The sequence below is a fragment of the Actinomycetospora sp. CA-101289 genome (genome assembly GCF_050955895.1).
Taxonomy (GTDB): Bacteria; Actinomycetota; Actinomycetes; order Mycobacteriales; family Pseudonocardiaceae; genus Actinomycetospora.
Genome location: NZ_CP192093.1, coordinates 4,772,870 through 4,883,936 on the forward strand (window position 1 = coordinate 4,772,870; position 111,067 = coordinate 4,883,936).

The following is a 111,067-nucleotide window of genomic DNA, read 5'->3' on the forward strand; positions in this document are numbered from 1 at the left end:
GAGACGCGCGGGGACACGTGTCACCTCGACGTCGTCGACCGCGCGGGCAACATCGTCTCGGCGACCCCGTCGGGCGGGTGGCTGCAGTCGTCGCCGACGATCCCGGAGCTGGGCTTCGCGCTCGGGACGCGCCTGCAGATGACGTGGCTGCAGGAGGGCCTGCCCGCGACACTGACCCCGGGCCGGCGGCCCCGCACCACGCTGACCCCGACGCTGGTGCTCGACGACGGCGGCCCGGTCACCGCCGTCGGCTCGCCCGGCGGCGACCAGCAGGACCAGTGGCAGCTGCTGTACCTGCTGCGCACCCTCGTCGGCGGCTACGACCCGCAGCAGGCCATCGACGCGCCGGCGCTGCACTCGACGTCGGCGCCCAGCTCGTTCTGGCCGCGCCAGCGGGAGCCCGGGGGCGCGGTGGTCGAGGACCGCCTCGGCGCCGCGGTGATCGCGGGCCTCGAGCGCCGCGGGCACCGCGTCACCCGCAGCGGGCCGTGGACGCTGGGCCGGCTCTCGGCGGTCGGCATCGACCGCGCCCGCGGCGTGCTGTGGGGCGCGGCGAACCCGCGCGGGATGCAGGGCTACGCGGTCGGCCGCTGACGCGCGCGTCTGCCAGGGTGCTGCGCATGATCCGCCGCGCGCGCCGCCCGTCCTCCCCGCCGCCCACCGTGATGGGCGGGACGCTGATGACGATGGGCGTGCTGCACGGCGTCGTCCCGCAGCCGTTCGACACGATCGTCCCGCCGTGGCTGCCGGGGTCGGCCCGATTCTGGACCTACGCCAGCGGGGTCGCCGAGCTCGCGGTCGGCGCCGCCGTCGCCGCACCGCGCACCCGGCGGCTCGGCGCGCTGGCCGCCGCGGCGCTCTTCGTCGCCGTGTTCCCGGCCAACGTGCAGATGGCGTGGGACTGGCGCCGCCGCCCGTGGCCGTACCGGGCGGTGGCGTACGCGCGGCTGCCGCTGCAGGTGCCGATGGTCGCCCACGCGCTGCGGGTGCACCGCGAGGCCGCTTAGCCCTAGGCGAGGCCCATCCGCGCCGCGCCGAGCACGCCCGCGGGGTCGACGCGGCGGCGCACGGCGTCGATGCGCTCGATCTCCCGCGGCCCCCAGGCCAGCGCGGGGCGCTCGGCGGCGCGGTACGGGTTGACCCAGTTCAGGCCCGTGCGCGACGCCGCCCAGGGCGCCAGCGCGTCGAGCGTGCCGCGCCCGACGGCCGGCACCACGTCGCGCAGCTCGGGCACGAGCGGCCCGACGACACCGACCATGAAGCGGGCGTCGCGCGGCGCGAGGCCCTGCGTGCCGTGCTCGGCGGCGCCCGCGAGGTGGCGCAGCTCGACGAGCAGGAGCGGGAGCTCGCGCTCCGGGCCGGCCACGCCGAGCACGGTGTCGATCGTGGCGTCGTCGACGTCGGCGAGGAAGCACCCGTCGGCCCAGAACGGCATGGGGTCGGTCGGGTCCAGGTGGACGGTGTCGATCGCGGCGTAGGACATCGCGTCGATCATGTCGATCATCGGCGGCGCGACCGCGCGCATCGGGGCGAGCAGCGCGCGGCCCTCGTCCGCCCCGCCGAGGAACGCGACGCGCAGGTGCGCGAGCGTGCGCCCGCGCAGGGGCGGCGGGACGGCCTCGATGTCGGGCGCGCGCAGGATCGCCACCGACGTCGTCATCTCCTCGGGCAGGGTCGGTGCCCACGCCCGCCACGCGCGCAGCACGGCGGGGATGTCGTCGGCGACCCAGAACGCGCTGCCGCCGTAGATCTCCGGCGCCTCGATCAGCTCGAACTCGAGCTCCGTGACCAGCGCGACCGCGTCCTTGCTGCCGAGGACGACGTCGAAGAGCTCCGGGTCGGAGTCGGCGGTGACGTCCCGGATCTCCCCGTCGCCGGTGACGACCTGCAGGCGCCGGACCCGGTCGCTCGCGAAGCCGTACTTCCGCACGAACGGGCCGACGCCGCCGCCGGTGGTGTAGCCGGCGATCCCGACGTCCGACGACGAGCCGTTGAGCCCGGCGAGGCCGTGGGGCGCGGCCGCCTCGACCAGGCGCGCCCACTTCACGCCGGCGCCGACGACGGCGCGGCGGGTCACGGGGTCGACGTCGACGCGGTCCATGCGCCGCGTGGTGATCGCGAGCGTGCCCCGCTGCTCGAGGTCGCCGTGGCCGGTGGCCAGCACCCCGACCGCGATCCCCCGCGCCGCGGCCCACCGCACGGCCGCGGCCACGTCCTGCGCGCTGGTGGCGCCGACGACCGCGAGCGGCGCGTGCTCCGGCGCGAGGTTGAAGCCGGCCAGCTCGGTGACCGCCTCGACGTCCCCGGGCGCGAGCACGGGGCCGGCCACGGCGGAGCGGAGCTCCGCGAGGTCCAGGGCCTCCGAGCGCGACGGGGCCGTCGTCGCCGTGGTCTCACCCAGCTCGGTCATGACACGCTCCGTGATCGTCCTTGCCGTCTGTCTCGGTGAACGGCGGTGGCGACCCAGGGTAGGGAGTCACCCTGCGTGCAACAAGACTGACTTCGGTAGGCCGATCGACACGCTGCGCGACATCGCGGTGCGTCGAACGATCACCGACGGTTGCCGCGCGGGCGGATCGTCGCGTGGGGCAGGACGGGCGCGGGCAGGCGCGCGGCCGCGCCCCGGCGCCCGTCACGACCGACGTAGCCCTCGACCTCGCCGAAGCGCTCGCTCCCGGCCTCCCACGCCGCGCGGAACTCGACGATCTCGTCGTGGCTGCGGCCGACGAAGTTCCACCACATGACGATCTCCTCGCCGAAGGGCGGGCCGCCGAGCAGGACGAGGCGGGCGGGCTCGTCGCCGGTGTCGGTGATCTCCAGCGTGCGTGGCCCGGGGTCGACGACCCCGAGCTCGGCCGGCGCGAGGGGCCGACCCTGCAGCGCGACGCGACCCCGGTCGACGAGCAGGGCGTGCTCGAAGGTGGGGTCGACCGGGAGCGCGAGGCGGGCGCCGCGCTCGAGGAGTAGCTCGGCGCCGAGCAGCGGGGTCGCGGTGGGGACCGGCGACGCGGTGCCGCCGAGCTCGCCGAGGAACACCCGGGCAGTGGCGCCGCCGAGATCCGCCGGCGTGGGCACGTGGTGGGCGAAGGCGCGCGGGGCGTCGCGGGCGTCGTCGGGCAGCGCGACCCAGAGCTGCACGCCGTGCAGCACGGTGGTGTCCGGCGTGCTGACCTCGGAGTGGGCGACGCCGTGCCCGCCGGTCATGAGGTTCAGCTCGCCGGGCCGCACGACCGCGTGGGTGCCGAGGCTGTCGCGGTGCGCGACCTCGCCGGTGAACAGCCAGCTCACGGTCGCGAGCCCCGTGTGCGGGTGCGGCGGGACGTCCATGCCGCCCGTGCCCGCGGTGTCGTCGGGGCCGTAGTGGTCGACGAAGCACCACGCGCCCACCAGCGAGCGCTGCCGCTGGGGCAGGGTGCGGCGCACCGTCATCGCCCGCGGCCCGCCGAGCGGCACCGCCCGCGGCGTCAGGACCTCGACCTCCGGCGCGGCGCCGCCCGGGGCGCTGTGGACCTCGGCGGGCGCGATCTCGGTGTTGCTCACCCCTCGATGATGCGCCAGTCCGTCCGGCGTCAGCGGGGATCGGGGTCGACGTCCTCGTCCGGGCCGTCGTCGGCGTCCGGGTCGCGCTCCGGGCCCGCGGCCGGCGGGGCCTCCGGGTCGCCCTCGGGCACCCGCAGCTCCTCGGGCACCGCGGCCACGAGCGCGCGCAGGCCGGCGGCGTCGAGGAGGTCGGCGGGGGCGACGGTGCGGTCGTGGCGCACGTAGTGCAGCGCCGCCCGCACGCGCTCCACCGGCAGGCCCGAGAGCGACGCCCACGCCAGCCGATACGCCGCGAGCTGCACGGCGAGGGCCGGGAGGGCGTCGTCGCGCGGGAGCCCGCCGGTCTTCCAGTCGACGACGGTCGCGCCGCCGTCGGGGTCGGCGAACACCGCGTCGATCCGCCCGCGCACCAGCGTGCCCGCGACCTCGGTCTCGAACGGCACCTCCACCGCCACCGGCGTGCGCGTGGCCCAGCGGCTGGCGGTGAAGCGGTCGCGCAGCGCGGTGGCGTCGGCGGCGCCCGCCGGGTCGGCGGCGTCCGCGGCCTCCTCGTCGGCGGCACCGGGCAGCTCGTCGAACTCGAGCAGCTCGGTGGCCGAGAACCAGCGCTCGAGCCACGCGTGGAACTCGGTGCCGCGCCGCGCCCGCGGGTCGGGCGCCCGGGGCACGGGGCGTCGAAGGCGCCGGGCCAGCGCGTCGGGGTCGGCAGCGAGGTCGACGAGCTGGCTGACCGAGAGCTGCGGCGGCAGCAGCACCCGCGCGTGCCGGTCGCGCGCCGCCGCCCGCTCGGCCAGCAGCACCTCGATGTCGGCGGCCCAGCCGTCGGGGTCGGGGGCCTGTTCCGGCGCCGTCGTCTCCTCGGCGTGCTCCGGCGGGTCCGGCTGCTCTGGCTGTTCCGCCCGGCGCCGGCGGGCGGCCCGGACGAGGGCCGCGCCCTCGTCCACGGCCGCGCGGCGGGAGCCGAGCGGGTCGAGCGGCCACGGCGCCTCGTGCACCGCAGCGGCGAGGGGGTTGGCGTCGTCCTCGGCCGGGGGCTCCGCCCAGGTGTCGACGACCCCGCACCGCCCGTCGCCCCGGGCCGCGAGCTCCCCGACCTCGGCGAGCAGGTCCGACGGCCCACGTGCGGAGTCACCGGTCTCGCCCCACCAGTGCCCGGAGACGAGCAGCGCGTGCTCGGCGCGGGTGAGCGCGACGTAGAACAGGCGCCGCTCCTCGACGAGGCGACGCTCGTCGAACGCCCGCTCGTGGGCGTCGAGCCGCTCCGCGACCTCCTTGCGGTCGGCGGCGCCGTCGAGCTCGAGCTCGGGCAGGTCGGGGCGGTCTCCCCGCAGGTGCACCGGCAGCGACGCGATCGACGTGAGCCAGGACCCGGAGCGCTTGGTGCCCGGGAAGATCTTGTCGCAGACGTGGGGCAGGGCGACGAGCTCCCACTCGAGACCCTTGGCGGCGTGGACCGTGAGCACCTGGACCCGCGTGCCGCCCGTCGCGGGGTCGGCCACGTCGACCTCGCCGGGCGTCAGGCCGTCCTCGGCCTCCTCGGCGGCGTCGAGGTAGGCGAGCAGCGCGCTGACCGTCGCCGTGCCGCCCGAGGACGCGGCGCCGGCGGAGAAGTCGGCGACGACCTCGGCGAACGCGTCGAGGTGCGCGCGCCCGACGGGTCCGGGGCGCGCCGCGGTCTCGACGTCGAGCAGCAGCACCCGCTCGACGTCGGCGACGAGGTCGACCAGCGGCGCGGTGACGCGACGGCGCAGCATCGCCAGCTCGTGGGCGAGGTGGCGCAGGCGTTCGAAGCCCGCCGCCGAGTAGCGCGCCGCCGGCCCCGGGTCGTCGAGGGCGTCGACCAGCCCGGCGCGCTCGGCGTGCTCGCCGGGCAGCGCCGCGGCGACCGGGTCGGGGACGGCGTCGCTCACGGTGTGGTGGCCGGCGCCCGTGGCGGGCGCCGCCAGCTCGCGGGCGCGGCGCCACAGGGCGGCGAGGTCGGCGCCGCCGATGCGCCAGCGGGCCCCGGTGAGCAGGCGGATCGCGGCCCCGCCGGCCAGCGGGTCGACCACCAGGCGCAGCGCGGAGACGACGTCGCGCACCTCGGGCTCGTCGAGCAGCCCGCCGAGGCCGACGACCTCGACGGGCAGGTCGCGGGCGCGCAGGGCGGCGGCGAGCGCGCTCATGTCGGCGCGGCGGCGCACGAGCACCGCGGTGGTCGGCGGCTCGCGCCCCGCGTCGGCGGCGGCCCGCCAGCGGTCGGCGATGGCGTCGGCGGCCCAGGCCCGCTCGGCCTCGACGTCGCCGTGCAGCGCGACCCGCACGTCGCCGGCCGGCGCGCCGGGCCGCGGGCGCAGCTCGTCGACCAGGACACCGCTGGCCCGCAGGGGCTCGGCGATGCCGTTGGCCAGGGCGAGCACCTCGGGCGGGTTGCGGAAGCTCGTGAGCAGGCCGTGCCGGGCGGCGGCCACGAACTCGCCCTCGGCGTCGAGGCGCGGGAAGTCGGTGACGAAGCGGGGCAGGTTGGCCGCGCTCGCCCCGCGCCACCCGTAGATCGACTGGAAGGGGTCGCCGACGGCGGTGACCGACGTGCCCTCGTCGGCCGCGAACAGCGAGCGCAGCATGATCCGCTGCGCATGCCCGGTGTCCTGGTACTCGTCGAGCAGCACCGCGCGGAACGTGTCGCGCTCGGCCGCCCCGACCTCCTCGTGCTGCTCGGCGAGGCGGGCGGCGGCGGCCATCTGGTCCGCGAAGTCGAGGCAGCGCTCGGAGCGCTTGCGCTCGGCCAGCTCGTCCACCAGCGGCAGCAGCGCCGCCCGGAAACGCTGGGCGGCGACCTGGTTGGCCAGCGCCTGCGGCAGCGCCGCGCGCTGACCCTTGGCGCGCGGCGCGTCCTCGACGGCGCGGGCGAAGCGCTCGGCGTGGGTGCGCAGCGCCCTGGCGTCGGCGAGGTGCTCGCCCAGCTCGCCGGCCAGCGCCTGCACGAGCGCGGTGACGGTGGCGGGCACGCGGTCGGTGTCGAGGTCGGCGGCCCAGGTGGACACGATGCGGTGCGCGAGCTGCCACGACGCGGTGGGCGAGAGCAGCCGGGCGCCCGGGTCGACGGGCAGGCGCAGGCCGTGCTCGGCGAGCAGGCGGCCCGCGTAGGCGTGGTAGGTCGAGATGGTCGGCTCGCCGGCGCGGGCGGCGACGCGGCGGTCGCCGGTGGGGTCGAGCTCGTCGAGCAGCGGGGACGCCGCGAGCACCCGCAGCCGGCGGCGCACGCGGTCGGCGAGCTGGCCGGCGGCCTTGCGCGTGAACGTCAGGCCGAGTACCTGCTCGGGGCGCACGAGGCCGTTGGCGACGAGCCACACCACGCGCGCGGCCATCGTCTCGGTCTTGCCCGACCCCGCGCCAGCGGTGACCAGCGCGGGCTCCTGGGGTGCGCCGATCACCGCGGCCTGCTCGTCGGTGGGGCGCCGCAGCCCGAGGCGCTCGGCGAGCTCGACGGGGTCGACCAGCTCGACGCCGGTGCGGGCGATCGTGGTCACGGGACCTGCCTCCCCGACACGTGGACGGGGCAGGCGGTGCGCACCGGGCACCGCAGGCACGAGTCGTTCTCGCGCCCGACGAACCCGGGCCCCTCGGTGGCGCGGGCGGCCGAGGCGACGGCGTCGCGCCACTGCGCCAGCCCCTCGTCGTCGAGCGGGGCCTGCGCGCGCTCCTTGGCCACCCCGCCCGCCCGCGAGAGGTAGACCAGCCGCGCGCCGCCGGGCGTGCTGCGGGCGGCCGTGGCGTCGGGGCCGGCGAGGGTCTCGGCGAACGCGCCGAGCGCGGTGGCGAGCTGGTAGACCGCGAGCTGCGGGTGCTCCTGGGCGTCGGCCTTCGAGATCGGCGTCTTGCCCGTCTTCACGTCGATGATCACCGGCCGTCCGTGCGGGTCGATCTCGAGGCGGTCGACCCGCCCGCGCACCCGCACGCCCTCCGTGACCGCCACCTCCAGCTCGCGCTCGACCGCGGCCTCGGTGAGGTGCGCGCGGGTCTGCTCGCGCCAGCCGAGGAACGACCCCAGCATCCGCCGGGTGTTGGCCAGCTCGCGGCGCGAGAACCATGGCGCGCCCGCGTCCACCGAGGCCCAGGCGACGTCGAGGGCGTCGGTGAGCTCACGCTCGTCGGCGCCCTCCGCGGCGCGCTGCACCAGGGCGTGCACGAGCGAGCCGGTGACCGAGGCCAGCGAGTCGCCGTCGTCGCCGCCGTGGGTCTGCAGCGCCCAGCGCAGCGGGCAGGTCAGGATCGTCTCGACCGCGCTGGGGCTGACCGAGACCGGCGTGCCGGGCGGGCGCAGCGGCACCGTGGTGGACGGCGCGAGCAGGCCGTACCAGGCGTCGGGGTCGGCGCCGGGCACGCCGGCGTCGGCGAGCCGGGCCAGGCCGTCGGCGGCCCGCTCGCGGCGTTCCGGGCCGGCGTCGGGGTCGGTGACGACGCGGCGCAGCTCGCCGACGAGCTCGGCCATGACCAGTGCGCGGCCGGGGCGGCTGCGGGGGCGCTGGGCGTCGGCGGGGTCGCCCGCACCCAGGTAGGCGCCGCCGTCGACGTCGTCGAGGAAGCGCGAGGGCGTGACGTCCTCGGCCTCGACGGCGCTGACGTGCACCGCGCGCCGCGCCCGCGAGAGCGCGACCGCGAACAGGCGCCGCTCCTCGGCGAGCAGGGGCGCCTGGCCCGCGACCGCGGGGTCGTCGGGGAGGCCGGCGAGGACGTCGACGAGGCGCTCGACGCCGAGCAGGGTGCCGCGGCGACGCAGGTCGGGCCAGACGCCCTCCTGCACGTCGGGGACCACGACGACGTCCCACTCGCGGCCGCGGGAGGCGTGCGCGGTGAGCACGGCGACGGCCTCGCCGTCGGGGGCGCGCGGGGCGAGGGTGTCGGCGCGGATGCGCTGGTCGTCGGCCTGGGCGACGAAGCCCGCGACGGTGCCGCCGGGCAGGTCCTCGACGTAGCGGGCGGCGCGCTCGACCAGCGCGACGACGGCGTCGAGGTCGCGGTCGGCCTGCGCGCCGGTGACCCCGCCGCGCTCGCTGGCCGCGACCCAGCGCCGCTGCAGCCCGCTGCGCTCCCACACCGCCCACAGGACGTCGGGCACCGACGATCCAGCGCGGATCGCGTGCGCGGCCGCGGCGAGGAGCTCGCCGACCCGGCCCAGCGGCGCGCCCTCCGACGGCGTGAGGTGGGCCAGGGGGTTCGGCTCCTCGCGGACGTGGTCGAGCAGCGCGTCGACGATGAGCGCGTCGCTGGGCGTCTCCGCCGCGCCGCCCCCGAGCTCGTGGCGGCGGAGCAGCCCGCGGCGCAGCCGGCGCACGGCCAGCGGGTCGGCCCCGCCGAGCGGCGAGGCGAGCAGGCCGAGCGCGGTGTCGGCGTCGAGGCGCGTCGTGTCCGCGGCGCACCGCAGCACGGTGAGCAGCGGGGCGACGGCGGGCAGCGCGGCCAGCGGGGTGTCGTCGGCCGGGACCGCGAGCGGCACCCCGGCGGCGAGCAGGGCCCGGCGCAGCGGCGGCAGCGAGCCCGACACCGACCGCACGAGCACCGCCATCCGCGACCACGGCACCCCGTCCTGCAGGTGCGCGCGGCGCAGCCGGTCGGCGACGGCGGCGGCCTGGCGGCCCGCGGTGGCGAAGACGTCGACGGTGGCGGCGCCGTCGGGACCGTCGTCGCCGGCTGGTGCCGAGCGCGTGCGCCCGGGGCCGGCGCCGGGCAGGGCGGCGACCACGCGGGCGACGGCGTCGCGCACGGCCGGGCGGCTGCGGTGGTCGGCGCGCAGCACGACCGTGGCGAGGCCACCGGGGTCGGCGTCGCGCAGCAGGGCCGGGTCGGCGCCGCGGAAGCCGAGCACCGAGGAGTCCGGGTCGCCGGCGAGCACCCAGTCGTCGGCGGCGGCGCCCAGCGCGCGGGCGAGCTCGACCTGCTGGGGGTCCATGTCGTGGGCGTCGTCGACGACGAGGTGGCGCACGGCGGCGCGCTCGGCCTCGAGCAGCTCGGGGTCGGTGACGAAGGCGTCGAGGACGGCGGCGACCAGCTCGGCCGCGTCGAGCGGTGGGGCCGACGCCAGCGGGTTGGCCGAGCCGGCCGCGGCGCGCAGGAGCGTGACCTCCTCGTACGTGCGGTAGAACCGGCCCGCCGCGAGCCACGCGGGGACGCCGTGGCGCTTGCCGAGGTCGGTGAGCTCGCGCGGCCCGAGACCGCGCTCGGCGGCGCGGAGCAGGAGATCGCGCACCTCGCCGGCGAAGGCGGGCGCCTCGAGCGCCGGACGCATGCGCAGCGGCCAGCCCGACGGCGCGCCGACGCCCGCGACCTCGCCGGCGAGCAGCTCGCGCACCATGGCGTCCTGCTGGGCGCCGGGCAGCAGGCGCGGCGGGGCCTCGCCCCGGCGGTCGGCGTGGCGGCGCAGGACGGCGAAGGCGTAGGAGTGCACGCTGCGCACGAAGGGCTCGCCGACCGCGCTGGCGCCCGGGTCCTGGCCCGCGAGCGCCCGGCGGCGCGCGGCGATGCGCTCGCGCAGGGCGGCGGCGGCGCGGCGGTCGCCGACGAGGACCAGGGGGCGGGCGCCCGGCTGCTCGTGGAGCAGGCGCGCCACCCGCTCGGCGAGCAGCGTCGTCTTGCCCGTGCCCGGCCCGCCGAGCACGCGCAGGAACCCGGCGTCGTGCTCGACGACCCGGCGCGCGGCGTCGTCGAGCACCAGCGCGCCCGGCACCCACGCGGCGGCACGGCGCAGCTCGGGAGCGCGGTCGGCGCTCGGCGGGTGGCTCACGGGCACCACTCCACCACGACCCCCCGACAACCCCTCGCCCGGTGGCGGGCGTGTCGGAACGGCACACGGGGTGTGCCAGCCTGGCGGCCACGCTGGCGTTCAACGTCAGGAAATCCACCACGATCACCGAGGCCGTCGCCGCCCGATCCAGGCCACCGTGCTGGACTGGGCGCCGTGGACGAGGCACGTCACGACCGCATCCGCACCGCGGTGGCGGCGATCCCCGAGGGCCGGGTGGCGACGTACGGCGACGTCGCCGCGGCCGCCGGTGAGCGCTCGGCGCGCGTCGTGGGCTGGGTGATGCGCGACGACGGCGCCGACCTGCCCTGGCACCGCGTCCTGCGCGCCGACGGGTCGAGCGCGCCGCACATCCTCGACGAGCAGCACGCGCGCCTGCGGGCCGAGGGCGTCGAGATCCGCGACGGACGCGTGGTGCTCGCGAACCACCGCGTGGCGAGCGGGTGGATTTCCTGACGTTGAACGCCAGCGTGGCCCCCACGCTGGCACGAGCCGTGCCAGGACCGCGCCAGCCACGAGGGCCTCAGTCGCTGCCCGTGAACCCGCGGCGGTAGAGGGCCAGGTGGGCCGCGGCCGCGGCGTCCCAGGTGTGCGCGGCGGCCAGGGCCCGGCCGACCGTGGCGTGGGCCGGGTCGAGCTCGGGGTCCGAGCCGTCCAGCACGCCCCGGATCTCGCGCGCGAACCCCTCCGGCCCGTCGGCGAAGCGGGCCGCGCCCGCGAACACCTCGCGCAGCACCGGCAGGTCCCGGGCCACGAGCGGCACGCCCGCGGCGAGCGCCTCCATCGCCGCGAGCCCGAAGCCCTCCTTCGTCGACGGGAACGCGAACACCGCCGCGCCCGCCACGAGTCCGGGCAGCCCGGCGTCGTCGACCGACCCGAGCACCACCGGCTCGACGCCCAGCGCCGCCGCGCGCGCGAACACCTCGTCGCGGTAGCCCCGGTAGTCGAACAGGGTGTCCCCGCCCGCGATCAGCAAGGGCGCATCCACGGAAGCCATCGCCTCCACCAGCTCGAGCGTCCCTTTGCGCGGCTCGATCCCGCCGACCGCCAGCACGTAGCGCCCGTACCGCGCCCGCCACGGCTCCCCCGCGCCCGCCTCCGCCGCCGCCGCGAACCGCGCCGCGTCCACCCCATTGCCGATCACCGCCGGCGCCCGGCCCCAGCCGGCCCGGACCTCGCCCGCCACCGCCTCGGACACGCACACCAGCCCCGCCGGCTCCACCAGCGCCCGCTCGTGGCACGCCGCGAGCTCGGGCGTCGTGAAGACGTCGAGGTGGTGCACGGTCCGCCACAGCGCGCCGTACCCGCGGACCCGGCCGACCGCGTTCGCCGTCAGGCAGTCCTGCGCGTGCACGACATCGAAGGACCCGGAGAAACCGCGGGCCAGGAGAGCGATCGACCGCAGGATCCGCTCCCCCACGCCCTCGCCCTCGACGTCGGGCACCGGCACCAGCCGCACGTCCACATCGGCGGACACGGCGCGGAAGAACCCCGTGTCCCCGCCGCGCGCCAGCGCCCACACCGTGACGTCGTGACCGGCCCGCGCGAGCGCCTCGCCCAGCGCCAGGGTGTGCACGACCCCACCCCGCGGCTTGGTGGAGTAGGTCAGCAGGGCGATGCGCATCAGGAGCCGTACGCCTCGGGCCGGCGCTCGGCCAGGTGGTGCAGCACGGCCCGGGCCGCGCCGAGCATGCCGGGCAGGTCGACCTCCGCGACGGCCAGCCCGCCCTTCGACCACGTCCGCGCGAGGATCTCCCCGCCCGGCCCGACCACCTTCGCCCGCCCCAGGAAGTGCAGCGCCCCGTACCGCCCGCTCTGGTTCGCCGAGAGCCAGACGACCTGGTTCTCCGCGGCGCGCGCCTGGTCGTAGAGGTCGAACAGCCGCGCCTGGCGGTCCTGCGCCATCCGCGGCGCGCGGTGGGTCAGCGACGCCGGCCACGCCGACAGGCAGCCGATCACCGACGCCCCGTCCATCGCGAGCGCGCGGGCCGCCTCCGGGAACGTCTTGTCGTGGTCGATGAGCAGGCCCATCCGCCCCACCGGCGTGTCGAACGCGCGGAACCCCTCGCCGGCCTCGAACAGCGGCGCGATCCCCGCGGGCAGGTGGACCTTGCGGTGCCGGCCGAGGATCCCGTCGCCCGACAGGCACACCGCCGCGTCGTAGCGCACCGGCCCGCTCCCCCGGTCCGGCCCGCGCTCGCTGTACCCGAGGCACACCACCATGTCCCCGGCGATGTCGATCACCGAGCGGACCTCGTCGCCGTTGGGCTCGAGCAGCGGCGGCAGGCACGTCTCGTCGGGGTGGCGCAGGTCGGTGAGGTAGCCCCCGAGCGCTCCGTCGGGCAGCGCGAGCAGCGAGACCCCGGCCTCCCGCGCGTGCGAGACGATCATCTTGATGCGGTCGAGGTCGAACCCGACGTCACGGGTGAAGTGGGCCGCGGCGGCGGCGAGACGGACCACCCGCCGGTCCTACCCGGCCCGCGCCGGCAGCGGCGGCCCGGCGTACGACGCGGGTCGCCGGTCGCGCAGGTGCCCCATGAAGCGCCGCGCGGCGTCCACCGCGTCGTCGACGTCGACGGTCGCGACCGCGACCCCCGCGTCGGTCCCCGTCGTGGCGAGCACCTCCCCGCCCGGGTCGACGACCTTCGCGCTGGCCACGAGCCGCATGTCCCCGAACGTCCCGGCCTGGTTGGCCGACACCCAGACGATCTGGTTCTCCAGCGCGCGGGCACGGTCGAACAGGTCGAAGCGGCGGGTCCACCGGTCGTCGGCGAGCACCGGCGCCGGGTCGGTGCGCGCCGCGGGCCACGCCGACATGCACACCACGACGCGCGCCCCGTCCACCGCCAGCGCGCGGGCGGCCTCGGGGAACGCCTTGTCGTAACAGATCATCATCCCCAGCCGCCCGACCGGCGTGTCGAACGCGGCGAACCGGTCGCCCGCCGCGTACGACGTGTGCTCGTTCAGCGGCTGGTGGACCTTGCGGTGGTGCCCGAGGACGCCGTCGCCCGTCACGGCGACGGCGCTGTTGTAGGGCCGGTACCCCGACGCCGCGTCGCCGCGCTCGCAGAAGCCCGCGGTGACGACGGTGTCGCCGGCCAGGGCGACGAGGCGCGCGATCTCCGGCCCGTCGACGTCGAGCTGCGGGGGCTCGTCCACCGGCTCCCCCGACCCGCCCGAGTCGTGCAGCGACGACAGGTAGCCCCCGAGCGCGGCCTCGGGCAACGCCAGCAGGTCCGCGCCCGCGCCCCGCGCGCGCTCGAGCAGGGTCGCGATCGTCGCGAAGTCCTCGTCGAGATCGCGGCCGAAGCCGGCCGCCGCGGCGGCGAACGTCCTGCGGGTCATCGGTTCCTCTCCAGGGGGTGCGCGGCGCCCAGCCCGGTGACGCCCCCGCCGACGGCCTCGGTCACCTCGCCGTCGGGCCAGCGCAGGGCGACGCCGGTCGCGTCGGTCAGCTCCCCGCACACCGCGCTCGTCGCCGGGCCGGCCGACGGCGCGGGCGCTCCCGGCTCGTCGGCGGTGAGCAGAGCGAAGCCGGGGAAGCAGGTCAACCAGTCGGCCACGCCCGCGCCGGCCGGGCGGGGCACGGCGGCGACGTCGAGCACCGCGCCGGTGCCCGAGGCCTCGGCGAGCATGCCCAGCGTCCCGACGACGCCGGCCATCGACACGTCCTTGGCGGCCGCGGGCCGGTGGGCGGCGTGCGGCCCGATCGCCGCGACCATCGCGCGCAGGTCGGCGGGGCTGCGCCTCGAGGTGGAGTCCCACTGGCGACCGGTGTAGCCGGGACGCCAGGTGCCGCCGAGGTCGGCGGTGAGCCGGACCGACATGCCGGGCCGGCCACCCGCGGCGGGGACGGGCGTCGTGGTGCGGCCCAGCGCGGTGACCGCGAGCGAGGCGGGGACCTCGAGCTGGGTGTGCCCGCCGATCACCGGCACCCCGTAGGCGTCGGCGGCGGCGCGCAGGCCGGTGAGCACGCGGTGGGCGAACGACGCGTCGCGCGCCCCGACGGCGTCGAGCAGCGCGGTGGGCGCGGCGCCCATGGCGGCGAGGTCGTTGACGTTGACCAGCACCCCGCACCAGCCGGCCCACTCCGGGTCGCGCTCGACCATCGCGGGCAGGATCGCGTCGCACGCGGCCACGATGTCGCTGCCCGGGACCGGGGCGCCGTCGTCGCCGACGTGGATCCCGGACCCGGCCAGGCCGGCGACGAGCTCGCCGAGCGGGGCCTTGGTGGCGGCGACGAGGTCGGCGAAGCGTCCGATCGGCCGGCGCATGCGCACGTGGGGGCGGCCGGCGACGGCGGTGTCGCGCACCCGCTGCCAGCCCAGGCGCCGGAAGAGCGTCTCGTTCGCGGCCTGGACGTCGGCCTCGAAGCGCAGGACGCCGGCGGCCTCGGCGCGGGCGCACGCGGCACGGACGAGGGCGGCGCCGACGCGCACGCCCGCTCGTCGGCGGGCCGTGGGCGACACGACAAGGCGGCTGCCGGTCCACCAGCCCTGGTCGGGACGCGCGGCGTCGGGGTCGATGGGCGCCAGGCGGACGCCGCCGAGCACCTCGCCGGCCCCGTCGCGGGCGACGAGCACGAGCGCGCGCGGGTCGTGGTCGTGGCCGTCGAGGTCACCGGCGGCGTCGTCGGCGAACAGGCCCTGCTCGTCGACGAACACCGCGCGCCGCAGCGCCCGGTGCGCGACGACGTCGGGGTGGCGGGCGTCGACGGCGGGCGCCTCGGAGATCGTGACGTCGCGGGCGGGCCGGCGGGTGCGGCCACCGAGGATCTCGTCGGCGGTGTGCAGGTCGTCGAGGATCGACACGGTCCTCAGCCCCCCGCCGCGTACAGCGCCGAGCACGCGCCGCACGCCGCGCAGCCGGCGGCCTGGTCGGCGCCGCGCATGCCGGCGGCCTGCAGGACCTTGGCGACGCGCGCGGTGACCTCGGCGAGCAGCTCGGGGTCGGGCGCGGGGTCGCCGTCGGCGAACGCGAGCGTGCCCGGGATCGGGCGGTAGGGGACGACGAAGGGGTAGACGCCGCGGTCGACGAGCTCGGCGGCGCCGGCGACCAGCTCGTCGGGGTCCTCCCCGAGGCCGACGATGAGGTAGGTCGACACGGCGTTGGCCCCGAACAGGCGCACGGCCTCGTCCCAGGCCGTCCAGTACTGCTCGAGGGGCACGCTCGCCTTGCCCGGCATCCATGCCGCGCGCACGGCGTCGTCGAGCGACTCGACGTGGATGCCGATCGCGTCGGCGCCTGCGTCGTGGAGGTCGGCGAGCGCGGCGAGGTCCGAGGGGGCGGGCGGCTCGCACTGCACCTGGACCGGCAGGCCGGGGACGCGGACCTTGATGGCGCGCACGCAGCGGGCGAGGTGGCGGGCCCCGCGGTCGCGGCCGTTGGACGTGCCCGTGGTGAGCACCATCTGCTTGACGCCGTCGAGGCGGACCGCGGCCTCGGCGACCTCGGCGAGCTGCTCGGGCGTCTTCACCGCGGTGGTCGCGCCGGTCTGCAGGGGCTGCTCGATGGCGCAGAAGCGGCAGCGGTCCTGCTCGCCGTAGCGCACACAGGTCTGCACGACGGTCGTCGCGAGGACGTCGTCGCCGTGCAGGCGGGCGATCTGCTCGTAGGGCACGCCGTCGACGGTGGTGAGGTCGTAGAACGCGGGGCGGGCGACGGTGGTGACCTCGACGCCGAGGTCGGTGACCCCGCCGTCGGGGCCGGTGCGCACGAGGCGCCCGGCGCGCAGTCGGTAGGGGCTCGCCGGGTCGATCGGGATCGTCGTCTTCAGCCCGTCGACCAGCACGTGGCCGTCGGCAGACGGGCCGGCGCCACCGGGGCGGCGCAGGGGGATGGTGGACCCGAGGCTCACCGTCGTGGGCGGGTCGATCGCGACGCCGCGGACGGCCACCTCGGTGCGGGCGGACAGTCCGAGATCGGTCGGGTGCTCGGTGCGGGACATCGACGGACCTCCTGGCTCGCGACGGCGTGTGACCGGCGCGGTGCGGGGACGCGGACGTCCCCGCACCGGCCGCGCGGCTCAGAGCTGGTAGGTCGAGTTGATGATCGCGCCCTTGCGGGCGTAGTGGATGAGCGCGTCCTGCACGTCGAGCGGGTGCGTCGGGATGACGCCCTCGATGAGGTCCTCCTCGCGGGCACCGTGCAGCGAGAGCCCGAAGCGGCAGCAGTAGGCCTTGCCGCCCTCGGCCATGAACGTCTTGAGCTGGTCGTTGATGTTGTGCTCGCCGGGGAACGCGGAGGTGCCCGTGGTGGGGAACCCGCGCGTGGCCAGGCAGTTCAGCGAGCCGGGGCCGTAGAAGTAGATCGCGGTCTCGAAGCCCTTGCGCAGGGCGCGGGTGGCCTGGAGGACGGCGACGAAGCTGACCGACGACTCGTGGGCGATGCCGTGCACGAGGGTGAAGTAGGTCTCGCCGTTCTCGGCCTGGAGGTCGGGGAAGACCTTGGTGCCGCCGTAGATGCTCGACCCCTCGGGCAGCGAGGGGTGCGGGATCTCCTCGAGGCTCTTCTGCTCGACGTCGGTGAGCTCGGTGCTGGTCATGCTGGTGTTCTCCCTCGGGGGCCGCTGGGTGGTGCGCCCTCGGTGCCCGGACGTGGTCCGGGGACGAGGTGGATCTCGGGATGGCGGGGTGTTCGCCGGCCGGACCGGCCTGCTCCCTCGCTGTGATCAGCACACCAACCGGCGATTTCCGAAGTGTTTCCTCGTGACTACGAGAGCGGGTCGGGCTCCGCCGGGTGTTTCGCGGCGGTGACCCGGGGCTGGGGCCGGCGTGGTTCGTGCCAGCGTGGGGGCACGCCGGCAATCCAATACAGCACGCCGATAGGGTCAGGAAAGCCCCCCGCTCACCACGGCCACGGGTTGTCCCCATCCGCCGAATGCGTCCACAGGCGTACGGCCACCGCTCACGCTCGGCGCCCCGCGTCGGCGACCGTCGCGGCATGCGCAGGGGTGACTGGGCGACCGCGCCCGAGATGTTGATGGCGGCGAGCAACGACGGCGTGATCGCCGTCCGCGAACTGGAGCGCCTCGGGGTGCCCGAGTCCACGGCCTACCGCCGGTGCCGCGACGGCGAGCCCTGGCAGCGGCTCGGGCCCGGCATCGCGGCCCTGCACAACGGCACCCCGACCTGGCACCAAAAGATGATCGCCGCGCTGCTCCACGGCGGCGACGACGCGCTGATCACCGGAGGGGCCGCGCTGCGCCTGCACGGCATGCGCGCCGGACCCGCGCCGACGCGGGTGCACCTGTTGATCCCGCACAGCACCCAGGTGCGGAGCTGGGGCATCTTCCACGTCGAGCGCACCTCGCGGATGCCGCGGGGCGTCGAGCGCGAGGGACTCGCCGTCGCCCCGCTCGGCCGCGCGGTTCTCGACGAGGTCCGCCTGATGACGGACCCGAGGGCGATCGCCACCGTGCTCGCCGAACCGATCCGGCGCCGGCTGCTCGTCCCGGCGCAGCTGCTCGAGGAGCTCGACGCCGGGTGCCGCAAGGGCAGCGCGGCTCCCCGGGCCGTCCTGCACGCCATCGGGGCCGACGTCTGGTCCGCGGCGGAGTTCGACGCCAAGGCGTGGTGGCTCGCTCAGCCGGACCTGCCGCCGGCGCGGTTCAACGTGTCGGTGCGCGACCTCGACGGCCGGCAGGTCGGGATCGTCGACGTGCTCGTCGAGGAGGTCGGCTTCGTCTGGGAGGTCGACTCGGTGGAGCACCACTTCTCGACGCCCGACCAGGTGGACCACACCCTGCGGCGACAGCGGGCGTTGCGGGGCGTCGGGCTGCACGTGGTGAGCACGCGGCCGTCCCAGCGCGACGACCCGGACGGCACCCGGCGCGACGTGCTCGACGGTCTCGCCGTGGCGGCTGCGCTCCCGCCGCCGCGGGCGACCTACGTCGACGCGATCCCGCGCCGGCGCTGACGACAGCAGCGCGAGCTGGGGGCTTTCCTGGCCCTATCGGCGTGCTGTATTGAATCGCCCAGCGTGGCCCCCACGCTGGCACACACCGTGCGCCAGAAGAGAACGGGTCAGGGAGCGGTCGGGGTGGAGCCGTCGCCCGTCTCCACGCCTCCGTCGGGGTAGACCGGGTCCCCGATGCCCGTGCTCGAGCGCGCCCCGGTCGCCCCGGCGACGTCGCTGACGATGCTCGAGAAGAACACCGTGATCGAGGTGCCCGCGTCGGCGGCGGTCGACGCCCCGTCCTGCACGGAGCTCGCCGCCTCCTGGGGCGCGGTGACGATCGCGTAGAGCACGAGGATCACCACCAGGGTGCCGATGACCCGCCCGAGGCTCATGGGTCAAGCATCACCCGATCGTGACCACCGGTAAACACCGGGGTGGCTCTCAGTCGCCGGAGAGTCGCCCGGCGTCGATGTCCACGTAGCCGATCGGGGGAGGCAGGGCGAGCGCACGGTCGACGTCGGGTGGTCCGACCGGACGCTGCGGCTCGGGGACGCGCCGCGGGACCGGGCGGGGCCGGCGCGCGGTCCGGGCGAGGAGCCGGTCGCCGACGACCGTGCCGAGGTAGGCGTCGTGCGGGTCGAGGACGTCGCCACGCTCCACGGAGTCCGCCGCGTCGGCCCACGGGAACCACCCGATCCACCGCCCGCCGGTGTCCCACACGTACGGCAGCCCCGGCTGGTACCACGCGATCCAGCGCCCGTCGGAGGCGTAGAGGTGCACCGCGAGCCCCACCGCCGGGGTGCCCGCCCGGCTCACGACGCCACCTCCGCGGGCCTCGGTCGGATGGCCGCCCGGTAGCGCTCGACGGCCACCCCGACGACGTCCGGGTGGTCGCCCAGCGGCTCGGCGACCACGGCCGCCCCGGCGTCGGCGAGCCAGCGGTGGAACGCCCCGGGCGCGAGCAGCCACGTCGCCAGCACGACCCGCCCACCCCGCGCCGCCGCCGACGCCACCACCGACGCCACGCGGGGCTCGCCGCCCGCGATGTAGGCCACCGGCACATCGCGCCCCACCCGCGCGGTGAGCAGCGCGCCGGCGGTGCGCAGGTCGTCCTGGGCGCCCGGGTCCCGCGAGCCCGCGGCCGCGAGCACCACGGTGTCGTCCGGCTGGGCCCCGGCCTCCTCGAGGCGGTCGAGCAGCACCCCGACCAGCGCCGGGTCGGGCCCGAACGGCGCGGCCACGACGACGTCGTCGCGCCCCGTCGCCGCGAGCTGCTCGGGCACGTCGACGCGCACGTGGTAGCCGGACGCCAGGAACGCCGGCACCACCACGACCGGGCCCGGGAGCTCCGCGAGCGCCTCGGCCGTCGTCGGGCTCACCACGTCGGCGTACGCCAGCCGCACGGCGACCGCCGGCAGCGCCCACGCCACGGCGTCGCGCAGGCGGTCCCAGGTCGCCCGCCCGGCGGCGTCCTCGGTGCCGTGGGCGAGCAGGAGCAGCGCGGGCGGCGTCACGGCATGATCGGTGTCGAGAGGGCGTGCTCCTCGAGCCGCTTCACCATCGCCCCGAGCCGGAAGCGCTCCGGCGCGATGCCCTCCACGCCCAGGCGCGCGAGCGGCGCCGCGGTCACCGGCCCGACGCAGCACGCCAGCACCTCGCGCGACCGCAGCGCCTCGATCACGGCGTCGCGCTGACCCCGCGCCGTCGCCTGGTGCACCAGCCCCTCGACCGCCGGCGCGCTGGTGAACGTCACCGTGTCGACCTCGCGCGCGACGATCGCGTCGAGCAGCGCGTCGACCGCGGGCAGGTCCGGCGGCGGCTCCCACCGGTACACGCCGACGGTGACCACGTCGGCGCCGGCCGAGCGCAGCGCGGCGAGGAAGTCGGTCATCGGGTCGCCGTGGAGCTGCACCGCGATGCGCACCCCGTCGACCCCGTCCTCCAGGAGGTGCGACAGGACCTCCGGCGACGACTCCGTCGCGTCCGCCGACCAGGCCTCGCGCAGCCCCGCCCCGCGGATCGCGCCGCGCGCCTTCGGCCCGCGCGCGAGCACGGTCGCCGCCCCCAGCACCTCGTGCAGAGCCTCGCCCAACCCCCACTCCCGGGCGACCGACAGCCACCCCCGGAACCCCTGCCCGGTGGTGGCGACGACCACGGCCGGCGGGTCCGCGAGCAGCGCGCGCGTGGTCTCGGCGAGCTGCGCGTCGTCCTCGAGCGGGACGATGCGCATCGTCGGCCCGTGCACGACCTCGGCGCCCTTGCGGCGCAGCAGGTCGAGCTGGTCGTCGGCGCGGCGATCGGCCGTCACGCCGACCCGCCAGCCCGCCAGCGGGCGCTCACCCACGTCGACCCACCACCCGATCAGGATAGAGCCCCGTCGCCCCCGCGGCGCGGCTCAGACCTGCGCGTAGGACAGGCGGGTGCCCGTCTTCGGGTCGGTCGCGGCCGTGCCGGAGCGCAGGTAGACCGCGTACGTGACGACGAAGCACACCGCGTAGAAGGCGACGAACGACCAGAACGCCGGGGTGCCGCTGCCCGTGGCCTGGAACGAGGAGCGGAACGCGAGGTTGAGCAGCAGGCCGCCGAACGCCCCGATCGCCCCCGCGATCCCGATCACCGCCCCGGAGATGCGGCGGGCCCACAGCAGCGCCTCCTCCTGGTCCCAGCCGCGCTCCTCGGTGGCGGCGAGGGCCTTGGTGCGGAACACCGCCGGGATCATCTTGTAGACCGAGCCGTTGCCGATGCCCGAGGTGACGAACAGCAGCACGAAGCCGATCGTGAAGATCGTGAGCGATTCGATCGCCGACGCCCCGATGCAGATCAGCGACGCGACGGCCATGGCGACGAAGTTCCAGAACGTGACCTTCGTGCCGCCGATGCGGTCGGAGAGCCAGCCGCCGACGGGACGGATCAGGGAGCCGAGCAGCGGCCCGATGAACGTGACCGCCGCGGCCTGCAGCGGGGTGCGGCCGAACTGGTTCTGCAGCACGAGACCGAACGCGAAGCTGTAGCCGATGAACGACCCGAACGTCCCGATGTAGAGGAACGAGATGATCCAGGTCTGGGCGTCGCGCGTGGCCTCCTTCAGCGCGCCCGTGTCGTTGCGCACCGAGGACAGGTTGTCCATGAACAGCGCCGCGCAGACCGTCGCGACGACGATCAGCGGGATGTAGATGCCGAGGATGATCCGCGGCGCGCCCGTCCCCGCCGTCGCGATGATGAGCAGGCCGATCAGCTGGACCACCGCGACGCCCAGGTTGCCGCCGCCGGCGTTGATGCCCAGCGCGGCGCCCTTCTGCTTCTCCGGGAAGAAGGCGTTGATGTTGGTCATCGACGAGGCGAAGTTGCCGCCGCCGACGCCGGCGAACACCGCCACGACGATGAACGTCGTGTACGAGGTGCCCGGGTGCATGACGAACGCCGCCAGCACCGTCGGGATCAGCAGCAGCCCGGCGCTGATGATCGTCCAGTTCCGCCCACCGAAGACGGCGACCGCCATCGTGTAGGGCAGGCGCAGGACCGCGCCGACCAGCGTGGGCACCGAGACGAGGAAGAACTTCCCGGCGGTGTCGATGTGGTAGGTCGCCTCGGGCATGAACAGCACGAGGACCGACCACATCGACCAGATCGAGAACCCGATGTGCTCGGAGAGCACCGAGAACCAGAGGTTCCGCTTCGCGACCCTCCTGCCCGTCGACCGCCAGAACGACTCGTCCTCAGGACGCCAGTCGTCGATCCAGCGTCCTCGCAGCAGGCTGCTCCCGGTCATGCGGCGTGACGCTAGGAAGCGCGTGTTGCGCGCACGTGTCCTCGTGTTGCGACGGGACGAAGCGCGGGTGCGTCGCCCGTCACGCCGGGCGATCTCCAGCGGCAGGCCTACAGCGGCAGCAGGCTGCTGACGAGGCGCGCGGCGTGCTCGAGGCCGTGCAGCGACTCGCGGGTGCACGAGGGGTGCTGGGCGTGCACGGCGAGGCGGAAGAGCAGGGCGTGCAGCAGCACCTGCGGCCACTCCACGAGGTGCGACCAGCGCGTGGTGATGCCGGGGTCGGCCCCGCCCCAGGCCAGCGCGTCGACGACCACCACCGCGGCCGCCCACTCGACGGGCCGCCAGAACGGCACGAGGTCGAGCACCGCGGGCGGGGCGCCGGGGTCGGACGGGTCGAACAGCACGGTGCCGAACAGGTCGCCGTGCACGAGCTGTGACGGCCGGCCCAGCGGACGGCGGCGGCGCGCGAGCTCGGCGAACAGCGTCCCGCCGGTCTCGGGGTCGAGCGCGACCTCCTTCTCGCCGAACGCGGCGCGGTCCGCGCGAGCGAGCAGGTCGTCGCGGTCGTCGACCAGGCGCGGGCGCTCCAGGCGCGCGGTCGCCCGGTGCAGGCGCAGGGACGCGGCGACGACGTCGTCGTGGCGCGGCTCGACCCGGCCGGCGACGTCGTGGCTGGCGGCCCAGCCGGCCACGACGCGGCGCCCGTCGGTGGCGCGCACCGGCTTGGCCAGGCGCAGCCCGTCGACGCCGTGGGCGGCGAGCTCCTCGATCGCGCCCGCGGACCACGCCGCGAGCACGGTGTCGGCCACCGGGCGCAGCACCAGCCCGTCGCAGCGCCACGCGGGGCCGGGCAGGTCGGGACGCGGCTGCGGCACGGCCTCCCGCACGCCGAACGCGGTGCGGACGTGCTCGGGCGGCCCGTGCTCGAGACGCGGGTCGGACGCGGCCGACGCGCTCGCCACCGCCGTGGCGTCCCCGGCCGACGTGTCGGGCGGGGTCGCCGTGTTCTGCGGGGGCGCGGCGGTCACGCTCCGCACGCTACTCGCGCGCGGGGAGCGACCACCTCACCCCGACCCGGCGTGTCGCTACCACACCTTGTAGGGCAGGAACTTGCCGTTGAGCGTCAGCTTCACCCGGTCGCCCTTCGGGTCCTCGACGCGCTCGAAGTCGAGGGTGAAGTCGATGGCGCTCATGATGCCGTCGCCGAACTCCTCGCGGATGAGCTCGTGGATGCTCGATCCGTAGACCTGCAGCGCCTCCTGCAGGCGGTAGGTCACCGGCTCGGTGGGGTCGAGGGCGAGGTCGCCGCGCACCGGCGGCAGGGTCAGCGCGTCGACGACGTCGTCGTCGAGGTCGAGCGCGTCGCCGACCTTCTTCGCCTGCTCGGCGTCCAGCGGCTGCTGGCCGAGCAGCGCCGACGTGGTCCAGACCAGCGACCGGTCGAGCGTCGCGGCCAGGTCCGCCCAGGTCAGGCCCTTGTCCTGCTTGGCGCGCACGATCTCGCGGCCGGCCTCGAGACGCTCGTCCTTGTCGCTCATGCGAGCCCCTGTACCCGGCGCAGGCGGTCGGTCCACCGGTCGCGGGTCGCCGGGTCGGCGGCGTACGTCACCAGGAGGTCGGGGTCGGGCGCCGGCGGCCGGCGCGGAACGGCCAGGACGCCGGCGACGGGGTGCAGCGAGGCCGTGACGACGTCGGCGGCCAGCAGGTCCGCGGTGCCCAGCCCGCACGCGAACGGCAGCTCGGGCAGCGCGCCGGCGAGCGCCAGCCCCGCGGCCAGGCCCACCGAGCTCTCGACCGCCGACGAGACCACGCACGGCAGCCCGATCCGCTCGGCCACCCGCAGCGCCGCGCGTACCCCGCCCAGGGGGGCGACCTTGAGCACCGCGACGTCCGCCGCCTCCGCCCGGGCCACGCGCAGCGGGTCCTCGGCGCGGCGGATCGACTCGTCCGCGGCCACCGGGACGTCGACCCGCCGGCGCACCGCGGCCAGCTCCTCGACCGACGCGCACGGCTGCTCGACGTACTCCAGACCGCCTGCGGCGCGCGCCAGCGCCCAGATCGCGGCGACCGCCCCGTCGACGTCCCACCCGCCGTTGGCGTCGACCCGCACCCGGCCGTCGGGGCCCAGGGCGTCCCGGACGGCCTCGACCCGGGCGAGGTCCTCGCCCGCGTCCTGGCCCTTCTCGGCCACCTTCACCTTCGCGGTGCGGGCGCCCGACGCCGTGACGATCCGGTGCGCGTGCTCCGGGCCGACCGCGGGCACCGTGGCGTTGACCTCGACACGCTCGCGCACCGGCGCCGGCCAGCCGTCCTCGGCGGCCTCGCGGGCGCACCGCCACCAGGAGAGCGCCTCCGCGTCGTCGTACTCGACGAACGGGCAGAACTCGCCCCAGCCCGCCGGGCCCTCCACCAGCGCGAGCTCGCGGGTGGTGATCCCGCGGAAGCGCGTGCGCAGGGGCAGCGCGACGACCGACGGTGCACCGACCACGCCCCTACCCTAGGTCGGTGCGCGCGGTGGAGATCGTCCCGACCGACGGGAGCCCCGACGCCGCCGCGCGCCTCGGCGCGCTGGCCCACGCCGCGCTCGCGGGCGACGGCCCCGCCGTGCTGCCGACCGGCCCCGGCGACCCCGCGCCGCCCGCGGAGCTGACCGCGCCCGTAAACGACACGGTCGCCGCCGTCGTCACCACCACCGGCTCCACCGGCGCGCCCAAGGCGGTGCTGCTGCCCGCGGCGTCGCTGCGCGCGTCGGCCGACGCGACGTCCGCCCGTCTCGGCCCGCCCGGGCGGTGGCTGCTCGCGCTGCCCGCCCACCACGTCGCCGGGCTGCAGGTGCTGCTGCGCTCGGCGCGCGCCGGCGCGCCCGCCGCGGCGATGGACCTGCGCGACGGGTTCCGCCCCGAGGCCTTCGCGGCGGCCGTCGCGGGCGCCGGCGCCGCCTACACCTCGCTCGTCCCCACCCAGCTCGTGCGCCTGCTCGACGCGGGCGGGGCCCCGCTGGAGGCGCTGCGCTCGTTCACCGCGGTCCTGCTCGGCGGCGCGGCGGCCGACCCGGTGCTGCTCGTGCGGGCGCGCACCGCGGGCGTCCCGGTCGTCACCACGTACGGCATGAGCGAGACGTGCGGCGGCTGCGTCTACGAGGGGCGCCCGCTCGACGGCGTCACCGTGACCCTCGAGGACGACGGGCGCATCCGCCTCGGCGGCGCGACGCTCGCGGCGGGCTACCGGGGCGCGGTGTCCGACGCCGACCGCGCCGCGTTCACCCCCGACGGCTTCCGCACCAACGACCTCGGCGCCTGGCGTCCCGACGGGCGGCTCGAGGTGCTCGGGCGCGCGGACGACGTCATCGTCACCGGCGGGGAGAAGGTGGCGCCGGCGACGGTCGAGCGCGCGCTGCTCGTCCAGGACGGGGTGCGCGAGGCGTGCGCGGTCGGGCTCCCGGACGCCGAGTGGGGCGCGCGGGTGGTCGCAGCGGTCGTCGGCGACGGGCTCGACGCGGAGACCCTGCGCGCGGCGGTGGCCCCGGGGCTCGGGCGGGCGGCGCCGCGGGCGGTGGCGGTGCTCGACGCGCTACCGCTGCGCGGCATCGGCAAGCCCGACCGGGCGGCCGTGCGCGCTCACTTCGGGGGCAGCGACCGCGCGTAGGACACGCCCTCGTCGACCCAGCCCTGCAGGGCGGCGTCGTCGAGCTCGCCCGTGACGTCCAGCCAGCCGCGCATCGGCCGCCCGCGCATGATCGTCGGTGCCGCGCCCGGGCGCTCCAGCAGCGTCTCGGTGCGCGCCGGGTCGATGCGCACCATGAGGTCGCCCGCGTTGCCCGCGACGACCGCCATGTGCCCGTCCAGCAGGAATGCGCACCCGCCGAACATGCGCTTCTCGGTGAGCCCCCGCTCGCCGTCCAGCAGGGCACGGAGCCGCTCCGCGAGCTCGGGATCGTGGGCCACGGGCGGGATTATGGCGCGGGCTCGCCCGTGAGGCGGTGGGCGATCTGGAAGACGTTGCCGAACGGGTCGCGCACCATCGCGCGCCGGTCGCCGTAGAACGTGTCCGTCGGGGCCTCGACGGTGGTGGCGCCGGCCGCGACCGCGCGGGTGAACGCGGCGTCGGCGTCGGGGACGTAGACGTACAGGAAGGCGGGGAAGACGTCCCGCTCGCCCGCGCCACTCACCATGATCGTCGAGTCGCCGAGCCCGACCTCGGTGGGCCGCCCGGCCTCCACCTCGCCCACGGCGTCGAACACGTCGCGCAGGAACGCCACCGCGCCCTCGGGGTCCTGCACGACCATGCGCGGGGTCACCGACCGGAGGCTCTGGGGCATGGCGGAGTCTCCGGTCGCGCGCGGACGGGGGTCAAGCCCGGAGCTGTCCTAGGCTCGCCGACCATGGTCGACGCCGACGCCCCGCTCTTCGATCCCTCCGCCTGGCGCGAGGTGGCCGGCTACACCGACATCACCTACCACCGCCACGTCGAGCTGGGCGCCGTGCGCATCGCGTTCGACCGCCCCGAGGTCCGCAACGCGTTCCGCCCGCACACCGTCGACGAGCTGGCCACGGCGCTGGAGCACGCGCGCACGAGCGCGGACGTGGGCGTCGTCCTGCTCACCGGGAACGGCCCCTCGAGCAAGGACGGCGGGCACGCGTTCTGCTCGGGCGGCGACCAGCGCATCCGCGGGCGCACGGGCTATCAGTACGCCGAGTCCGAGACCGAGGTGTCGGCCGACGAGAAGGGTCGGGCCGGGCGGCTGCACATCCTCGAGTGCCAGCGCCTGATCCGCTTCATGCCCAAGGTCGTCATCGCCGTCGTCAACGGCTGGGCCGCGGGCGGCGGGCACTCGCTGCACGCGGTCTGCGACCTCACCCTCGCGTCGCGGGAGCACGCGCGGTTCAAGCAGACCGACGCCGACGTCGGCAGCTTCGACGCCGCCTTCGGCTCGGCGTACCTGGCGCGGGCGGTCGGCCAGAAGTTCGCCCGGGAGATCTTCTTCCTCGGCCGTACCTACACCGCCGAGCAGATGCAGGCGATGGGCGCGGTCAACGAGGCCGTCCGGCACGCCGAGCTCGAGACGACGGCGATCCAGTGGGCGCGCGAGATCCTCGGCAAGTCGCCGCAGGCCCAGCGGATGCTGAAGTACGCGTTCAACCTCCCGGACGACGGCCTCGTCGGCCAGCAGCTCTTCGCCGGCGAGACCACGCGCCTGGCGTACATGACCGACGAGGCCACCGAGGGCAAGGACGCGTTCCTGGGCAAGCGGCCGCCCGACTGGAGCCCGTTCCCCTGGTACTACTGACGATCACCGTCGCGTCGGGCGACGACCACGACGAGCGGACCGAGCTGACCCTCGGGAGCCAGCCGCAGCTCGGCGACCGGGTCCAGGCCCGCCTGCTCGACCATCGCGACCAGCTGCTCCGGCCGCCACCGGTACGTCGTCCACCGGACCGCGACCCCGCCGTAGGCCTGCGTCCGCGCGAGGTCGTCGTCGCCGACGTGCATCCCGACGATCAGCTGACCGCCGGGCACCAGGGCGCGGGCGAAGGACGCCAGGACCTGCGGCAGCACGTCGCGCGGCAGGTTGAACAGCGACCACCACCCGAGGACGCCGCCGAGCGACGCGTCCGCCAGCTCCAGCTCGGTCGCCGAGGCGACGGCGAAGTCGCACCCGGGGTGCAGGCGGCGCGCGTGCTCGACCATGCGCGGCGACAGGTCCACGCCGGAGACGTCCACCCCGCGCTCGGCGAGGTACGCCGTCACCGTGCCCGGTCCGCAGCCGACGTCGAGCACGGGCCCCAGGTCGGTGACGGCGTCCGCGAAGACGTCCATCGCCGCCCGCAGCCAGGGCTGCACCCGGATGTCGCCAAGGGCGCTGGCGGCCACCATCTCCACGTAGTTGTCCGCGACGCGGTCGTAGGAGTCGCGCACGACGTCCAGATCGTCCGGGCGCCGGACGGGGTGGAGGCTCACCGGGCGGACCCTAGGGCTCAGGCCGTCTCGTGCATGCGCCGGAGCTGCTCGCGCAGGGTCGTCATCGCGCCGGCGGTGCGCGACTTCACCGTGCCCAGCGGGATGCCGAGGATCGCGGCCACCTCGGACTGGGTGTAGCCGCCGTAGTAGGCCAGCGCGACGGTCTGCCGCACGGGCAGCGGGAGCCGGGCGAGCGCCCCGCGCAGGTCCGCGGCGACCACCGAGGCGATGGCGGCGTGGTCGGCGCCGGGCCCGGACGGCACGTCGCGGTCGTCGTCGACGGGCCGGGTGTGCCGGCGGAGCGCGACGTCGCGGCGGACCGCGTCCACCGCCTTGTGGTGGGTCAGCGTCAGCACCCACGTCGCCACCGAGCCGCGCGCGGGGTCGAACCGCTCGGCCCGGCGCCAGACCTCGAGGAACACCTCCTGGACGACGTCCTCGGCGGCGGTGTCGTGCCCGCAGATGCGCCGGGACAGCGAGTACACGCGGCGGACGAAGCGGTCGTAGAGCGCGCCGAGAGCGTCCTGCTCGCCGTCGGTGACACGGGCCATCAGGGCCCGGTCCCGGGTCGCGTCATCCTCGGCGCCCGTGGGGGCGGTCGGGGTCGGGCTGCGGGCAGCCCGGCGGCCGGGGACCGCCACGCCCTCACCCCCTCGCGCGCATCCGTGACCGAGATGCGGCGCCGGGGGCTGGGGACACCGGGCACGACGAGGTCCGCGGGGCGGCGCCGGCGTGCTCGTCGCAGGGTATGGCCTCGGGTGCGCGACGGCGAGCGCGGCGCGGGGATGTCGCCGCTTCGGGCGGTGCCCGCTCAGCCCGACCAGTGGTGGCGCCCGGTGCGCCGGGGGGCGTCGTCGGACCCCCGGGGCCGGGGCGTGGGCGCCTCGCTGAACGACAGCAGCGGCTCGGCGGGCGCGCGCTCGGGCGGGCGCGGCGCCGGGCGCCCCCCACCCCGCGGCGGGGTCCGGGGCGGCGCCGGCGGCACCGGCCGCGGCGGCGTCGGCACCGGCGAGGGCAGCGGGGGCGGCGGGGCGGGCACCGGAGCCGCACCGGTGGGCGCCGCGGTGTAGCGCCCGCCCGCGGCGCGTGCCCCCACGGGCACCGCCACCCCGGTCGGCGGCGAGACCGGCGGCGGCAGCGGCACGGGCGTGTCCCGCCCGCGGCGCGCGCCGACCGGTATCGGGGCCGGCGCCGGTCCGCGACGGCGGGTGGGCACGACCGCCGCGACGCGGTCGACCGACGGCGACGGCGCCTCGGGCGGCGGGGTGGCGCCGACGACGCGGCCGAGGCGGCTGCGCAGCCCCTGGGTCAGCAGCGAGCCCTGCGAGAGCGCCGAGGTGACGCCGTTCTCCACGTCGTTGGGGATCACCGGCGGGCGCGGGCCGGCGGGCGCCGCGCGGGCGGGGCGCTTCGCGCCGCGGCCGTCGGGCAGCAGCGAGAGCTTGCGGCCCGCGGCGAGGTCCTCGACCCAGCCGAACGCGAGCACGGCGGCGACCACCAGCCAGATCGCGATGAGGAAGTGCTGGCCCTCGGACTCCCACCCGAAGCGGTCGCCGATCGGCGCCGAGAAGGCGATGGCCACGTTGTGCCAGAGGTAGATCGTGATGGCGCGGGCGTTGACCACCGTGACGAAGCGCCCGAGCAGCGGCACCCGCTCCAACCACGCCACCGCCGGGCTCACGCGCAGCACGACCAGCACCGCGCCGAACGACACGAGCGCCTGGGCGAACGGGATGTCGTTGAGGTCGATGCCGTCGTCGCCCGCGGGGTGCGTGAACGCCCAGTACAGGCCACCGGCGACGAGCACGACCGCGGCCGTGCTCGCGAGCAGCACCGGGACCTTGCGCAGCGTGCCCTCGCGGTGGGCGAACCCGAGCATCCAGCAGGCGGCGAACGTCCCGCCGTCGACCAGCACGGGGCCGATCGCGCCCCACTCCCCCAGCGGCGAGCCGAGCACGGCGTCGAGGCCCACCACCAGCAGCGGGATGGCCAGCGCCACCAGCGGCCGGCGCCGGAAGAACCACAGCATCAGCGGCGTGAGCAGGACGAACCACAGGTAGGCGCGGATGTACCAGAGGCCGACGACGGCGTCGGAGCCCCAGTCGCTGCCCGGCGGGTCGACCAGCGGGAACACCCAGTACAGGAGGTCCGACCACACCAGCGGCGAGACCACGCTGCCGTCCGCGTCCTGGGCGGCCCACCCGTGCCAGAGCATCACCGGCACCGCGAGCAGGCCGAACAACCACAGCGGGGGCAGCAGACGCCGCAGCCGGTGCCCGATGACGTCGAGGGCCTCGCCACGGCGCAGCGACTGCACCATCAGCGACCCGCCGAGCGCGAACATCACGCCCATCGACGGGAAGACCATGCTCATCCAGCCGCCGCCGAAGGCGTGGTAGGTGACGACGCGCAGCAGCGCCACCGCCCGCAGCAGGTCGAGCCACCGCTCGCGACCGCCGCCGGTGCGCGGGGCGCGGGTGTCGGCGGGCTCGGCCGGCGCGGCGTCGGGTGCCGGGCCGCGCGTGGTGGCCGGGACGGGCAGGCGGTCGGCGGCGGGACGCGAGCGGCCGTCGTGGCCCTGTGGCGCGGCGAGGTGCTCGGCGACCGCGCCGACGCGCTGGAGCTTCTGCCAGCGCACGCCGGCGCCGGTCACCGCGGACACCACCGCGTGCACCAGCACCACGTACATGAGCTGGCGGTACATGATCTGCTGCACCGGCAGGGCCCACAGCGGGCCCAGCGGCTCGCCGTCCATCCGGAACGCCAGGAACGCGGCGATGCACTGCAGCAGCAGCATCGAGCCCCACAGCAGCAGCGCCACCGCCGGGTCGCCGAAGAGCAGGCCGTAGACGAACAGCAGGTCGACGAGGGGCGCGGCCAGTGGCAGGGCAACGTGGAAGACCCCGATGTGGGCCAGCCCGAGGCGGCCCATCCGGCCGGAGGCGCCGCGCTCGCGCAGGGCGCGCCGGTGCTTCCACAGCGCCTGCATCGTCCCGTAGCTCCACCGGAACCGCTGGCGCCACAGCTGCCCGGCCGACACCGGCGCCTCGGTCCACGCCAGCGCGCGGTCCGCGTACACGACGCGGTAGCCCGCTCGCCCGAGCGCGATGGTCAGGTCGGTGTCCTCGGCGAGGGTGTCCGACGAGAGCCCGCCGACCTCCTGCACGGCCTCGCGGCGGAACGCGCCGGCCGCGCCGGGGATCGTCGAGATCGCGCCCCAGGTGTCCTGGACGCGCCGGTCGACGTTGAAGCCGACGACGTACTCGAGGTGCTGCATGCGCGGGATGAGGCGCTTGCGGTTGGCGATCTTGACGTTGCCCGCGACGGCCCCGACGGCCGGGTCCGCGAACGGCGCGACGATCTCGGCGACGGTGTCCGGCTGGAAGATCGTGTCGCCGTCGATCATCACGATGAGGTCGTGGCGGGCGGCGGCGACGCCGCGGTTGAGCGCCGCCGACTTGCCCGCGTTCTCCTGCCGCACCACGCGCACGCGGGGCAGGGCGAGGTCCTCGAGCAGGTCGGCGGTGCCGTCGGTCGACCCGTCGTCGACGACCACGACCTCCAGCGGGTGGCCGTTGGCGAGGATCGAGCGGACGGTGGCCTCGATGTTCGCGGCCTCGTTGTAGGCCGGGACCACCACGGAGACCGGGTCGGTCACCGGCTCGCCCCACGAGAACGACGGGTCGCGGCGCCGCTTGGCGTGACGCCGGGCCACGACGAGCATGACGACCAGCCGGGCGATGACCAGGCCGCCGACCCCGATGAGCGCGATCTGCATCAGCGTGACCACGCCCTGCGCCACGCCCACGGTGGCGAGCAGGCCCTGGCCGACGAGGCGGTCGCGCGGTGGCGCGGGCTGGCCGTGCGGGCCGAGGCCGGCCGCGTCGGAGACCGTCGAGAACCGGTAGCCCTGCGCCTGCAGCTGCGGGATGAGCCGGTCGAGCGCGGCGACGGTCTGCGCGCGGTCGCCGCCGGCGTCGTGGAGCAGGACCGTGGCGCCGGCGCCGTTCTGCGGGGTCGCGTTGCGGACGATCGCGTCGACGCCGGGGCGCTGCCAGTCCTCGCCGTCGACGTCGGTGAGCACCGTGACGTAGCCGGCGCGGCCGGCGGCGATGACCGTGCCGTAGCCCGGGTCGTCGAGGGCGTCCGAGGTCGACGAGAACGGCGGGCGCACGAGGTGGGTGGAGATGCCGGTCGCCCCGGCGATGGCCAGCTCGGTGTCGGCGATCTCGCGGTCGCGGCGCCAGTCGGTGACGCCGGCGAGGTCGGGGTGGGTGAACGTGTGGACGCCGAGCTCGGAGCCCGACGTGACGATCCGCTGCGCCATGTCGGGGTGCCGGGTGACCATCGACCCGACCACGAAGAACGTCCCCGGCACCTGGTGGCGCGCGAGCACCGCGAGGATCTCGGGGGTCCACGTCGGGTCGGGCCCGTCGTCGAACGTCAGCGCGACCGTGCGGTCGGGCAGCCGCCCCGAGCGCACCGGGTCGGTGCGGGCGTCGATGATCGGCCCGCCGGTGCTGATCGCGGGCGGCACGGCGTCGTGGCCCTCGGACGGGCGCGCGTGCGCGTCGTTGCCGATGCTCGCGTTCACCAGCCCGGCGACGAAGAGCACGGTGAGCACCATGACGACGAGGACCGCGGTCATCGTCCAGATGCCCCATCGGCGGGGCGGTCGGGTCGGGCGGGCGCTCCGCGTGTGCGTGGTCGTCACCGTGCGTCGTCACCCCCGCTTTCCGTGACCGTGTCGTGTCCTGCCCGTCACCTCGTCGTGCACCGAACGATAGCCAGCTCGCGCGGAGGGTCACGCGGCACGGCACCCCGGGCGGGGCGGACCGCGCCGGGTCCGTCCCGTGCTGTCCCGTGGTGTCCGTTTCCGCGGTGACGGTGGCGGCACCCACCGCGACCAGCGACGGCGCGTCGAGGGCGACACCACACCGCGCCCCGCGCCCACGGCCCGCCCGGGTCCGCGGACGTCACGGGCGGGCGACGGGCCGGGGACCGGGCGGGCGCCGGGTCGGCGCCGCTGCTCCCACCGCGAGCGGTCGCACACGGTGATCACCACGGGCGGGCGGGCGCCGCTTGCGCGCGGCGACCCGGGACGCGACGGTCGCCGGGTGACGACCACCGGGGCGCGGCGGGGCTCGCGGCTCGTGCGGCGCCTGCTCGTGCTCGAGATCGTGACCGTCGTGCTGACCGCGGTGATCGCCGGCGGCGTCAGCGCCTGGACGACGCGCCAGACGATCGAGCAGGACGCCGCGGACAAGGTCCGCGCGGTGGCCGTCGCCCTCGCGTCGGCGCCCGGCCTGGCCGACGCGGTCGCCGCGCGGGACGTCGCCCGCGTGCAGCCGGCGGCCGAGGCGGCGCGGCTCGGCACCGGCGTCTCGTTCGTGACGGTCATGGACCCCGCCGGCACGCGCCTGAGCCACCCGGAGCCGGCCCGGATCGGTGAGACCTACCAGGGCACCTTCGCTCCCGCGGCCGCCGGCGCGACACTGGTGGAGACGTTCCCGGGCACGCTGGGGCTGTCGGTGCGGGCGATCGTGCCGGTGCGCGGCCCCGACGGCGCGGTGGTGGGGATGGTCGCCGTGGGCCAGCTGCGCGTCGAGGTCGCCGACCGGATCGCCCGCGAGCTCGCGGTGCTCGCGCTGGCGGCCGCGGTGGCGATCGCGCTGGGCGTGGGGCTCGCGTGGCTCGCGGCGCGCCGGGTCAAGCGCGACACCCTCGGCCTTGAGCCGCGCGAGATCACCGCGCTGCACCGCCACCACGAGGCCGTCATGGCCGCGATGCGCGAGGGCCTGCTGGTGCTGGCCGCGGGCACGGGCCGGGTGGTCGTCATGAACGCCGAGGCCGCGCGGCTGCTCGACCTGCCCGCCCCCGTCGACCCGACGCGGGCGGCCGGGCCCACGCTCGACGAGCTCGGCGTCGACCCCGCCCTGCGCGAGCGCCTCGCCGACGACTCCCCCGTCACCGACGAGACGCTGCTCGTGGGTGAGCGGCTGCTGCTGGTCAACCGCGCGGAGGTCACAGGCCCGACCCGCGACCTCGTGGTGACCCTGCGGGACCGCACCGAGCTCGAGGCCATGACGCGCGAGCTCGACGACGCGCGCTCGGTGACCCGCGCGCTGCGCTTCGCCGCGCACGAGCACGCGAACCACCTGCAGGCGGTGTCGACGCTCATCGAGCTGGGCGCGCAGGACGACGCCCGCGACCTCGCCCAGCGCTGGACCCGCGACCTGCTGGGCGGTGACGGCGGAGAGGACACCGACCTGCGCGAGCGCCTCGCCGACCCCGCCCTCGCGGCGCTCGTGCTGGACAAGGCCACCGACGCCCGCGACCGGGGCCTCGCGCTGCGCATCGGGCCGCGCACCGCGCTGGACCCGGGCGACGCCGGCGACGAGCAGGCGTCGACCGACCGCGTCACCGTCGTCGGCAACCTGCTCGACAACGCCCTCGACGCGGCGCTCGAGAGCGCGCACGCCGGGCGGGGCGGCACGGTGGAGCTCGACGTCCACGCCGCCGACGGCGCCGTCGTGGTGCGGGTGGCCGACGACGGGCCGGGCCTCGCCGACCCGGACGCCGCGTTCACCCCGGGCTGGTCGACGAAGGAGGGCGACGGGAGCCGGCGCGGCCTGGGCCTCGCGCTCGTCCGCCGCGTGGTGGACCGCCGCGGCGGGCGTCTCGACGTCGGCGCGGGGCCCGACGGCCGGGGCACCGTGTTCACGGTGACGCTGCCGGTGCGGGTTCAGTCCCCGGAGGTCAGGCGGTAGCCCACGCCCCGCACGGTGACCACGGTGCCGGGCGCGTCGAGCTTGTTGCGCAGCGCCGCGACGTGGACCTCCAGCGAGTGCAGCCCCGCCTCGCGGCCCGGGTCGTCGGGCGGGAGCCCCCAGACGTCGTCGAGCAGGTCGGCGCGGGGCACGACGGCGCCGTCGCGGCGGGCGAGGGCGGCGAGCAGGTCGAACTCCTTGCGCCGCAGCGCCACCTCCGTCCCGTCGACCTCGACGACGCGGCGCGCGAGGTCGATGCGCAGCGGGCCGGCCACGACCACCGGCGCCACCACGTGCCCGGCGGTCCGGCGCAGCACGGCCTCCATGCGCGCGGTGAGCTCGTCGATGGCGAAGGGCTTGACGACGTAGTCGTCGGCGCCGCTGCGCAGGCCCAGCACGCGCGCCTGCTGGTGCCCCCGCGCGGTCACCGCGATCACCGGCACCGCCGAGCGGGCGCGCAGCCGCCGGCACACCTCGACGCCGTCGAGGTCGGGCAGGCCGAGGTCGAGCAGCACGATGTCGGGCGGGTCGGCGGCCGCGGCGGGCCCGGTGACGGCCTCGAGCGCCGCGGCCCCGGTGCCCACGGGCCGGACGCGGTAGCCGGCCGCGCGCAGGGCGGCGCCCAGCGCGTCGCGGACCGCCTCGCTGTCCTCGACCAGCACGACGAGCACCGAAAGCCCCGCTTCCTCAACACTTGCCCAACTCGGACACGTTCGCGTCGCCGACGCCGTGGTCGCCGCCCTAGCCTCACCCCGGGGTGAGACCCACGCCACCCCGTCCCGGGAGGAGACACCGATGTCGACGCAGGAAGCGGACGCGCGACCCGAGCCGAGGCCCAGCGGGTCGTCGGGTCGCGGCCGGGTGTGGACCCAGCTGTGGTTCTGGGTGGTGGTGGGCATCACGGCCGGCGTCGTGGTCGGCCTCGCGGCCCCCGACTTCGCCTCGGAGCTCAAGTTCCTGCCCGACATCTTCATCCAGCTCATCAAGATGATCACCGCGCCGGTGATCTTCTGCACGGTCATCGTCGGGATCGCCTCGATCGGCAGCCTCGCCGCCGCGGGCGGGATCGCGGCGCGGGCGCTGGGGTACTTCCTGCTGATGACGCTCCTGGCCCTGGGCCTCGGGCTGATCGTCGTCAACCTCGTCAAGCCCGGCGCGGGCTTCCCGCCCATCCCACCCGACCCCTCGACGCTCGCCGAGGCGCAGGCCGACATCGCCGAGGGCGGCGACGAGGGCGGCGCGATCGGGTTCATCACCGACACGCTGCTGCCCGACAGCTTCGTCGGCCCGTTCGTCGAGAACGAGATCCTGCGCGTGCTGGTGCTGGCCATCCTCGTGGCCGCGGCGACGTCGATGCTCGCCCCCGCGCTGCGCAAGCGCGTGGTCGGCGGGATCGACCTGTTCGCCAAGGTCATCTTCGGCATGATCCGGCTGATCATGTTCCTGGCGCCGCTCGCGGCGTTCGGCGGCATCGCGTACACCGTGGGCGCCCTCGGCGGCGAGAGCCTCGGCAACCTGGCCGCGCTGATGGTGACCTTCTGGGGCACGTGCGCGCTGTTCGTGGTCGTGATCCTCGGCGGGGTCTCCGCGCTCTCCGGGTTCAACATCTTCAAGCTGATCCGGATGATCAAGGACGAGATCCTCATCATCGTCGGCACGTCCTCGTCGGAGACGGTGCTGCCGCGGCTGCTGGCCAAGCTCGAGTCGGCCGGGGCGTCGCGCTCGACGGTCAGCATGGTGCTGCCCACCGGGTACTCGTTCAACCTCGACGGCACCTGCATCTACCTGACGATGGCGGCGCTGTTCATCGCCCAGGCCGGCGGGCAGGACCTGCCGTGGGGCATCCAGATCGGCCTCGTCGCGCTGATGCTGCTGACGTCCAAGGGCGCGGCGGGCGTGTCCGGCGCGGGCCTGGTCACCCTGGCGGCCTCGCTGCAGGCGTTCGGCGGCGAGTTCTACACCGTGGAGTCGATCGCCATCGGCATCGCGATCATCGCCGGCATCGACCGGATCATGAGCGAGGGCCGCGCGCTGACCAACGTCATCGGCAACACCGTCGCCGTCATGGTGGTCTCGGGGTGGAACGGCGACCGGGACGACGTGCGCTTCCAGGCCGCGCTGAACGACCCCTCGCTGGTGCGCGACGCGATCGAGCAGGAGTTCGAGGGCGGCGACGAGCCCGACGAGGACGCCGACCGCACGACGGCCGTGCGCACCCCGGCGGGCGCGGGAGCGGGCACCGGCGCCTGAGCCCCGCCCCTACCGACAGGAACGCGCCGTTCGCTGCGCTAGAAGCAGCGAACGGCGCGTTCGTTCCGTACGAGGGGCGCGCCTAGTAGGTCGGCAGCGTGGTGTCGACCTGCTGCGCCCAGCCGGTGACCCCGCCGCCCACGTGCACGGCGTTGGAGAAGCCCGCCTTCTGCAGCGCGGAGAGCGCCTCGGCGGAGCGCACGCCCGACTTGCAGTACAGGATCGTCTGGCGGTCCTGCGGGATCTCGGCGAACGCCTCGCCCGAGAGGATCTTGTCCTTCGGGATCAGCTTGGCGCCGGGGATGCGCACGATCTCCCACTCGTGGGGCTCGCGCACGTCGATGAGCTCGAACTTGTCGCCCGCGTCCATCTTCTGCTTGAGCTCGGGCGCGGTGATCGTGTGGCCGGCCGCGGCGGACTGGGCGTCGTCGGAGACGGTGCCGCAGAAGGCCTCGTAGTCGATGAGCTCGGTGATCTCGGCCGCGTTCGGGTCGCGACGGATCTTGACCTCGCGGTACTCCATGTCCAGCGCGTCGTAGATCTTCAGACGGCCGAGCAGGGTGTCACCGATGCCCGTGATCAGCTTGATCGCCTCGGTGACCATGATCGAGCCGATCGACGCGCAGAGCACGCCCAGCACGCCGCCCTCGGCGCACGACGGGACCATGCCCGGCGGCGGGGGCTCGGGGTAGAGGTGCCGGTAGTTCAGGCCCTGGCCGTTCGGGGCGTCCTCCCAGAAGACCGAGACCTGGCCCTCGAAGCGGAAGATCGAGCCCCACACGTACGGCTTGCCCAACAGCACCGCCGCGTCGTTGACGAGGTAGCGCGTGGCGAAGTTGTCGGTGCCGTCGAGGATCAGGTCGTAGTCGCGGAAGATGTCCAGCGCGTTCGACGAGTCCAGCGGGACCTCGTGGAGGTTCACCGTGACGAGCGGGTTGATCTCGGCGACGGACTCCTTGGCCGACTGGGCCTTGGGCTTGCCGATGTCCGACTGACCGTGGATGACCTGGCGCTGCAGGTTCGACTCGTCGACGACGTCGAAGTCGACGACGCCGAGCGTGCCCACGCCCGCGGCGGCCAGGTACAGCAGCGCGGGGCTGCCGAGCCCGCCCGCGCCGACGACCAGCACCTTCGCGTTCTTCAGGCGCTTCTGCCCGTCGACCCCCACGTCGGGGATGATCAGGTGGCGGCTGTACCGGGCGACCTCGTCCTTGGTCAGCTCCGCGGCCGGCTCCACCAGGGGCGGCAGGGATGCCATGACGGCGCTCAACTCCCTCTCGAATGCTCGGATCCTCTACGCGCACAACCGCGACGGCACCGGCTGTGTTCCCGGGGCGGCGTCAGCCCGCCGCCGGCACCGCGCCCTGCGGGTAGGGCCAGGCGTTGGGGGCGCACGTCTTCCCGTCGCGCGGGATCTGCGTGCCCTGCGGGTTCTCCTCGGTGAGCTGCGCGAGGTAGTCGTTCGCCGTGCCGAAGCTCTGCTGCATCATCACCGGCGCGAGGCCGCCGTTCACGGGGCACGGCACGTGCGGGTTGTTGAACACGTGCCCGACCTCGTGGTTGATCGCGTACTGGCGGTAGAGCCCCAGCTGGCCGTCGAACGCGCCGGCGCCGCGCACCCAGCGGGCCCCGTTGATGAGCACACGCCCGATGTCGGACTTCCAGCACGAGGCGTCGTAGCGGATCGAGTAGCCGCACTGCCCCCGCGCGGTGCCCTGCGCGGTGAGGCTGACGCGGAAGTCGGGCACGCCGGTGTCGATGCGCCGCACGGCGAGCTGCCCGGAGCCGACCCAGCTGCGCGGGTCGGTCAGCGTGGCGTCGACGGCGGTGGCGAAGGCCTGCTCGCCCTCGGTGATCGTGATGCCGTCCTCGACCTCGACCATGTAGGTCCACACCCGCCCGGTGCCGACCTGCGCGGTGGTGCCCGGCACGACGTGCCAGGTGCCCGCGCCCGTGGCCGGGAAGGCGCCGCCGGCGGGGAGCTCGGCGGTCGGGATGTCGACGTTCTGCCCGACGCCCGGCGGGGCCTCGCCCACCACCGGCGGCGGGGCGGCGACCGGCGCGAGCAGCGGCGACGCGGAGCCGGGGTCGCCGTCGGGCGACACGGCCTCGATCACCGCCAGCACCGTGAGCACCACCAGCGCGGGGACGACCCAGGTCCGCCACGACCGCAGGACCGAGGCGGCCGGACCGCGCCGCGCGGACGCCGGCCGACGGCGGCCGGGGGCCTCGCGGGTCGGACGCGGCTCGGGCGGGCGGTCCTCGACGGTCTCCGCGCGGCTGCCGCGCGCCCGTCCCGGGGGTGCCGACTCGGACGGGGAGTCGGCGGTCGCGTCCTCCCCGTCGGCGGTGCGCCTGGCCGGGCGGGTCACACGGGCACTGTCCCATACGCCGAACGGCCCGACCGAGTCACGCCCCGTGACGCCCGGGTACTTCCGTGATCGTCGCCGGCGGCCGGGTCGGCGCCCGCCCAGGACCCGTCGGCGGCGGCGTCGAGCAGGCCCAGCACGGCGCGCGCGACGACCTGCGGGCGCTCGATCTGGGCGACGTGGCCGACGCCCTCGAGGCGCAGCAGCCGCCCGGCCGGCAGGGTCGCGGCGGTGCGCGCGGCGCGGCCGACACCGACGAGGCGGTCGAGCTCGCCCCACACCACCAGCGTCGGCGCGGCCACGCGGGCAGCGGCGGCCCACAGCGAGCGCGGCGGCGGCGCCACCCACGTGCCCAGGAGCCCGAGGAACGAGCGGTTCAGGGCCTCGGGCGCCCAGGCCAGCGCGGCACGCTCCTCGGCCTCCGCGGTGGCCATGGCGAGCGCCCGGGGCCCGACGCCGTCGGGGTCGGCGTGGCACAGGGCCATGGTGCGGGCGAGGCGCTCGCGCGGGGCACGGGCGTCCGCTCGGCGCGCGCCCGGCCGCCGAGCAGCGGCAGCAGGGCCAGCGCGGCGCGCCCGCCGCCGATGCGCGAGGGCAGGGGACGCAGGTCGGGCATCGCGGGGCTGACGAGGGTCAGCGTGCGCACGAGGTCGGGGCGCCGCGCGGCGATCAGCAGCGACACCGCGCCGCCGAGGGAGTTGCCCAGCAGGTGCACGGGGCCCGAGCCCTGCCGGCGCAGGTCGTCGAGGTACGCGGTGACCACGGCGGCGTGCGCGGCGGGGCGGTAGTCGCCGGTGGTGGGGGGCGGGGTGCGCCCGAAGCCGGGCAGGTCCACCGCGAACCCGCGGCAGCGCCCGGAGAGCGCGCCGGCGAGCTCGGTCCAGTTGTTCGACGACCCGCCGAGCCCGTGGACGTACACCGCGGTCCCGCCGGCCGGGCCGGGCGTCTCGCGGACGTGCAGCGGGGTGCCGGCGGGACCGACGGGGACGTCGCGGCCGGGCCACCAGGGCGTCGGCGCCGCCACCGTGCCCAGCGGCCCGAGCGCCGACACGGGCGCCAGCGGCGGGTCGGGACGGACGATCATGCCCACCATCATGGGGTGTCCCCCCGGTGATCCGGGTGTGACCCCGCGGTGAACGTCGGGGATCCGGCCGACCGTGCGTTCGGCCCGCGCGTGGCGAGACACGCGCCGTGGCCACCCGATGGGTAATGTCGGCCACCCCAGGGGCGGTCCACACCGGTGCTGCCCCTTCGAGGTCGGATCGGGGGTGGGCGGATGAGCCCGGAGAGCCCCGGCATCGCGGCGGGGCGGCCACGCATGACGCGGTCCGCGCGCCGCGTGCAGCTGCTCGACGCGGCGCGCGAGGTGTTCGGCGCCCGCGGCTACCACGCCGCGGCCATGGACGAGATCGCCGAGCGCGCGGGCGTGAGCAAGCCTGTGCTCTACCAGCACTTCCCCGGCAAGCTCGACCTGTACCGGGCGCTGGTGCAGGGCGCGGCGGACGACATGGTGCGCACGGTGCGGGCGGCGATCCGCTCCACCACCGACAACAAGGCGCGCGTGCACGCGACCATCCAGGCCTACTTCGACGTCGTCTCGTCCCGTGACGGCGCGATGCGGCTGGTGTTCGAGACCGACACCCGCGCGACGCCCGAGGTCGCGGCGCTGGTCGACCGCGCCACGTCGGACTGCATCGACGCGGTCACCGAGGCCGTCACCACCGACGCCGGGCTCGAGCCCGAGCGGGCGCGCCTGCTCGCGGTCGGGCTCGTGGGGCTATCGACCACCGCGGCGCGCTACTGGCTGGCCGCGGGCCTGCAGCCGCCGCGCGAGGACGCGATCACGCTGATGTCCCAGCTCGCCTGGCGTGGCATCGGCGGGTTCCCCCGCCAGGAGGGGTGATCGCGGCGGACCGGTCTCGGCCGGCCCGCCGCATCGACCTCTCCGGGTCGGACCTGTCTCAGCCCACCCCGAAGCCCACGCGGCGGCCCTCGGAGGGCGCGATCTCCACGTAGGCGATGCGGGCCGCGGGGATGACGTACCGGCGGCCCTTGTCGTCGGAGAGCACGAGCGTCCCGCCGTCGGAGCCCAGTGCCGCGTCGACGAGCGACTGCACCTCGTCCGGCGTCTTGTCGCTCGCGACCACCAGCTCGCGCGGGCTCTCCGCCACGCCGATCTTGACCTCCACGCGTTCCTCCAGCTCGACCTGTCCCACGTCCGGTGCCCGCGCGAGGCTAGTCCACCTCGGCGCGGGCGGGTCGGCTCAGCGTCGGCTCTGTCGGCTCTACAGCCCGAGCGCGTGCAGGCGCCGCGAGTGCCGCGACTTCAGTGCCTTGAACACCGCACCGCGCGAGGTGCCGCCGAGCAGGGCGGACGACGTCGCGGGGTGCTCGTCGAGGGCCTCCGCGGCCGCCGCGAGCGTCTCCCCCAGCAGCCGGCGTCCCCACAGCGCGAGCTTGGCGCGGCTGCGCTCGTCGGCGACGAGCTCGGCCACCGCCCGCTCGGCGAAGGCGTCGAACCCGCTCTCGCCCGCGGCCTCGCGGGCCACGTCGGGTCCGCGCAGCAGTTCGGCCGCCTCACCGGCGTCGTCTCCGCCCACCGCCCCGGTGGCCGCGACGAGGTCGACGGCGAGCGTGCGGCCGACGTACGCGCCGATCAGGGCCTCGCCCCAGTCGCGGGACGCGGTGCGCGCCGCGAAGGCGTCGAGCACCGCGGCGAAGGGCGCCATCGCGGTGACGAGGTCCACACCCCGCGCCGCGAGGTGCGCGCGCACGCGCTCGACGTGCGCCATCTCGACGGCGGCGAGGGCGGCCATCTCGGCGCGCCCGGTGAGGTCCGGCGCCAGCGCGGCGTCGGCCGCGAGCCGGGTGAACGCGGTCAGCGCGCCGTAGGCGACGGCGCCGAGCAGGTCGACGGACGCGGCCGGGGCGTCGGCCGAGGCGTCGGCCGCGGCGTCGGGGGCCTCGGGATCGGGCTCGGTCACGGCCGATCACCCTAGGGCCAGGACGCCCGGACCGGCGGTGACGCGGGCCCGGAGTGCCAACCGTTACCATGGTGTCGTCCCGCGGGGGCTTGCACCGTCGCCGACCACCCGGTCGCCGTCTCGCTCCGCTGGACGCACCCGAGCGTGCGGGCGCCTCAGCCGGCTCTCCCGCGTCCGGTGATGTGGTCCCCGCTCCACGGAGCCGGTGGATGTCGTCGCCGACCCCGACGCGGTCGATCCAGCCGGCCCGCCTCGTGCGCACGAGCCGCGAGAGAGGCAGACCCCTGACCACCGTCACCACCGACACCGCCACGTCCGATCCCCACGGGGACACCGACGACGAGCCGGTCGTCGAACCGCTCAAGGCCGACGCCCCCGTCGCCGAGGACTCCCCCACCTTCGCCGAGCTCGGCGTCGACCCCGCGATCGTCGCCGCGCTGTCGCGCGCCGGCATCGAGCGCACCTTCGCCATCCAGGAGCTGACGCTGCCGCTGGCGCTCGCCGGCGACGACCTCATCGGCCAGGCGCGCACCGGCACCGGCAAGACGCTGGGCTTCGGCGTCCCGCTGCTGCAGCGCTTCGGCCGCCCCACCGAGGACGGCACGCCGCGCGTGCTCGTCGTCGTGCCCACCCGCGAGCTGTGCGTGCAGGTCGCCAAGGACATCGAGGCCGCCGGCGCCGACCTCGGCACCCGCGTCCTGTCGATCTACGGCGGCCGCCCGTACGAGAGCCAGATCGCCGCGCTCCAGCGCGGCGTCGACCTCGTCGTCGGCACGCCGGGCCGCCTGCTCGACCTGGCCCAGCAGGGTCACCTCGTGCTGGCGAAGATCGGCGGGCTCGTCCTCGACGAGGCCGACGAGATGCTGGACCTCGGCTTCCTGCCCGACGTCGAGCGCATCCTCGGCATGCTCCCGGCGCAGCGCCAGACGATGCTGTTCTCGGCCACCATGCCGGGGCCGATCATCACGCTGTCGCGCACGTTCCTGACGCAGCCGACGCACATCCGCGCCGAGCAGGTCGACTCGTCGGCCATCGGCGAGAAGACCGCGCAGTACGTCTACCGCGCCCACGCGCTGGACAAGGTCGAGATGCTGGCCCGCACCCTGCAGGCCACCGACCGCGGCCCGACGATGGTGTTCACCCGCACCAAGCGCACCGCGAGCAAGGTGTCGGAGGAGCTCGCCGAGCGCGGGTTCGCCGTCGGCGCCGTGCACGGCGACCTCGGGCAGGGCGCCCGCGAGCACGCGCTCAAGGCGTTCCGCGACGGGCGCATCGACGTGCTGGTCTGCACCGACGTCGCCGCCCGCGGCATCGACGTCACCGGCGTCACGCACGTCATCAACTACCAGTGCCCGGACGACGCCAAGACCTACATCCACCGCATCGGCCGCACCGGCCGCGCGGGGCTCACCGGCATCGCCGTGACGCTGGTCGACTGGGACGACCTCCCCAAGTGGAAGCTCATCTCGGACGACCTGGCGCTCGGGGCGCCCGAGCCGCCGGAGACGTACTCGAACTCCCCGCACCTCTACGCGGACATGAACATCCCGGAGGGGGCGAGCGGGCGCGTCGCGCGCCGTCGCCGCCCCGCCGAGGAGGAGGCCGAGGACGGCCCGAAGCGCGAGACGCGCGAGAGCACCCGCGACCGCTCGCGCAGCCGCACCCGCGGTGAGCGCGGCACCGGCTCCCGCACGGGCTCCGGCCCGACCGAGGACGCCGCGGCCGACGAGAGCGCCGGCGACGACACCGGTCCGGGCCGGGGCCGGCGCCGCCGTTCGCGCACCCGCCGCGGCGGCGAGGTGGTGGCCGGCGAGGGCACCGAGGGCACCGAGGGCACCGAGGGCACCGACACGGCCACGGAGGCCACCGGGACCTCGGACGCCCCCGAGGCATCCGAGGCGTCGGACGACGCCGACGGCAACGGCGGTCGCCGCCGTCGCCGCCGTCGTGGTGGCCGCGGCTCCGGGTCGCGGTCGAACGGCGGGTCCGACGCGGGTACGGACACCGGCTCCGACGAGGCCGCCCCCGCGGCGGCGTCGGCCCCCGCGTCCGAGTAGTCCCCCGCCGGTGAGTTCACCGACGTCCCCGCCGGACGCCCCGCCGGCGGCGGGCCCGCGGCGTGCCCGCCTGCCCGCCCCGGAGCGGCGCCGCCGCGGCGACCTCGTCGCGGTCGCGCTGATCGCCGTCGTCGTCGTGGTCGGCACCGTCCTGGTGCTGGCCACGGGCGACGGCGCGGGCACGACGTCGCGGGTGGCCACCCCGCCGCTCGCGCCGTCGCCCGACGGGCCGGTCCCCACCGCGCTCGCCGAGGCGTGGCGCGCGGAGAGCCCCGCGACGCCCGCACCCCTGGCCGTCGGTCCCGCCGTCATCACCGCGGGGCCCGACGGCGTCGTGGGCCACGACCCGGCCACGGGCCGCGAGGCGTGGAGCTACCGCCGCGCCCAGCCCCCGTGCACCGTGGGCAGCGGCTTCGGCGACGTCCTGGCCGTCTTCCGCACCGAGGGCGCGCTGGGCACCTGGTGCTCCGACGTCGCCACGCTCGAACCGGGCACCGGGGCGCGCGGTCCGGCCCGCAACGCCGACCTGCGCGAGGGCACCCGGCTGCTCGCCGACCGCGACCACGTCACCGGCACGGGTGCCGAGCACGTCGAGACCTGGCGTTCGGACCTCGTGCTGACCACCGAGGTGGGCCGGGTGGAGACGCCGGTCCAGCCCCCCGACGCGCAGCCGCGGGCCGGGTGCACCAACGGCTCGGTGGCCGTGGGCGGCGGCACCGTCGGCATGGTGCAGCGCTGCCCCGGCGAGGACTCCGACCGGCTCACCGTGCTCGACGCCGACCCCCAGAGCTCGGAGAAGCCCGAGGAGCGCTCCAGCACGCTGCTGGGCGTCCGGGGCGCCCGGCTCGTGGCCCTGACCGACCAGCGGGCCGCGTGGGCCGGACCGGACGGCACCCTGCACGTCGTCGCCACCTCGCCCGAGACCGCGGACCTCAGCGCCCTCGCCGAGGCGCTGTACCCCCTCGGTCCCGCCGCCGGCCCGACCACCGACCCGCCGGGGCTCGCCGCCGCCGTGCGGCCCGTCGGCCCGGTCCTGCTGTGGTGGACGGGCACCGCGACCGTCGCCCTCGACGCCGGCGACCTGCGCCCGCGCTGGACCGTGCCCGGCGCGCTCGGGGCGGGCGCGGCGTGGCCGGGCAGCGCGCCCGCAGCCGTCGTCCTCGTCCCGGTGCCCGAGGGCCTCGCCGTCCTCGACGCCGAGACCGGCACCCCGCGCGGACCGGCGATCCCCGTCGCGCGCGACCTGCCGGCGGGCGCCCCGGTGGCGGTGGCCGCGGCCGGGACGACCGTGGTGGAGCTGCGCGGGTCGACCGTCGTGGCCCTCCGCCCACCCGGCTAGGGATGCGCGCCACCTCTCGTACGCCCGGATGCGGCAGAGTGACCGAGGTGGGCCGACCCGAGACCCCCGATCCCGCGGGGCGCGCCGTGCCGCGCCCGCCCGACGCCACCCCGACCACGGTGGCGGTCGCGCGCGGGCAGGCGCAGTGCCACCCCCACCGCGCGCGCCGCACGACGGTCGACTCACCGCACGGCCCCCTCGCCGCCCTGCGCGCCGACCCCGTCGAGGAGGCCGCGGCCCCCGGGGCGCCGGCGACGGCGCTGCTCCTGCCCGGCTACTCGGGCTCCAAGGAGGACTTCGCGCCGCTGATCGACCCGATCGCCGCGGGCGGCATCGGGGTGCTGGCCGTCGACCTGCCCGGCCAGTACGAGTCACCGGGGCCCGAGGCGGAGAACGACCACCGGCCCGCGGCCCTCGGGGCGATCGTGGCCGGGATCGTCGCCGACGAGGCCGCCGCCGGGCGCCGGGTGCTGCTGCTCGGGCACTCGTTCGGCGGGCTGGTGGCCCGCGCGGCGCTGCTCGCGGGGGCGCCGGTGTCCGGGCTGACGCTCATGGACTCGGGGCCGGGCGAGCTGCCGATGGGCGGGCGCCGCACCCAGCTCGACGTGCTCGAGCCCGTCCTGCGCCGGCGCGGGATCGAGGCGGTGGTCGCGCTGCGCGACGCGTCAGGCGAGTGGTCGTCGACCGACCCGCAGGTCGTCGCGCTCCTGCGCGAGCGTCTGCGGCGCTCGACGGCGGCGGGCCTGCTGGGCATGGGCGACGCGCTGCGCGCCGAGCCCGACCGCACCGCCGAGCTCGTCGCCACCGTCCGCGCGCGGCGCGTGCCGACGCTCGTGGTGTGCGGGATCGACGACGACGCCTGGCCGGTCAGCGTGCAGCGCGCGATGGCCGACCGGCTCGAGGCCGAGTTCGCCGCGGTGCCGGGTGCGGCGCACGCGCCCAACGTCGAGAACCCGGGGGCGCTGCTCGACGTGCTCGTGCCCACCTGGCGGACCTGGCTGCGCGAATAGACACTAAGCCCACCAGGACGACCACAGCACGGCCAGCAGGATCACCGGCACCGCCGCCGCGGCGGCGATCGCGGGCCCCGAGGCGGTGCGACGGTGCGCGGCGACGGCCGTGGCCCCGACGGCGAGGACGGCGCCGATGAGGTGCCCGGCGACGGTGTCGGCGCCCGGCCCGGGGCCGCCGAGCAGCACCGGCGCGAGCAGCACCACCACCGCCAGCACCACGAGCCCGCCCGCCAGCACGCGGGCGACCGCGACGGCGCGGCGGCGGGGCCGGGCGAGGCGGTCGCGGCGCTGCGCCCGCGGGATGCCGGCGGTGGAGAACCCCGGCGCCGGCGTGGCGAACCCGCTGGGCGGCGTCGGGCGGCCGGTGGCGCTCCGGCCGCGGGTGGGGGCGGACCGCGGGGTGCCGCCCCACGGCGGTGTGGGGGTGGCGTCGGGGTCGCGGTGGGGGTCGGGGTGGGCGTGGCTCACGGCGCCAACCCCGACCAGGCGACGTCGGCCGGCGCGGCGGCCCGGCCCTCGGGGCAGTGGTGGCGCACGTCGCACGCCCCGCAGCGGGGGCCCGGGGCGGGCGGGAAGAGGTCCTCGGTGCGCGACGGCGCGGCCTCCCACGCCTCGGCGGCCCCCGCGAGTCCGGCCGCCGACGCCTCGGCCCGCGCGCGGTGCGCGGCGAGGGAGTCCTCGTCGTGGTCGGCGGCGGCCACGGTGCCGCTGGGCAGGTGGTGCAGCTCGACGCGCCGGCACGGGCGGCGCAGCACCCGGCGCACCGCGAGCGCGTAGAGCGCCAGCGCCGGCGAGCGCCGCACGTCCTCGGTGTCGGGCACGCGCCGGCCGGTCTTGTAGTCGACGACGACGATCTCGCCGTCGCGGTCGTCGAGACGGTCGGCGCGGCCCTCGGCGACGATCGTGCCGACCGGCGCGCTGAGCCAGCGCTCGCGGCCCACCGGCTCGCCCTGGGGCTCCGGGGCGTCGGGGACGGCGTGGCGCTCGACGTACTCGGCCACCCAGCCGCGGGCCCGCTCGCGGTACACCGCGGCCTGCGCGTCGTCGCGGAAGCCCTCGCTCGACCAGCGGCGCTCCACCTCGGCGGCGGCGCGCGGGCCGCTGCGCCGGGCCGGGGGCTCGCCGAGCACGGCGTGCAGCGCGTTGTGCACCACCGCGCCCAGTGTGCTCGCCGCCCGCGGCCCGCCCCGCGGCGGCGGCGGCCGGTCGAGGTAGGTGAGGCGGTACCGCCGCCGGCAGTCCTCCCACGTGGCGAGGCGCGACGGCGTCACGCGGACCAGGCGGGCGGGCATGCCGTCCAGACCCAGCTGCAGGCTCATCACCGCCCAGACTAGGCGAGCACCTCCGCGCCGCTCGCACGCGCCACGAGCGCCTCGAGCACCGCCGGGTCGGTGGTCTCGGCCGCGATCGGCGTCGTCTTGTTGGTGCCGTGGTAGTCGCTGGACCCGGTCGCGAGGAGCCCGGTCGCCGCCGCCACGTCGCGCAGGGTGGCGCGGTCGGCCGGCGCGTGGTCGGGGTGGTCGACCTCGATCCCGGCGAGCCCCTCGCCCGCCAGGTCCGCCAGCACCGACGCCTCGACGATCGGGCCCTTCTTGCGCGCGAAGGGGTGGGCGAACACCGCCACGCCGCCGGCCGCGCGGATCATCGCGACGGCCGTCGCGATCGGGGTGTTCTCCTTCTCGACGTAGTAGGGCCCGTCCTTGCGCAGGATGTGCTCGAACGCCTCGGACACCGAACCCACCACGCCCGCGTCGACGAGCGCCCGGCCCAGGTGCGGTCGCCCGGCCGGCGAGTCGGCGGGCAGCCGGGCCAGCAGCTCGTCGGCGTCGATCGGCAGGCCGCCGGCGGCCATCCGCACCCCCATCGCCCGCACGCGGTCCCGTCGCGAGGCCCGCAGCCGCTCCTGCTCGGCGCGGATCTCCGGGGCGTCGGGGTCGAACAGGTAGCCCAGGAGGTGCGCGGTGACCGTCCCGCCGCGCCCGTCGGGGCTCTCGGTGGAGAACTCCGCACCGCGCACCAGCGTCATCCCGCTCGGCCGGGCCGCGGCGGCCTCGTCCCAGCCCGCGGTGGTGTCGTGGTCGGTCAGCGCCAGCACGGTGACGCCCGCGGCCCGGGCGGTGGCGAGCAGCTCGGTGGGCGTCTCGGTGCCGTCGGAGACCGTGGAGTGGGTGTGGAGATCGATCGTCACGCGCACAGTGTTCAGCGGCGGCGGCCGCGGGCTGCGCCGAACCCCGATCCGGGCAGCGTGTACGACCGGGTCTGGCGCTTGTCGCCGAACACCAGCTCGGAGATCGCCTCGTAGACCTCTTCGGGGTCGGGCAGGAAGTCGATCCGGTTGAGCGCCTGGATCTGGCCTGCCGACTCGATGACCATCGTCCCGTAGCCCAGCAGGCGGCCGTTGAGGGTGCGCACGAAGCTGAGGTCGGTGACCTTGGTCAGCGGCATCATGCCGACGCTGTGGGTGAAGATCCCCTTGGTGAGCATCACGCGCTTGTCGGTGACGACGACCTTCTCGACCCACCACTCGCTGACCTTGTAGCTGGTCTTGAGCAGCACCAGCAGCGCGCCGTACCAGAACAGGTTGTCGAGCACGACGTTCTGCGGCAGGAACGCCGCACCCAGCGCGAGCAGGACGAACAGGACGACGGCCTGCAGCACCTCGCTGACGATCACCGCCCAGTGCCGCCGGAACCGGATCACCCGGCGCTCGGTGGGCAGGACGTACTCGTCGACCTCGCGGGGTGCCAGCACGTCGGACCTCCGGGACCTAGAACAACGCCTGGATGAACTGGACCACGGACGTCGCCGCGTCGGCCAGGATCGTGAGGATGCTCAACACGAGGTCCGCGGACCCCTGCGGGTTCGAGATCACGAAGAAGAGCGCGAACGCCACGCCCACCACGATGCCCAGTTTCTTCGCGTTCACCAGGGGTCCCTCGCGGTGGTCGACCGACGTGTCGTCGGCAGTATGGGGTCGTGCGCGCCGGGACAGCCATCCGGCACGTGGTGATACTAGGGTGATCTGGAGTGACGATGCGTGACCCCCGGGGCGCGTCGGGCGCGTCGCCACCCGATCCGGCCGAGGTCCCCTGTGTCGGCGGCGTCGTCACGGACGCGGACGGTCGCCTCCTGCTGGTCCGACGGGCGCACGACCCCGAGGCCGGGCGGTGGTCGCTGCCCGGCGGACGGGTGGAGCCGGGCGAGGGCACGGCCGACGCGACGGCCCGCGAGGTGGCCGAGGAGACCGGGCTGAGCGTCGCCGTGGGCGAGGAGGTCGGCAGTGTGCGCCGCCCCGCCCCCGACGGCCGGGTCTTCGTGATCCACGACTTCCGCTGCCGCCCGCTCGACGCGTCCGCCGTCCCGCGGGCCGGCGACGACGCCGCGGACGTGCGGTGGGTCGACGCCGCCGGCTACGCCGCCCTCGACGCGGCCGGCGAGCTCGTCACCGGGCTCACCGACGCGTTGCGCGGGTGGGACTGCCTGCCGTCCTAATCGCGCTGCGGGACGGGGCGACGCGGCTGCTCGGCCTCAGCCAGGATCTGGTCGGAGGGAGCGTCGTCGGTGCCCTCGGACGCCGGGCGCTTGGGCACCATCACCTTGCGGCGGTAGATGCACACGACGACGCCGTCCTGGTTGTAGCCGATCGTCTCGACCTGGACGACGCCGCGGTCGTTCTTCGACGACGACTCCTTCTTGTCCAGCACCGTCGACTCGCCGTAGATCGTGTCACCGTGGAAGACCGGCTTGACGTGGCGCAGCGACTCGACCTCGAGGTTCGCGATCGCCTTGCCCGACACGTCGGCCACCGACATGCCCAGCAGCAGCGAGTAGACGTAGTTGCCGACGACGACGTTGCGCCCCTGCTGCGTGCCCTCCGCGTAGTGCGAGTCCAGGTGCAGCGGGTGGTGGTTCATCGTGATGAGGCAGAACAGGTGGTCGTCGTACTCGGTGACCGTCTTGCCCGGCCAGTGCTTGTAGGTCGCACCGACCTCGAACTCCTCGAAGTACCGACCGAACTGCACGGATCCGCCTCCTGAACGTCGCTGGTCCGCGGGGCGTCGACCGGTGCCTCCGTCCGACGCCGCGCATGGCGGCCGTTAGGATGACGGATCGACCGACGTGGTGTCGTGCGAGGCAAGGGAGGTGAGACGTGTCCGACTCGAGGTCCAACCCGCCCAGTACGGGCCGCGTCTCCCTCCGGACGCTCGTCACGCGCTGACCGGCGCGGGTCGTCCGGGGAGGGATGCGGTGGTCACGAGGCCAGCCCCCGCCACACCGTCCGGCCCCCGGAGGTCCCCATGCCCAGCCTTCCCGCGCTGCGCAACGCCGGTTCCCGCGTGATCCGCCCCGGCCGTCTCCGGCCCCAGGAAGCGCGCGTCCCGCACGTCCCCCTGGCCGCCTTCGTCGTCGACTGCGCCGTCTACGTCGACGGTGTGCGCCTCGAGGGGCGGTGGAACCACCGAGACGCGATCGCCGAGGTCCGCCGGCGCGAGGAGGGCTTCGTCTGGATCGGGCTGCACGAGCCCGACGCCGAGCAGATCCAGGACATCGCCGAGGTCTTCGGGCTCCACCCGCTCGCCGTCGAGGACGCGGTGCACGCCCACCAGCGCCCCAAGATCGAGCGCTACGACGACATGCTGTTCTCGGTGTTCAAGACCATGCGCTACGTCGCGCACGCCTCGCCGACCACGGCCAACGAGATCGTCGAGTCGGGCGAGCTCATGGTCTTCCTGGGCCCCGACTTCGTCGTGACGGTCCGCCACGGCCAGCACTCCGGGCTGCGCCGCGTGCGCCACCAGCTCGAGGCCGACCCCGAGCACCTCGCCCAGGGCCCCGCCGTCGTGCTGCACGCGGTGGCCGACCACATCGTCGACGCCTACCTCGCGGTGTCCGAGGGCGTCGAGGGCGACATCGACACGATGGAGACCGAGGTCTTCGCGCCGTACAGCGAGGTCGGCGCCGAGCAGATCTACCTGATGAAGCGCGAGGTCCTCGAGCTGCGCCGGGCGATCACCCCGCTCGTGGTGCCGATGCGCCGGCTCACCGAGGGCTACTCGCCGCTCGTGCCGTCGGAGGTGCGCAGCTACTTCCGCGACGTCGACGACCACCTCGCGACCGTGGCCGAGCGTGTCGGGTCGTTCGACGAGCTGCTGACGACGCTGGTCGACGCGGTCCTCGCCAAGATCACGCTGCGCCAGAACAACGACATGCGCAAGATCACCGCCTACGCCGCCCTGCTCGCGGTGCCCACGATGCTGGCGGGCATCTACGGCATGAACTTCGACTACATGCCCGAGCTGCACTGGCAGTTCGGCTACCCCGCGGTGATCCTCGTGATCCTGACCATCTGCGCGGTGCTCTGGCGGACGTTCCGCCGCAACAGGTGGCTTTGACCTTCGGTCTCGTGCGTGCTTGCCCGTGCTGGAGCACGGGCAAGCACGCACACCCCGGGCTGGTGCGACGTCCGGCGCAGTCCCCGCCCGCCGTCGGGCGATCCGTAGATCACGAGACGGCCACGACCTCGGCGGGACCCGTTTCACTGCGTGATCGACATCGGCCGCGAACCGGACGGAACGGCCCACGAGCCGGTGTCGATCGTCCTCGATCGTCCCGCTATGCCCGACTTCTCCTGTCACCCATCGTGATCGCGAGGGCGTGACCGTCCGACCACGGTGAGGCATCACCGCAGGCCGGAGTGGGAACGTTCTCGCTCGCGTTCCCGTGGTGAGAACGCTCCGTGACAGGAGGTGCCATGACGACGCGGTTCCCCTCGCCCGCCCAGGGTTCCGTCCGCAGCCTCATCCCCGCCCGCATCGACCGGCTGCCGTGGTCGCCGTTCCACACCCGGATGGTGCTCGCGCTCGGCTCGTGCTGGATCCTCGACGGCCTCGAGATCACCATCGCCAGCAACGTCGGCGAGAAGCTCTCGGGCGCCGATCGGCTCGGCATCTCGACGACGGCGGTCGGCCTGCTGGCCACCGTCTACCTCTTCGGTCAGGTGATCGGCGCCCTGGTCTTCGGCCAGATCTCCGACCGCCTCGGGCGCCGCAAGCTCTTCTTCATCACCCTCGCCATCTACTTCGGCGGCAGCGCGCTCACCGCGCTGACGCTGGGCACCGGCGCCGCGTCCATCGGCTTCCTCTACCTGACCCGCTTCATCGCCGGCGCCGGCATCGGCGGGGAGTACGCGGCGATCAACTCCGCCATCGACGAGCTGATCCCCGCGCCGTACCGCGGTCGCACCGACATCATCGTGAACGGCACCTACTGGGCCGGCGCCGCGATCGCCGCGGTCATCCAGATCCCGCTGCTGTCCGGGGCCATCTCCCCGAACCTCGACTGGCGCCTGGCCTTCCTCATCGGCCCCGTGCTGGCGATCGTGATCATCTTCCTGCGCCGCTCGGTGCCGGAGAGCCCGCGGTGGCAGATCATGCACGGGCGCGGTGAGGAGGCCGACGCGTCGATCCGGTTCATCGAGCAGGAGGTGGAGACCTCCACCGGCCGCCCCGTCGAGCCGGTGGACGACAGCAAGGCCATCGAGATCACGCCGACCCCGCAGGCGGGCTACCTCACGCTGCTGCGGATCCTGTTCCGGACCTACCCGGGGCGGTCCACGCTCGGCGCCACGCTGATGATCACGCAGTCGTTCCTGTACAACGCGATCTTCTTCTCGTACGCCATCGTGCTCACGCACTTCTACCTCGGCCCGGACGCCGACACCTCGATCTACTACATCCCCTTCGCGGTCGGGAACTTCCTCGGCCCGCTCCTGCTCGGACGGCTCTTCGACACGATCGGCCGCCGCCAGATGATCTCCGGCACCTACCTGCTCGCCGGGACGCTGCTCGTCATCACCGCGTTCCTCTTCCGGGCCGGGGTGCTCACCGCGGTGACCCAGACCATCGCCTGGTGCATCATCTTCTTCTTCGCCTCGGCGGGCGCCAGCGCGGCGTACCTGACGGTCAGTGAGATCTTCCCGATGGAGGTCCGGGCCAAGGCCATCGCGGTGTTCTTCGCGATCGCCCAGGTGTTCGGCGCCGTGGCGCCGCTGATCTACGCGCTCATGATCGGGCCGGAGGAGAACCCGAGCACCTCGGGGCTGTTCTGGGCCTACATCCTCGGCGCCCTGGTGATGATGATCGGCGGGGTCGTCGCCCTCGTGCTGGGCGTGGCGGCGGAGAACAAGTCGCTCGAGGACATCGCCACCCCGCTGTCGGTCGTGCGGGCCACGGGCGTCGGGGGCGTGGGGACCTGACCACCTCGCCCGTGACGTGACGAGGCCCCGCCCGGGACGATCCGGGCGGGGCCTCGTCATGCCTCTCGAAGGTGACCGTCGAGGTGGCGGCTTTCCTGACCCTATCGGCGTGCTGTATCGGACTGGCCAGCGTGGCCGCCACGCTGGCACACCCGTGCGCCGTCCGGACCAGCGAGGTCAGCCGTCGGTGCCCATCGCGAGCTTGCCCAGCATGTCGCGGGCCTTCTCGGCGTTGCGGGGCTGGCAGAGCACGTCGTAGCGCCCCGCCACGAGCTGGCTCTGCGAGGTGAAGTCCCGCCGGCCACGGCTCGCGCCGTACGTGATCGCCCCGGACACCACACCGAACACCACACCGATCGCGAGGCCGGTGAGGATCGACGACAGCCCGGCGCCGGGCGGGGAGAGCAGCGAGAGCACGAGGCCCACGAACAGGCCCAGCCACGCCCCCGACGCCGCGCCCGTGGCCAGCACGCGGCCCCAGGTCAGGCGGCCGATGACCCGCTCGACCAGCATGAGGTCCACGCCGACGATGGTGACGTCGGCGACGGGGAACTCGTTGTCGGCCAGGTGGTCGACCGCCCGCTGGGCCTCCTCGTACTTCGCGTAGGAGCCCACCGGCCAGCCCGACGGCGGCTCGGGGAGGTTCGGCAGCCCGGGCTGGGCGCCGGGGCGGTTCCCGGTGAACGGCGCAGTCACGACGATCCCTCGCTGTCCCTGATTCGACGGTTCCGTCCCGTACAACGCCGGACACGCCGCGGGAGTGCCCGACGGTTACGTGACGGTGCCGACGGACGGTACCGCCGATCAGCGCAGCTTGTAGTCCTTGAGCAGACCGCGGCTGATGATCGTCTTCTGGATCTCGGAGGTGCCCTCGCCGATGAGCAGGAACGGCGCCTCGCGCATGAGGCGCTCGATCTCGTACTCCTTGGAGTAGCCGTAGCCGCCGTGGATGCGGAACGACTCCTCGGTGACCTCCTTGCAGTACTCCGAGGCGAGCATCTTGGCCATCCCGGCCTCGACGTCGTTGCGCTCGCCGCGGTCCTTGAGGTTCGCGGCGTTGACCATCATGTGGTGCGCGGCCTCGACCTTGGTGGCCATCTCGGCGAGCTTGAACGCGATGGCCTGGTGGCCGGCGATGGGCTTGCCGAACGTCGAGCGCTGCTGGGCGTACTCGATGCCGAGCTCGAAGGCGCGGATCGCGATGCCGCAGGCGCGGGCGGCGACGTTGACGCGGCCGACCTCGACGCCGTCCATCATCTGCGCGAAGCCCTTGCCGGGCGCGTGGCCCAGCACCTGGCTCTGCGGGATGCGGTGGCCGTCGAACACCATCTCGGTGGTGTCGACGCCCTTGTAACCCATCTTGTCGATCTTGCCGGGGATCGAGAGCCCCTCGGCGACCTTGCCGAAGCCGCGGGGCTTGTCCACCAGCAGCGTCGTCAGGTTCTGGTACGGCTTCTCGGCGCCCTCGTCGGTCTTGACCAGCACCGCGGTGAGGTTCGACGAGCCGCCGTTGGTCAGCCACATCTTGGCGCCGTTGACGATGTAGTCGTCGCCGTCGGCCTTCGCGCTGGTCTTGATGGCGGCGACGTCGGAGCCGAGGTCGGGCTCGGACATCGAGAACGAGCCGGTGATCTCGCCGGTGGCCATCTTCGGCAGGTAGTGCGCCTTCTGCTCCGGCGTGCCGTGCTGGCGCAGCATGTAGGCGACGATGAAGTGGGTGTTGATGACGCCCGAGACGCTCATCCACCCGCGGGCGATCTGCTCGACCACCAGCGCGTAGGTCAGCAGCGACTCGCCCAGACCGTCGTACTCCTCGGGGATCATGAGCCCGAACAGGCCCATCTCCTTCATCCCGTCGACGATCTCCTGCGGGTACTCGTCGGCGTGCTCGAGGTCCTGCGCGTGAGGGATGATCTCCTTGTCCACGAAGTCGCGGACCGTGGACAGGATCTCCTGCTGCACATCGGTCAGGCCGGCGGTCTGGGCGAGGCGTGCCATGCGTCGTGCTCCCCTGCTGCGGTGCGGTTACCGACGAGTATGCCTAGTTCTCCGGGGGCGTCCAGCGCTCGCCGCGGGTCATGCCCGCCGCGCGGCCCTTGCCGGCGATGACGAGCGCCATCTTGCGCGAGGCCTCGTCGATCATCTCGTCCCCGAGCATCGCCGAGCCCTTCGCGCCGCCGGCCTCGGAGGTGAACCACTCGTAGGCGTCGAGGATGTTCTCGGCGTGCTCGTAGTCCTCCTGCGAGGGCGAGAACGTCTCGTTGGCGGCGTCGATCTGGCCGGGGTGCAGCACCCACTTGCCGTCGAAGCCCAGCGCCGCGGCCCGGTTGGCCACGCGGCGGAAGCCGTCGACGTCGCGGATCTGCAGGTAGGGGCCGTCGATGGCCTGCAGGTCGTTGGCCCGCGCGGCCATGAGGATCTGCATGAGGATGTAGTGGTAGGCGTCGCCCTCGGTGTAGCCGGGGGGCTGCTCGCCGACCACGAGCGACTTCATGTTGATCGAGGCCATGAAGTCGGCGGGGCCGAAGACGATGGTCTCCAGGCGCGGCGACGCCTCGGCGATCGCGACGACGTTGTTGAGCCCGCGGGCGTTCTCGATCTGCGCCTCGACGCCGATCCGACCGACCTCGAGGCCCATCGTCTTCTCGATCTGCGTGAGCAGGAGGTCGAGCGCGTGGACCTGCTCGGGCGTCTGCACCTTCGGCAGCATGATGGCGTCGAGGTTGGCCCCGGCGCCCTCGACGACCTCGGTGACGTCGCGGTAGGTCCACTCGGTGGTCCAGTCGTTGACGCGCACGACACGCGTCTTGCCCTCCCAGCCACCCTCGTTGAGGGCGGCCACGATCGTCTTGCGGGCCTCGGGCTTCACCAGCGGTGCGCAGGCGTCCTCGAGGTCCAGGAAGATCTGGTCGGCGGGCAGGGTGCGGGCCTTGTCGATGAACTTCTGGCTCGACCCCGGCACCGCCAGGCACGACCGGCGGGGGCGGTTCTCCACGCTCACTTGGCTGCTGACCTCCTCGTCGAGAGTTGCGCCGATGCTGGCACGCGTCTCCGCGCGGCATCGGGCGAGGTGGCGACCCTCTCACCCGTGACTCGATCCAGCTGCGCGTTAGCCTGCTGACGTGACAACCGCCATGACCAGGGTGTTCGTGGCGCGCATGGTCGGACTGCCCGTCCTGGGTCCGGACGGGGAACGCATCGGGCGCGTCCGCGACGCCGTCTGCGCGGTCTCGGTCGGACCCCGGCCGCCCCGGGTGCTCGGGCTCGTCGTCGGGGTCGGGTCCCGCCGGCGCATCTTCGTGCCGATGCTGCGGGTCACGGCGGTGGACGCCAACGCGGTGACGCTGGCGACGGGCCAGGTCAACCTGCGGGCGTTCGCGCAGCGCCCCAACGAGGTGCTCGTGGTCGGCGAGATGCTCGACGCCCGTGTCCGCGTCGTCGACCACGACGCCGACGCCCAGGTCGTCGACGTGCTCATGGAGCACCAGCGCAGTCGCGACTGGCTGGTCACCCGGCTCGCGGTCCGCGAGCTGGTCGGGCGGCTGGGCCGGCGCGGGCCGGTGCAGGTGCTGCCGTGGGCCGCGGTGTCGGGGCTGTCGCTCTCCGAGGAGGGCCAGGGCACCGAGCAGCTGCTGGCGACGTACGAGGACATGCGCCCGGCCGACGTCGCGCACGCGCTGATGGACCTGCCGCAGCGGCGGCGCCACGACGTCGCCGACGGCCTCGGCGACGGGCGGCTGGCCGACGTCCTCGAGGAGCTGCCGTCCGCCGAGCAGCAGGACCTCCTGCGTCACCTCACCACCGACCGCGCCGCCGACGTGCTCGAGGAGATGGACCCCGACGACGCCGCGGACCTGCTGGCCGACCTGCCCGGCGCCGAGTCCGAGGAGCTGCTGGGGCTCATGGAGCCGGAGGACTCGGAGCCGGTGCGCCGGCTGCTGACGTACTCGTCGGACACCGCGGGCGGCCTCATGACCCCGGAGCCGATCGTGCTGGCCCCCGGGGCGACGATCGCCGAGGCGCTCGCCCACGTCCGCAACCCCGACATCACCCCGGCGCTGGCGTCGATGGTGTTCGTGTGCCGCCCGCCGTCGGCCACGCCCACCGGGCGCTACCTCGGCTGCGTGCACGCCCAGCGGCTGCTGCGCGAGGCCCCGTCGGAGCTGGTGGCGGGCGTGCTCGACTCGGAGCTGACGCGCCTGGGCCCGGAGGCCTCGCTCGCCGAGGTCACCCGCTACTTCGCCACCTACAACCTGGTGTGCGGCCCCGTCATCGACGAGGGCGGGCACCTGCTGGGCGCGGTCACCGTCGACGACGTCCTCGACCACCTGCTGCCCGAGGACTGGCGCTCCCAGCCCGACCCCGAGCCCGCAGCACCCGCCCCCACCGCCGGAGGCGGCCGTGCCTGAAGCCACTTCCCGACGCCGGCTGGACCAGCCCGTCGGCACCGCACGGCTGCGCCTCGGCGTCGACGCCGAGTGGTTCGCCCGCGTCGCCGAGCGCCTCGCGCGGTTCCTCGGCACCGGCACGTTCCTGCTCTGGCAGTCGGTGATCGTGCTGATCTGGATCGTGCTGAACGTCTTCGCGCTCAGCCTGCAGTGGGACCCCTACCCGTTCATCCTGCTCAACCTGGCCTTCTCCACCCAGGCCGCGTACGCCGCGCCGCTGATCCTGCTGGCGCAGAACCGCCAGGACGACCGTGACCGCGTCTCCCTCGAGGAGGACCGCACGCGCGCCGGGCGGCTCTCGGCCGAGACCGAGTACCTGGCGCGCGAGCTGGCGTCGATGCGTCTGCAGCTCGGCGAGGTCGTCACCCGCGACTACCTGCGCGGCGAGCTCGAGCAGCGCGGCCCGCGCGGTGACGGGGAGCGGGGCGGCAAGGACCGGAACCTGGAGAAGACGGTGGGCAAGGCCGTCGACCGTGCCGTCGACCGTGCGGTGCACCGGGCGCTGGGCACCGCCGTGGAGGAGGCCCTGGTCCGCGTGCTCGAGCAGCGCGCGCCCACCGTGGACGGCGAACGCACCAACGGTCGGTGAGCCCCCGGTGAGCGGGGCGTGACGGGGGCCGCTCCCCGTGCGGGCGGGACCTGGGCACCGGGCACGTAGCATGGTGGTGAGCCGACGGGGCCGACGTGCCCCGTCCCCCGGTCTCCGCGTGGGCTTCCCCGGGACCGCCGTCCGCCGAGACATCGAGAAGGGTCCGATGGCCGCAGCACCGTCCGTCGACGCGATCCGGGCCGCCCTGGCCGGCGTCGAGGATCCCGAGATCCACAAGCCCATCACCGAGCTGGGCATGGTCAAGGACATCAACGTCCTCGACCACGGCAAGGTCGAGGTCGGCGTCTACCTGACCGTGGCCGGCTGCCCGATGAAGGAGACCATCACCTCCCGCGTCACCACCGCGGTGTCGGCGGTCTCCGGCGTCACGTCCGTCCTCGTCGACCTCGACGTCATGAACGACGAGCAGCGCCGCGAGCTGCGCAAGACGGTGCGCGGTGACGCCGACGAGCCGGTCATCCCGTTCGCCCAGCCCGGCTCGCTGACGCGCGTCTACGCCGTCGCGTCGGGCAAGGGCGGCGTCGGCAAGTCGTCGGTGACGGTCAACCTGGCCGCCGCGATGGCCGACCGCGGGCTGTCCGTCGGCGTGGTCGACGCCGACATCTACGGCCACTCGGTGCCGCGCATGCTCGGCACGGACGACCGGCCCACCAAGGTCGACGACATGATCATGCCGCCGCAGGCGCACGGCGTGAAGCTGATCTCGATCGGGATGTTCACCCCGGGCAACACCCCGGTGGTGTGGCGCGGGCCGATGCTCCACCGCGCGCTGCAGCAGTTCCTCGCCGACGTGTTCTGGGGCGACCTCGACATCCTGCTGCTCGACCTGCCCCCGGGCACGGGCGACATCGCGATCTCGGTGGCGCAGCTGATCCCCAGCGCCGAGCTGCTCGTGGTCACCACGCCGCAGCAGGCCGCGGCCGAGGTCGCCGAGCGCGCCGGGGCCATCTCGCTGCAGACCCGCCAGCGCCTGGCCGGTGTCATCGAGAACATGTCGTGGATGGACATGCCCGACGGCTCCCGCATGGACCTGTTCGGCACCGGCGGCGGCCAGCGGGTCGCCGACTCGCTGGCTCGCTCCGTCGGGGGCTCGGTGCCGCTGCTCGGCCAGATCCCGATCGACACCCGCCTGCGCGAGGGCGGTGACGCGGGCGTCCCGCTCGTGCTCACCCAGCCCGAGTCGCCGGCCGGCGCGGCCCTGCGCGCGGTCGCCGAGAAGCTCTCGGTGCGCTCGCGCGGCCTCGCGGGGATGTCGCTGAACATCTCCCCCGCGGGCCGCTGAGCCTGCGCGTCTAGTCGGGCCCGAGGAACTGCGGGTCGCCGGCGGGCGACGGTCCGCCGGCGGCCTGGTCCGGCAGCGGCCCGTCGTCGGCGGCCGCCCGGGCGACCTCGGGGTCGTCCTCGACGGCCGGGGCGACGTCGTCGCCGCCCGGCTCCGCCTCGAACGCCGCGATCTCCTCGCGGTCGGCCGGGGGCGTCGCCCGGTCGCCGGGCTCGCCCTCGTCGCTGCCGGTGTCCATGCCGCTGGTCAGGGCGGTGTCGTCGCCGCTCATCGGCGCTCCTCTCCTCGTGGAGCGACGCGGATACCCGCTCGGCGAGCGCCGGATCGGGGGAAGCGAAGGCGTCCCTCGCTGCGCGGGACGCAGCCGAGGCGTCCTTCGCTCCCCGCGAGGTGCCTCAGCGGTGCCCCCGCGCCCGGTACGCGGCGCGCTGGTTCTTGGTGATCGTCTTCCACTGCCCGCGACGCTCGGCCGCGAGCCGGGCGTCGGTGCGGGCGGCCGCCCACTCGTCCTCGCGCAGGAGCTTGCGGTAGGCCTCCCACCGCCGCGCGGGCAGCTGACCAGCCGTCACGGCCTCGCGCACCGCGCACCCGGGCTCGCGCTCGTGGGCGCAGTCCGCGAACCGGCACCCGTCCGCGAGCGCGACGACGTCGGCGAAGGCGCGGTCGATCCCCTCGGCCGCGTCGTGCAGGCCGACCGCGCGCAGCCCCGGGGTGTCGACCAGGACCCCGCCACCGCGCAACGGCACCAGCTCCCGGTGCACGGTCGTGTGGCGGCCCTTGCCGTCGCTCGCGCGGACCTCCCCGACGGCCATCACCGCCTCGCCGAGCAGGGCGTTGGCCAGCGTGGACTTGCCGGCTCCCGAGGGTCCGACGAGCACCGTGGTGCCCCGCGCCGCGGCGGCCACCTCGGCGAGGCCGTCGCCGGTGACGGCGCTGACGGGCAGGACGTCGACGCCCGGCGCGGCGATGGCCACGTCGGCGAGGGCGGCGAGGAGCACGTCGCCGTCGGCCCGGTCGATCTTGGTCAGGACGACGACGGGCACCGCCCCGCTCTCCCACGCCAGGGCGAGCAGCCGTTCGAGGCGGCCAGGGCGCAGATCCGCCTCGAGCGCGACGGCGACGAGCACCGTGTCGACGTTGGCGGCCAGCACCTGGCCCTCGGAGCGACCCGAGGCGACGGCGCGGGTGAGGGCGGTGCGGCGGGGCAGGAGCGCGGTGACGCGGGCGTCCGGGTCGAGGACGACCCAGTCGCCCACGGCCGGAGGCGTGTCACGGCCGGGGGCGGCGCGCACCCGGCCCTGCTCGGTGAGGACGTCGACGCGGCCGCGGTCGACGCGGGCGACGCGGCCGGGCAGGCGGCCGGCGTCGAGGTGCGGGAGCGCGAGCTGCGCCCAGGAGCCGTCCCAGCCGTAGGTGGACAGGACAGGAGAGAGAACGGAAGACACCGGAGGGGGACCCTTCGAGGAGAGAGGTCCCTGGCGCGCGTCACCGCGACGACGGGCCGGTGAGCGTCACCAGGGGGTGACGGCGACGGCGCCTGCATGGCGCCCGAACCGGGCGGCCACGGCATCTCCTCGATCAGGATGAACCAGGTACGGCGACCAGCATGACGCGCGGGCGCGGCCCGCACCAGCGGTATTTCAGGCCACCTGCAGCGAGCGCCGCGACAGGCCCCACATGTGCCCGTCGATGGCCGTGGTCACCGGGCCCTCGGGGTCGGTCGCCGCGCCGAGGGTGACGAACAGCGGCACGAAGTGCTCGGCGGTCGGGTGCGCGTACGGCATGCCCGGGGCCTGGTGGAAGCGGGACAGGGTCTCGAGGTCGCCGTGGTCGAGTGCCTCGGCGGCCCAGGCATCGAAGTCGCCCGTCCAGCCCGGGGTGGTCTGGCCGGCGAGCATCGCGCGGGTCAGGAACGGGAGCCCGTGGGTCATGAACCCGGAGCCGACGACGAGCACGCCCTCGGCGCGCAGCTCGCGCAGCCGGGCGCCGACGGCGAGCAGGCGCTCGGGGTCCTCGGTGGGCAGGCTCATCTGCAGGACGGGCACGTCGCCCAGGGGGTACATGACCTTGAGCGGGACCCAGGCGCCGTGGTCGAGTCCGCGGCGGGTGAGGTGCGGCGACGCGCCGTCGGGCAGCACCGCGGCGACGCGCGCGGCCAGCGCCGACGCGTCGGGCGTCGCGTAGGTCATGCGGGAGAAGCGCTCGGCGAAGCCGCCGAAGTCGTACACCAGCGGGGTGCCCGGCTCCGGGCTCGAGAGCGCCAGCGGCGCGGACTCCCAGTGCGCCGAGACGATGAGGATCGCGCGCGGGGTCGGCAGCCGGTCGGCCCACGCCCCGAGGCGCGCCATCCAGTCGGCGTCGTCGAACAGCGGCGGCGCGCCGTGGCTGACGTAGAGCGCGGGCAGCGGCCCGTCCTCCGGGGTCCAGGGCGCGCGGCGGGCGGCGCGCTCCCGCGCGGCGGGCTCGAAGGCGTCGAAGGCCGCGCCGGGGTGGGCGGTGGCGAACGGGTCCATGGTGTCTCCCTTGATGCTTCAACCACGAACCGTACGCGACAAGGGTTGAAGCATCAAGTAAAGTGGACGCCATGGACGAGGGGCCCTGGCTGGACCACGACGAGCAGCGGGCGTGGCGGCGCACCGCGGCGGTGATGACGCTGCTGCCCGCGGCACTGGACGCCCAGCTCCAGCGCGACGCCGGGCTGACCCAGTTCTCCTACCTCGTGCTGGCCATGCTCTCGGAGGAGCCGGGGCGCACGCTACCGATGAGCTCGCTCGCCGCCACGGTGAACTCGTCGCTCTCCCGGCTCTCGCACGTGGTGGCCCGGCTCGAGCAGCAGGGCTGGGTGCGCCGCGAGCCGTCGCCCGAGAGCGGGCGCGTCACCGTCGCGCGCCTGACCGACGCGGGCCTGGAGAAGGTCGTGGCGACCGCACCCGGCCACGCCGCGGAGGTCCGCCGCCTGATCTTCGACGCGCTGGACGACGAGGGCGTCGCCTCGCTGGCCTGCGTCACGGCCGCGATCCTCGGGCGGCTGGATCCCGCGGGTGGACTGCGGGCGAATCCCCTGCGTCACGAGACGGGTGATCGACCCGCCACGGGGTGATGTCCGGCGGCACGCCCTTGGTCCGCGCGCACGGCCGGGCGTGCACCGGGAAGCGGCCGCCGAGCCGGTCGCGCGTCGTGCTCGACACGCACACCTCGCCCGGTCCGGCGATGTCGGTGATCCGGGCGGCGATGTTGACGTCGCGCCCGTAGTAGTCGCCGCCGAGCTGCTGGGGCCGGCCGACGTGCACGCCCGCCCGCAGGTGCAGGCGGTGCCCGTCCACCTCGAGCTGCTCGACGGCGTCGCGGGCCGCGAGGGCCACCTCGACGGCGTCCTCGGCGCTCGGGAGCACAGCCATCAGCCCGTCGCCGAGGCGCTTGACGACGCGCCCGCGCCGGCGCACGAGCGGCTCCACCTCGGCGCCCACCCGCCGCAGCGCACGCACGGCGACGTCGTCGCCGACCTCGAGCGTCCAGTCGGAGAAGCCGGCGAGGTCGGTGAACAGCACCGCGAGGTGCTCGTCGCTCTGCTGCTCGTCGACCCCGGCGTGCGCCTGCCACACCTGCAGCGCGGTCAGCCCGACCTCGCGCAGCACGCTGGGGCGGGTCGCCGCCAGCGGCGCGAGCTGGGCGGCGAGGCGCCCGACGGCGTCGTCGCCGGTCGAGAGCGGGTCGCCGTACGCCGCGTCGCCGGGCAGCCGTGACCGGGCCCACTCGAGCGCGGCGAGCAGGCGCGGGTCGCTGTCGACGCGGTGCGCCGCGAGCAGGAGGCTGCGGCGCACGGGATCTCCCTGTCGCCCGAGCACGTTACCGACGGTATCGGCTATCTCGCCGTGGCCCGGGGTCCCGCGCGACTTCGTGAGCAGGGGCACGGGGACGCAACCCGGCCCCGCGTCCCGGCGCGTCAGGTCGCGTCGGGGTCGAGCGGGGCGATCTCGCCGGGGCCGAGCGGGCGCCGGTCGGCGGCCGGGCGCGGGGCCGTCGGGGTGGCCGGCGCGGGCACCGGGTCGGACGCCGCGGGCAGCGGGGCCGCGGGCGTGCCCGGGGTGGGCGACCCGCTCCAGGTGCCGTCCGCGGGCGGGTCGGTGAACAGGTGCTGGCGCACGGCGCGGCGGGGGTCGAGGTCGCGCACCGACCGCAGGTCCTCCAGCGGCTTGCGCAGCTCGTCGAACTCGGGGCCGAGCTCGTTGCGCAGCTGGTCGCGGGCGCCGGTGGCGTAGTCGCGGATCGTCCGCACGGTGCTCGCGACCCAGGCCGCGGCCGCGGGGAGGCGCTCGGGCCCGAGCACGAACAGCCCGACGAGGAGCAGGACGAGGAGCTCGGGCCAGCCGATGTTGTCGAACACGGCGCCCCTAGAGGGTGACCTGCAGCGTCAGCGGGCGGCCCTGCCGCACGACGCCGAGGGTGATCACCGAGCCCGGGAGGTGGTCGCGCACGGCGACCACGAGCTCGTCGGCCGAGGCGATCGCACGGTCGTCGACGCGCAGGACCACGTCGCCCTCCAGCAGCCCGGCGTTCGACGCGGGCCCGCCCTGGCGCACGTTGAGCACCTGGGCGCCGTCGGCGTTGCCGTCGGTCACCGACTTGGCGTTCACCCCGAGGTCGCTGTGGGTGTAGCCGCCGGTGCGGATGATCGACTCGGCGATGACGCGGACGTCGTCGATCGGGATGGCGAAGCCGAGGCCGATCGAGCCGCCCTCGCCGCCGCCCAGCGTGCGGATGGCGGTGTTGATGCCCACGACGGCGCCGGTGGTGTCGACCAGCGCGCCCCCGGAGTTGCCCGGGTTGATCGCCGCGTCGGTCTGGATCGCGTCGATGACGGGGTTGGCCTCGGCCGACTCGGCGTCGAGGCGCACCGGGCGGTCGATCGAGCTGACGATGCCCTCGGTGACCGTGCCGGCCAGGCCCAGCGGCGAGCCGATCGCGATGACGCCGTCGCCCGCGCGCAGATCCGACGAGCGCCCGAGCTGGGCGACGACGGGGTTGGCGAGGTCGACCTTGACCACGGCGACGTCGGTCTGCGGGTCGCGGCCGACCACGCGGGCGGGGGCGCGCAGCCCGGAGGCGAAGACCGCCTCGAGCGTCGCGCGGGGGTCGGTGGCCGCCAGCTCGACGACGTGGTTGTTGGTGACGATGTAGCCGTCGGGGCTGAGCACGACGCCCGAGCCGGTGCCGCCGCTGGTGCCGGCCTGCAGCTCGAGGGACACGACGGCCGGCGTGACCCGCCCGGCGATGTCGGCCACGGAGCCCGGCGGGCGCTCGCGGCCGGCGGCCACCGGGGTCAGCGTGGCGCCCGGGTCGACGAGGCTGTCGGCGCCGCCGGCGACCGCCCAGCCGACGACGCCACCGACCCCGCCCAGCACCAGCGCGACCACGGCGAGCAGGGCCAGCGCGGTGGGCTGCACGCGCCGGCCGAGCAGCAGCTCGCGCGCGGAGAGGCGGGGACCGACGGGCGGGGTGCTGGTGCGCGGCGCCGACTCGCCCAGCGCGGGACCGCCGAGCTCGGCGCCGGCGTCGGGGTCGCGCCAGGGGTCGGCGGTCGCGCCGTCGCCGGCCCAGGAGTCGGCGGGGGCGTCGTCGTCGACCGCGGGCCGGTCGGGCCGCTGCAGCGACGTGCCCGTGCCGGCCGGGGGCCGCCCGAACGCCGCCGCCAGCGCGGGGGCCGGAGTGTCGCCGCAGCCCGGGCGGGACGTGCGCACCGTGTCGCCCGCGCGCCCACCGAACGCGCCCTGCACGCCCGAGGGCCGGCCGAACACCGCGGCCAGCTCGTGCTCGCCGCCGTGGCCGTTGGGGTGGCCGTTGCCGTGCCCGTTGGCGTGGCCGTTGTCGTGGCCGTTGTCGTGGCGCTGCCCGCTGCCGTGGCCGTTCGTGGCGCGGGCGTCGTGGCCGTTGGTCGCGTGCCCGTTCGTCGCGTGCCCGGGGGTGGGCTCGTCGCGCGGGGCGTCGGCGTCACCCGCGTCCCGGGTCACCGGCCCCCTGGTCGGGCCGCCCCGCGGATCCGTCGGCCCCGTCATCGCGTCCCCCGGACGGAGGTGGGCAGGCTCGTGGTGCTCATCGCCCCTCCACCGTAGAGCCTCGCGGCCGGGCCCGCGTCGACACGGTCACAGCCTGCGACCGGCGGGGTGAAGGAGCCGTCAGCCCGTCACGGAGCGCCGGGGCCGCGCAGCCCCGGGCCGGTGCGGGCCGTGTCGGTGACGCCGGCGGTGAGGTCGGCCGGGGCCGTCGTGGTGGGCCGGACGGCCGCACCCGCGGGGAGCCCGGAGCCGGTGCCGTCGGCCACCACGGCCGGGCCGGTGAACGCGACCAGCGCGGCGGCGCCGACGACCACGCCGGACCCGACCGCGACGGGCAGGCCGAACGCCCGCCGCCGGCCGCGACGGGCCCGTGCGGGGGCGGCGTCGGCCGCGATCTCGCCACCGTCGACCGGGACCACCAGCGAACCGTCCGGGCCGACGGACAGGCCCGCGGGCGCCGACGGCAGCGACGCCGCGTCGGGGATGGAGCGCAGGGCGCGGAGCAGCGCACTCGGCACGGCGGGGCACTCGGCGGACTGCACGCGACGGCGCGCCTGGCGCTGCGCGGCGACCTCGCCGGCGCAGCTCAGGCACCGGTCGACGTGTGCGGCGGCGCGGTGGGCGGGGCCGGGCGGGAGCTCGTCGTCGACGAAGGCGACGACGGCGTCGAGCGCGAGGTGGCCCGCCTCGGTGAACCGCCGCGTCCAGCCCGAGCCCCCGGGGCTCCCGGAGATCATGCCGGGCTCCCGGTGCGTGTCGACCCCAGGCGCTCGGCCGCCCGGGACTCGAGCGCGGAGCGCAGGGCCTGGCGCCCGCGGTGGATGCGACTCCTCACGGTCCCCAGTTTGACACCCAGCGTCGCCGCGATCTCCTCGTACGACAGTCCTTCCACGTCACAGAGCACGACGGCGGCGCGGAACTCGGGCGCGAGCGCGTCGAGGGCGGCCTGCAGGTCGGGGTCGAGGTGGGCGTCGGACCACACCTGCTCGGGGTCGGGGCCGCCGCCGGGCAGGCGGTCGGTGTCCTCGGGCAGGCCCTCCATCCGCAGGCGGGCGCGGCGCCGGACCATGTCGAGGAAGAGGTTGGTGGTGATGCGGTGCAGCCAGCCCTCGAACGTGCCGGGCTTGTAGCCCGCGAGCGAGCGGAAGACGCGGATGAACGTCTCCTGCGTCAGGTCCTCGGCGTCGTGGGCGTCGCCGGTGAGGCGGAACGCGAGGCGGTAGACGCGGTCGGCGTGCTGGCGCACGACGTCGTCCCATGTGGGCGGGAGGAACGGGGCGTCCCCGTCGGCGACCTCGGCGAGCTCCGGCCGGTCGAGCACCGCGGTGGCACCGGGGAGCGCGGCGGCGGGGGCAGAGCGGTCGGCCATCGGGGTGCGGCTCCTCGGTCGTCCTCGCGCCGGTCGGGGGGCCCGGCGTCGTGGCTCCACCCTGGCGGGTGGGGATGTCACGGAGGTGAGGTCGCGCTGAGAGACGCCTGAGTTTCCGGGCGCAGGGGTGTGACCCCCGACCGGGTGCGTCGACGGGGCGGCGCGGCACGCCGGTCCCGGCGCGCCGACGATCTAGCCTGCGTCGATGGCGACGGGACGCCCGGGTGGGCCCGGGGGGCGCGGCGGGACCGTGCGCGGCACGCCCCGTGCCCTGCGCGCGGTGCGTCGCGCCGGGGAGCAGGCCGCCGACGCCGCAGCCGACCCGGCGTCGGACGCGCCGGCCGGCCCGGACGCCCGCGCCGCGAGCCGGCTCGTCGACCGCGCCGCGGCCTTCGTCGTGGAGGACGAGGTGCTCGCCGGGCTGCGCGAGCGCTCGGCCGCCCAGGGCGTGGTGCCCGTCGCCCCGGCCACGGCCGCCGCCCTGACCTTCCTCGCGGCGTCCACGCGGGCGCGCGCCGTCGTCGAGATCGGCACCGGGCTGGGCCTGGGCACCGTCGCCCTGCTGCGCGGGATGCCGGCCGACGGCCTGCTGACCAGCATCGACACCGACGGGGCGCGCCAGGCACAGGCCCGCGCGACGTGCGTGGAGGCGGGGTTCGGGGCCGGGCGCGTCCGGATGATCACCGGCTCGTCGCGCCAGGTACTGCCCAAGCTCTCCGACGCCGGGTACGACCTCGTCGTGGTCGACGGCGCCACCACCGACTTCCCCCGGGACCTCGAGGCCTCGCTGCGGCTGCTGCGCCCCGGCGGGGTCGTGGTGCTCGACGACGTCCTGTGGCAGGGCCGGGTGGCCGACCCCGTGCGCCGCGAGGCCGTCGCCGGGGCGCTGCGGGAGACGGTGCGCGCGGTGCGCGAGGACGAGCGCCTCGTGCCGCTGCTGCTGCCCGTGGCCGACGGGCTGCTCTGCGCGGCCCGCCGCTGAGGCTCAGCCCCGCGCGGCGCAGAACTCCACGAGCGTGCGCGTCGCGAAGCCCGTGGCGCCCTTGGCGACCTCCTCGTGCGGGCCGTCGCAGCGCGCCGGCCCCGCGATGTCGAGGTGGAGCCACGGCCGCCCGGCGGTGAAGCGGCGCAGGAACAGCGCGGCGGCGATGCCGCCGGGCCCGCCGGGGATCTGGCGCACGTCGGCGATCGCCGAGTCGACGTCGGGATCGAGGTCGGCGGTCAGCGGCATCGGCCACCACGTCTCCCCCGTCGCCGCGCCGGCCTCGACGAGCGCGGTGCGCAGGGTGGGCGAGCTGGCGAAGACCCCGCCGGTGCGCACGCCGAGGGCGACCTTCATCGCCCCGGTGAGCGTGGCGACGTCGACCACGACGTCGGGCGCGAGCTCGTCGAGGGCGTAGGCGATCGCGTCCGCGAGCACCATGCGCCCCTCGGCGTCGGTGTTGGTGACCTCGGTGGTGGTGCCGCCGCGGTGCCGCACGACGTCGCCGGGGCGGTAGGCCGACCCCGAGACGTGGTTCTCGGCGAGCGGCACGAGCCCGGTGACGCGCACCGGGACCCGCAGCCGCGCGAGGGCGCGCAGCGCACCGACGACCGCCGCGCCGCCGGAGCAGTCGGTGCGCATGTCGGCCATGCCGGCGTTCGGCTTGATCGAGATGCCGCCGGTGTCGAACGTGATGCCCTTGCCCACCAGCACGACGTGCTCGCCCGTGGCGTCCGGCGGCGACCAGGTCAGCTCCATCAACCGCGGCGGGCGCGACGAGCCGCCCCCGACCGCCAGGACCCCGCCGAAGCCCTGCTCGGCGAGCCAGGCCTCGTCGCGGACGGTCACGCCGAGGTCCTCGGCGTCGGCGAGGAGCTCGGTGGCGGTGGTGGCGAACCAGTCGGGCGACTTGGTGCCCGAGGGCGTGTCGGCGAGGTCGCGGGCGCGGGCGGTGGCGGCGGCGAGCTCGACGGCCCGGTCGACGGCGTCGCGGTGCTCGGCGGGGACGTCGAGGTGCACCCGCAGCGCCGGCCGGGTGTCGGACCGCACGATGAAGCGGTGCGAGCCCAGGACGACGCCGAGAGCGAGCGCCGCCCAGTCGGTGGCCGTGTCCGGGGCGTCGGTGGGCCGGTCGGGGCGCAGGACGGCGACGCGGGGGTCGCTCTCGCGCAGCGCCGCGGCGGGGACGTCGCGCAGGGCCCGGACGGCGGCGGCGCCGGCGGCGCGCCAGTCGCGCTCGCGGCCCTCGCCGACGCCGACGATCCACCCCGCGGGCGGCGGCCCGGTCAGCGCGGTGACGGCGCCGGCGGAGGGCTTCCACCCGGGTGGGGCGCCGTCGACGACCTCCTCGGGCGCGGGGTCGTCAATATCGGTGTCGTTGTCGGTGTCGGTCGCCTGGTCGCGACGACGCCACCGCAGCTCGGCGGCACCGTCGGGCCCCTCGGACCCGGTGGTGACCAGCTCGGCGAGCGGGGTGGGCAGCGCGGGCGCGGCGAAGGGCGGCGCGCCCCCGTCCGCCTCCGGGCCGACGGGGGCGCCGCGGCCGCCGCGTGTCGGGGTGCTCAGCCGACCACGCCCTGCAGTGCCTCCCGCAGGTCGCCCGCCTCGTCCGCGGTCATCTCGACGACGAGGCGCCCCCCACCTTCGAGCGGCACGCGCATCACGATGCCGCGCCCCTCCTTGGTGACCTCGAGGGGACCGTCGCCGGTCCGGGGCTTCATGGCCGCCATGTCGTGCTCCCTCCGCGAGCTGCGTCGTCCCCGCCCCCGTCACCCGCACGGGGGTCCGGGGAGCGAGCGCCGTGTGACAGGCGACGATTCTTCACCATGCGCCCGACGGGCACGACACCGGAGCGATCATCCGGGCGTGTCCGCCCCGGTCAGGGGCGCTCGGGCGCCCCGGTGGCCACCGCGCGAAAGCACCCCGCGACGTGGTCGTCGACCATCCCGGTCGCCTGCATGAGCGCGTAGCACGTGGTCGGGCCGACGAACCGGAACCCGCGGGCGCGCAGCGCCTTGGCCATCGCGGCGGACTCCGGGGTCGTGGCCGGGACGACGTCGCCCGTCGGCGGCGCCGTGCGGGGCGGCGGCGCGAACGACCACAGCAGCGTGTCCAGGTCCTCGCCACGCTCGGCGAGGGCCAGCACGGCGCGTGCGTTGGCGATCGTCGCCTCGATCTTGGCGCGGTTGCGGACGATGCCGGCGTCGGTGAGCAGGCGCGCGACGTCGTCGTCGCCGAACGCGGCCACCGCCTCCGGGTCGAACCCGGCGAAGGCGGCGCGGAACGCGGGGCGCTTGCGCAGCACGATCAGCCACGACAGCCCCGACTGGAACGCCTCGAGGCTGATCCGCTCGAACAGGGCGTCCCGCCCGCGCAACTCCCGGCCCCACTCGGCGTCGTGGTACTCCGCGAGCAGGCCCTCCCCCGCGCCCCAGGGGCAGCGGCCGACGCCGTCAGCGCCGACGACGGCCGCGGTCACGCCGAGGTCACCGGGCGCTCCGCTCGCAGCGGCGGGCCAGCTCGTCGAGCGAGCGCTGCACGCCCCAGGCGAAGGCGGGCTTGACCAGCGGCCAGCCCAGCGCCCCGAGCACGCCGAGCGGGAGGTCGAGCTGCTCGCCCCACACGAACGTCGAGGCCTCGCGGCCGTCCGGGGTGCGGCGCTCGACGACGCTGAACACGCCGCTGCCCCGCACGACGCGGCCGGTGTGGCGGACGGTGGCGCGGTGCGGCGGGTCCCAGCCGACGATCTCCATGGTGTCGGTGACGCCCAGCGGCCCGGCGCCCGTGGTCGCGGCCAGCTCGGAGCCGATGCTCGTGCCGTCGCCCTTCGTCACCCGCACCCGGGTGCCGAGCATCCACTCGCCCTGCGACTCCCAGTCGGTGACCTCGGCCCACACCGTCTCGACCGGTGCGTCGACGTCGACCGACACCGTGATCTCCCGCCGGGCCATGCCGGCCTCCCTGCTCCCGCGTGTCCCCGTGGCTCAGCGCCGCGGGCCGTCGACGCCGGTCATTCCCCGCCCCGGAGCCGGCGAAGCGCCGGACGACGCGCTCCGGGCCTGCTCGGCGCGCACGGTCGGGTCGGTGGGGGCCGGGTCGTCGACCTCGCGCGCGGCGTGGCCGTTGGCCCGTGACGCCGGGGTGGACTCGGCGGCGGGCTCAGGGGCGGGCTCGGGGGCGGCGCCCTCCATCGCCTCGACGCGGGCGCGCAGGGCGTCGACCTCGGCGGCGAGGCGCTCGAGGGCCCAGTCGACCTCGCTGCACTTGTAGCCGCGCAGCGCCTGCTGGAAGCGCAGGTCGCGGACGTCGCCGCCGGTGAGGTCGCGGGCGGGCAGCCGCGTGGGCGTCGCGCCCGGCGGCATGGGGGCGAGCTCCTCGCCGCGACCGAAGACGAAGGCCGCCACCAGGTAGACCGCGGCGGCCACGAGGCCGACCACGATGACGTACACCAGCGCGCTGCCCATGGGGTCCGATCGTAGGTGGTGCCGGGTCAGGGTCCGGTGGCCCGCAGGGTGGCCAGGGGCGGGCGGTCGCTCGTCGCCACCTCCTGCTCGTCGGGCAGCCAGTCGCCGTCGACGGGCACGAACTGGGTCAGCGCGTCGCTGCCGGGGTGCCCGGGCACGCAGCGGCGCAGCACGGCGTCGAGGACCTCGGCGGCGGTCGCGCCCAGGGCGCGCAGGCCGCGGTGGCGGTGCTTGCGCACGCCGAGGTCGACCTGGGCGATCGCGTCGAGCCCGCGCTCGCGGTGGGTGTCGATCAGCAGGCCGATCTCGACGCCGTAGCCGGCGGCGAAGGGCAGCGACTCGAGCAGCTCGCGGGTGCCGGCGTACTCGCCACCGAGGGGCTGGACGACACCGGAGAGCTCGGGGCACAGGGCGGCGAGCGCGGGCCGGGCAGTGAGCTCGGTGACCCGGCCGCCGCCGGTGAGGGTGGCGTCGTCCTCGGCCATCCCAGAAGACGGAAGCCGCAGGGGCCGGTGGTAGAAGCCCTTGACCAGGGCCACGCCGTCGACGGTGAGCAAGGGCCCGAGCAGGTTGACGACGAAGCCGGGCCCGAGGTCGACGAGGTCGGAGTCGAGGAACACGACGAGATCGCCGGACGAGGCGGCGAGCGAGCGCCACAGCACCTCGCCCTTGCCCGGGCGCACCGGGACCTCGGGCAGCACGGCGTCGCGGGGCACCACCCGCGCGCCGGCCCGCCGGGCGCGCTCGGCGGTGGCGTCGGTGGAGCCCGAGTCGACGACGACGAGCTCGTCGACGAGCGTGCCCAGCAGCGGGCGCACGGCGTCGACGACCCCGCCGACCGTGGCCTCCTCGTCGAGCGCGGGCAGCACGACCGAGACGGTGCGCCCGCGCTTGGCGGCCACGAGGTCGTCGGCGCTCCACGGCGGGCGGACCCACGTCCGCCGCGCGAACCAGTCCTCGGTCGCCGCCCTCACTCGGCGCTCCGCACTCGTGAGCGCTTGTCCGCGCCAGGGCGCGGACAAGCGCTCACGAGGCCGCTAGGCCAGAGCACGGACGGTCCTGACCGGGGCGCGGTCGCCGCGGATCGCCGACACCATGTCGACGACCCGGCGGGTGGCGGCCACCTCGTGCGCCCGGAACATCCGCGCACCCGCCCGGGCGGCCACCGCCGTCGCGGCGAGCGTGCCCTCGAGGCGCTCGGTGACCTCGGTGGTGCCGAGGGTCTCGCCGATGAAGTCCTTGTTCGACAGCGCCATGAGCACCGGGCGCCCGAGCGCGACGAGCTCGTCGAGACGGCGCAGCAGCTCGAGGCCGTGGAACGTGTTCTTGCCGAAGTCGTGGGTCGGGTCGACGAGGATCCGCGCCGGGTCGACGCCCGCGCGCTCGTGGGCCTCGGCCTGCCGCGTGACCTCCGCGATGACGTCGGCGACCACGTCGGCGTAGCGCACGCGGTGCGGGCGGGTGCGGGGCACCGCTCCCCCGGTGTGCGAGCAGACGATGCCCACCCCGAACTCGGCGGCGACCTCGCCGAGGTGCGGGTCCACGCCGGCCCAGGTGTCGTTGATCAGGTCCACGCCCGCCGCGCACACCTCGCGCGCGACCTCGCTGCGCCACGTGTCGACGCTGATCGCGACGTCCGGGTGCCGCGCGCGCACGGCCTCGACGGTGGGCAGCACCCGGCGCAGCTCCTCGGCCGCGTCCACCCCGGGCCCGGGCCCGGCCTTGACCCCGCCGACGTCGATGACGTCCGCGCCATCGGCCACGGCCCGGTCCACCGCCTCCAGCGCGGCGGCGGGGTCCCACGCGGCGCCGCGGTCGTAGAACGAGTCGGGCGTGCGGTTGACGATCGCCATCACCGCGATGCGCCCGTCGGCGGGCAGCAGCGGGCGCGCCGGCATCACCGCGGTCCCGGCGCGGACGTCGTCGCCGGGGCCAGCGCGTCGAGGGCCTCGTCGACCGTCTCGACGCGCACCACGCCGGACATGCCGCGGTCGGTGACGAAGCCGGTGGGGCGCAGGCCGTCGAGCCAGGCGAACAGCGGGTCGTAGTGGCCGTCGGGGTCGAGCACGACCACCGGCTTGTCGTGCATCCCGAGGGCGTGCGAGGTCCACGCCTCGAACAGCTCCTCGAGCGTGCCCAGCCCGCCCGGCAGCGCGAGCACCCCGTCGCTGCGCTCGTCCATCTCGCGCTTGCGGGTGCGCATGTCGGCGACGACGACCAGCTCGTCGGCGTCGTCGTCGGCGACCTCCTCGGCCACCAGCGCCTCGGGGATGACCCCCACCGTGTGCGCCCCGCCCGCGCGGGCGGCCCGGGCGACGGCGCCCATCATCGACACCCGTCCGCCGCCGGAGACGAGCGACCAGCCGCGGGCGGCGATCGCCGTCCCCACCGCCGCGGCGAGGTCGATCGCCGCGTCGGGCACCGGGCCGGACGCGCAGAAGACGCAGATCCTCACGAGCCCACGGCTTCCCGGAAGCCCTCCTCGACGATCGCGAGGACCTCGTCGATGTCGTCGGTCAGGTGGATGAGGTCGACGTCGCTGCGGCTGATCGTGCCCGCCGAGACGGCCGGGCCCGCGAGCCACTCGACGAGCCCGCCCCAGTACTCGGTGCCCAGCAGCACGACGGGGAAGCGGGTGACCTTGCCGGTCTGGACGAGCACGAGGGCCTCGAACAGCTCGTCGAGCGTGCCGAACCCGCCGGGCAGGCAGACGAACGCCTGCGCGTACTTCACGAACATCGTCTTGCGGGCGAAGAAGTAGCGGAAGCCCACGCCGAGGTCGACCCACGGGTTGAGCCCCTGCTCGAACGGCAGCTCGATGCCCAGGCCCACCGACAGGCCGCCGGCCTCGGACGCCCCGCGGTTCGCGGCCTCCATCACCCCCGGCCCGCCGCCGGTGATGACGGCGTAGCCCGCGCGCGCCAGGGCCCCGCCGAGCGCGACGCCGCGCTCGTACTCGGGGTGGTCGACCGGCGTGCGCGCCGAGCCGAACACCGTCACCGCGCGGGGGATCTCGGCGAGCACGCTGAAGCCCTCGACGAACTCGGCCTGGATGCGCTGCAGGCGCCAGGCGTCGGAGTGCACCCAGTCGGCGGGGCCGCGCGAGTCCAGCAGGCGCTGGTCGGTGGTGGAGCTCAGGCGCGCCGGGTCGCGGTGTTGCGGGCGGCGCTTGTCGATCGTCGTGGGGCGGGGCGCGGTGGCGTCCCGGCCCGCCGGGTCGTCGTGGAGCAGGTCGTTCCTCGACGGCCCCGCACGGTCGAGCTCCGCTTCGCTCCGTCTCCCCGTCATGACCCCGAGCCTAGGAGCCCCACCCGAACGGGGCCCGGCCGTGGGGCGTCCACCGGGTGTTTGGGCACCGCGGGCCCGTGGGACCCGTTGGTTGAACCTGCAACAGAAGTCGGACGAGGAGGGCCACTCTTGGCCACGGTCACGCCCAAGGTCTCGATCATCTACTACAGCTCCACCGGCACGATCCACGCGCTGGCGCAGGAGTACGCGAAGGGCCTCGAGAACGCGGGCGCCGAGGTGCGCATCCGCAAGGTGCACGAGCTCGCGCCGCCGGAGGCCATCGCGTCCAACGAGGCCTGGCAGAAGCACGCCGAGGAGACGAAGGACGTCCCCGAGGCCACCGCCGACGACGTGCTGTGGGCCGACGCCGTGGTGTTCGGCACGCCGACCCGCTACGGCAACGTCACCGCGCAGCTCAAGCAGTTCATCGACACGCTCGGCCCGCAGTGGGCCCAGGGCCAGCTCGCCGACAAGGTCTACTCGGGGTTCACCTCGACCTCGACCCCGCACGGCGGCCAGGAGTCGACCCTGCTCGCGCTGTACAACACGTTCCACCACTTCGGTGGCATCACGGTGACGCCGGGCTACACCGACCCGATCCAGTTCACCACCGGGAACCCCTACGGCCCGTCGCACGTCGACGGCCAGGGCTCGATCCCGATCTCGGACGACACGCGCCACGCCACGCAGTACGCGGGCCAGCGCATCGCCACGATCACCCGCCAGCTCGTCGCCGGCCGCGCCGAGGTCGCCGCGGTCTAGGCCGTTCGCCAGGTCCGGGTTGTCAGCGGAGCGGCTCCGCAGACGTTGAGTGTCTGCGGCGCCGCTCCGCTGACGTTCCCCGTTGCCCCGGTCAGGCGCGGGTCAGGTACGCGCGCAGGACGTCGCAGGCCGCCGTGACGGCCTCGACGGGCACCGACTCCTCGCGGGTGTGGGCGAGGTTCGGGTCGCCGGGGCCGAAGTTCAGCGCCGGGATGCCGAGCGCCGCGAACCGGGACACGTCGGTCCAGCCGTACTTGGCCACCGGCGTGGTCCCGGTCGCCGCGACGAAGTCCGCCGCCGCCGGCTCGCCGAGCCCCGGCAGCGCCCCCGGCGACGCGTCGGTCTCGGTGAGGTCGAACCCCTCGAGCACCCCCGCCACGTGCGCGCGGGCGTCGTCGAGCGAGCGGTCGGGCGCGAAGCGGAAGTTGACGGTCACCTCGCACGCGTCGGGCACGACGTTGCCCGCGACGCCGCCGGCGATCCGCACCGCCTGCAGGCCCTCGCGGTAGCGGCAGCCGTCGATGTCCACCTCGCGCGCCTCGTAGGACGCCAGCCGCGCCAGCACCGGCGCCGCCGCGTGGATCGCGTTCTCCCCCAGCCACGACCGCGCCGAGTGCGCGCGCCGCCCGTGCGTGCGCACCACCACGCGCAGCGTGCCCTGGCACCCCGCCTCGACCTGGCCGGACGTCGGCTCGCCGAGCAGCGCGAGGTCGGCGTCGAGCCAGTCGCGGTGCTCGCGCTCGAGGCGCCCGAGCCCGTTGCGCGCCGCCTCGACCTCCTCGCAGTCGTAGAGCACCAGCGTCACGTCGTGCGCGGGTTCGGTGAGCGCCGCGGCGAGGTGGGTCATCACGGCGACGCCCGACTTCATGTCGCTGGTCCCGCAGCCGAACAGCGTGCCGCCCTCGCGCCGCGACGGGACGTTGTCGGCGATCGGCACGGTGTCGAGGTGCCCGGCCAGCAGCACCCGCCGCGCCCGGCCCAGCCGTGTGCGCGCGAGCACCGCGTCGCCGGAGCGCAGCAGCTCCAGGTGCGGCGCCTGGGCCGCCAGCGCGGCCGCCACGGCGTCGGCCAGCGCGGCCTCGTCGCCGGAGACGCTCGGCACGTCGACCAGGGCGGCGGTCAGCGACACCGGGTCGGCGAGCAGGTCGAGGGTCACGGGTGGGGCGCTCACGACCCGCGAGGCTAACCGGGGCGTTCGGTCGGTGACGTGCGGCGTCCGCCCGGGCCGCTAGCCTGGCGCGCGATGAGCACCACCACCCGCGCCCTCGGCGTCGGCCTGGCCACCGTGGCCGCCGACGGCACCGTCCTCGACACCTGGTACCCGCTGCCCGAGCTCGCGGACGAGGCGGACGGCATGGCCGCCGAGCCGGGCACGGTCCAGGTCCCGGCGTCCGAGCTGGAGCCCTCGCTGGTCGACGTCCTGGGCAGCGACCCGGACCGCGGCGTCGAGGTCGTCGCGGTGCGCACCGTCGCCGACCTCACCGGCCCGCCCGCGTCGGCCTACGACGTCTACCTGCGCCTGCACCTGATCTCGCACCGGCTGGTGCGCCCGCACGGCGTCGACCTCACGGGCATCTTCGGCCACCTGGCCAACGTGGTGTGGACCAACCACGGGCCCTGCCCGGTGCCCGAGTTCGAGCGCACCCGCGCCCGCCTGCGCGCCCGCGGCCCGGTGACGATCTACGCGGTGGACAAGTTCCCGCGCATGGTCGACTACGTGATCCCGTCGGGCGTGCGCATCGGCGACGCCGACCGCGTGCGCCTCGGCGCGCACCTGGCGTCGGGCACCACGGTGATGCACGAGGGCTTCGTCAACTTCAACGCCGGCACGCTCGGCACGTCGATGGTCGAGGGCCGCATCTCCGGCGGCGTCGTCGTCGGCGACGGCTCCGACGTGGGCGGCGGCGCGTCGATCATGGGGACGCTCTCCGGCGGCGGCAAGGAGACCATCGCGGTCGGCGAGCGCTGCCTCATCGGCGCCAACGCCGGCCTGGGCATCTCGCTCGGCGACGACTGCGTCGTCGAGGCCGGCCTCTACGTCACCGCGGGCACCCGCGTCACGCTCGACGACGGCAGCGTCGTCAAGGCCGTCGAGCTCTCCGGACGCCCCGGCCTGCTCTTCCGCCGCGACTCGACCACCGGGGCTGTGCACGCCCTGCCGCGCAGCGAGGGCGCCCGGGTCGAGCTGAACGACGCCCTCCACAAGAACGACTAGATTCGGACCCGTGGACGTCGAGGTCACCCGTCTGCCCGGGATCGGCACGAAGCAGGAGTTCACCACCGCGTCGGGACGCCGGCTCGGGGTGCTGACGCACCGCGACGGGCACCGCGAGCTGCTGGTGTCCGGCCGCTCCGACCCGGACTCGTGCAGCGCGTCGGTGGGGCTCACGGACGCCGAGGGCCAGGCCCTGGGCACGCTGCTGGGCGCGCCCAACCTGGTCGCGCAGCTGCAGGACCAGCAGCGCGAGGTCGAGGGCATCAGCACCGCGCAGTTCCCGGTCGGCGCGGGGTCGCCCTACGACGGCCGCACGCTGGGCGACACCGCGATGCGCACGCGCACCAGCACCTCGATCGTCGCCGTGGTCCGCGACCACGTCGTGTCCCCGTCGCCGGGGCCCGACTTCGTGTTCCTCGCCGGCGACCTCGTCGTCGTCGTGGGCACCGGCGAGGGGCTCGGCCGCGCCGCGGCGATCCTCGAGGACGGCTGACCCCTCTCGTGCACTCCTCCGCCCTCCCTCTCATCGAGCTGGGCGCGCTGTTCTTCGGGCTCGGCATCCTCGGGCGCCTGGCCGGGCGTCTGGGCATCTCGCCGGTGCCGCTCTACCTCGTGGGCGGCCTGGCGTTCGGCTCCGGCGGCCTGCTGCCCCTCGAGGGCATCGAGCCGTTCACCAGCGTCGCCAGCGAGGTCGGCGTCGTGCTGCTGCTCCTGCTGCTGGGGCTCGAGTACTCCGCGTCCGACCTGGTCGGCGGCCTGCGCCGGTCCTGGGCGGCCGGGATCGTCGACATGGTGCTCAACGCGGCGCCGGGCGCGATCGCGGCGCTGCTGCTCGGCTGGGGCCCGCTCGGCGCGCTGGCCATGGTCGGCGTGACGTGGGTGTCGTCGTCGGGGATCGTCGCCAAGGTCCTCGACGAGCTGGGCCGGCTGGGCAACCGGGAGACCCCCGCGGTGCTCTCGGTGCTCGTCATGGAGGACCTCGCGATGGCCCTCTACCTGCCGATCACCACCGCGGCGCTCACCGCGATCGGCCTGGTCGCCGGGCTGCGCACCGTCGGGATCGCCGTCGCGCTGCTGATCGTCGTGCTCGTCGTGGCCCTGCGGTTCGGCGGGGTCGTGTCGGCGCTGGTCGAGTCGCCGACCTCCGAGGTGTTCCTGCTGCGGGTACCGGGCCTGGCGCTGCTGGTCGCGGGCGTCGCCTCCCAGCTCCAGGTCTCGGCGGGCGTCGGCGCGTTCCTGCTGGGCATCGCGATCTCCGAGGACACCGCGGAGACCGCTGCCCGCGTCCTCACCCCGCTGCGCGACCTGTTCGCGGCGGTGTTCTTCGTCGTCTTCGGCCTCAACACCGACCCCGCGGAGGTGCCCGCCGTGCTGCCCGCGGCGCTCGTGCTCGCCGTGGTCTCGACGGCGACGAAGGTCGGCGCGGGGTGGTTCGCCGCGCGCCAGATCGGCGTCGGCCCGCTGGGGCGCTGGCGGGCGGGGGCGGCGCTGGTGGCGCGCGGCGAGTTCTCCATCGTCATCGCCGGCCTGGCCCTGACCACCGGCGCCGTCGACCCCGGGCTCGCCCCGCTGGCCACCACGTACGTGCTGCTCATGGCGGTCCTCGGCCCGGTCGCGGCGCGGGTGGTCGAGCCCGTGCACGCCGGCGTCACCCGGCGTCTGCGGCCGGCCGCGGCCTGAGCCCCACCGCGGCGGTCACCGCGAAGCCCACGGCGGTCAGCAGCCACGCGAACCCGTCGAGCAGGTGGTTGGGGACGATCACGGCGGCGACCAGGTGCAGCGGCTGGGAGACGATGAGGGCGAGCGCCGCCCACACCGGGATCGTGCGCCACAGCGCCACGCCGAGCAGGACCGTGCCCAGGATGTGCCCGATCACCCACACCGTCGTGGCGACGGCGCTCACCGGGTGCGCCATCGACGCGTCCAGCAGCGCCGACGTGGCCGTGGCCGGCAGCCCCGCCTCGACGCCGGCCAGCGCGATCTGGTCGGGGCCGACGAGGAAGGCGAGGTTCGCGAAGGCGAGCCACGCGATCACCGCCGCGATGGTCCCCAGCACCGGGCGGGCCCGGGCGGCGATCGCGCCGACCACCAGCACGCCGAGCGGCAGGGTGATCAGTGCGAGCAGGCTCAGCCACAGCACCGTGGACTGCACGCCCGGGTGCGTGGCGACCTTCGCGACGAGGGTGGCCGCGTCGTCGGTGGTGTCGTAGGGCAGGAGCCAGCGCAGGACGGCGATCGCGAGCGGGCCGAGCGGCGTGACGATGAGGGCGGCGGTCCGCCAGGCCGGCGCGGTGCGGACGGGCGCGGAGAGGGTCGTGGTCATGGCGTGACGGTGCGGCGCGCGGATCCCCGGCCACCAGGGCCGCGCTCCCGGTCCGGGCCGGGCGCCGACCCGGGCGGACCCGGGCACCGGACCGGGACAACCCGCCCGCCCGCGCGCCACACTCACGACCGTGACCAGCGAGGAGGCCCCGCCGCGACGTCGCGGCGCGGCCGTGCTCGCCGGGGCCCTGTTCGCGCTGGTCCTGCTCGAGGTCAGCGTCGCGGTCGTCGGCGCGGGGCTGGCCGGGGTCACTCCCACCGAGGCCGTCGACGGGTTCGTCGTCACCAACGTCGCGATCGGCCTCTCCTGCGCGACGGCCGGCGTGCTGATCGCCGGGCACCGTCCCCGGCGCGCGCTGGGCTGGCTGCTGCTGGCCGCGGGGGTCAGCCAGACGGCCACCGCGGCGGCGGCGCCGCTGGTCCTGCTCAGCGCCGACCGGGGCTGGCCCGAGCCGGTGACGCGCACGCTCGACACGGTCTTCACCACCGCCTGGCCGTGGTCGATCGCGCTGTTCCTGCCACTGGCGCTGCTCGTGTTCCCCGACGGCCTGCTGCCCGGACGCGCCTGGCGGGTCGTGGCGTGGTCCACCGCCGTCACCGCTCCGCTGTTCGTCGTCAACGCCGGGACCGAGCCGGGTCAGGTCGTGGGCCGGGTCCTGCGGCCGTGGCTGGTGCTCGACGGCCACGCCGCCCTCGCCCCGCTGTGGACGGTCTCGGAGGTCGCCCAGCTGCTCCTGCTCACCGCGGCCGTCGTCGGCCTCGTGGTGCGCTACCGCCGGGGCGACGAGCAGCGACGCCGGCAGCTGCTCTGGCTGGTGCTCGCCCTCGTCCTGGTGATCGTGGTCCTCGTGCCGTGGGGTCTCTTCGACGCCGGGCCGATCCTGCAGCTGCTCGCGATCGCGCTGGTCCCGGCGGCGATGACGGTCGCGGTGCTGCGCCACCAGCTGCTCGACATCCGGCTCGTCCTCTCCCGCACGGTGGCCTACGCGCTCCTCACCGTCGGCGTCGTCGGCGTCTACCTCGCCCTGGTCGCCGTCGGCGACGTGCTGCTGCGCCGCGAGGGCGGGCTGGGCACGAGCGTGCTGGCCACCCTGGTGATCGCCGTCGGCTTCAACCCGGTGCGCGTGCGCCTGCAGCGCCTGGTCGACCGCGCCCTCTACGGCGACCGCAGCGACCCGGTGCGCGCGCTCTCGCGCCTCGGCGACGGCCTGCGTACCGGGACCCCCGACGACGTCCTCGTCGCGGTCGCCGAGGCACTGCGTCTGCCCTGGGTGGCGGTGCGCCGCGACGGCGTCGTCACCGCGGCGCACGGCACCGAGCCCGCGACCACCGCGTCGGTCGCCCTGCGCTACCGCACCGAGGACGTCGGCGAGCTCGTCGTCGGCGTGCGCCGCGGCCAGCGCGCCCTGCACGACGCCGACCGCGCCGCGCTCGAGCTGCTCGCCGTCCCGCTGGCCGTCGCCGTGCACGCCACCGAGCTGTCGCAGCAGGTCCAGCGGTCGCGGGCCGAGCTCGTCGGCGCCCGGGAGGAGGAGCGCCGCCGCCTGCGCCGCGACCTCCACGACGGCCTCGGCCCCGCGCTGACCGGCATCGCCTTCACCGCCGACGCGGCCGGCAACGTCCTGCACTCCGACCCGGACCGGGCCGCGGCCCTGCTGCACACCCTGCGGGCGGCGGCCACCGAGGCCATCGAGGACGTCCGCCGCCTCGTGTACGCCCTGCGCCCGCCCGTGCTCGACGAGCTGGGGCTCCTCGAGGCCCTGCGCCGCCACGTCGAGGGCCTCGGCGGCGACGCGGTGGCCGTCACCGTCCACGACGACGCCGCGCTGCCGCCCCTGTCGGCCGCCGTCGAGGTCACCGCGTACCGGATCGTCGTGGAGGCGGTCACCAACGCGGTCCGGCACGCCGGCGCGACGCGGGTGGACGTGCACGTGGGCGGCGACGACGCCCCCGACCGGCCGGTGCTCGACCTCGCGGTCACCGACGACGGCGCCCCGAGCACCTCGTGGACCTCCGGGGTCGGGCTGGCGTCGATGCGCGAGCGCGTGGCCGAGCTCGGCGGCGTGCTCGCCGCCGGCCCGGAGCCCGGGGGCGGGCGCGTGTCCGCGAGGCTGCCGCTGTGACCGCCGAGCGCCCGCTGCGCGTCGTCCTCGCCGACGACCACCCCGTCGTGCGCGACGGGCTGTCCGCGCTGCTGTCGTCGGTGCCGGGGATCGAGGTCGTCGCCACGGCCGCGACCGGGCGCGAGGCCGTGCGCGCCGCGGTGACCGAGGCCCCCGACGTGCTCGTGCTGGACGTGCAGATGCCCGACCTCGACGGGGTCGCGGCCGCGACGGAGGTCCTGCGCGCGGCACCGTCGGTCGCGGTGCTGATGCTGACGATGTTCGACGACGACGACACCGTGTTCGCGGCCATGCGCGCCGGCGCCCACGGCTACCTGCTCAAGGGCGCCACGCAGGAGGAGATCGTGCGGGGCGTGCGGGCGGTGGCGGCCGGCGAGGCGATCTTCGGGCCCGGCGTCGCCCGCCGCGTCCTGGGCCTCGTCGCCGGTCCGGGGCGTACCGCCGACCCCTTCGGGGATCTGACCCAGCGCGAGCGCCAGGTCCTCGAGCTCCTCGCGGCCGGGCTGACCACGTCGGCCGTCGGCGCGCGGCTCGGGCTCGCCACCAAGACGGTCACCAACCACGCGTCGGCGGTGTTCGCCAAGCTCGGCGTGGCCGGCCGGGCGGAGGCCGTGGCGCGGGCGCGCCGGGCCGGGCTGGGCGGCCCGTGACCCCGCGGCCCGTGACTCAGCGGCTGGGCTCCCACGTGACGTGCCGCGGGCCCAGGCGTACGACCGCGACGCCCTGGACCACGACGCCGACGGCGATGACGCCCAGGGCCGCGCGGAACCCGGCGAGGTCGATGAGCACGCCCATCACGAGCGGGGCGAGCGCGGCGAGGACGTAGGCCGAGCCGAGGGTCAGCGCCGACACCGAGGCCGACGTCGCGCCGTCCGGGGTCCGCCAGGCCACGACGGCCAGCCCCAGCGGGAACCCGGCGCCGACGGCCACCGACGCCAGCACCACCCACGGCCAGGGGCCCACGACGGGCAGCACGGGCGCCACGAACGTCCCGGTGACGCCGAGGCCGGCGCACACGACGCAGAACGCGGCCCACGGCGCCCACGCCCGGCGCCGCTCGGCGGCCAGGGGCACCAGCAGCGCCGCGGGGATCTGCACGACGTTCCACACCGAGAGCACCACCGCGGCACGCGCGGTGGAGAAGCCCTGCGCCTCGTAGAACGGGGCGAGCCATGTCAGCCACCCGTAGAACTGCACCGACGACATCGCCTGGAACAGCACGGCGAGCCGGGCGAAGCGGTTGCGCCAGGGCAGGCGGACCGGCGCGGCGGCGGGGATGTCGTGCAGGCGCCGGGTGGCGGGCCACCACACGACGAGGGCCAGGACGGCGGGCACGGTCCACGCCGCGAGCGCCCACCACCAGCCGCCGAGCGCGTCCTGCAGCGGCAGCGCCGTCAGCGACGCGACGGTCGCCCCGCCCATCATCGACACCGTGTAGAGCCCGGTGGCCGCGCCCGCCCGCTCGGGCAGGTGGTCGCGGACGACGCCGGTGATGGCCACACCGACGACGCCGATGCCCAGCCCGATCGCGAGGCTGCCGACGACGAGCGTGACCGCCGCCGGGACCCCGTGCGTGGCGCTGCCCAGGGCGATCGCCGCGATGCCCAGCGCCGCGGCCTGCTCGCGCCCGACCCGGCGCGCCAGGGCGGGGGCGGCGAACGAGCCCGCGCCCATCATGAGGATCGTCGCGGCCTGCACGAGCCCGGCGAACCCGGCCGAGAGCCCGAGGTCGGCGCGGATCGTCTCCAGCAGCGGCGGGTAGGCCGAGAGCGCGGCGCGCAGGTTGACGCCCAGCGCCAGCACCGCGAGCAGCACCACGGCCGGGCGCACCCGCTCCGGCGCGCTCACTCCCCCAGCCGCGCCGCGGCCGCGGCGATCCGTTCGTCGGAGGCGGTCAGCGCGACGCGGACGTGGGACGCGCCCGCGGGCCCGTAGAACTCGCCGGGGGCGACGAGGATGCCGCGCGCGGCGAGGCGGTCGACGGTGGCGCGGCAGGGCTCGCCCGCCGTCGCCCACAGGTAGAGCCCGGCCTCGGAGTGCTCGACGCGCAGGCCGGCGGCCTCGAGCGCGGGGCGCAGCACGGCCCGGCGGGCGTCGTAGCGCGCCCGGGTCGCGGCGACGTGCTCGTCGTCGCGCAGGGCGGCGGTCATCGCCTCCTGCACGGGGCGCGGCACGATCATCCCGGCGTGCTTGCGGATCTGGAGCAGGTCGGCGACCAGCGCGGGGTCGCCGAGGACGAGGCCCGCGCGGTAGCCCGCCAGGTTGGACGTCTTCGACAGCGAGTGCACCGCCAGCAGGCCCGAGACGTCACCGCCGTGCACGGCGGGGTCGAGCACCGAGGTCGTGACGACCCCGGGTCCGGGCAGCGCGAGGTAGCACTCGTCGGAGGCGACGACGGCGCCGAGCGCGCGGGCCTCGGCGACCCGGTCGGTCAGCCGGCCGGCGTCGAGGACCCGCCCGGTCGGGTTGGAGGGCGAGTTCAGCCACACCAGCCGCGTGCCCTCCGGCAGCGGCTCGTCGTCGGCCACGACGGCCGTGCGCGTGCCCGCGAGCCGGGCGCCCACCTCGTAGGTCGGGTAGGCGAGGTGCGGGAACGCCACGACGTCGTCGGGGCCCAGGCCCAGCAGCGTCGGCAGCCAGGCCACCAGCTCCTTGGAGCCGATGGTCGGCAGCACCGCGTCCGGGTCGAGGCCCTCGGTGGCCGACAGCCCGGCGGCGTGGCGACGGGAGAGCGCGCCGACGGCGGCCTCGCGCAGCGCCGGAGTACCCCACGTCTGCGGGTAGCCCGGCGAGTCCCACGCGGCGCGCAGGGCCTCGCCGACGGCGTCGGGCACCGGGTCGACGGGGGTGCCGACCGACAGGTCGACCACCCCGTCGTGGTGCGACCGGGCAACGGCCGCGGCGCCCGCCAGACTGTCCCAGGGGAAGTCCGGCAGGACCCGGCGGCGCGTGCCGGAGCTCACTCCCCCTGCGGCGGCAGCGCCGGCACGGGGCCGACGTCGCGGTCGACCTTGCCGACCTTGGAGGCGCCGCCCGGCGAGCCCAGCTCGTCGAAGAAGTCGACGTTGGCCTGGGTGTACACCGACCACTGGTCGGGGACGTCGTCCTCGTAGTAGATGGCCTCGACGGGGCAGACCGGTTCGCACGCCCCGCAGTCGACGCACTCGTCGGGGTGGATGTACATCATCCGGCCCCCTTCGTAGATGCAGTCGACGGGGCACTCCTCGATGCAGCCCTTGTCGAGCACGTCGACACACGGTTCGGCGATCACGTACGTCACGTCTGCTCCTGCTCCTCACTACGTCGTCGGGCGCGGCCCGTCCTCGCGCGGTGGTGTCACACGGCCGGGCACGCCACCCGGGAGTATCCCGGTCGAGTCCGGCGCGCGCCCGTGCGGGGGCGAACCGATTGTCCCGGGATGGCGCCCGTCACACGCCGGTCAGCGCGTGCGGCCCTGCTCCCGGGCCACCCACTGGGCGGCCGCGCGGGCCGCCCGCTTGAGCCCGGACCGCTCGCTGCGGTAGCTGGCGAGTGCGCCGACCACCGGCACGTTGGCGAGGGTCCGCCAGAACCGCCCGCCCTGGGGGCGCCGGCCCAGCTCCTCCTGCAGGCCCCACAGCGTGCGACCCATCCGCCAGACCGCGCGGGCCAGGGCGGCGAGGCGGCCGCGCTCCTCGTGGTCCTCGGAGCTGCCGACCGAGCCGCGCAGCTCGCCGGCCTCGCGCTCGACGTCGGCGTCGTGCGGGTCGCCGTGGACAGCCGGGTCGACGTCGCGGCCGAACAGCACCGCGGCCAGCAGGCGCACCTGCTCGTCGCGGCCGTCGAGGCCGTGCTCGCCGGCGATCGCGCAGATGACCAGGCCCTGGGCGCCGAGACCGAGGATGTCCGAGACCGGCAGCCGGCGCGCCAGCGCCCCGCCGAGGCCCGGGATCGAGGCGACCGCCGAGGTGAAGCGCCCGACCCGCGACACCCACCAGTCGTCGCGCTCCTCGGGGCTCATGGCCTGCCAGCGGGGGGTGCCGGGGAGCTTGGAGGTGGCCAGCCGGTCGAGCGCCCGTGCCCGCGCGGTGCGCGCGCCCCGGGCGACGCGGGCGCGCCGGGGCGTCGTGGTGGCGACGGGCTCGAGCTCGCCCCGGCCCTCCTGGAGCTCGATCGCCCGGCGCTGGGCCAGGCGCCCGAGACGGAGGGGGTCGGCGTCGCGGAGTCCGCGCAGCACCGGCCCGGTGGCGGCCACGAAGGGCCGGAGGACACGGACGACGTGCTCGTCGGGGATGGCGGGCATGGCGGGACTGTCCCCGGACGGGGCGCCGCTCAACCGTGACGGGTCAGCGTCCGGTGCCGGGCGGTGCGCCACGACAGCACCAGCGCGCCGGGCACGACGCCGCCCGCGAGCAGCAGGACGGCCCGCCAGTCCGGCGGCAGTACGCCCGCCCCGGCCGGGCTCCAAAGGCCGGTGACGAGCACGGTGAGCGTCCAGGCGGCGAGCGGCACGAGCGGCGCCCGGGTGCCGGGCAGCACCGCGTCGGCGCCGAGCACGAGCAGCGGCGTGGTCAGGGCGGCCAGGAGCGCGGCGAGGGGCAGCGGGACGCCCGTGACCCCGACGCGCAGGGTCGACCACGCCATCTCGGTCCACGCCAGCAGCACGGCGTCGAGCGCCAGCACCGCGACCGCGACGCCGGGGAGGAGCGCGGGGTGGCGGCGGCGGGTGGGCGGGCGAAGGTCACCTTCGCTGCGTCCCGCGCAGTCGAGGCGTCCTTCGCTCCCCTCGTCGGGCTGCTCGGCGTCGCTCACGAGGGCGGGAACAGGTCGTCGCGCGTGCCCGCCGGCCCACGCAGGTGCACGAAACACTCCGCGCCGAGCACGGGCTGCGCGAGGCCGTTGGACAGCGCGAACGCCGGGGGCTCGCGGCCGTCGTCGTAGACGCTGATCTGGGTGGCGTGGGCGCGCAGGGCCGCGAGCTTGGCGACGCGCGCCCCGCCCAGCGCGATCCGCGTGGTGATCGTCGCGTCGGGAACCGTCGGCAGGTCGTCGACCGGCGGCACGGGCAGCGGAAGCCAGGCGCGGCGGCGCAGCGCCTCCAGGCCGGCGTCGACCTCGTCGTGGGCGGCGGCCGTCGCGTGCACGGTGATCGCGGTGGCGTCCGGGTCGACGGCCGCCACGGCCGCCATGGTGATCTCGTGCGCGCGGACGTGGTCGGGGTGGCCGTAGCCGCCGCGCTCGTCGTAGGTCAGCACCGCGCGCGGCGCGACCTCGCGCAGCACGGTGACCAGCGCCTCGACCTGGTCGTCGACGTCCCGGCCCGCGAACGCCCCGGGCTCGATCGTCTCCGGGGCGGCGGCGCGGATGCCCTCGCCGGCGAGCACCATGCCCGAGTCCTGCCAGGTGCCCGCCCCACCGAGCCAGCGGTGGTCGGTGACCCCGAGGGCGGCGCAGGCCCGGGCCAGCTCGCCCTCGCGGTACTCGCCGAGCGCGTCGCCGGTCAGGTGCTGCAGGCCGGACGGGATGACCTCGCCCCGCTCGCCGCGCGTGCACGTGATCAGCGTCGTCGGCACGCCCGCCGCGACCGCGCGCGCCATGACCCCGCCGCAGGTGATCGTCTCGTCGTCCGGGTGGGCGTGGACGAGCAGCAGCGGGCCGGGGCTCACGCGGGGAGACGGTAGGCCGTCCGGCGGTGCGGAGTGTCCTGGGGTGACCGCGTCCTCGGTGACGGAGTGGAGATGCGGACACTCAACGTCAGCGGAGCCGCTCCGCTGACACTGGGCCACTACTCCGCGCGGACCAGGTGCGGGGGTTCGGCGAAGTGGCACGCCGTCGGGTGGTCGGTGGACGCCCGCACCTCGAGGGCCGGGGGGTCCTCCGCGCACACCGGCGCCGCCTTGGGGCAGCGCGTGCGGAAGCGGCACCCCGAGGGCGGGTCGGCGGGGCTCGGGACGTCGCCGGTGAGCCGGATGCGCTCGCGGCGCACGGTCGGGTCGGGGACGGGCACCGACGACAGGAGCGCCTGCGTGTACGGGTGGCTCGCCCGCGTGTAGATCTCCTCGTTGGTGCCGGTCTCGACGATCGAGCCCAGGTACATCACCACGACGCGGTCACAGAGGTGGCGCACGACGCCGAGGTCGTGGGCGATGAACAGGTACGCCAGCCCGAACTCGCGCTGCAGGTCGGAGAGCAGGTTGAGCACCTGCGCCTGGATCGACACGTCGAGCGCCGACACCGGCTCGTCGCAGACGATCACCTTGGGCCGCAGGGCGAGCGCGCGGGCGATGCCGATGCGCTGGCGCTGCCCGCCGGAGAACTGGTGCGGGTAGCGGCGGATGTGCTCGGGGTTGAGCCCGACCACCTCGAGCAGCTCCTGCACGCGGGCACGACGCTGCCCCTTCGGCGCCACCTCGGGGTGGATGTCGAACGGCTCCCCGACGATGTCGCCGACCGTGCGCCGCGGGTTGAGCGAGGTGTACGGGTCCTGCAGGACGATCTGCATGTCCCGGCGCCACGCCTTGAGCGCCGCGCCCTGCTTCGCGAACAGGTCCTCGCCCTCGAAGCGCGCGGTGCCGCTGGTCGGCGGGGTCAGGCGCATGAGCACCTGGGCCAGGGTCGACTTGCCGCACCCGGACTCGCCGACCACGCCGAGCGTCTCGCCCGGGTAGAGGTCGAGCGAGACACCGTCGACGGCGCGCACCTGGCCGATCGTGCGGCGGAACACCACGCCCCGGGTCACCGGGAAGTGCTTGACGACGTCGCGGACCGAGAGCACCGGCTCGGGGCTCGCCACACCCGGCTCCCCTATCGGCGTGCTCCTCTGATCGCTTCGCGGGAGGTTCACCCGGACACCACCTCCTGCGTCGCGGGACGGTCCGGGCCCGCGGCGACGAACCGCTCGGCGAAGTGGCACGCCGCCTCGTGCCCGTGCCCCTGCTCCACCTCGCGCAGCGGCGGGTACTCGTCGACGCACACGTCCTGCGCATACGCGCACCGCGGGTGGAACGGGCACCCGCGCGGGATCGCGGTGAGGCTCGGCGGCAGGCCCGGGATCGGCCGCAGCGGCGCGCCCCGCTCCCCGCCGGCGTCGTCGACGCGCGGCACCGAGTCCATGAGCCCGCGGGTGTACGGGTGGGCGGGGCGGGCGTAGAGCGTCGCGGCGTCGGTGTGCTCGACGATCCGCCCGGCGTACATCACCGCGATCCGGTCGGCGACCTCGGCGACCACCCCGAGGTCGTGGGTGATGAGGATCAGGCCCATCCCCCGCTCGCGACGCTGCTCGTCGAGCAGGTCCATGATCTGCGCCTGCACGGTGACGTCGAGGGCCGTCGTGGGCTCGTCGGCGATGAGCAGCTCGGGGTCCAGGGCCAGCGCCATCGCGATCATGACGCGCTGGCGCATGCCGCCGGAGAACTGGTGCGGGTACTCCTTGACGCGCTGCCGCGCGTTCGGGATGTGCACCAGGTCGAGCATCTCCGCCGCGCGCGCCATCGCGTCCTTCCGCGACATCCCGCGGCGGAACCGGAACTGCTCGGCGATCTGGAAGCCCACCGTGTACACGGGGTTCAGCGCGGACAGTGCGTCCTGGAAGACCATCGCCATCGACTCGCCGCGCAGCAGCCGGCGGCGCTCCGGGTCGGCGCCGAGCAGCTCCTCGCCGCGGAAGCGCACCGAGCCGCCGGTGATCCGCCCGGGCGGGGCGTCGAGGATGCCCATGACCGTCTGCGCGGTGACGCTCTTGCCGGAGCCGGACTCCCCGAGCACGGCGAGCGTCTCGCCCTCGTCGACGTGGTAGCCGACGCCGTTGAGCACCGAGGCGGTGTCGCGGCCGCGGCCGAACTCGACGTGGAGGTCCTCGACCTCGAGGAGCCGACCCATCACCGCCCCCTCGGGTCGAGCGCGTCGCGCACGGCGTCGCCCAGCATGACGAACGCCAGCACGGTCACGACGAGGAAGCCCGCCGGGAACAGGATCGCGTGCGGGATCTGGGCCACGCGGTCCTGCGACTCCGCGATCATCACGCCCCACGACACCACGGGGTCCTTCAGCCCGATGCCGAGGAACGACAGCGTGGCCTCGGCGCCGATGAACGCCCCGAGCTGGATCGTCGCGTACACCAGCACCGGCGCGAGCGTGTTCGGCAGGATGTGCCGGAACACCACGCGCAGCCGCCCCGCGCCCAGCGCCCGCGCGGCGCGCACGTAGTCCTGGTCCCGGGCGGTGATCGTCGCCGCGCGCATGATCCGCATGGCCATGGGCCACGACAGCACGACGATCGTCGCCACCACCTGCAGGACCAGGCGGGACTCGCCCACGAGCTGGCCGGGCGGGTTGAACGTCGTGAGGATGACGATGCCGCCGAGCACGAACGGCAGGCCCGCGAAGACCTCGGCGAAGCGGGAGAGCAGCGAGTCCGGCCAGCCGCCGCGGTAGCCGCCGAGCAGGCCCGCGAGCGCCCCGAGGAGCACGGTGCCGAGGGTCGCGAGCACCCCGACCGCCAGCGTCGGGCCGGCGCCGTAGATCGCGCGGGCGTAGACGTCGCGGCCCTGCAGGTCGCGCCCGAACAGCGCGTCCGGCCCGGGGGTGGCGCCCGACCCGGCGAGGTCGGCCTCGCGCGGGTCGACCGAGGTGAACAGGGACGGGAAGAAGGCCATCACGAGCAGCACGAGGATGATCGACGACGCCACCCAGAACAGCGGGCGGCGCCGGAGCTGGCGCCACGCGTCGGACCAGAGCCCGCCGGCGTGCTCGACCTCGGCGTCGGCCACCGCGTCAGGCCCGGCATCGCCCGGCCGGGCGGCGAGCAGGGGTTCAGTCATAGCGGATCCTCGGGTCGAGCACGGCGTAGAGCAGGTCCACGACGAGGTTCGCGACCAGGTAGACGATCACGAGCAGCACGACGATGCCGACGACGGTGGCGGTGTCCTGCTGGATGATCCCGCGGAACACGAGCCCGCCGATGCCGCGGATGTTGAACACGCCCTCGGTGACGATCGCCCCGCCCATGAGCGCGCCCAGGTCGGTGCCGAGGAACGTCACGACGGCGATCAGCGAGTTGCGCAGCATGTGCACCCCGACCACGCGCCGGCGCGTGAGGCCCTTCGCGACGGCGGTGCGCACGAAGTCGGCGCGCGCGTTCTCGAGCAGGCTCGTGCGGGTCAGGCGGGCGACGTAGGCCATCGACAGGCTGCCCAGCACGAAGCCGGGCACGAGCAGGTCGCCGAGCGAGGGGTCGTTGGGCACCGAGGTGCGGATGATCCCGAGCTGGACGCCGAGCAGCTGCTTGAGCACCAGGCCGGTGACGAACACCGGCAGCGAGATGAGGAACAGGGTCGAGACGAGCACCAGCGAGTCGACGAAGCCCCGTCCCCGCAGCCCGGACACGATGCCCGCGAGGATGCCGATCACGGCCTCGATGACGAGCGCGACCAGGGCGAGCTGGACGGTGATCGGGTAGGCGTTGGCGATGAGGTCGGAGACCTCGGTGCCGGAGAACGTCTGCCCGAAGTCGCCGGTGAGCAGGGCCCCGAGGTACTTCAGGTACTGCACGAGGATGTTGTCGTCGAGGTTGTAGCGCTCGGTCATCGTCGCGACGTAGGCCGGTGAGCAGGGGCGCTGCCCGCACTTGCCCGCGAACGGGTCGTCGGACAGGCCCCAGACCAGCGCGTAGACGATGAACGTCGTCCCGAGGAAGACCGGGACCAGCTGCAGCAGCCGCCGCAGGGTGTAGCGCCCCACGGGTCAGCCCTGGGGGTTGAGCCGGTAGGTGGAGGTGTCCTGCCGGTTGAGGGGGCTCTGCTCGGCCTGGGCCACGCGCGCCCCGTTGCCGTAGATGATCGGCCGGCTCCACAGCGGGATGCTCGGCATGTCGTTGAGCACGAGACGCTCGGCGGCCGCGTAGCCCTGGTCGGCCGCCGCGACGGTCGGGGCCTGGTCGGCCGCGGCCAGCGCCGCGTCGACGGCGGGGTTGGAGTAGCCGTAGTCGTTCGACGAGGCCCCGGTGCGGTAGAGCTGGGTCAAGAACGTCTCGATGTCCGGGTAGTCGCCCTGCCAGCCGGCCCGGAACAGGCCGGTGAAGCCCTGCGCGTTCGCGAGCCGCCGCTGCTCGGAGAAGGACGGGACCGGGGCGTAGCGCACGTCGATGCCCAGGGTCTGGCGGATGCTGTTGGCCACGGCCTGCATGTACGGGTCGTGTCCGCCGTCGGAGTTGGCGGTCAGCGTCAGCGGTCCCTGGAAGCCGCCGGCCTGGGCCAGGAGCTGCTGGGCGCGCTGCGGGTTGAAGGTGCACAGCTCGCCGCACTGGTTCGGGACGTAGCCCTGGGCCGCCGAGGTCGCGTAGCCGGTGGCCGGCGTGTACACGCCACCGAAGATCTGGTCGACGATCGTGCGCCGGTCGATGGCCATCGAGATCGCCTGGCGCAGCGCCGGGTTGGCGAAGCGCGGGTCGTAGAGGGGGACGCCGAGCGAGTCGGTGACCAGGCCCTCCTTCTGCCGCGCGCCGGCGCCCAGGTCGGTCCGCCACCGGTTGCCCGCCAGCGCCTCGCTGGGGATCGCGCGGACGTGGTCGAGGTTGCCGGAGACCACGTCGTCGTAGGCGGTCGGCAGCTCCGAGTAGACCCGGAACTCCAGGCGCTGGATCTGCGGCTTGTCCTGGCCCGCGTACTGGTCGTTGCGCACCAGGGTCAGGTTCTGGTTCGGCGTGCGGGACGCGAAGCGGAACTCGCCGTTGCCCACCGGCGCGGCCTCGTAGCCCGCACGGTCGGTGAAGAACTTCTGCGGCATCGGGTAGTACGCCGAGTAGCCCAGCGTCACCGGGAAGATCGTGAACGGCGCCTTGAGCGTCACCGTGAACGTCTGGGGGTCGACGACGCGCAGGCCGCGCATCGCCGGCGCGGTCGGCGCCTCGGTGGAGACCTCGTCATAGCCGTCGATCTTCTCCATGAAGGACTGCGCCCCGGCGGCGTTGGGGCCCGCGGCCGTCCAGTTCCAGGAGTCCACGAAGCTCTGCGACGTCACCGGCGTGCCGTCGTGGAACGTCCAGCCCGGCTTGATCCGGATGGTGAACGTCCTGTTGTCCGTCGTCGTGATCGCGTCCGCGACCTCGTTGCGGGGCTGCCCGGTGTCCACGTCGTACTTGACGAGCCCGGAGAACAGCGCGTCGACCGCGTCGCCGCCGTTCTGCTCGGTGGTGTTGCCCGGGATGAGCGGGTTTTCCGGCTCGCCCCACTCGACACCGAGGGTCTGGGCGGTCTGCTCGTCACCGCCCCCGCCACCGCACGCGGAGACGAGCAGCGCCAGGGCCAGGGCGGCGGCCACGGCGGTGGCCCAGCGACGCATCGGCAACGTTCCTCCTCGGTGCGGGACCCCGGGTCGCTCGCGCCGGGCGACGAAGCGGTCACCGCGCGTGACCCGACCGGCGGGAACCTTAGCGTCCGAACCGAAACCGGCGCTCGGGGGAACGTCGGGGCGGGCGGCCTAGTTGATGCCGTCGTCGCCGCGCTGGGTCGCCGGGGGCGGGACCCACCGGTCGGCCCCGGCGAACGGGCTCTCGGTGAGCGGCCCGACGACGACGTCGGTGCGGTCCGCCGGGCCGACCAGCACGGAGGCGGCCTGGAACAGCGGCACGGTGGGCAGCGCCGACCAGAGCGTGGGCTCGGCGAGGGCGAGCGCGGTGTCGGTGGAGACCGCGCCGGACGAGGCGGCGTCGAGCAGCGACTGCAGGGCCGGGTCGCAGAACCCGGTCGCGGTGAGGGCCTCGGATGCCTGCGGCTCGGTGAGCTCCTCGAGGTACTCGGCGTTGTCCTCGGCGGCGTCCTGCGGGTCCTGGACGTCCGCGGGGTCGCCGGGGGCCGGGGCGGCGGTGGACGACGGCGGCGCCCCGGTGGCCGTGGCGGCCGGGGCCTCGCTGGTCGGCGCGGATGTGCTCGTGGGTGCCGCGGGCGTGCTCGGCGCCGCCGAGGTGGCCCCGGGCACCGGCGGCGCCGCGTCGGCGGTCGCGAGGTCGACCGCCGGGTCGACCGCGGTGCGCCCCGACGTGGCGGGCGCCCGGCCCCCGGGGCAGCCGATCAGCGACGCCAGGTCGGTGACGGGGTCCGCCCCGATCGGCAGCGCCACGACCGCCACGTCGGCGACGGTGAGGTCCGACGGCGAGTCGGGGGTCGGCGGGACGGTCGTGGTGGTCGTGCCCGAGGAGCTCGCCGGCGCGCTCGCCGGGGCGGGCGTCGTGGGGCTCGCGGGGCCCGTCGGGCTCGGGGTGGGCGCGGGCGAGGCCGTGGTCGGCGGCGCGGCGGTCGTGGTCGTCGACGCCGGTCCGCGACCGGGCGGGGCGTTGCCGGTGCCGCTGTCGGCGACCACCACCGACGCGATCCCGGCGGCGCGCAGCTGCGTGCCGAGGGTGTCGACGAGACGCCCGAACGGCGCGACCTGCGCGGGCGCGGCCAGCCGCAGGACCAGCGGACGCCCGGCCCGCGCCCACGTGCCGTCCTCGCCGCGGGCGTACCCGGCCTCGGTGAGCAGGCGGGCGGCCTCGTCGAGGTCGCGGCGGGCGGCCGGGGAGTCCGCCGGCAGCGTGGCGCGGTAGCCCGGCGCGGAGGGGGCGCGGGCGAACGCGTCGGCGGGCAGGTCGGCGGCCGGCCCGCCGCCTGTGCCCACTGAGCGCAGCGCCTCCCGGTCGATCGACGCCGCCACGGCCTGGCGGACCCGCAGGTCGGCCAGCGGCCCGTCGTCGCTGCGCAGCGCGAGCTGCACGACGGCGGGCTCGGGCAGGGTGCGCACCGTCAGCTCCGGACCGGCCGCGGCGAGGGCGGCGAGGTCGTCGGCGTCGGCCCGGAACTGGGTGGCCTGCACGTCGCCGCTGCGCACGCGGTCGATCAGCGACGGGGCGTCGGCGGCCTGGAAGATCAGCTCGTCGGGCACGGCGGGGGTGCCCCAGAAGCGGTCGTTGCGGGCGAGCGTGACCTGCCCGCGGATGCGGTCCACCACGCGCACCACGAACGGCCCCGCGGACACCGGGATGCTGTCGGTCAGCCCGCCGCCCCAGGACCCGGGGGCGTCCTTGAGCAGGTGCGCGGGCAGCAGGTGGTCGAAGAGCGTCTGCCACGCCGGGAAGGGCCGGTCGAACACGACGTCGACGGCCTTGCCGCCCGCCCGCGACCGCACGTCGCTGACCGCCCGGTAGCCCGCGGCGCCCACGACGCCCGGCTGGCTGCGCATCTGCTGCCAGAGGTAGACGAAGTCCTCGGCCGCAACCGGGGCGTTGTCCGACCAGCTCGCCGCCGGGGCGATCTCGTAGGACACGGTGAACGGCTCGGTGGAGGTGACGCGGGCCGAGGTGACCACCGTGGTGTCCAGGCGCGGCTCGCCGTCCGGGCCGGGCCGGAACGCCGAGGGCAGCACCAGCGAGGCCATGGCGCGCGAGACGGGCGTGTCGTCGGCGACGCGGTGCGGGTTGAAGCCGACGCCGAGGTCGTCGACACCGAGGCGCAGCTCGGTGGGGTCGGGCTCGAGCTGGGGCGTCGGCGCGGGTGCCGGGACGGGCACCTGACCGACGACGGGTGGGGGTGCGCCGGAGCACGCCGCCACCAGGAGCGCCAGTGCGAGCACGAGGGCGGGGAGGACTCCGACGGCACGCCGGGGAGCGCTCACGCCTCGTCCGGGCCCTTCTTCCTCGGGAGACCGCCTGGAGAAGCCATCGTGACACGGTGTCCGCGACCCCCGACCGATGGGTCTGTTCCGTGGCGGGGAGCAGAGGTTAGCCTCACCTCATGGGCAAGGGCGGGAAGAAGGAGCCCCGGGAGCCGAAGACACCCAAGGTTCCGCTCCACCTCGCCGCCTGGGCGCACGCCGCCCCGCTCACCGGGGCGAAGAAGATCAAGAAGCAGTGCTGCCGGTCGTCGCCGCGCTGCAAGGGCTGCCCGGTGGTGCTGATGCGCGCCGCCCGGCTGGCCGACGCCGGCGTGAGCGGCAAGGACCTCAAGAAGGCGCTGAAGAAGGCCCGGGCGGCCTGAGCAGGGCCGCCACGGCCGGGAGGAACGCCCGGTCGGCGTCGAGCCAGTCCACCGCGTCGAGCTCGTCGGGGCCCACCCACCGCAGCGCGTCGTGCTCCAGCGCCGTGGGCTCGCCGCCGGCGCGGCACGCCCGGATGCGCAGCACCCGCTCCCCCGGCAGCGCCACCTCGGGGCCGACGCGGTCGCCGACGACGACCTCGAGGTCGAGCTCCTCGCGCAGCTCGCGCGCCAGGGCGGTCTGCTCGTCCTCGCCGGGCTCCACGGCGCCGCCCGGCAGCTCCCAGCGTCCTGCGGCCGCCGCGGGCCGCGTCCGCCGCGCCGCCAGCACCCGTCCGTCGCGCACGACGGCCGCCCCCACCACGATGCGCACGCCGCCATTCTCCGGCAGGTGTTCCGCGGGGACGCGCGTGCCAGGATGCGGGCCATGGCCGAACTCCTGGACGAGGACGCGATCAGCGAGGCCCTCGAGCGCCTGCCCGGCTGGCAGCGCGAGGACGGGGCGACGATCGTGCGGTTCGCGAAGCTGCCGAGCTTCCTCGAGGCGATCGCGGCGGTCGACGAGGTGGCCGAGCTCGCCGAGGAGGCCGACCACCACCCGGACATGGACATCCGCTTCAACAGCCTCAAGTTCAAGCTCTCGACGCACTCCGAGGGCGGGCTGACCGCGAAGGACACCGACCTCGCCGGCAAGATCTCCGGCGTCCTCGACCGACGCGGCGCTAGCTGAGCACGCCGCGCCCCGCGGTCCTCTGGTCCGCGCCGTTCGTCGCGGTCCTCGCCGCCACCGTCCTCGCCTTCGGCGGCTACGCCCTGCTGCTGCCCGTCGTCCCGCTGCACGCCACGGCCGGCGGGGCGTCGCCCGGGGCGGCGGGCGCGACCACCGGCGTCTTCATGGCGGCCACGGTCGCCGCGCAGCTCGCCGTGCCCGCCGTGCTGCGCCGGGTGGGGCCGCGCGCCGGGATGGTCGCCGGGGTGCTGGCGCTGGGCGCGCCGGCGGCGGTGCTCGTCGCGACGACGTCGCTGCCGGTGCTCGTGGCGGTGGCGGTCGTGCGGGGCCTGGGCTTCGGCCTGGTGACGGTGACGGGCGCGGCGCTCATCGCCGACCTCGCCCCGCCCGCCCGCCGCGGACGCGCCACCGGCGTCTACGGGCTCGCGGTCGGGCTGCCGCAGCTCGGCCTGCTCAGCGGCGGGGTGTGGGCGTACGAGGCGCTCGGCGGGACGCCGGTGCTGCTCGCCGGGGCCCTGCTCCCCCTGGCCGCGGCGCCGCTGTGCGCGCGCCTGCCCGGCCGCCGCGCGGGCCGGACGAGCGCCCCGGCGGGCGGCCGCGCGCTGCCCGTGTCGGCGGCGCTCGGACCCTGGTCGACGATGGTGGTGTCGGCGGCCGCGGCGGGCGGGGTGATCACCGTGCTGCCGCTGTGGACGCCGGGCCCGTCGACGCCCGGGCTCGCCGGCGGCACGGTCGTCGCCGCGGTCGCGCTCGCGGTCCTCACCGTCGGCCAGCTCGTGGGGCGCAGCGCCGCCGGGGAGCTCGCCGACCGGCGCGGGTCGCCCGGACGCCGGCCCGTGATCACGCTCGTCGGCCTGGCGGTCGTCGGCCTCGGTGCCCTGGCCGTCGCGATCGGCGGGACGAGCGCCGGGTGGGTGGTGCTCGCCGGCGCCGGGCTCGTCGGGCTGGGCTTCGGCGCGGTGCAGAGCGACACCCTGCTCGCCCTGTTCGCCCGCGCCGGCCCCGAGCGCTCGGGCACCGCCAGCACCTGGTGGAACACCGCCTACGACACGGGCACCGGGCTCGGCGCCGCCGCCTTCTCCACGGTGCTGGGCGTGGCCGGCGGGTCGGCGGCGTTCCTCGTGGCCGCCCTCGCGTGCGTCGTGATCGCGCCGCTCGGGGCGCGGCGGGGCTCCGGCGCGGAGGGGCCGCGCAGGTCGTAGGGCTGGGCGGGCGGGGGTGGTCGACGCCACGTACGCTCAAGATCGCGTCGAGACCGCGCTGCACCCTCGATCGTCGCGGCCCGAGCCGGCGCGGCGATCTGAGCGAAGGGCACCTTCGTTCGGATAGGCGGGCGGCGGGCGCCCTTCGGTGACTCAAATGGCTTCGGGCTGGCCTGCTTCAGCGAGCCGTCGAGACTGCCGCTCGCCCGTCCTCGCTGGTCGGCGGGACTGTCGGGGGTCGGGTCTACCTTCGAACACATGAGCGAAGGTGGGGTTGTCGGGCAGGTCGAGCGGGAGGCGCTCGACCGGTTCCGCGACGGCATCGCCGCCCTGCGGGCCGCTCAGTACCGGTTGCTCGAGGACGTCGCGGACCTGCAGCGGCTGGGGGTCGCGCAGCAGACCGGGGACCGGTTCACCGAACGCCTGCTCCAGGACTTGGGGCGGCTCAACCGCCGCGACGCCGACCGGCTGGTCGACGAGACCGCCGACCTCGTCCCCCAGCTGTCGCTGTCGGGTGAGCCGCTGGCGCCGCGGCTGCCCTGCACCGCCACCGTCTACGCCGCCGGCCAGATCGGGCCGGGGCACGTGGCGGTGATCCGGCGGACCATGAGCCGCCTCGACAAGGTCGACGGTCTCGATCCGGCGGTGTGGTCCGAGTCCGAGGCGACGTTGGCCGAGGCCGCGACCCGACTGTCGCCGGATGCGTTGGTGAAGGTCGCGGCCCGGGTGCTGGCCTACGCCGACCCCGACGGCGCCGCGCCGGACCCGCGCGAGGAACGCGACGACGAGCTGTTGATCTCGTCGCGGCGGGACGGGACGCTGCGGATGACCGCCACCTTCCGGGGGACGGTCAACGCGGAGATCGTCCGCGAAGGCTTCGACGCCGCCTCCACCCCCGCCGGGCCGGACGACGACCGGTCATTGGGCAACCGGCAGGCCGGGGCGCTGGTCGAGTTCGTGCTCGGCGCGCAAGGGGCTGGCGGCATCCTCGCCGACGACGACACCAGCGAGCCCCAGCCGGATCCAGAGCCGGCGCTCATCCCGCAGCCCCGCCAGTCCGAGCCGCCCGCGGCCCTACGGCGCCGGCAGCCGCCGCGCGCGATGGGCCGGCCCCTCCTGAACATCACGATGGACCACCGCTGGCTCCAGGCCGCGGTCGGGCACGGCACCCTCGACTCCGGGCACCTCGCCGACGCCGCCACCGTCCGCCGGTGGGCGTGCGACGCCGAGATCATCCCCATGGTTCTCGGGTCGAAGTCCGAACCCCTCGACGTCGGACGCCTCGCGCGTACCGCCACCGACGCCATCCGCCGCGCGCTGAACCTCCGAGACGGCGGCTGCGCCTTCCCCGGCTGCACCCGACCACCCCGCCGATGCCACGCCCACCACATCTGTCACTGGCTCGACGGCGGCGACACCGAGCTGCACAACATGGTGCTGCTCTGCCAGCACCACCACCTCGTCATCCACCACGACCACTGGCAGCTGGAGATGATCGACGGCCTGCCGTGGTTCACACCACCACCCTGGATCGACCCCGAACAGAGACCACGACCCGGCGGACGACCACGCGTTCCCACCTAGAGCGCGCCGCCACCCACCTCTGTCGCCGTCATCCCCCGGACGGGTGTCGCCGGCCGCGATGTGTCGTGTCCGGACACCCTCCCGGGTGATCCCGGTGTGCGTTCGGGCGAGACCGCGTCCTGCCTGGTCACGGGCTCGGGGTCGGGGGCGATGAGCGCGTGCCGGCCCGGGGCGGGTCGGAGGCCGCGAGGGAGGCGGGCGTGCTCAAGAAGGTCCTGCTCTCGGCGCTGTTCGGCGCGATGGTGATGATGGGGTCCGCCCAGGCGGGCTACCTCACGCCGTCCACGCTGCCGACGCCGTCGGGGCAGGCGCCTCCCGCGCCCGCGCTGTCCGGCGCCGTCACCCCCGTCGTCCCCGTGCCCGGCGTCCCAGTGGCGGGCCCCGCACCCGGGGCGGCGCCCGCCGTCGGACCGGTCGGCGCGGGCGGGCCGGGCGGGGTGGGTCCGGCCGGTGCCGCCGGGGGGCCGGCCGCGACCGGCGACGCGCCCCGCGACGACGCGCCCGCCACCGAGGGCGACAGCGATCGCGCGGCGGCGGACGCGGACCGCTCGGGCGGCTCCGGAAGCTCCGGCGACTCCGGCGGCTCCTCGGGCGGGTCCGGCGGCTCGTCCGGCGGGTCGTCGGGCGGCTCCTCGGGCGGCGGCTCGTCCGGGGGTGGCTCGTCGGACGCGGGCTCCGGCGGCGGCGTCCGCGTGGGCGTCTGCCTGGAGTGGCTGCTCGGGAAATGCGTGCGTCTCGGGGTCGGCTGACTCAAACGACCGCGACGGGCACCCGCACCGCCACCGGCCGGTGCTCCGCGGCGCGCACCGCGGCGATGGTGTCGTCGAGCAGCGCCACGAGCATCCGGTCGCGGGCCTCGGTGTCGAGGTCGGCCACGCGGGCCGCGACCAGCAGGTGCGCGCACGCGTGGTTGACCGGGCCGACGTGCAGCAGCGTCGCCATGCGGCCGCCGCGCCCGTCCTCACCGCGCCCGGGACGCCGCGGCCCGGATTCCGCACGGCGCGCGAGGCGGCGCTGCAGGCGCGGGAAGAAGCGGTTGCCCGGGTCGACGGCGAGGCCGGCGCGCGCGATGGTCTCGAGCACGATCGGCCGCACCTCGACGTCCGCGCCCCGGCCGAGCCCGATCAGCGTCACCGCGCGGGTGGCCAGCTGCTGGCGGGCCGCGGAGGAGACCGCGTCGTTGACCTGCCACGCGACGGCGGCGAGAGCGGGATGCGTGCAGCGGGGACGGTCGGTGAACCGTTCGCCGGCCAGCACCGAGACGTACTCCATGAGGCAGCTGCCGGCCTCCGCGTCGCGGTGGGCACCGGCGTCGAGGACGGGCAGGCCGTCCGGAGGGCGTGTGGACGTCATGGGAAGCTCCCTTCCCCGGCCCCGGGCCCTCGCGCCCGGTCGGAGGCTCCACCGTAGACCGATTCCGGCGTCACGGCAGGGGGTCCGGTCGAGCGAATCGCCGCCCGATCCGGAGCAGGAGCTGATCGCCCGCGGCGACCGTCAGTGTTCGGAACCGATGACCGTGGTCGCCGTGAGGGCCGCGAGCACGGCCCCGACCGTCGGCGACACCAGCCGGCGGATGTCCTGCGAGACGCCGAGCGGGACGTGCCGGCCGTCGGAGATCGCCCGCGCGCGGCGGGCGGCGCGCGTCGGGTCGGCCGGGCTCAGCGCGCGCACGCGACGCCCGTGGTGGAGCAGGACGATGAGCATGGCGACGGCCTCGTCGGGCTCCTCGCCGTCGAGCGCGGCACGCACGGCGGCCCGGTCGTGGTGCAGGGCGTCGACCTCGTGCACGCGCAGCGCGGACCCGAACACCGGCATCGCGAGGTAGCCGAACACCCGGCGCGGCTCGCGGGCCGCCAGCCCGCGCTCGACCAGGCGGTCCATCGTCCGGCGGATCATCTGGGCGCCGCGGTTACCCGTGACGGCGTGCTGCAGGTCGACCTTGGCGCCGCCGTGGACGAGGAGGCTGTCGGCGACCCAGGACAGCAGCGGGTCGTCGATCGCCACGGGCCCGCGGCGGTAGACGGCCCCGGCGTCGAGCAGGGACGCGTCGAGCAGCAGCTCCACCATCGCGGCGGCCACGAGCAGCCCCGCGGGCTCGGTGAGGGTGGACAGCGGGCGGCCGTCGTCGTCACCGAGGACCCACGCCACCCGCTCGGGCAGCGTCAGGTCCGCGGTCCGGGACGACCACCGCTCCGAGCGCACGGAGACAGCGTAGGCAGCTCGTCCCCCACGAGAGCGAGCAGTCCTCGGACGGCAGCACACGGCGTCGAACGGTGCGTCCGCACGGGCCAAGGATCTCGGCCGACCGGCCTGACCGCCCGTCGCAGGCGGTCACGCCCCGGCCGAACGCCCGGCGTGTGCTCGGCCGGGCGGCCGCACGGAGCAGTCCCGTCGTCGGTGCCACCGGGCACACTCCCGGCCATGGGTGAGCCCGTGACCACCACGCCCGCCGACGACCTCTCCCGCGCCCGGGCCGGCGACGACGCAGCGTTCGAGCGGCTCGTCGCGCCGCTGCGCCGCGAGCTGCACGCGCACTGCTACCGCATGCTCGGCTCCGTCCACGACGCCGACGACGCGCTGCAGGACGCGCTGCTGCGGGGGTGGCGGGCGATCGGCCGGTTCGAGGACCGCGGGGACCAGGGCTCGCTGCGCTCGTGGCTCTACACGGTGGCCACCAACACGAGCCTCGACGCGATCGGCCGGCGCGGACGCCGCGCGCTGCCCATGGACCTCGGGCCGTCGAGCGACGGTTCGGGCGACGACCCGCCGCGCACCGAGGTGGCCTGGCTGGGGCCCTATCCCGACGACCCAGACGCCACCGTCGCCGAGCGCGAGTCGGTGGAGCTCGCGTTCGTCGCCGCGCTGCAGCACCTCCCGGGCAACCAGCGGGCGGCGCTGCTGCTCATGGAGGTCCTCGCGTTCTCGGCCGCCGAGGTCGCGTCGATGATGGCCACCACCACGGCGTCGGTGAACAGCGCCGTCCAGCGGGCCCGCGCCACGATCGCCGCCAAGGTCACCGCGCCGAGCCAGCAGCGCACGCTGCGGGCGCTCCCCGACGCCGAGCTCGCCGCCACCGTCGGGCGCTACGCCAGCGCGCTCGAGGCGGGCGACGCCGACGCGCTGGTCGCCCTGCTCACCGCGGACGTCACGTGGGCGATGCCGCCGAACGCCGCCTGGTTCCGCGGCACCGACGCGGTCACGACGTTCCTGCGCGCCGGGCCGATGACCGTGCCGTGGCGCCATCTCGCGGCGCGCGCCAACGGCCAGCTCGCCGTCGCCTGCTATCCGTGGGACGCCGAGCGGGGGGTCTGGCGCGCGGCCGTGCTCGACGTGCTCGCGCTGTCTCTCGACGGGCGGATCGCCGAGGTCACCGCGTTCATCGGCCCCGAGCACGTGACCATGGCCGGCCTGCCCGCCACGCTGCCCGCGGACACCCCGCCCGGCACGCTCACAGCTCCCGGATGACGTCCTCGGTGCGCTGCTCGGCGGCGGCGAGGAACGCCGCCATGCCCTCGAGCAGCGCGTCGTCGGCCCCGGCGAGCTCGGCCGCGAGGCGGGCGTCGAGCGGGTCGTCGAGCGCCCCCACCCGCGCCAGCGAGGCGGGCTCGGGCTCGACGAGCACCCGCCGGCGGTCGTCGGGGTCGGCGACGCGGTGCGCGTGGCCCGCCGCCACCAGGCGCTCGAGGGCCCGCCGACCGACACCGTCGCCCTCGTCGACGACGTCCTGCGCCGCGACCCGCCCGCCCCGTTGACGCTGTGGCGCTTCGCCGCCGAGGAGGTCGAGCTCGCCGGCGTGGTCCTCGCGCCCGGCACCCCCGTGCTCGTCGACCTCGCGGGCGCCGCCGACTTCGCCCGGCGACGGGTCAGGGCCGCCCGGCGTGCGGGACGTCGACGCGGGCCGCCAGCAGCACCGCCTCGCGCGCGGCCCGGCGCTCGTGCTCGGCGAACGACGGCGCCGCGCAGGCGTAGAGCGTGCACCCGTCCTCGCCGCCGAGCATGCAGGCGAAGACCCCGATGCCGCCGGTGGGGAGCTCCTCGAGCACCTCGCCGTCCCCGCCCACGCGCAGCAGGCGGGCGCCGATCGCGTCGGCGACCCAGATCGCGCCCTCGGCGTCGCCGGCGATCCCGTCGGGCGCGACGGCCAGCCCGCCCAGGGCCTCGCCGACGTCGGTCGAGGCCGGTGGCGGCCCGAACCGCGCCCACTCCCGGCGGTGCGCGACCCCGCCGTCGGCGGCGACGTCGAACGCGGTCAGCCGCGCCCCGAACGTCTCGGCGACCACGAGCACCCCGTCGCGCAGCACCATCCCGTTGGGGAACAGGAGGTCCTCGGCCACCGTCCGCGCGGTGCCGTCGGGGGCGACGTGGGTCAGTCCCGTCGACGCCAGCGGGGCGCCGCCCATGAGGTCGAAGCCGAAGTCGCCGACGAACGCGCCGCTGTGCTCGTCGACGACCATGTCGTTGAGGTGCGCCCCGACCAGCCCCGACAGGTCGGCGTGCTCCACCAGCTCGCCGTCGCCCTCGCGGCGCAGGATGCGGCGGTCGCGCATCGAGACGATCAGCGCACGCCCGTCGGGCAGGAACCCCAGGCCGGAGGGCTGGCCGGGGACCTCGGCCATCACCTCGTGGTGCCCGCGGTCGTCGATCGCGACGACCTTCTGGGTGTAGAAGTCCGAGAGCCACAGCCGGCCCTCGTGCCACCGCGGGCACTCCAGGAACGACCAGCCGTCCGACACCACGTCCAGGTCCCGCTCGCCCACGCCGCTCCTCCTCGAGCCCACGATCGTCCGCGCACGGTCGACCGGGCGGCTCGCCGGTGTCAAGCACCGGGAGACCTGCACAGGATCTGCACACGACGACCCCCGGACCCGACCAGCGGCGCTCCTAGTCTCGCCGACCATGGGCACCAACCGCCGCGTCCTCGTGGTCGAGGACGAACCGGTGATCAACGGCGCGGTCACCGACCGGCTCGCCGCCGCGGGCTACGACGTGGTCCGCGCCTTCGACGGGCCCGGCGCCGTCGAGCAGTTCCGCGCGAGCGACCCCGACGTCGTCGTCCTCGACGTCATGCTCCCCGGGCTCGACGGGCACGAGGTGTGCCGGCGCATCCAGGCCGTGCGCCCGGTGCCGGTCCTCATGCTCACCGCGGCCGACGACGAGACCGACGTGCTCGTCGGGCTGGCCGTCGGCGCCGACGACTACCTGACCAAGCCGTTCCGGATGCGCGAGCTCGTCGCCCGCGTCGCCGCCCTGCTGCGGCGGGTCGAGCGGGCGGCGGAGCTCACCGGGACCGCCCCGACCGACCTCGGCGACCTGCGCGTCGACCCCGGCGCGCGCCGCGTGTGGACCGGGGACGACGAGGTGCACCTGACCCCCACCGAGTTCGACCTCCTGCTCTGCCTGGCGGCCAACCCCGGGGTGGTCCTGACGCGCGAGCGCCTGCTGTCCGAGGTGTGGGACTGGCCCGGCGCGTCGGGCACCCGCACCGTCGACAGCCACGTCAAGGCCCTGCGCGCCAAGATCGGCGCCGAGCGCGTGCGCACCGTGCACGGCGTGGGCTACGCGCTGGAGACCGGGAGCACCCGGTGAGCGACACCGCCGGCCTGCGGGCCCTCGACCCCGTCCGCTCGGTCAAGGTCAAGCTCGGCCTGCTCGTCGCCGCGAGCGTCGTCCTCGCCGCGGTCATCGCGACGATCGGTGCCGCGGGCGGGGTGCCGGTGGCCCTGTCGATCCCCGTCACGGTCGCCCTCGCGCTCGGGGTCACCCAGCTCCTCGCCGTCGGCATGACCTCGCCGCTGCGCGAGATGACCGCCGCCGCCCGGCGCATGGCCACCGGTGACCACGCCGTCCGGGTCACCGCCACCTCGCGCGACGAGGTCGGCGAGCTGGCCCGCGCGTTCAACTCGATGGCCGAGGAGCTCGCCGGCGTCGACCGCCAGCGCCGCGAGCTGGTCGCCAACGTCAGCCACGAGCTGCGCACGCCCCTGGCGGCGCTGTGCGCGGTGCTGGAGAACCTCGCCGACGGCGTCGCCGAGCCCGACCCGGCGACCCTGCGCGTCGCGCTGGCGCAGGGCGAGCGGATGTCGGGGCTGGTCGGCGACCTGCTCGACCTGTCCCGGGTCGACGCCGGCCACGCGCCGCTGGCCCGCGAGAGCGTCGCCGTCCGGGCGCTGCTCGAGGCCGCGGTGGAGGAGGCGCGGGTCGGGGGACGCGCGCCGGCGATCACCCACGTCGTCGACGTCGAGCCCGACGACCTCGCCGTCGAGGGCGACCCCGCGCGCCTGCACCAGCTCGTCGCGAACCTCCTCGACAACGCCGCCCGCCACGGCCCGTCCGACGGCACCGTCACGGTGCGGGCGCGGGGCTGTTCCGAGAGCGGCGACGGGACGTGGCGCCTGGAGGTCCTCGACGAGGGCCCCGGCGTCGCTCCCGAGCACCGCGAGCGCGCGTTCGAACGCTTCGGGACGCTGCGCGACGTCGCCGCCGGCGGGGCCGGAGGTGGTGGTGGGACCGGGCTCGGCCTGGCCATCGCGCGCTGGGTCACCGACCTGCACGGCGGGACGATCGCCTTCGCCGACCCCGCTCCCGGGACGCACGGCGTGCGCGTCGTCGCCGACCTCCCGACCGTGCCCACCCGTCCCCGGCCGGAGGAGAGCGCCGTGCCCGACATCCCCGACGGCCCGGAGCCCGCGCGCGGCGGGACGACCACGCTCGCACCGCCCGAGCCCACCCCGGCCGAGCCCGCCTCGCTCACGGACGCCCTGTTCGGCGACGCCTGGCCCGACCGCGGCGTCCCCGGCGACGTCCGGGTGCTGGGCGGCGCGCTCGGGGTCGGCGTGCTCGCCGGCGCGATCCTGCCGTTCCGCGACCCGGGGCTCGCGACGTTCCTCGTCCTGCTCGCCGCGGGCGGGGTGCTGTTGGCCGCCAGTCGCCACCGCCGCGACCCGTTCACCCTGACGTGCGCCGGCCTCTGCCTCGCGCTGTCCTCGGTCGTCGTCCTGCGCGACGCCGAGTGGATCGTCGCGCTCTGCCTGCTCGCCGCCGCCGGGCTCGGCATGGTGGGGCTGGTCCGCGGCCGGCGCGTCCCGTCGTTCCTCGCCGCCGCCGCGGCGTGGCCGCTCGCCGCCCTGCGCGGCCTGCCCTGGCTGGGGCGCACCGTGCGGGCCCTGACCGGGCTCGGCAACGGGGCGGCGCTGCTGCGCACCGCCGTCTGGTCGGTCCTGGGCATCACGGTGTTCGCGCTGCTCTTCGCCTCCGCCGACGCGCTGTTCGCGGAGTGGGTGGACGCGGTGGTCCCCGACCTCGGCTCGCAGGACGTCGCCGTGCGCGTGTTCGTCGCCGTCGCCATCGCCGGTCTGGTGCTCTGCGGCGCGTACCTGGCGCTCAACCCGCCGCAGGTCGGCCAGGTGCAGCGCCCGGCACGGCCCGTCGCCCACCGCTTCGAGTGGGTCGCGCCGGTGCTGGTGGTCGACGCGGTCTTCGTCCTGTTCCTCGCGGCGCAGGCGACGGCGTTCTTCGGCGGCCGCGAGCACCTCGAGCGCACCACCGGCCTGACCTACGCCCAGTACGTGCACCAGGGCTTCGGCCAGCTCACCGTGGCCACGCTGCTGACGCTGCTCGTCGTCTGGGCGGCGTCGCGCAAGGCGCCGCGGGCGACGCCGGCCGACCGCGCCTGGCTGCGCGTCGCGCTCGGGGTGCTGTGCGCCGCGACGCTGGTGGTCGTCGCCTCGGCGCTCTCCCGGATGCACCTCTACGAGCAGGCCTACGGGCTGACGACCGCGCGCCTGCTCGCTGCGGTGTTCGAGGGCTGGCTCGGGGTGCTCGTGCTGGCCGTGGTCGCCGCCGCGGGCGCGCTGCGGGCGCGCTGGCTGCCGCGGTTCGGGCTGGTCAGCGGCGTGGTGCTGCTGCTGGCGCTGGCCGTCGCCAACCCCGACGCCTGGGTCGCCCGGCAGAACCTCGACCGGTACGCGGTGACGGGCACCGTCGACTGGGGCTACCTGCGCGACCTGTCCGACGACGCGGTGCCCGCCCTCGAGGGCCTCCCCCGCCCGCTCGCGGAGTGCGCGCTGCGCCTGGACGAGCGCGAGGTCGACGACGCGCTGGCGTGGAACCTCGGACGGAGCCACGCGGACGCGTACGTCGCCGCCCAGGGCGGCGCGTGGCGGACCCGGACGGACTGCCCGGGGCAGACGGCCGTGCGCTGAGGTGGCGGAATGTCCGGCCCACCTACGCCGTTGGTTGAAACGTGAAGAACATCGGGTTCCTGTCGTTCGGGCACTGGTCGGCGTCGCCGCATTCGCAGGTGCGGTCGGCCGGGGACTCCCTGCTGCAGTCGATCGAGCTCGCGGTGGCCGCCGAGGAGCTGGGCGCCGACGGCGCCTACTTCCGGGTGCACCACTTCGCCCAGCAGCTCGCCTCGCCGTTCCCGCTGCTCGCGGCGGCCGCGGCGCGGACGAGCCGGATCGAGCTGGGCACCGGCGTGATCGACATGCGCTACGAGAACCCGCTCTACATGGCCGAGGACGCCGGCGCCGCGGACCTGATCTCCGGCGGGCGCCTGCAGCTGGGCATCAGCCGGGGCTCCCCCGAGCAGGTCGTCGACGGCTTCCGCTACTTCGGGTACGTCCCGCAGGAGGGCTCCGACGACGCCGAGATGGCGCGGAACCACACGGCGCTGTTCCTCGACGTGCTGCGCGGCGAGGGGTTCGCCGAGCCCAACCCGCGCCCGATGTTCGCCAACCCGCCCGGCCTGCTGCGCCTCGAGCCGCACGCCCCCGGCCTGCGCGACCGCATCTGGTGGGGTGCCGGCAGCCGCGCGACCGCGGAGTGGACCGGCACCCAGGGCATGAACCTCATGAGCTCGACGCTGCTCACCGAGGACACGGGCGTGCCGTTCCACCGGCTGCAGGCCGAGCAGATCCAGCGCTTCCGCGACGCGTGGACGGCCGCGGGGCACGAGCGCGAGCCGCGCGTGTCGGTCAGCCGCAGCATCTTCCCGATCGTCTCGGACCTCGACCGCCAGCTGTTCTGGCGCGAGCGGCACTCGACCGACCAGGTCGGCCACCTCGACGGCGGCGACGCCCGCTTCGGGAAGACCTACGCGGGCGAGCCCGACAAGCTCATCGCCGAGCTGGCCGAGGACGAGGCCATCGCCGCCGCGGACACGCTGCTGCTCACCGTGCCCAACCAGCTGGGCGTGGACTACAACGCCCACGTCGTGGAGAGCGTGCTCACCCACCTCGCCCCGGAGCTCGGCTGGCGCTGACGCCCGGCCCCCTACGGGCCGTACGGCCCGACCTCGCCCGCCTGCACCCCGATCACGTGGCACGGGCGGTTCATCGCCTGCAGCGCGCGCTGCAGGACCCGCCCCACCTCCTCGACGGCCGCGCGGGCGTCGTCGGCCGTCGTGCTCCCGGTGACCTCGAGGACGCCGGACGGGACCGTCGGGACCCCGCCGACCTCCACGAGACGCTCAAGGAGGTCGGCGAGCCCGTCCTCGTCGAGGCGCGTCAGGTCGGTCATCAGGTGGACCCGGTACTTCGTCATGCCGCGGGAGTCTGCCCCGCGGCGGGCGCCGCGCCGGAGCCCGGCACTCCGCGACCTCGCCCCGGTTCGACATGTGATCACCGTCGTTCCCGGCGAGCGTCGGGTGTGACGCGCGCCACGACCGGTCCAGCAGCGGGCCGGCAGGATCGTGCGGACGAGGAGTCCACGTCATGGCCGACGACAGCAGCGCCGGGGGTGGACCGGTGTTCCGCCTGGTCTACCGCAGCCGACTGGACATCCCCGCGGACGACGTGGAGGCCGAGGTCGCGACGATCCTGGCCGCGGCCCGCCGGAAGAACCCGCAGCTCGGGATCACCGGCGCCCTCGTCGTCTGGGAGGACGGCGTGGTGCAGACCCTCGAGGGCGAGGAGGGCGTCGTCCGCGGCGTCTACGACACGATCAGCCGCGACCCCCGCCACGAGCAGGTCGAGCTCGTCGAGACGACCCCGGGCGTCGAGCGCGCGTTCACGCGGTGGTCGATAGCGCACATCTCCGACGGCGCGGACGCCGACCTCCCGCTCTCGAAGCAGTGGGAGGGCGGCATCGACGTCAGCAGGCCGCGCCTGACCACGCCCGAGGAGGACGCGGTCGTCAGCGCGATGCGCGACCGGGTGCGGGGTGCCCCGGCCTGAGCGGGGTCACCGGCGCTGCGGCGGGCCCGCGGGTGGTCACTCCTCGTCGAGGGCGGTCGCGACGTCCTCCGACGTCACGGCGCGACCGACCCCCACGACCGGGAGGCCCGACCGCTCGTGGATCCCGACCGCCGCGGCCGCGGCGCAGACCGCGATGAACACCAGGCCGTCGGGCCCGGCCCGGAGGTACCGCGACGACTCGACCGTCACCGCGACGAACTGCCCCGGGCCGACCGCGACCTCCTCGCCGTCGACGACCACCCAGCCGCTGCCGCGCAGGACGGCGTACGCGTCCTCGGCGAGGTCGTCGCGGTGGTCGTGGGGAACGGTCTCCTCCCCGGCGGGCAGCTCGATCTGGTAGAGCCCGAAGGCCGTGAGGCCGAGGGCCTCGCCGACCCGCTTCTCGAACGGGCTCGCCGCGGGGTGGGGGCCCCGCCCCACGTCGAGGGCGGAGTGGTCGACGATCCGGTAGGTCACCCGGGGAACCTAGGCCAGGCG

General features: G+C 75.8%; 112 protein-coding genes and 1 pseudogene (1 of these 113 only partly in view). 36 read left to right on the forward strand and 77 right to left on the reverse strand.

All coding sequences use genetic code 11. The features are described from left to right. Together ACQPX6_RS23880 and ACQPX6_RS23885 are read left to right on the forward strand one after the other, a co-directional pair. Positions 1-594, forward strand: the 3' end of a protein-coding gene (locus ACQPX6_RS23880; RefSeq protein WP_433788343.1) for a gamma-glutamyltransferase family protein. Its footprint begins 1,146 nt before the window's first position; 594 of the gene's 1,740 nt are visible here — the last part of the coding sequence; its start codon lies beyond the left edge, outside the window; it ends in the stop codon at positions 592-594. Positions 595-620: 26 nt separating this feature from the next. Then, positions 621-1,007 (forward strand): DoxX family protein, encoded by a 387-nt coding sequence (locus ACQPX6_RS23885; RefSeq protein WP_433782975.1) that lies wholly within the window; start codon positions 621-623, stop codon positions 1,005-1,007. A 2-nt stretch (positions 1,008-1,009) separates the two neighbouring features. Here ACQPX6_RS23885 and ACQPX6_RS23890 read toward each other — a convergent pair whose 3' ends face one another. The 4 genes from ACQPX6_RS23890 to ACQPX6_RS23905 all read right to left on the reverse strand — a co-directional run bounded on the left by ACQPX6_RS23890 (position 1,010) and on the right by ACQPX6_RS23905 (position 10,300). Further along, a complete protein-coding gene (locus tag ACQPX6_RS23890) occupies positions 1,010-2,410 on the reverse strand; it encodes an FAD-binding oxidoreductase (protein WP_433782977.1) in 1,401 nt (466 codons plus the stop codon). A gap of 140 nt (positions 2,411-2,550) precedes the next feature. Next, positions 2,551-3,540, reverse strand: coding sequence for a pirin family protein (locus ACQPX6_RS23895; protein WP_433782978.1), 990 nt, complete (start codon positions 3,538-3,540; stop codon positions 2,551-2,553). A gap of 29 nt (positions 3,541-3,569) precedes the next feature. After that, positions 3,570-7,049 carry an ATP-dependent helicase gene (locus tag ACQPX6_RS23900; RefSeq protein WP_433782980.1) on the reverse strand — a complete coding sequence of 1,160 codons (3,480 nt, stop codon included), beginning with the start codon at positions 7,047-7,049 and terminating at the stop codon, positions 3,570-3,572. Beyond that, positions 7,046-10,300, reverse strand: a complete 3,255-nt coding sequence (locus ACQPX6_RS23905) for an ATP-dependent helicase (protein WP_433782982.1) — start codon at positions 10,298-10,300, stop codon at positions 7,046-7,048. Before ACQPX6_RS23905 ends, ACQPX6_RS23900 begins: the two co-directional genes overlap by 4 nt. Positions 10,301-10,474: 174 nt before the next feature. Between ACQPX6_RS23905 and ACQPX6_RS23910 the strand changes: the two genes are divergently transcribed. Next, positions 10,475-10,774 carry an MGMT family protein gene (locus tag ACQPX6_RS23910; protein ID WP_433782983.1) on the forward strand — a complete coding sequence of 100 codons (300 nt, stop codon included), beginning with the start codon at positions 10,475-10,477 and terminating at the stop codon, positions 10,772-10,774. Positions 10,775-10,841: 67 nt separating this feature from the next. Here ACQPX6_RS23910 and ACQPX6_RS23915 read toward each other — a convergent pair whose 3' ends face one another. The 6 genes from ACQPX6_RS23915 to ACQPX6_RS23940 all read right to left on the reverse strand — a co-directional run bounded on the left by ACQPX6_RS23915 (position 10,842) and on the right by ACQPX6_RS23940 (position 16,862). Further along, the gene (locus tag ACQPX6_RS23915; RefSeq protein ID WP_433782984.1) at positions 10,842-11,942 is read right to left on the reverse strand and encodes an MSMEG_0565 family glycosyltransferase; all 1,101 of its coding nucleotides are present in this window, start codon (positions 11,940-11,942) and stop codon (positions 10,842-10,844) included. Further along, the gene (locus ACQPX6_RS23920) at positions 11,942-12,778 is read right to left on the reverse strand and encodes a carbon-nitrogen hydrolase family protein (protein ID WP_433782985.1); all 837 of its coding nucleotides are present in this window, start codon (positions 12,776-12,778) and stop codon (positions 11,942-11,944) included. Before ACQPX6_RS23920 ends, ACQPX6_RS23915 begins: the two co-directional genes overlap by 1 nt. 9 nt (positions 12,779-12,787) lie before the next feature. Then, positions 12,788-13,663 carry a carbon-nitrogen hydrolase family protein gene (locus tag ACQPX6_RS23925; RefSeq protein ID WP_433782986.1) on the reverse strand — a complete coding sequence of 292 codons (876 nt, stop codon included), beginning with the start codon at positions 13,661-13,663 and terminating at the stop codon, positions 12,788-12,790. Beyond that, positions 13,660-15,129 carry an MSMEG_0567/sll0787 family protein gene (locus ACQPX6_RS23930; protein ID WP_433782988.1) on the reverse strand — a complete coding sequence of 490 codons (1,470 nt, stop codon included), beginning with the start codon at positions 15,127-15,129 and terminating at the stop codon, positions 13,660-13,662. Before ACQPX6_RS23930 ends, ACQPX6_RS23925 begins: the two co-directional genes overlap by 4 nt. Positions 15,130-15,134: 5 nt before the next feature. Further along, complete coding sequence (locus tag ACQPX6_RS23935) at positions 15,135-16,265, reverse strand: MSMEG_0568 family radical SAM protein (protein ID WP_433782990.1); 1,131 nt, start codon at positions 16,263-16,265, stop codon at positions 15,135-15,137. 78 nt (positions 16,266-16,343) lie between these two features. Then, positions 16,344-16,862 carry an MSMEG_0572/Sll0783 family nitrogen starvation response protein gene (locus tag ACQPX6_RS23940; protein WP_433782991.1) on the reverse strand — a complete coding sequence of 173 codons (519 nt, stop codon included), beginning with the start codon at positions 16,860-16,862 and terminating at the stop codon, positions 16,344-16,346. Between the two features lie 398 nt (positions 16,863-17,260). Here ACQPX6_RS23940 and ACQPX6_RS23945 point away from each other — a divergent pair, with 398 nt between their 5' ends. Further along, positions 17,261-18,235, forward strand: coding sequence for a hypothetical protein (locus ACQPX6_RS23945; RefSeq protein ID WP_433782992.1), 975 nt, complete (start codon positions 17,261-17,263; stop codon positions 18,233-18,235). Between the two features lie 107 nt (positions 18,236-18,342). Here ACQPX6_RS23945 and ACQPX6_RS23950 read toward each other — a convergent pair whose 3' ends face one another. From ACQPX6_RS23950 to ACQPX6_RS23985, 8 genes are all read right to left on the reverse strand, one after another. After that, on the reverse strand, positions 18,343-18,609 hold the full coding sequence (locus ACQPX6_RS23950; RefSeq protein ID WP_433782994.1) for a hypothetical protein: 267 nt from the start codon (positions 18,607-18,609) through the stop codon (positions 18,343-18,345). Positions 18,610-18,658: 49 nt separating this feature from the next. Beyond that, a complete protein-coding gene (locus ACQPX6_RS23955) occupies positions 18,659-19,033 on the reverse strand; it encodes a hypothetical protein (RefSeq protein ID WP_433782995.1) in 375 nt (124 codons plus the stop codon). Then, positions 19,030-19,731 (reverse strand): sirohydrochlorin chelatase, encoded by a 702-nt coding sequence (locus tag ACQPX6_RS23960; RefSeq protein ID WP_433782997.1) that lies wholly within the window; start codon positions 19,729-19,731, stop codon positions 19,030-19,032. The genes ACQPX6_RS23955 and ACQPX6_RS23960 overlap by 4 nt, the downstream gene beginning before the upstream one ends. Next, entirely contained in the window at positions 19,728-20,561 is an 834-nt protein-coding gene (locus tag ACQPX6_RS23965) for a uroporphyrinogen-III synthase (protein WP_433782998.1), read from the reverse strand. The genes ACQPX6_RS23960 and ACQPX6_RS23965 overlap by 4 nt, the downstream gene beginning before the upstream one ends. Positions 20,562-20,612: 51 nt before the next feature. Beyond that, positions 20,613-21,986 (reverse strand): nitrate/nitrite transporter, encoded by a 1,374-nt coding sequence (locus tag ACQPX6_RS23970; RefSeq protein ID WP_433783000.1) that lies wholly within the window; start codon positions 21,984-21,986, stop codon positions 20,613-20,615. Positions 21,987-22,093: 107 nt separating this feature from the next. Next, complete coding sequence (locus ACQPX6_RS23975; RefSeq protein WP_433783001.1) at positions 22,094-23,011, reverse strand: TIGR02569 family protein; 918 nt, start codon at positions 23,009-23,011, stop codon at positions 22,094-22,096. 57 nt (positions 23,012-23,068) lie between these two features. Then, positions 23,069-23,521: a cyanase gene (gene cynS, locus ACQPX6_RS23980; RefSeq protein WP_433783002.1), complete on the reverse strand. Its 453-nt coding sequence runs from the start codon at positions 23,519-23,521 to the stop codon at positions 23,069-23,071. Next, a complete protein-coding gene (locus tag ACQPX6_RS23985; protein ID WP_433783004.1) occupies positions 23,518-24,471 on the reverse strand; it encodes an o-succinylbenzoate synthase in 954 nt (317 codons plus the stop codon). The genes cynS and ACQPX6_RS23985 overlap by 4 nt, the downstream gene beginning before the upstream one ends. Before the next feature lie 26 nt (positions 24,472-24,497). Here ACQPX6_RS23985 and menE point away from each other — a divergent pair, with 26 nt between their 5' ends. After that, positions 24,498-25,628: an o-succinylbenzoate--CoA ligase gene (gene menE / locus ACQPX6_RS23990; RefSeq protein WP_433788344.1), complete on the forward strand. Its 1,131-nt coding sequence runs from the start codon at positions 24,498-24,500 to the stop codon at positions 25,626-25,628. On the opposite strand, the gene ACQPX6_RS23995 is transcribed toward menE, so the two are convergent. Together ACQPX6_RS23995 and ACQPX6_RS24000 are read right to left on the reverse strand one after the other, a co-directional pair. Beyond that, entirely contained in the window at positions 25,601-25,927 is a 327-nt protein-coding gene (locus ACQPX6_RS23995; protein WP_433783006.1) for a TfoX/Sxy family protein, read from the reverse strand. The genes menE and ACQPX6_RS23995 overlap by 28 nt on opposite strands. Before the next feature lie 8 nt (positions 25,928-25,935). Next, positions 25,936-26,301 (reverse strand): VOC family protein, encoded by a 366-nt coding sequence (locus ACQPX6_RS24000; protein ID WP_433783007.1) that lies wholly within the window; start codon positions 26,299-26,301, stop codon positions 25,936-25,938. A 63-nt stretch (positions 26,302-26,364) separates the two neighbouring features. Here ACQPX6_RS24000 and ACQPX6_RS24005 point away from each other — a divergent pair, with 63 nt between their 5' ends. Beyond that, the gene (locus tag ACQPX6_RS24005; RefSeq protein WP_433783008.1) at positions 26,365-27,270 is read left to right on the forward strand and encodes a 1,4-dihydroxy-2-naphthoyl-CoA synthase; all 906 of its coding nucleotides are present in this window, start codon (positions 26,365-26,367) and stop codon (positions 27,268-27,270) included. Here ACQPX6_RS24005 and ACQPX6_RS24010 read toward each other — a convergent pair. The 3 genes from ACQPX6_RS24010 to ACQPX6_RS24020 form a co-directional block, all read right to left on the reverse strand. After that, positions 27,264-27,941 carry a class I SAM-dependent methyltransferase gene (locus ACQPX6_RS24010; RefSeq protein ID WP_433783009.1) on the reverse strand — a complete coding sequence of 226 codons (678 nt, stop codon included), beginning with the start codon at positions 27,939-27,941 and terminating at the stop codon, positions 27,264-27,266. The genes ACQPX6_RS24005 and ACQPX6_RS24010 overlap by 7 nt on opposite strands. Before the next feature lie 17 nt (positions 27,942-27,958). Next, positions 27,959-28,582 carry an RNA polymerase sigma factor gene (locus tag ACQPX6_RS24015; protein WP_433783011.1) on the reverse strand — a complete coding sequence of 208 codons (624 nt, stop codon included), beginning with the start codon at positions 28,580-28,582 and terminating at the stop codon, positions 27,959-27,961. 170 nt (positions 28,583-28,752) lie between these two features. Further along, positions 28,753-32,589: a glycosyltransferase gene (locus ACQPX6_RS24020; RefSeq protein ID WP_433783013.1), complete on the reverse strand. Its 3,837-nt coding sequence runs from the start codon at positions 32,587-32,589 to the stop codon at positions 28,753-28,755. A gap of 469 nt (positions 32,590-33,058) precedes the next feature. Between ACQPX6_RS24020 and ACQPX6_RS24025 the strand changes: the two genes are divergently transcribed. Beyond that, a complete protein-coding gene (locus ACQPX6_RS24025; protein WP_433783015.1) occupies positions 33,059-34,711 on the forward strand; it encodes an ATP-binding protein in 1,653 nt (550 codons plus the stop codon). On the opposite strand, the gene ACQPX6_RS24030 is transcribed toward ACQPX6_RS24025, so the two are convergent. Then, positions 34,687-35,382 (reverse strand): response regulator transcription factor, encoded by a 696-nt coding sequence (locus tag ACQPX6_RS24030; protein ID WP_433783017.1) that lies wholly within the window; start codon positions 35,380-35,382, stop codon positions 34,687-34,689. The genes ACQPX6_RS24025 and ACQPX6_RS24030 overlap by 25 nt on opposite strands. Positions 35,383-35,506: 124 nt before the next feature. Here ACQPX6_RS24030 and ACQPX6_RS24035 point away from each other — a divergent pair, with 124 nt between their 5' ends. Continuing rightward, positions 35,507-36,961: a cation:dicarboxylate symporter family transporter gene (locus ACQPX6_RS24035; protein ID WP_433783019.1), complete on the forward strand. Its 1,455-nt coding sequence runs from the start codon at positions 35,507-35,509 to the stop codon at positions 36,959-36,961. Positions 36,962-37,043: 82 nt separating this feature from the next. Here the strand turns inward: ACQPX6_RS24035 and moeZ are convergent, their stop codons facing one another. The 4 genes from moeZ to ACQPX6_RS24055 all read right to left on the reverse strand — a co-directional run bounded on the left by moeZ (position 37,044) and on the right by ACQPX6_RS24055 (position 40,414). Then, entirely contained in the window at positions 37,044-38,219 is a 1,176-nt protein-coding gene (gene moeZ, locus ACQPX6_RS24040; protein WP_433783020.1) for an adenylyltransferase/sulfurtransferase MoeZ, read from the reverse strand. A gap of 82 nt (positions 38,220-38,301) precedes the next feature. Further along, positions 38,302-39,333 carry a DUF3152 domain-containing protein gene (locus ACQPX6_RS24045; RefSeq protein WP_433783022.1) on the reverse strand — a complete coding sequence of 344 codons (1,032 nt, stop codon included), beginning with the start codon at positions 39,331-39,333 and terminating at the stop codon, positions 38,302-38,304. After that, the gene (locus tag ACQPX6_RS24050) at positions 39,330-39,764 is read right to left on the reverse strand and encodes an alpha/beta fold hydrolase (protein ID WP_433783023.1); all 435 of its coding nucleotides are present in this window, start codon (positions 39,762-39,764) and stop codon (positions 39,330-39,332) included. The genes ACQPX6_RS24045 and ACQPX6_RS24050 overlap by 4 nt, the downstream gene beginning before the upstream one ends. Further along, complete coding sequence (locus ACQPX6_RS24055) at positions 39,707-40,414, reverse strand: alpha/beta fold hydrolase (protein ID WP_433783025.1); 708 nt, start codon at positions 40,412-40,414, stop codon at positions 39,707-39,709. The genes ACQPX6_RS24050 and ACQPX6_RS24055 overlap by 58 nt, the downstream gene beginning before the upstream one ends. A 192-nt stretch (positions 40,415-40,606) precedes the next feature. On the opposite strand from ACQPX6_RS24055, the gene ACQPX6_RS24060 reads away from it, so the two are divergent. Beyond that, complete coding sequence (locus ACQPX6_RS24060) at positions 40,607-41,233, forward strand: TetR/AcrR family transcriptional regulator (RefSeq protein WP_433783027.1); 627 nt, start codon at positions 40,607-40,609, stop codon at positions 41,231-41,233. Between the two features lie 58 nt (positions 41,234-41,291). Here the strand turns inward: ACQPX6_RS24060 and ACQPX6_RS24065 are convergent, their stop codons facing one another. Together ACQPX6_RS24065 and ACQPX6_RS24070 are read right to left on the reverse strand one after the other, a co-directional pair. Then, positions 41,292-41,519, reverse strand: a complete 228-nt coding sequence (locus ACQPX6_RS24065; protein WP_433788345.1) for a DUF3107 domain-containing protein — start codon at positions 41,517-41,519, stop codon at positions 41,292-41,294. 96 nt (positions 41,520-41,615) lie between these two features. Beyond that, positions 41,616-42,314 carry a ferritin-like fold-containing protein gene (locus tag ACQPX6_RS24070; RefSeq protein WP_433783029.1) on the reverse strand — a complete coding sequence of 233 codons (699 nt, stop codon included), beginning with the start codon at positions 42,312-42,314 and terminating at the stop codon, positions 41,616-41,618. 209 nt (positions 42,315-42,523) lie between these two features. Here ACQPX6_RS24070 and ACQPX6_RS24075 point away from each other — a divergent pair, with 209 nt between their 5' ends. Genes ACQPX6_RS24075 through ACQPX6_RS24085 form a run of 3 tightly spaced genes read left to right on the forward strand, consistent with a single transcriptional unit; the run spans position 42,524 to position 46,720 of the window. Continuing rightward, positions 42,524-44,371 (forward strand): DEAD/DEAH box helicase, encoded by a 1,848-nt coding sequence (locus tag ACQPX6_RS24075; RefSeq protein ID WP_433783031.1) that lies wholly within the window; start codon positions 42,524-42,526, stop codon positions 44,369-44,371. Positions 44,372-44,381: 10 nt separating this feature from the next. After that, the gene (locus ACQPX6_RS24080) at positions 44,382-45,710 is read left to right on the forward strand and encodes an Rv3212 family protein (RefSeq protein WP_433783032.1); all 1,329 of its coding nucleotides are present in this window, start codon (positions 44,382-44,384) and stop codon (positions 45,708-45,710) included. A gap of 47 nt (positions 45,711-45,757) precedes the next feature. Beyond that, complete coding sequence (locus tag ACQPX6_RS24085; RefSeq protein WP_433783034.1) at positions 45,758-46,720, forward strand: alpha/beta fold hydrolase; 963 nt, start codon at positions 45,758-45,760, stop codon at positions 46,718-46,720. Positions 46,721-46,723: 3 nt separating this feature from the next. Here ACQPX6_RS24085 and ACQPX6_RS24090 read toward each other — a convergent pair whose 3' ends face one another. The 5 genes from ACQPX6_RS24090 to ACQPX6_RS24110 are packed head-to-tail and all read right to left on the reverse strand — an operon-like array spanning position 46,724 to position 49,649. Then, positions 46,724-47,191, reverse strand: coding sequence for a hypothetical protein (locus tag ACQPX6_RS24090; protein ID WP_433783035.1), 468 nt, complete (start codon positions 47,189-47,191; stop codon positions 46,724-46,726). Beyond that, a complete protein-coding gene (locus ACQPX6_RS24095) occupies positions 47,188-48,042 on the reverse strand; it encodes a RecB family exonuclease (protein WP_433783037.1) in 855 nt (284 codons plus the stop codon). The genes ACQPX6_RS24090 and ACQPX6_RS24095 overlap by 4 nt, the downstream gene beginning before the upstream one ends. Before the next feature lie 11 nt (positions 48,043-48,053). Continuing rightward, positions 48,054-48,911 (reverse strand): PHP domain-containing protein, encoded by an 858-nt coding sequence (locus ACQPX6_RS24100; protein WP_433783038.1) that lies wholly within the window; start codon positions 48,909-48,911, stop codon positions 48,054-48,056. 11 nt (positions 48,912-48,922) lie between these two features. Beyond that, complete coding sequence (locus tag ACQPX6_RS24105; RefSeq protein ID WP_433783039.1) at positions 48,923-49,474, reverse strand: PH domain-containing protein; 552 nt, start codon at positions 49,472-49,474, stop codon at positions 48,923-48,925. 16 nt (positions 49,475-49,490) lie between these two features. Then, the gene (locus ACQPX6_RS24110; RefSeq protein ID WP_433783040.1) at positions 49,491-49,649 is read right to left on the reverse strand and encodes a hypothetical protein; all 159 of its coding nucleotides are present in this window, start codon (positions 49,647-49,649) and stop codon (positions 49,491-49,493) included. 107 nt (positions 49,650-49,756) lie between these two features. On the opposite strand from ACQPX6_RS24110, the gene ACQPX6_RS24115 reads away from it, so the two are divergent. Then, complete coding sequence (locus ACQPX6_RS24115) at positions 49,757-50,215, forward strand: NUDIX hydrolase (protein ID WP_433783042.1); 459 nt, start codon at positions 49,757-49,759, stop codon at positions 50,213-50,215. On the opposite strand, the gene ACQPX6_RS24120 is transcribed toward ACQPX6_RS24115, so the two are convergent. Further along, the gene (locus ACQPX6_RS24120) at positions 50,212-50,745 is read right to left on the reverse strand and encodes a MaoC family dehydratase (protein ID WP_433783043.1); all 534 of its coding nucleotides are present in this window, start codon (positions 50,743-50,745) and stop codon (positions 50,212-50,214) included. The two genes, ACQPX6_RS24115 and ACQPX6_RS24120, sit on opposite strands and share 4 nt — an antisense overlap. Positions 50,746-51,021: 276 nt before the next feature. Here ACQPX6_RS24120 and corA point away from each other — a divergent pair, with 276 nt between their 5' ends. Together corA and ACQPX6_RS24130 are read left to right on the forward strand one after the other, a co-directional pair. After that, positions 51,022-52,116 carry a magnesium/cobalt transporter CorA gene (gene corA, locus ACQPX6_RS24125; RefSeq protein ID WP_433783045.1) on the forward strand — a complete coding sequence of 365 codons (1,095 nt, stop codon included), beginning with the start codon at positions 51,022-51,024 and terminating at the stop codon, positions 52,114-52,116. A 359-nt stretch (positions 52,117-52,475) separates the two neighbouring features. Further along, on the forward strand, positions 52,476-53,978 hold the full coding sequence (locus tag ACQPX6_RS24130) for an MFS transporter (RefSeq protein ID WP_433783046.1): 1,503 nt from the start codon (positions 52,476-52,478) through the stop codon (positions 53,976-53,978). Positions 53,979-54,155: 177 nt separating this feature from the next. On the opposite strand, the gene ACQPX6_RS24135 is transcribed toward ACQPX6_RS24130, so the two are convergent. The 3 genes from ACQPX6_RS24135 to ACQPX6_RS24145 form a co-directional block, all read right to left on the reverse strand. Further along, positions 54,156-54,674 carry a general stress protein gene (locus ACQPX6_RS24135; protein WP_433783047.1) on the reverse strand — a complete coding sequence of 173 codons (519 nt, stop codon included), beginning with the start codon at positions 54,672-54,674 and terminating at the stop codon, positions 54,156-54,158. Positions 54,675-54,782: 108 nt separating this feature from the next. After that, positions 54,783-55,976: an acyl-CoA dehydrogenase family protein gene (locus tag ACQPX6_RS24140; protein ID WP_433783048.1), complete on the reverse strand. Its 1,194-nt coding sequence runs from the start codon at positions 55,974-55,976 to the stop codon at positions 54,783-54,785. A 43-nt stretch (positions 55,977-56,019) separates the two neighbouring features. Next, positions 56,020-56,979, reverse strand: a complete 960-nt coding sequence (locus ACQPX6_RS24145; RefSeq protein WP_433783049.1) for an HpcH/HpaI aldolase/citrate lyase family protein — start codon at positions 56,977-56,979, stop codon at positions 56,020-56,022. A 133-nt stretch (positions 56,980-57,112) separates the two neighbouring features. Here ACQPX6_RS24145 and ACQPX6_RS24150 point away from each other — a divergent pair, with 133 nt between their 5' ends. From ACQPX6_RS24150 to ACQPX6_RS24160, 3 genes are all read left to right on the forward strand, one after another. Beyond that, complete coding sequence (locus ACQPX6_RS24150; protein WP_433788346.1) at positions 57,113-58,387, forward strand: magnesium transporter MgtE N-terminal domain-containing protein; 1,275 nt, start codon at positions 57,113-57,115, stop codon at positions 58,385-58,387. After that, positions 58,380-59,015, forward strand: coding sequence for a DUF1003 domain-containing protein (locus ACQPX6_RS24155; RefSeq protein WP_433783050.1), 636 nt, complete (start codon positions 58,380-58,382; stop codon positions 59,013-59,015). The genes ACQPX6_RS24150 and ACQPX6_RS24155 overlap by 8 nt, the downstream gene beginning before the upstream one ends. Before the next feature lie 166 nt (positions 59,016-59,181). Beyond that, positions 59,182-60,318 carry an Mrp/NBP35 family ATP-binding protein gene (locus tag ACQPX6_RS24160; protein ID WP_433783051.1) on the forward strand — a complete coding sequence of 379 codons (1,137 nt, stop codon included), beginning with the start codon at positions 59,182-59,184 and terminating at the stop codon, positions 60,316-60,318. A 10-nt stretch (positions 60,319-60,328) separates the two neighbouring features. On the opposite strand, the gene ACQPX6_RS24165 is transcribed toward ACQPX6_RS24160, so the two are convergent. From ACQPX6_RS24165 to ACQPX6_RS24175, 3 genes are all read right to left on the reverse strand, one after another. Further along, positions 60,329-60,589, reverse strand: a complete 261-nt coding sequence (locus ACQPX6_RS24165; RefSeq protein WP_433783053.1) for a hypothetical protein — start codon at positions 60,587-60,589, stop codon at positions 60,329-60,331. Between the two features lie 124 nt (positions 60,590-60,713). After that, complete coding sequence (gene rsgA, locus ACQPX6_RS24170; protein ID WP_433783054.1) at positions 60,714-61,763, reverse strand: ribosome small subunit-dependent GTPase A; 1,050 nt, start codon at positions 61,761-61,763, stop codon at positions 60,714-60,716. A 195-nt stretch (positions 61,764-61,958) separates the two neighbouring features. Continuing rightward, positions 61,959-62,831, reverse strand: a complete 873-nt coding sequence (locus tag ACQPX6_RS24175) for a dioxygenase family protein (RefSeq protein ID WP_433783055.1) — start codon at positions 62,829-62,831, stop codon at positions 61,959-61,961. A 71-nt stretch (positions 62,832-62,902) separates the two neighbouring features. Here ACQPX6_RS24175 and ACQPX6_RS24180 point away from each other — a divergent pair, with 71 nt between their 5' ends. Then, entirely contained in the window at positions 62,903-63,418 is a 516-nt protein-coding gene (locus ACQPX6_RS24180) for a MarR family winged helix-turn-helix transcriptional regulator (RefSeq protein WP_433783057.1), read from the forward strand. On the opposite strand, the gene ACQPX6_RS24185 is transcribed toward ACQPX6_RS24180, so the two are convergent. From ACQPX6_RS24185 to sigE, 5 genes are all read right to left on the reverse strand, one after another. After that, a complete protein-coding gene (locus tag ACQPX6_RS24185) occupies positions 63,324-64,139 on the reverse strand; it encodes an adenylate/guanylate cyclase domain-containing protein (protein ID WP_433783059.1) in 816 nt (271 codons plus the stop codon). The genes ACQPX6_RS24180 and ACQPX6_RS24185 overlap by 95 nt on opposite strands. 122 nt (positions 64,140-64,261) lie before the next feature. Further along, positions 64,262-64,702 (reverse strand): Sec-independent protein translocase protein TatB, encoded by a 441-nt coding sequence (gene tatB / locus ACQPX6_RS24190; RefSeq protein ID WP_433783061.1) that lies wholly within the window; start codon positions 64,700-64,702, stop codon positions 64,262-64,264. Between the two features lie 7 nt (positions 64,703-64,709). Next, positions 64,710-66,326 carry a S1C family serine protease gene (locus ACQPX6_RS24195; protein WP_433783062.1) on the reverse strand — a complete coding sequence of 539 codons (1,617 nt, stop codon included), beginning with the start codon at positions 66,324-66,326 and terminating at the stop codon, positions 64,710-64,712. Positions 66,327-66,499: 173 nt separating this feature from the next. Then, entirely contained in the window at positions 66,500-67,108 is a 609-nt protein-coding gene (locus ACQPX6_RS24200) for an anti-sigma factor family protein (RefSeq protein WP_433783064.1), read from the reverse strand. Then, entirely contained in the window at positions 67,105-67,740 is a 636-nt protein-coding gene (sigE, locus tag ACQPX6_RS24205) for an RNA polymerase sigma factor SigE (protein ID WP_433783066.1), read from the reverse strand. Before sigE ends, ACQPX6_RS24200 begins: the two co-directional genes overlap by 4 nt. A gap of 205 nt (positions 67,741-67,945) precedes the next feature. Between sigE and ACQPX6_RS24210 the strand changes: the two genes are divergently transcribed. Beyond that, positions 67,946-68,722, forward strand: coding sequence for an O-methyltransferase (locus ACQPX6_RS24210; protein WP_433783067.1), 777 nt, complete (start codon positions 67,946-67,948; stop codon positions 68,720-68,722). 3 nt (positions 68,723-68,725) lie between these two features. Here the strand turns inward: ACQPX6_RS24210 and ACQPX6_RS24215 are convergent, their stop codons facing one another. From ACQPX6_RS24215 to ACQPX6_RS24255, 9 genes and pseudogenes are all read right to left on the reverse strand, one after another. Then, entirely contained in the window at positions 68,726-70,288 is a 1,563-nt protein-coding gene (locus tag ACQPX6_RS24215) for a leucyl aminopeptidase family protein (protein ID WP_433788347.1), read from the reverse strand. Then, positions 70,285-70,452 (reverse strand): DUF3117 domain-containing protein, encoded by a 168-nt coding sequence (locus ACQPX6_RS24220; protein ID WP_133827309.1) that lies wholly within the window; start codon positions 70,450-70,452, stop codon positions 70,285-70,287. The genes ACQPX6_RS24215 and ACQPX6_RS24220 overlap by 4 nt, the downstream gene beginning before the upstream one ends. Before the next feature lie 149 nt (positions 70,453-70,601). Continuing rightward, a complete protein-coding gene (locus ACQPX6_RS24225) occupies positions 70,602-71,201 on the reverse strand; it encodes a DNA-3-methyladenine glycosylase I (protein ID WP_433783068.1) in 600 nt (199 codons plus the stop codon). A gap of 7 nt (positions 71,202-71,208) precedes the next feature. Beyond that, the gene (locus tag ACQPX6_RS24230; RefSeq protein ID WP_433783069.1) at positions 71,209-71,673 is read right to left on the reverse strand and encodes an SRPBCC family protein; all 465 of its coding nucleotides are present in this window, start codon (positions 71,671-71,673) and stop codon (positions 71,209-71,211) included. A 198-nt stretch (positions 71,674-71,871) separates the two neighbouring features. Next, positions 71,872-72,186: pseudogene (locus ACQPX6_RS24235) on the reverse strand (DivIVA domain-containing protein); the annotation flags it as partial. A gap of 26 nt (positions 72,187-72,212) precedes the next feature. Beyond that, positions 72,213-73,160: a glucosyl-3-phosphoglycerate synthase gene (locus tag ACQPX6_RS24240; RefSeq protein ID WP_433783070.1), complete on the reverse strand. Its 948-nt coding sequence runs from the start codon at positions 73,158-73,160 to the stop codon at positions 72,213-72,215. A gap of 63 nt (positions 73,161-73,223) precedes the next feature. Next, positions 73,224-74,084, reverse strand: coding sequence for a dihydropteroate synthase (gene folP / locus ACQPX6_RS24245; RefSeq protein ID WP_433783072.1), 861 nt, complete (start codon positions 74,082-74,084; stop codon positions 73,224-73,226). After that, a complete protein-coding gene (locus ACQPX6_RS24250) occupies positions 74,084-74,641 on the reverse strand; it encodes a TIGR00730 family Rossman fold protein (protein WP_433783073.1) in 558 nt (185 codons plus the stop codon). The genes folP and ACQPX6_RS24250 overlap by 1 nt, the downstream gene beginning before the upstream one ends. Beyond that, positions 74,638-75,474, reverse strand: a complete 837-nt coding sequence (locus ACQPX6_RS24255) for a TIGR00730 family Rossman fold protein (RefSeq protein WP_433783075.1) — start codon at positions 75,472-75,474, stop codon at positions 74,638-74,640. The genes ACQPX6_RS24250 and ACQPX6_RS24255 overlap by 4 nt, the downstream gene beginning before the upstream one ends. Positions 75,475-75,603: 129 nt before the next feature. Here ACQPX6_RS24255 and wrbA point away from each other — a divergent pair, with 129 nt between their 5' ends. Then, positions 75,604-76,236, forward strand: coding sequence for an NAD(P)H:quinone oxidoreductase (gene wrbA / locus ACQPX6_RS24260; RefSeq protein ID WP_433783077.1), 633 nt, complete (start codon positions 75,604-75,606; stop codon positions 76,234-76,236). Positions 76,237-76,327: 91 nt separating this feature from the next. Here wrbA and dapE read toward each other — a convergent pair whose 3' ends face one another. Beyond that, a complete protein-coding gene (gene dapE, locus ACQPX6_RS24265) occupies positions 76,328-77,407 on the reverse strand; it encodes a succinyl-diaminopimelate desuccinylase (protein ID WP_433783079.1) in 1,080 nt (359 codons plus the stop codon). Between the two features lie 72 nt (positions 77,408-77,479). Between dapE and dapD the strand changes: the two genes are divergently transcribed. The 3 genes from dapD to ACQPX6_RS24280 are packed head-to-tail and all read left to right on the forward strand — an operon-like array spanning position 77,480 to position 80,131. Next, a complete protein-coding gene (gene dapD, locus ACQPX6_RS24270; protein WP_433783081.1) occupies positions 77,480-78,451 on the forward strand; it encodes a 2,3,4,5-tetrahydropyridine-2,6-dicarboxylate N-succinyltransferase in 972 nt (323 codons plus the stop codon). 10 nt (positions 78,452-78,461) lie between these two features. Beyond that, a complete protein-coding gene (locus tag ACQPX6_RS24275; RefSeq protein ID WP_433783082.1) occupies positions 78,462-78,944 on the forward strand; it encodes a cation:proton antiporter regulatory subunit in 483 nt (160 codons plus the stop codon). Positions 78,945-78,952: 8 nt separating this feature from the next. Next, positions 78,953-80,131 (forward strand): cation:proton antiporter, encoded by a 1,179-nt coding sequence (locus ACQPX6_RS24280; protein ID WP_433783084.1) that lies wholly within the window; start codon positions 78,953-78,955, stop codon positions 80,129-80,131. Here ACQPX6_RS24280 and ACQPX6_RS24285 read toward each other — a convergent pair. Continuing rightward, the gene (locus tag ACQPX6_RS24285; RefSeq protein ID WP_433783085.1) at positions 80,100-80,774 is read right to left on the reverse strand and encodes a hypothetical protein; all 675 of its coding nucleotides are present in this window, start codon (positions 80,772-80,774) and stop codon (positions 80,100-80,102) included. The genes ACQPX6_RS24280 and ACQPX6_RS24285 overlap by 32 nt on opposite strands. A 130-nt stretch (positions 80,775-80,904) precedes the next feature. Here ACQPX6_RS24285 and ACQPX6_RS24290 point away from each other — a divergent pair, with 130 nt between their 5' ends. Further along, positions 80,905-82,896 carry a sensor histidine kinase gene (locus ACQPX6_RS24290; RefSeq protein WP_433783087.1) on the forward strand — a complete coding sequence of 664 codons (1,992 nt, stop codon included), beginning with the start codon at positions 80,905-80,907 and terminating at the stop codon, positions 82,894-82,896. Beyond that, positions 82,893-83,546, forward strand: coding sequence for a response regulator transcription factor (locus ACQPX6_RS24295; RefSeq protein WP_433783089.1), 654 nt, complete (start codon positions 82,893-82,895; stop codon positions 83,544-83,546). The genes ACQPX6_RS24290 and ACQPX6_RS24295 overlap by 4 nt, the downstream gene beginning before the upstream one ends. A 16-nt stretch (positions 83,547-83,562) precedes the next feature. Here the strand turns inward: ACQPX6_RS24295 and ACQPX6_RS24300 are convergent, their stop codons facing one another. The 12 genes from ACQPX6_RS24300 to ACQPX6_RS24355 all read right to left on the reverse strand — a co-directional run bounded on the left by ACQPX6_RS24300 (position 83,563) and on the right by ACQPX6_RS24355 (position 96,519). Then, positions 83,563-84,744 (reverse strand): MFS transporter, encoded by a 1,182-nt coding sequence (locus ACQPX6_RS24300; protein ID WP_433783091.1) that lies wholly within the window; start codon positions 84,742-84,744, stop codon positions 83,563-83,565. After that, positions 84,741-85,859 (reverse strand): succinyldiaminopimelate transaminase, encoded by a 1,119-nt coding sequence (dapC, locus tag ACQPX6_RS24305; protein WP_433783093.1) that lies wholly within the window; start codon positions 85,857-85,859, stop codon positions 84,741-84,743. Before dapC ends, ACQPX6_RS24300 begins: the two co-directional genes overlap by 4 nt. Beyond that, entirely contained in the window at positions 85,856-86,176 is a 321-nt protein-coding gene (fdxA, locus tag ACQPX6_RS24310; RefSeq protein ID WP_274188178.1) for a ferredoxin, read from the reverse strand. The genes dapC and fdxA overlap by 4 nt, the downstream gene beginning before the upstream one ends. Positions 86,177-86,335: 159 nt before the next feature. Beyond that, positions 86,336-87,178 carry a hypothetical protein gene (locus ACQPX6_RS24315; RefSeq protein ID WP_433783095.1) on the reverse strand — a complete coding sequence of 281 codons (843 nt, stop codon included), beginning with the start codon at positions 87,176-87,178 and terminating at the stop codon, positions 86,336-86,338. 29 nt (positions 87,179-87,207) lie between these two features. Continuing rightward, positions 87,208-87,687 carry a hypothetical protein gene (locus ACQPX6_RS24320; RefSeq protein ID WP_433783097.1) on the reverse strand — a complete coding sequence of 160 codons (480 nt, stop codon included), beginning with the start codon at positions 87,685-87,687 and terminating at the stop codon, positions 87,208-87,210. Continuing rightward, the gene (gene mshB, locus ACQPX6_RS24325) at positions 87,684-88,541 is read right to left on the reverse strand and encodes an N-acetyl-1-D-myo-inositol-2-amino-2-deoxy-alpha-D-glucopyranoside deacetylase (protein ID WP_433783099.1); all 858 of its coding nucleotides are present in this window, start codon (positions 88,539-88,541) and stop codon (positions 87,684-87,686) included. The genes ACQPX6_RS24320 and mshB overlap by 4 nt, the downstream gene beginning before the upstream one ends. A 119-nt stretch (positions 88,542-88,660) precedes the next feature. Then, positions 88,661-89,668 (reverse strand): ABC transporter ATP-binding protein, encoded by a 1,008-nt coding sequence (locus tag ACQPX6_RS24330; RefSeq protein WP_433783100.1) that lies wholly within the window; start codon positions 89,666-89,668, stop codon positions 88,661-88,663. A gap of 47 nt (positions 89,669-89,715) precedes the next feature. After that, positions 89,716-90,753, reverse strand: coding sequence for an ABC transporter ATP-binding protein (locus ACQPX6_RS24335; RefSeq protein ID WP_433783101.1), 1,038 nt, complete (start codon positions 90,751-90,753; stop codon positions 89,716-89,718). Continuing rightward, on the reverse strand, positions 90,753-91,694 hold the full coding sequence (locus ACQPX6_RS24340) for an ABC transporter permease (RefSeq protein WP_433783103.1): 942 nt from the start codon (positions 91,692-91,694) through the stop codon (positions 90,753-90,755). The genes ACQPX6_RS24335 and ACQPX6_RS24340 overlap by 1 nt, the downstream gene beginning before the upstream one ends. Beyond that, on the reverse strand, positions 91,687-92,613 hold the full coding sequence (locus ACQPX6_RS24345; RefSeq protein WP_433783104.1) for an ABC transporter permease: 927 nt from the start codon (positions 92,611-92,613) through the stop codon (positions 91,687-91,689). Before ACQPX6_RS24345 ends, ACQPX6_RS24340 begins: the two co-directional genes overlap by 8 nt. Positions 92,614-92,616: 3 nt before the next feature. Beyond that, positions 92,617-94,212, reverse strand: coding sequence for a peptide ABC transporter substrate-binding protein (locus ACQPX6_RS24350; RefSeq protein ID WP_433783106.1), 1,596 nt, complete (start codon positions 94,210-94,212; stop codon positions 92,617-92,619). A gap of 138 nt (positions 94,213-94,350) precedes the next feature. Continuing rightward, entirely contained in the window at positions 94,351-96,519 is a 2,169-nt protein-coding gene (locus tag ACQPX6_RS24355) for an ABC transporter substrate-binding protein (protein WP_433783107.1), read from the reverse strand. 119 nt (positions 96,520-96,638) lie between these two features. Here ACQPX6_RS24355 and ACQPX6_RS24360 point away from each other — a divergent pair, with 119 nt between their 5' ends. After that, on the forward strand, positions 96,639-96,881 hold the full coding sequence (locus ACQPX6_RS24360; RefSeq protein ID WP_433783108.1) for a hypothetical protein: 243 nt from the start codon (positions 96,639-96,641) through the stop codon (positions 96,879-96,881). Here ACQPX6_RS24360 and ACQPX6_RS24365 read toward each other — a convergent pair. Further along, positions 96,847-97,245, reverse strand: a complete 399-nt coding sequence (locus ACQPX6_RS24365; protein WP_433788348.1) for a (deoxy)nucleoside triphosphate pyrophosphohydrolase — start codon at positions 97,243-97,245, stop codon at positions 96,847-96,849. The two genes, ACQPX6_RS24360 and ACQPX6_RS24365, sit on opposite strands and share 35 nt — an antisense overlap. A gap of 60 nt (positions 97,246-97,305) precedes the next feature. On the opposite strand from ACQPX6_RS24365, the gene ACQPX6_RS24370 reads away from it, so the two are divergent. The 4 genes from ACQPX6_RS24370 (at position 97,306) to ACQPX6_RS24385 (ending at position 101,143) form a co-directional block, all read left to right on the forward strand. Next, entirely contained in the window at positions 97,306-97,608 is a 303-nt protein-coding gene (locus tag ACQPX6_RS24370) for a 4a-hydroxytetrahydrobiopterin dehydratase (protein WP_433783110.1), read from the forward strand. Continuing rightward, positions 97,605-98,810: an MFS transporter gene (locus tag ACQPX6_RS24375; protein WP_433788349.1), complete on the forward strand. Its 1,206-nt coding sequence runs from the start codon at positions 97,605-97,607 to the stop codon at positions 98,808-98,810. The genes ACQPX6_RS24370 and ACQPX6_RS24375 overlap by 4 nt, the downstream gene beginning before the upstream one ends. Positions 98,811-99,068: 258 nt before the next feature. Continuing rightward, entirely contained in the window at positions 99,069-100,394 is a 1,326-nt protein-coding gene (locus tag ACQPX6_RS24380; protein WP_433783112.1) for a DUF222 domain-containing protein, read from the forward strand. A 200-nt stretch (positions 100,395-100,594) separates the two neighbouring features. Further along, positions 100,595-101,143, forward strand: a complete 549-nt coding sequence (locus ACQPX6_RS24385) for a hypothetical protein (protein WP_433783113.1) — start codon at positions 100,595-100,597, stop codon at positions 101,141-101,143. 1 nt (position 101,144) lies between these two features. Here ACQPX6_RS24385 and ACQPX6_RS24390 read toward each other — a convergent pair whose 3' ends face one another. Both ACQPX6_RS24390 and ACQPX6_RS24395 read right to left on the reverse strand, forming a co-directional pair. Further along, positions 101,145-101,747 carry a hypothetical protein gene (locus ACQPX6_RS24390; protein ID WP_433783115.1) on the reverse strand — a complete coding sequence of 201 codons (603 nt, stop codon included), beginning with the start codon at positions 101,745-101,747 and terminating at the stop codon, positions 101,145-101,147. A gap of 141 nt (positions 101,748-101,888) precedes the next feature. After that, positions 101,889-102,596 carry a GPP34 family phosphoprotein gene (locus ACQPX6_RS24395; protein WP_433783117.1) on the reverse strand — a complete coding sequence of 236 codons (708 nt, stop codon included), beginning with the start codon at positions 102,594-102,596 and terminating at the stop codon, positions 101,889-101,891. A 219-nt stretch (positions 102,597-102,815) separates the two neighbouring features. Here ACQPX6_RS24395 and ACQPX6_RS24400 point away from each other — a divergent pair, with 219 nt between their 5' ends. Continuing rightward, on the forward strand, positions 102,816-103,859 hold the full coding sequence (locus ACQPX6_RS24400) for a sigma-70 family RNA polymerase sigma factor (RefSeq protein WP_433783118.1): 1,044 nt from the start codon (positions 102,816-102,818) through the stop codon (positions 103,857-103,859). Here ACQPX6_RS24400 and ACQPX6_RS24405 read toward each other — a convergent pair. Beyond that, entirely contained in the window at positions 103,843-104,067 is a 225-nt protein-coding gene (locus ACQPX6_RS24405; RefSeq protein WP_433783120.1) for a hypothetical protein, read from the reverse strand. The two genes, ACQPX6_RS24400 and ACQPX6_RS24405, sit on opposite strands and share 17 nt — an antisense overlap. 190 nt (positions 104,068-104,257) lie before the next feature. Then, positions 104,258-105,151: an SMP-30/gluconolactonase/LRE family protein gene (locus tag ACQPX6_RS24410; RefSeq protein ID WP_433783122.1), complete on the reverse strand. Its 894-nt coding sequence runs from the start codon at positions 105,149-105,151 to the stop codon at positions 104,258-104,260. 139 nt (positions 105,152-105,290) lie between these two features. On the opposite strand from ACQPX6_RS24410, the gene ACQPX6_RS24415 reads away from it, so the two are divergent. From ACQPX6_RS24415 to ACQPX6_RS24425, 3 genes are read left to right on the forward strand one after another with little or no spacing between them, the layout of a single operon-like run. Continuing rightward, complete coding sequence (locus ACQPX6_RS24415; RefSeq protein WP_433783124.1) at positions 105,291-105,980, forward strand: response regulator transcription factor; 690 nt, start codon at positions 105,291-105,293, stop codon at positions 105,978-105,980. Next, the gene (locus tag ACQPX6_RS24420; RefSeq protein ID WP_433783126.1) at positions 105,977-108,595 is read left to right on the forward strand and encodes a DUF4153 domain-containing protein; all 2,619 of its coding nucleotides are present in this window, start codon (positions 105,977-105,979) and stop codon (positions 108,593-108,595) included. Before ACQPX6_RS24415 ends, ACQPX6_RS24420 begins: the two co-directional genes overlap by 4 nt. A gap of 41 nt (positions 108,596-108,636) precedes the next feature. Next, positions 108,637-109,656 (forward strand): LLM class flavin-dependent oxidoreductase, encoded by a 1,020-nt coding sequence (locus ACQPX6_RS24425; RefSeq protein ID WP_433783127.1) that lies wholly within the window; start codon positions 108,637-108,639, stop codon positions 109,654-109,656. 11 nt (positions 109,657-109,667) lie between these two features. On the opposite strand, the gene ACQPX6_RS24430 is transcribed toward ACQPX6_RS24425, so the two are convergent. Beyond that, positions 109,668-109,937, reverse strand: coding sequence for a hypothetical protein (locus ACQPX6_RS24430; protein ID WP_433783128.1), 270 nt, complete (start codon positions 109,935-109,937; stop codon positions 109,668-109,670). A 170-nt stretch (positions 109,938-110,107) separates the two neighbouring features. On the opposite strand from ACQPX6_RS24430, the gene ACQPX6_RS24435 reads away from it, so the two are divergent. Then, entirely contained in the window at positions 110,108-110,569 is a 462-nt protein-coding gene (locus tag ACQPX6_RS24435) for a BLUF domain-containing protein (protein WP_433783130.1), read from the forward strand. Positions 110,570-110,605: 36 nt separating this feature from the next. Here the strand turns inward: ACQPX6_RS24435 and ACQPX6_RS24440 are convergent, their stop codons facing one another. Continuing rightward, positions 110,606-111,046: a cupin gene (locus ACQPX6_RS24440; RefSeq protein ID WP_433783131.1), complete on the reverse strand. Its 441-nt coding sequence runs from the start codon at positions 111,044-111,046 to the stop codon at positions 110,606-110,608. Between the last annotated feature and the right edge of the window lie 21 nt (positions 111,047-111,067).

Excerpts from the sequence above, each read along its gene's own strand:
- ACQPX6_RS23885 (WP_433782975.1), top strand. The coding sequence starts at position 621 with ATGATCCGCCGCGCGCGCCGCCCGTCCTCCCCGCCGCCCACCGTGATG.
- ACQPX6_RS23890 (WP_433782977.1), bottom strand. The coding sequence starts at position 2,410 with ATGACCGAGCTGGGTGAGACCACGGCGACGACGGCCCCGTCGCGCTCG.
- ACQPX6_RS23915 (WP_433782984.1), bottom strand. The coding sequence starts at position 11,942 with ATGCGCATCGCCCTGCTGACCTACTCCACCAAGCCGCGGGGTGGGGTC.
- ACQPX6_RS23925 (WP_433782986.1), bottom strand. The coding sequence starts at position 13,663 with ATGACCCGCAGGACGTTCGCCGCCGCGGCGGCCGGCTTCGGCCGCGAT.
- ACQPX6_RS23935 (WP_433782990.1), bottom strand. The coding sequence starts at position 16,265 with ATGTCCCGCACCGAGCACCCGACCGATCTCGGACTGTCCGCCCGCACC.
- ACQPX6_RS23940 (WP_433782991.1), bottom strand. The coding sequence starts at position 16,862 with ATGACCAGCACCGAGCTCACCGACGTCGAGCAGAAGAGCCTCGAGGAG.
- ACQPX6_RS23945 (WP_433782992.1), top strand. The coding sequence starts at position 17,261 with ATGCGCAGGGGTGACTGGGCGACCGCGCCCGAGATGTTGATGGCGGCG.
- ACQPX6_RS23950 (WP_433782994.1), bottom strand. The coding sequence starts at position 18,609 with ATGAGCCTCGGGCGGGTCATCGGCACCCTGGTGGTGATCCTCGTGCTC.
- ACQPX6_RS23970 (WP_433783000.1), bottom strand. The coding sequence starts at position 21,986 with ATGACCGGGAGCAGCCTGCTGCGAGGACGCTGGATCGACGACTGGCGT.
- cynS (WP_433783002.1), bottom strand. The coding sequence starts at position 23,521 with ATGAGCGACAAGGACGAGCGTCTCGAGGCCGGCCGCGAGATCGTGCGC.
- ACQPX6_RS24000 (WP_433783007.1), bottom strand. The coding sequence starts at position 26,301 with ATGCCCCAGAGCCTCCGGTCGGTGACCCCGCGCATGGTCGTGCAGGAC.
- ACQPX6_RS24005 (WP_433783008.1), top strand. The coding sequence starts at position 26,365 with ATGGTCGACGCCGACGCCCCGCTCTTCGATCCCTCCGCCTGGCGCGAG.
- ACQPX6_RS24020 (WP_433783013.1), bottom strand. The coding sequence starts at position 32,589 with ATGACCGCGGTCCTCGTCGTCATGGTGCTCACCGTGCTCTTCGTCGCC.
- ACQPX6_RS24035 (WP_433783019.1), top strand. The coding sequence starts at position 35,507 with ATGTCGACGCAGGAAGCGGACGCGCGACCCGAGCCGAGGCCCAGCGGG.
- moeZ (WP_433783020.1), bottom strand. The coding sequence starts at position 38,219 with ATGGCATCCCTGCCGCCCCTGGTGGAGCCGGCCGCGGAGCTGACCAAG.
- ACQPX6_RS24050 (WP_433783023.1), bottom strand. The coding sequence starts at position 39,764 with ATGGCCACCGCGGAGGCCGAGGAGCGTGCCGCGCTGGCCTGGGCGCCC.
- ACQPX6_RS24055 (WP_433783025.1), bottom strand. The coding sequence starts at position 40,414 with ATGATCGTCCGTCCCGACCCGCCGCTGGCGCCCGTGTCGGCGCTCGGG.
- ACQPX6_RS24060 (WP_433783027.1), top strand. The coding sequence starts at position 40,607 with ATGAGCCCGGAGAGCCCCGGCATCGCGGCGGGGCGGCCACGCATGACG.
- ACQPX6_RS24075 (WP_433783031.1), top strand. The coding sequence starts at position 42,524 with ATGTCGTCGCCGACCCCGACGCGGTCGATCCAGCCGGCCCGCCTCGTG.
- ACQPX6_RS24095 (WP_433783037.1), bottom strand. The coding sequence starts at position 48,042 with ATGAGCCTGCAGCTGGGTCTGGACGGCATGCCCGCCCGCCTGGTCCGC.
- ACQPX6_RS24115 (WP_433783042.1), top strand. The coding sequence starts at position 49,757 with ATGCGTGACCCCCGGGGCGCGTCGGGCGCGTCGCCACCCGATCCGGCC.
- corA (WP_433783045.1), top strand. The coding sequence starts at position 51,022 with ATGCCCAGCCTTCCCGCGCTGCGCAACGCCGGTTCCCGCGTGATCCGC.
- ACQPX6_RS24130 (WP_433783046.1), top strand. The coding sequence starts at position 52,476 with ATGACGACGCGGTTCCCCTCGCCCGCCCAGGGTTCCGTCCGCAGCCTC.
- ACQPX6_RS24140 (WP_433783048.1), bottom strand. The coding sequence starts at position 55,976 with ATGGCACGCCTCGCCCAGACCGCCGGCCTGACCGATGTGCAGCAGGAG.
- ACQPX6_RS24150 (WP_433788346.1), top strand. The coding sequence starts at position 57,113 with ATGACCAGGGTGTTCGTGGCGCGCATGGTCGGACTGCCCGTCCTGGGT.
- ACQPX6_RS24160 (WP_433783051.1), top strand. The coding sequence starts at position 59,182 with ATGGCCGCAGCACCGTCCGTCGACGCGATCCGGGCCGCCCTGGCCGGC.
- ACQPX6_RS24165 (WP_433783053.1), bottom strand. The coding sequence starts at position 60,589 with ATGAGCGGCGACGACACCGCCCTGACCAGCGGCATGGACACCGGCAGC.
- ACQPX6_RS24175 (WP_433783055.1), bottom strand. The coding sequence starts at position 62,831 with ATGGACCCGTTCGCCACCGCCCACCCCGGCGCGGCCTTCGACGCCTTC.
- ACQPX6_RS24180 (WP_433783057.1), top strand. The coding sequence starts at position 62,903 with ATGGACGAGGGGCCCTGGCTGGACCACGACGAGCAGCGGGCGTGGCGG.
- ACQPX6_RS24200 (WP_433783064.1), bottom strand. The coding sequence starts at position 67,108 with ATGATCTCCGGGAGCCCCGGGGGCTCGGGCTGGACGCGGCGGTTCACC.
- sigE (WP_433783066.1), bottom strand. The coding sequence starts at position 67,740 with ATGGCCGACCGCTCTGCCCCCGCCGCCGCGCTCCCCGGTGCCACCGCG.
- ACQPX6_RS24210 (WP_433783067.1), top strand. The coding sequence starts at position 67,946 with ATGGCGACGGGACGCCCGGGTGGGCCCGGGGGGCGCGGCGGGACCGTG.
- ACQPX6_RS24220 (WP_133827309.1), bottom strand. The coding sequence starts at position 70,452 with ATGGCGGCCATGAAGCCCCGGACCGGCGACGGTCCCCTCGAGGTCACC.
- ACQPX6_RS24230 (WP_433783069.1), bottom strand. The coding sequence starts at position 71,673 with ATGGCCCGGCGGGAGATCACGGTGTCGGTCGACGTCGACGCACCGGTC.
- folP (WP_433783072.1), bottom strand. The coding sequence starts at position 74,084 with ATGCCGGCGCGCCCGCTGCTGCCCGCCGACGGGCGCATCGCGGTGATG.
- ACQPX6_RS24255 (WP_433783075.1), bottom strand. The coding sequence starts at position 75,474 with ATGACGGGGAGACGGAGCGAAGCGGAGCTCGACCGTGCGGGGCCGTCG.
- dapD (WP_433783081.1), top strand. The coding sequence starts at position 77,480 with ATGAGCACCACCACCCGCGCCCTCGGCGTCGGCCTGGCCACCGTGGCC.
- ACQPX6_RS24285 (WP_433783085.1), bottom strand. The coding sequence starts at position 80,774 with ATGACCACGACCCTCTCCGCGCCCGTCCGCACCGCGCCGGCCTGGCGG.
- ACQPX6_RS24315 (WP_433783095.1), bottom strand. The coding sequence starts at position 87,178 with ATGCCCGCCATCCCCGACGAGCACGTCGTCCGTGTCCTCCGGCCCTTC.
- ACQPX6_RS24335 (WP_433783101.1), bottom strand. The coding sequence starts at position 90,753 with ATGGGTCGGCTCCTCGAGGTCGAGGACCTCCACGTCGAGTTCGGCCGC.
- ACQPX6_RS24340 (WP_433783103.1), bottom strand. The coding sequence starts at position 91,694 with ATGACTGAACCCCTGCTCGCCGCCCGGCCGGGCGATGCCGGGCCTGAC.
- ACQPX6_RS24350 (WP_433783106.1), bottom strand. The coding sequence starts at position 94,212 with ATGCGTCGCTGGGCCACCGCCGTGGCCGCCGCCCTGGCCCTGGCGCTG.
- ACQPX6_RS24360 (WP_433783108.1), top strand. The coding sequence starts at position 96,639 with ATGGGCAAGGGCGGGAAGAAGGAGCCCCGGGAGCCGAAGACACCCAAG.
- ACQPX6_RS24370 (WP_433783110.1), top strand. The coding sequence starts at position 97,306 with ATGGCCGAACTCCTGGACGAGGACGCGATCAGCGAGGCCCTCGAGCGC.
- ACQPX6_RS24380 (WP_433783112.1), top strand. The coding sequence starts at position 99,069 with ATGAGCGAAGGTGGGGTTGTCGGGCAGGTCGAGCGGGAGGCGCTCGAC.
- ACQPX6_RS24390 (WP_433783115.1), bottom strand. The coding sequence starts at position 101,747 with ATGACGTCCACACGCCCTCCGGACGGCCTGCCCGTCCTCGACGCCGGT.
- ACQPX6_RS24400 (WP_433783118.1), top strand. The coding sequence starts at position 102,816 with ATGGGTGAGCCCGTGACCACCACGCCCGCCGACGACCTCTCCCGCGCC.
- ACQPX6_RS24415 (WP_433783124.1), top strand. The coding sequence starts at position 105,291 with ATGGGCACCAACCGCCGCGTCCTCGTGGTCGAGGACGAACCGGTGATC.
- ACQPX6_RS24430 (WP_433783128.1), bottom strand. The coding sequence starts at position 109,937 with ATGACGAAGTACCGGGTCCACCTGATGACCGACCTGACGCGCCTCGAC.
- ACQPX6_RS24435 (WP_433783130.1), top strand. The coding sequence starts at position 110,108 with ATGGCCGACGACAGCAGCGCCGGGGGTGGACCGGTGTTCCGCCTGGTC.